Source organism: Agrobacterium sp. Ap1 (genome assembly GCF_017313375.1).
Taxonomy (GTDB): Bacteria; Pseudomonadota; Alphaproteobacteria; order Rhizobiales; family Rhizobiaceae; genus Neorhizobium; species Neorhizobium cellulosilyticum.
On sequence record NZ_JAFLMY010000007.1, the window covers coordinates 173015 to 288091 of the forward strand.

At 60.5% G+C, this 115077-nt stretch carries 101 protein-coding genes (2 of these 101 only partly in view); 49 read left to right on the forward strand and 52 right to left on the reverse strand.

What is annotated here, in order from left to right; all coding sequences use genetic code 11:
• The 8 genes from modC to JZX87_RS16095 form a co-directional block, all read left to right on the forward strand.
• A protein-coding gene (modC, locus tag JZX87_RS16060) for a molybdenum ABC transporter ATP-binding protein (protein ID WP_206826730.1) crosses the window boundary here: on the forward strand, positions 1 to 883 show its 3' portion. The gene continues 179 nt to the left of window position 1, outside the view; the window shows 883 of its 1062 coding nt (coding positions 180-1062); its start codon lies beyond the left edge, outside the window; it ends in the stop codon at positions 881 to 883.
• A gap of 121 nt (positions 884 to 1004) precedes the next feature.
• On the forward strand, positions 1005 to 2060 hold the full coding sequence (locus tag JZX87_RS16065) for a LacI family DNA-binding transcriptional regulator (protein WP_206826732.1): 1056 nt from the start codon (positions 1005 to 1007) through the stop codon (positions 2058 to 2060).
• A gap of 73 nt (positions 2061 to 2133) precedes the next feature.
• The gene (locus JZX87_RS16070; RefSeq protein ID WP_206826734.1) at positions 2134 to 2802 is read left to right on the forward strand and encodes an amino acid ABC transporter permease; all 669 of its coding nucleotides are present in this window, start codon (positions 2134 to 2136) and stop codon (positions 2800 to 2802) included.
• A 13-nt stretch (positions 2803 to 2815) separates the two neighbouring features.
• Positions 2816 to 3475 carry an amino acid ABC transporter permease gene (locus tag JZX87_RS16075; protein ID WP_183826144.1) on the forward strand — a complete coding sequence of 220 codons (660 nt, stop codon included), beginning with the start codon at positions 2816 to 2818 and terminating at the stop codon, positions 3473 to 3475.
• 50 nt (positions 3476 to 3525) lie between these two features.
• Positions 3526 to 4323, forward strand: a complete 798-nt coding sequence (locus tag JZX87_RS16080) for a transporter substrate-binding domain-containing protein (protein WP_206826736.1) — start codon at positions 3526 to 3528, stop codon at positions 4321 to 4323.
• Between the two features lie 24 nt (positions 4324 to 4347).
• Positions 4348 to 5127: an amino acid ABC transporter ATP-binding protein gene (locus JZX87_RS16085; protein ID WP_183685668.1), complete on the forward strand. Its 780-nt coding sequence runs from the start codon at positions 4348 to 4350 to the stop codon at positions 5125 to 5127.
• 55 nt (positions 5128 to 5182) lie between these two features.
• Complete coding sequence (locus JZX87_RS16090) at positions 5183 to 6088, forward strand: 2-hydroxyacid dehydrogenase (RefSeq protein ID WP_183685821.1); 906 nt, start codon at positions 5183 to 5185, stop codon at positions 6086 to 6088.
• A 12-nt stretch (positions 6089 to 6100) separates the two neighbouring features.
• Positions 6101 to 6424, forward strand: a complete 324-nt coding sequence (locus tag JZX87_RS16095; RefSeq protein WP_183685669.1) for an EthD domain-containing protein — start codon at positions 6101 to 6103, stop codon at positions 6422 to 6424.
• 148 nt (positions 6425 to 6572) lie between these two features.
• On the opposite strand, the gene JZX87_RS16100 is transcribed toward JZX87_RS16095, so the two are convergent.
• Positions 6573 to 7310: an SH3 domain-containing protein gene (locus JZX87_RS16100; protein ID WP_206826738.1), complete on the reverse strand. Its 738-nt coding sequence runs from the start codon at positions 7308 to 7310 to the stop codon at positions 6573 to 6575.
• Between the two features lie 229 nt (positions 7311 to 7539).
• Here JZX87_RS16100 and JZX87_RS16105 point away from each other — a divergent pair, with 229 nt between their 5' ends.
• Both JZX87_RS16105 and JZX87_RS16110 read left to right on the forward strand, forming a co-directional pair.
• Positions 7540 to 8259 (forward strand): response regulator, encoded by a 720-nt coding sequence (locus JZX87_RS16105; protein WP_183685673.1) that lies wholly within the window; start codon positions 7540 to 7542, stop codon positions 8257 to 8259.
• Positions 8260 to 9588: an ATP-binding protein gene (locus JZX87_RS16110; RefSeq protein WP_206826740.1), complete on the forward strand. Its 1329-nt coding sequence runs from the start codon at positions 8260 to 8262 to the stop codon at positions 9586 to 9588.
• A gap of 29 nt (positions 9589 to 9617) precedes the next feature.
• Here the strand turns inward: JZX87_RS16110 and JZX87_RS16115 are convergent, their stop codons facing one another.
• Together JZX87_RS16115 and JZX87_RS16120 are read right to left on the reverse strand one after the other, a co-directional pair.
• Entirely contained in the window at positions 9618 to 10853 is a 1236-nt protein-coding gene (locus JZX87_RS16115) for a PAS domain S-box protein (protein ID WP_206826742.1), read from the reverse strand.
• A gap of 124 nt (positions 10854 to 10977) precedes the next feature.
• Positions 10978 to 11907 (reverse strand): LysR family transcriptional regulator, encoded by a 930-nt coding sequence (locus JZX87_RS16120; RefSeq protein ID WP_206826744.1) that lies wholly within the window; start codon positions 11905 to 11907, stop codon positions 10978 to 10980.
• 290 nt (positions 11908 to 12197) lie between these two features.
• Between JZX87_RS16120 and JZX87_RS16125 the strand changes: the two genes are divergently transcribed.
• Genes JZX87_RS16125 through JZX87_RS16135 form a run of 3 tightly spaced genes read left to right on the forward strand, consistent with a single transcriptional unit; the run spans position 12198 to position 15890 of the window.
• On the forward strand, positions 12198 to 13664 hold the full coding sequence (locus JZX87_RS16125; protein ID WP_206826746.1) for a c-type cytochrome: 1467 nt from the start codon (positions 12198 to 12200) through the stop codon (positions 13662 to 13664).
• A 49-nt stretch (positions 13665 to 13713) separates the two neighbouring features.
• Positions 13714 to 14241, forward strand: coding sequence for a sugar dehydrogenase complex small subunit (locus JZX87_RS16130; RefSeq protein ID WP_206826748.1), 528 nt, complete (start codon positions 13714 to 13716; stop codon positions 14239 to 14241).
• 14 nt (positions 14242 to 14255) lie between these two features.
• A complete protein-coding gene (locus JZX87_RS16135) occupies positions 14256 to 15890 on the forward strand; it encodes a GMC family oxidoreductase (protein WP_206826750.1) in 1635 nt (544 codons plus the stop codon).
• Between the two features lie 339 nt (positions 15891 to 16229).
• Here JZX87_RS16135 and ftsZ read toward each other — a convergent pair whose 3' ends face one another.
• The 3 genes from ftsZ to JZX87_RS16150 all read right to left on the reverse strand — a co-directional run bounded on the left by ftsZ (position 16230) and on the right by JZX87_RS16150 (position 18897).
• On the reverse strand, positions 16230 to 17210 hold the full coding sequence (gene ftsZ, locus JZX87_RS16140) for a cell division protein FtsZ (RefSeq protein WP_373289484.1): 981 nt from the start codon (positions 17208 to 17210) through the stop codon (positions 16230 to 16232).
• Between the two features lie 116 nt (positions 17211 to 17326).
• Positions 17327 to 17950, reverse strand: a complete 624-nt coding sequence (locus JZX87_RS16145; RefSeq protein WP_148147051.1) for a 2-dehydro-3-deoxy-6-phosphogalactonate aldolase — start codon at positions 17948 to 17950, stop codon at positions 17327 to 17329.
• Positions 17951 to 17961: 11 nt separating this feature from the next.
• Entirely contained in the window at positions 17962 to 18897 is a 936-nt protein-coding gene (locus JZX87_RS16150; protein WP_206826752.1) for a 2-dehydro-3-deoxygalactonokinase, read from the reverse strand.
• A 1005-nt stretch (positions 18898 to 19902) separates the two neighbouring features.
• Between JZX87_RS16150 and JZX87_RS16155 the strand changes: the two genes are divergently transcribed.
• A complete protein-coding gene (locus JZX87_RS16155) occupies positions 19903 to 21855 on the forward strand; it encodes a putative bifunctional diguanylate cyclase/phosphodiesterase (protein WP_206826845.1) in 1953 nt (650 codons plus the stop codon).
• Positions 21856 to 21929: 74 nt separating this feature from the next.
• Here JZX87_RS16155 and JZX87_RS16160 read toward each other — a convergent pair whose 3' ends face one another.
• The 6 genes from JZX87_RS16160 to JZX87_RS16185 form a co-directional block, all read right to left on the reverse strand.
• Complete coding sequence (locus JZX87_RS16160; protein WP_206826754.1) at positions 21930 to 22229, reverse strand: CcdB family protein; 300 nt, start codon at positions 22227 to 22229, stop codon at positions 21930 to 21932.
• Entirely contained in the window at positions 22229 to 22459 is a 231-nt protein-coding gene (locus tag JZX87_RS16165) for a type II toxin-antitoxin system CcdA family antitoxin (RefSeq protein ID WP_148148668.1), read from the reverse strand. Before JZX87_RS16165 ends, JZX87_RS16160 begins: the two co-directional genes overlap by 1 nt.
• Positions 22460 to 22939: 480 nt before the next feature.
• Positions 22940 to 23998, reverse strand: a complete 1059-nt coding sequence (locus JZX87_RS16170; RefSeq protein ID WP_206826757.1) for an ABC transporter ATP-binding protein — start codon at positions 23996 to 23998, stop codon at positions 22940 to 22942.
• A gap of 19 nt (positions 23999 to 24017) precedes the next feature.
• Positions 24018 to 24806, reverse strand: coding sequence for an ABC transporter permease (locus JZX87_RS16175; RefSeq protein WP_206826758.1), 789 nt, complete (start codon positions 24804 to 24806; stop codon positions 24018 to 24020).
• A gap of 5 nt (positions 24807 to 24811) precedes the next feature.
• On the reverse strand, positions 24812 to 25636 hold the full coding sequence (locus JZX87_RS16180; RefSeq protein WP_148145135.1) for an ABC transporter permease: 825 nt from the start codon (positions 25634 to 25636) through the stop codon (positions 24812 to 24814).
• A gap of 176 nt (positions 25637 to 25812) precedes the next feature.
• Positions 25813 to 26811 carry an ABC transporter substrate-binding protein gene (locus JZX87_RS16185; RefSeq protein WP_502711319.1) on the reverse strand — a complete coding sequence of 333 codons (999 nt, stop codon included), beginning with the start codon at positions 26809 to 26811 and terminating at the stop codon, positions 25813 to 25815.
• Between the two features lie 274 nt (positions 26812 to 27085).
• On the opposite strand from JZX87_RS16185, the gene JZX87_RS16190 reads away from it, so the two are divergent.
• On the forward strand, positions 27086 to 29398 hold the full coding sequence (locus JZX87_RS16190) for a heavy metal translocating P-type ATPase (protein ID WP_206826760.1): 2313 nt from the start codon (positions 27086 to 27088) through the stop codon (positions 29396 to 29398).
• Between the two features lie 7 nt (positions 29399 to 29405).
• Here JZX87_RS16190 and JZX87_RS16195 read toward each other — a convergent pair whose 3' ends face one another.
• The gene (locus JZX87_RS16195; protein ID WP_206826763.1) at positions 29406 to 30842 is read right to left on the reverse strand and encodes a sensor domain-containing diguanylate cyclase; all 1437 of its coding nucleotides are present in this window, start codon (positions 30840 to 30842) and stop codon (positions 29406 to 29408) included.
• Between the two features lie 263 nt (positions 30843 to 31105).
• On the opposite strand from JZX87_RS16195, the gene JZX87_RS16200 reads away from it, so the two are divergent.
• Positions 31106 to 32236, forward strand: a complete 1131-nt coding sequence (locus JZX87_RS16200) for a glycoside hydrolase family 25 protein (protein WP_183826085.1) — start codon at positions 31106 to 31108, stop codon at positions 32234 to 32236.
• A gap of 101 nt (positions 32237 to 32337) precedes the next feature.
• On the opposite strand, the gene JZX87_RS16205 is transcribed toward JZX87_RS16200, so the two are convergent.
• The 7 genes from JZX87_RS16205 to JZX87_RS16235 all read right to left on the reverse strand — a co-directional run bounded on the left by JZX87_RS16205 (position 32338) and on the right by JZX87_RS16235 (position 38672).
• Complete coding sequence (locus JZX87_RS16205) at positions 32338 to 33405, reverse strand: HlyD family secretion protein (RefSeq protein ID WP_148145130.1); 1068 nt, start codon at positions 33403 to 33405, stop codon at positions 32338 to 32340.
• A 36-nt stretch (positions 33406 to 33441) separates the two neighbouring features.
• Positions 33442 to 35136, reverse strand: coding sequence for an MFS transporter (locus JZX87_RS16210; RefSeq protein WP_206826765.1), 1695 nt, complete (start codon positions 35134 to 35136; stop codon positions 33442 to 33444).
• Positions 35123 to 35584: a MarR family winged helix-turn-helix transcriptional regulator gene (locus JZX87_RS16215; protein ID WP_286194750.1), complete on the reverse strand. Its 462-nt coding sequence runs from the start codon at positions 35582 to 35584 to the stop codon at positions 35123 to 35125. Before JZX87_RS16215 ends, JZX87_RS16210 begins: the two co-directional genes overlap by 14 nt.
• Positions 35585 to 35728: 144 nt before the next feature.
• On the reverse strand, positions 35729 to 36508 hold the full coding sequence (locus tag JZX87_RS16220; protein WP_206826767.1) for an SDR family oxidoreductase: 780 nt from the start codon (positions 36506 to 36508) through the stop codon (positions 35729 to 35731).
• Positions 36509 to 36574: 66 nt separating this feature from the next.
• Positions 36575 to 37000, reverse strand: coding sequence for an HD domain-containing protein (locus JZX87_RS16225; protein ID WP_148145126.1), 426 nt, complete (start codon positions 36998 to 37000; stop codon positions 36575 to 36577).
• Between the two features lie 72 nt (positions 37001 to 37072).
• Positions 37073 to 37450, reverse strand: coding sequence for a GFA family protein (locus JZX87_RS16230; RefSeq protein WP_148145125.1), 378 nt, complete (start codon positions 37448 to 37450; stop codon positions 37073 to 37075).
• A gap of 121 nt (positions 37451 to 37571) precedes the next feature.
• Positions 37572 to 38672 (reverse strand): methyl-accepting chemotaxis protein, encoded by a 1101-nt coding sequence (locus tag JZX87_RS16235; RefSeq protein WP_206826769.1) that lies wholly within the window; start codon positions 38670 to 38672, stop codon positions 37572 to 37574.
• 269 nt (positions 38673 to 38941) lie between these two features.
• Between JZX87_RS16235 and JZX87_RS16240 the strand changes: the two genes are divergently transcribed.
• The 5 genes from JZX87_RS16240 to JZX87_RS16260 all read left to right on the forward strand — a co-directional run bounded on the left by JZX87_RS16240 (position 38942) and on the right by JZX87_RS16260 (position 42821).
• The gene (locus JZX87_RS16240) at positions 38942 to 39454 is read left to right on the forward strand and encodes a hypothetical protein (RefSeq protein ID WP_286194758.1); all 513 of its coding nucleotides are present in this window, start codon (positions 38942 to 38944) and stop codon (positions 39452 to 39454) included.
• A 304-nt stretch (positions 39455 to 39758) separates the two neighbouring features.
• The gene (locus tag JZX87_RS16245) at positions 39759 to 40925 is read left to right on the forward strand and encodes an L-lactate permease (RefSeq protein WP_206826771.1); all 1167 of its coding nucleotides are present in this window, start codon (positions 39759 to 39761) and stop codon (positions 40923 to 40925) included.
• 182 nt (positions 40926 to 41107) lie between these two features.
• On the forward strand, positions 41108 to 41326 hold the full coding sequence (locus JZX87_RS16250) for a hypothetical protein (RefSeq protein ID WP_206826772.1): 219 nt from the start codon (positions 41108 to 41110) through the stop codon (positions 41324 to 41326).
• Complete coding sequence (locus tag JZX87_RS16255) at positions 41327 to 41980, forward strand: iron-containing alcohol dehydrogenase (protein WP_206826851.1); 654 nt, start codon at positions 41327 to 41329, stop codon at positions 41978 to 41980. It abuts the gene before it with no gap.
• Positions 41981 to 42092: 112 nt separating this feature from the next.
• Positions 42093 to 42821, forward strand: coding sequence for a GntR family transcriptional regulator (locus JZX87_RS16260; protein ID WP_206826773.1), 729 nt, complete (start codon positions 42093 to 42095; stop codon positions 42819 to 42821).
• A 31-nt stretch (positions 42822 to 42852) separates the two neighbouring features.
• Here JZX87_RS16260 and lplAB read toward each other — a convergent pair whose 3' ends face one another.
• From lplAB to JZX87_RS16295, 7 genes are all read right to left on the reverse strand, one after another.
• A complete protein-coding gene (lplAB, locus tag JZX87_RS16265) occupies positions 42853 to 43902 on the reverse strand; it encodes a lipoate-protein ligase LplAB (RefSeq protein WP_206826774.1) in 1050 nt (349 codons plus the stop codon).
• Positions 43903 to 43947: 45 nt separating this feature from the next.
• Positions 43948 to 44742, reverse strand: a complete 795-nt coding sequence (locus tag JZX87_RS16270; RefSeq protein ID WP_206826775.1) for a MetQ/NlpA family ABC transporter substrate-binding protein — start codon at positions 44740 to 44742, stop codon at positions 43948 to 43950.
• Between the two features lie 180 nt (positions 44743 to 44922).
• Positions 44923 to 45690: a 5-formyltetrahydrofolate cyclo-ligase gene (locus JZX87_RS16275; RefSeq protein ID WP_148145119.1), complete on the reverse strand. Its 768-nt coding sequence runs from the start codon at positions 45688 to 45690 to the stop codon at positions 44923 to 44925.
• A gap of 20 nt (positions 45691 to 45710) precedes the next feature.
• A complete protein-coding gene (locus JZX87_RS16280; protein WP_206826776.1) occupies positions 45711 to 47357 on the reverse strand; it encodes an ABC transporter permease in 1647 nt (548 codons plus the stop codon).
• Complete coding sequence (locus tag JZX87_RS16285) at positions 47347 to 48117, reverse strand: ABC transporter ATP-binding protein (RefSeq protein ID WP_206826777.1); 771 nt, start codon at positions 48115 to 48117, stop codon at positions 47347 to 47349. The genes JZX87_RS16280 and JZX87_RS16285 overlap by 11 nt, the downstream gene beginning before the upstream one ends.
• On the reverse strand, positions 48117 to 49088 hold the full coding sequence (locus JZX87_RS16290) for an ABC transporter substrate-binding protein (protein WP_206826779.1): 972 nt from the start codon (positions 49086 to 49088) through the stop codon (positions 48117 to 48119). The genes JZX87_RS16285 and JZX87_RS16290 overlap by 1 nt, the downstream gene beginning before the upstream one ends.
• Before the next feature lie 43 nt (positions 49089 to 49131).
• Positions 49132 to 49869, reverse strand: coding sequence for a 5-formyltetrahydrofolate cyclo-ligase (locus JZX87_RS16295; protein ID WP_206826781.1), 738 nt, complete (start codon positions 49867 to 49869; stop codon positions 49132 to 49134).
• Positions 49870 to 49969: 100 nt separating this feature from the next.
• Here JZX87_RS16295 and JZX87_RS16300 point away from each other — a divergent pair, with 100 nt between their 5' ends.
• The 3 genes from JZX87_RS16300 (at position 49970) to JZX87_RS16310 (ending at position 55320) form a co-directional block, all read left to right on the forward strand.
• Positions 49970 to 50818, forward strand: coding sequence for a MurR/RpiR family transcriptional regulator (locus tag JZX87_RS16300; protein WP_148145115.1), 849 nt, complete (start codon positions 49970 to 49972; stop codon positions 50816 to 50818).
• Positions 50819 to 50962: 144 nt separating this feature from the next.
• The gene (locus tag JZX87_RS16305; protein ID WP_206826783.1) at positions 50963 to 52198 is read left to right on the forward strand and encodes an efflux RND transporter periplasmic adaptor subunit; all 1236 of its coding nucleotides are present in this window, start codon (positions 50963 to 50965) and stop codon (positions 52196 to 52198) included.
• On the forward strand, positions 52195 to 55320 hold the full coding sequence (locus JZX87_RS16310) for an efflux RND transporter permease subunit (RefSeq protein WP_206826785.1): 3126 nt from the start codon (positions 52195 to 52197) through the stop codon (positions 55318 to 55320). The genes JZX87_RS16305 and JZX87_RS16310 overlap by 4 nt, the downstream gene beginning before the upstream one ends.
• On the opposite strand, the gene JZX87_RS16315 is transcribed toward JZX87_RS16310, so the two are convergent.
• The 6 genes from JZX87_RS16315 to JZX87_RS16340 all read right to left on the reverse strand — a co-directional run bounded on the left by JZX87_RS16315 (position 55321) and on the right by JZX87_RS16340 (position 64235).
• A complete protein-coding gene (locus JZX87_RS16315) occupies positions 55321 to 56433 on the reverse strand; it encodes an ABC transporter permease (RefSeq protein ID WP_183685702.1) in 1113 nt (370 codons plus the stop codon). It abuts the gene before it with no gap.
• A 3-nt stretch (positions 56434 to 56436) separates the two neighbouring features.
• Positions 56437 to 59208 carry a ribosome-associated ATPase/putative transporter RbbA gene (gene rbbA, locus JZX87_RS16320; RefSeq protein ID WP_206826787.1) on the reverse strand — a complete coding sequence of 924 codons (2772 nt, stop codon included), beginning with the start codon at positions 59206 to 59208 and terminating at the stop codon, positions 56437 to 56439.
• Between the two features lie 10 nt (positions 59209 to 59218).
• Positions 59219 to 60289 carry an HlyD family secretion protein gene (locus tag JZX87_RS16325; protein WP_206826790.1) on the reverse strand — a complete coding sequence of 357 codons (1071 nt, stop codon included), beginning with the start codon at positions 60287 to 60289 and terminating at the stop codon, positions 59219 to 59221.
• Between the two features lie 106 nt (positions 60290 to 60395).
• Entirely contained in the window at positions 60396 to 61040 is a 645-nt protein-coding gene (locus JZX87_RS16330; RefSeq protein WP_206826852.1) for a TetR/AcrR family transcriptional regulator, read from the reverse strand.
• Positions 61041 to 61068: 28 nt separating this feature from the next.
• Positions 61069 to 63018 carry a MacB family efflux pump subunit gene (locus JZX87_RS16335; protein WP_206826791.1) on the reverse strand — a complete coding sequence of 650 codons (1950 nt, stop codon included), beginning with the start codon at positions 63016 to 63018 and terminating at the stop codon, positions 61069 to 61071.
• Positions 63019 to 63032: 14 nt separating this feature from the next.
• Positions 63033 to 64235, reverse strand: a complete 1203-nt coding sequence (locus tag JZX87_RS16340) for an efflux RND transporter periplasmic adaptor subunit (RefSeq protein WP_183685709.1) — start codon at positions 64233 to 64235, stop codon at positions 63033 to 63035.
• 484 nt (positions 64236 to 64719) lie between these two features.
• On the opposite strand from JZX87_RS16340, the gene JZX87_RS16345 reads away from it, so the two are divergent.
• The 3 genes from JZX87_RS16345 to JZX87_RS16355 all read left to right on the forward strand — a co-directional run bounded on the left by JZX87_RS16345 (position 64720) and on the right by JZX87_RS16355 (position 69776).
• Positions 64720 to 65904, forward strand: coding sequence for an efflux RND transporter periplasmic adaptor subunit (locus JZX87_RS16345; protein ID WP_148145107.1), 1185 nt, complete (start codon positions 64720 to 64722; stop codon positions 65902 to 65904).
• Between the two features lie 12 nt (positions 65905 to 65916).
• Positions 65917 to 69063, forward strand: coding sequence for a multidrug efflux RND transporter permease subunit (locus JZX87_RS16350; protein ID WP_206826793.1), 3147 nt, complete (start codon positions 65917 to 65919; stop codon positions 69061 to 69063).
• 92 nt (positions 69064 to 69155) lie between these two features.
• The gene (locus JZX87_RS16355; RefSeq protein ID WP_148145105.1) at positions 69156 to 69776 is read left to right on the forward strand and encodes a TetR family transcriptional regulator; all 621 of its coding nucleotides are present in this window, start codon (positions 69156 to 69158) and stop codon (positions 69774 to 69776) included.
• A gap of 48 nt (positions 69777 to 69824) precedes the next feature.
• On the opposite strand, the gene JZX87_RS16360 is transcribed toward JZX87_RS16355, so the two are convergent.
• The 4 genes from JZX87_RS16360 to proV all read right to left on the reverse strand — a co-directional run bounded on the left by JZX87_RS16360 (position 69825) and on the right by proV (position 73276).
• Positions 69825 to 70082: a helix-turn-helix domain-containing protein gene (locus JZX87_RS16360; protein WP_148145104.1), complete on the reverse strand. Its 258-nt coding sequence runs from the start codon at positions 70080 to 70082 to the stop codon at positions 69825 to 69827.
• Positions 70083 to 70137: 55 nt separating this feature from the next.
• Positions 70138 to 71037 (reverse strand): glycine betaine ABC transporter substrate-binding protein, encoded by a 900-nt coding sequence (locus tag JZX87_RS16365; protein ID WP_404945600.1) that lies wholly within the window; start codon positions 71035 to 71037, stop codon positions 70138 to 70140.
• 66 nt (positions 71038 to 71103) lie between these two features.
• Complete coding sequence (locus tag JZX87_RS16370; protein WP_206826794.1) at positions 71104 to 71985, reverse strand: ABC transporter permease; 882 nt, start codon at positions 71983 to 71985, stop codon at positions 71104 to 71106.
• A gap of 58 nt (positions 71986 to 72043) precedes the next feature.
• Positions 72044 to 73276 carry a glycine betaine/L-proline ABC transporter ATP-binding protein ProV gene (gene proV / locus JZX87_RS16375; RefSeq protein WP_206826796.1) on the reverse strand — a complete coding sequence of 411 codons (1233 nt, stop codon included), beginning with the start codon at positions 73274 to 73276 and terminating at the stop codon, positions 72044 to 72046.
• A 577-nt stretch (positions 73277 to 73853) separates the two neighbouring features.
• On the opposite strand from proV, the gene JZX87_RS16380 reads away from it, so the two are divergent.
• The 6 genes from JZX87_RS16380 to JZX87_RS16405 are packed head-to-tail and all read left to right on the forward strand — an operon-like array spanning position 73854 to position 81061.
• The gene (locus JZX87_RS16380; RefSeq protein ID WP_206826798.1) at positions 73854 to 74840 is read left to right on the forward strand and encodes a BMP family protein; all 987 of its coding nucleotides are present in this window, start codon (positions 73854 to 73856) and stop codon (positions 74838 to 74840) included.
• Between the two features lie 9 nt (positions 74841 to 74849).
• The gene (locus tag JZX87_RS16385) at positions 74850 to 76253 is read left to right on the forward strand and encodes an amidase (protein WP_206826800.1); all 1404 of its coding nucleotides are present in this window, start codon (positions 74850 to 74852) and stop codon (positions 76251 to 76253) included.
• Positions 76250 to 77767 carry an ABC transporter ATP-binding protein gene (locus JZX87_RS16390; RefSeq protein WP_206826801.1) on the forward strand — a complete coding sequence of 506 codons (1518 nt, stop codon included), beginning with the start codon at positions 76250 to 76252 and terminating at the stop codon, positions 77765 to 77767. The genes JZX87_RS16385 and JZX87_RS16390 overlap by 4 nt, the downstream gene beginning before the upstream one ends.
• Complete coding sequence (locus JZX87_RS16395) at positions 77757 to 78806, forward strand: ABC transporter permease (RefSeq protein WP_206826803.1); 1050 nt, start codon at positions 77757 to 77759, stop codon at positions 78804 to 78806. Before JZX87_RS16390 ends, JZX87_RS16395 begins: the two co-directional genes overlap by 11 nt.
• Positions 78803 to 79747, forward strand: a complete 945-nt coding sequence (locus JZX87_RS16400) for an ABC transporter permease (protein WP_206826805.1) — start codon at positions 78803 to 78805, stop codon at positions 79745 to 79747. The genes JZX87_RS16395 and JZX87_RS16400 overlap by 4 nt, the downstream gene beginning before the upstream one ends.
• A gap of 24 nt (positions 79748 to 79771) precedes the next feature.
• Positions 79772 to 81061: an amidohydrolase family protein gene (locus JZX87_RS16405; RefSeq protein WP_183685717.1), complete on the forward strand. Its 1290-nt coding sequence runs from the start codon at positions 79772 to 79774 to the stop codon at positions 81059 to 81061.
• Here the strand turns inward: JZX87_RS16405 and ocd are convergent.
• Together ocd and rocF are read right to left on the reverse strand one after the other, a co-directional pair.
• The gene (ocd, locus tag JZX87_RS16410) at positions 81058 to 82137 is read right to left on the reverse strand and encodes an ornithine cyclodeaminase (protein WP_148145096.1); all 1080 of its coding nucleotides are present in this window, start codon (positions 82135 to 82137) and stop codon (positions 81058 to 81060) included. The two genes, JZX87_RS16405 and ocd, sit on opposite strands and share 4 nt — an antisense overlap.
• Positions 82137 to 83057: an arginase gene (gene rocF / locus JZX87_RS16415; protein WP_148145095.1), complete on the reverse strand. Its 921-nt coding sequence runs from the start codon at positions 83055 to 83057 to the stop codon at positions 82137 to 82139. Before rocF ends, ocd begins: the two co-directional genes overlap by 1 nt.
• A 115-nt stretch (positions 83058 to 83172) precedes the next feature.
• Between rocF and JZX87_RS16420 the strand changes: the two genes are divergently transcribed.
• Together JZX87_RS16420 and JZX87_RS16425 are read left to right on the forward strand one after the other, a co-directional pair.
• Positions 83173 to 83610, forward strand: a complete 438-nt coding sequence (locus JZX87_RS16420; protein WP_148145094.1) for an Lrp/AsnC family transcriptional regulator — start codon at positions 83173 to 83175, stop codon at positions 83608 to 83610.
• A gap of 103 nt (positions 83611 to 83713) precedes the next feature.
• Positions 83714 to 84883 carry a pyridoxal phosphate-dependent aminotransferase gene (locus JZX87_RS16425; protein WP_206826807.1) on the forward strand — a complete coding sequence of 390 codons (1170 nt, stop codon included), beginning with the start codon at positions 83714 to 83716 and terminating at the stop codon, positions 84881 to 84883.
• Positions 84884 to 84888: 5 nt separating this feature from the next.
• Here the strand turns inward: JZX87_RS16425 and JZX87_RS16430 are convergent, their stop codons facing one another.
• Positions 84889 to 85560 carry a FadR/GntR family transcriptional regulator gene (locus JZX87_RS16430; protein WP_148145092.1) on the reverse strand — a complete coding sequence of 224 codons (672 nt, stop codon included), beginning with the start codon at positions 85558 to 85560 and terminating at the stop codon, positions 84889 to 84891.
• Between the two features lie 165 nt (positions 85561 to 85725).
• Between JZX87_RS16430 and JZX87_RS16435 the strand changes: the two genes are divergently transcribed.
• The 9 genes from JZX87_RS16435 (at position 85726) to JZX87_RS16475 (ending at position 94640) form a co-directional block, all read left to right on the forward strand.
• Positions 85726 to 87285, forward strand: a complete 1560-nt coding sequence (locus JZX87_RS16435) for a sugar ABC transporter ATP-binding protein (protein WP_183685725.1) — start codon at positions 85726 to 85728, stop codon at positions 87283 to 87285.
• A 4-nt stretch (positions 87286 to 87289) separates the two neighbouring features.
• The gene (locus tag JZX87_RS16440) at positions 87290 to 88345 is read left to right on the forward strand and encodes an ABC transporter permease (RefSeq protein WP_206826809.1); all 1056 of its coding nucleotides are present in this window, start codon (positions 87290 to 87292) and stop codon (positions 88343 to 88345) included.
• 115 nt (positions 88346 to 88460) lie between these two features.
• Entirely contained in the window at positions 88461 to 89405 is a 945-nt protein-coding gene (locus JZX87_RS16445; protein ID WP_148145090.1) for an ABC transporter substrate-binding protein, read from the forward strand.
• A gap of 69 nt (positions 89406 to 89474) precedes the next feature.
• A complete protein-coding gene (locus tag JZX87_RS16450) occupies positions 89475 to 90482 on the forward strand; it encodes an aldo/keto reductase (RefSeq protein WP_148145089.1) in 1008 nt (335 codons plus the stop codon).
• A gap of 4 nt (positions 90483 to 90486) precedes the next feature.
• Positions 90487 to 91299 (forward strand): amidohydrolase family protein, encoded by an 813-nt coding sequence (locus tag JZX87_RS16455; protein ID WP_206826811.1) that lies wholly within the window; start codon positions 90487 to 90489, stop codon positions 91297 to 91299.
• 9 nt (positions 91300 to 91308) lie between these two features.
• A complete protein-coding gene (locus JZX87_RS16460; protein ID WP_206826813.1) occupies positions 91309 to 91638 on the forward strand; it encodes an L-rhamnose mutarotase in 330 nt (109 codons plus the stop codon).
• 12 nt (positions 91639 to 91650) lie between these two features.
• Complete coding sequence (locus JZX87_RS16465) at positions 91651 to 92385, forward strand: SDR family oxidoreductase (RefSeq protein ID WP_148145088.1); 735 nt, start codon at positions 91651 to 91653, stop codon at positions 92383 to 92385.
• A gap of 43 nt (positions 92386 to 92428) precedes the next feature.
• Entirely contained in the window at positions 92429 to 93274 is an 846-nt protein-coding gene (locus tag JZX87_RS16470) for a fumarylacetoacetate hydrolase family protein (RefSeq protein WP_148145087.1), read from the forward strand.
• Positions 93275 to 93350: 76 nt separating this feature from the next.
• Complete coding sequence (locus JZX87_RS16475) at positions 93351 to 94640, forward strand: L-fuconate dehydratase (RefSeq protein ID WP_183685735.1); 1290 nt, start codon at positions 93351 to 93353, stop codon at positions 94638 to 94640.
• 66 nt (positions 94641 to 94706) lie between these two features.
• Here JZX87_RS16475 and JZX87_RS16480 read toward each other — a convergent pair whose 3' ends face one another.
• The 9 genes from JZX87_RS16480 to JZX87_RS16520 form a co-directional block, all read right to left on the reverse strand.
• On the reverse strand, positions 94707 to 95717 hold the full coding sequence (locus JZX87_RS16480) for a zinc-binding alcohol dehydrogenase family protein (RefSeq protein ID WP_206826815.1): 1011 nt from the start codon (positions 95715 to 95717) through the stop codon (positions 94707 to 94709).
• Between the two features lie 43 nt (positions 95718 to 95760).
• Positions 95761 to 97167: a mannitol dehydrogenase family protein gene (locus JZX87_RS16485; RefSeq protein ID WP_148145084.1), complete on the reverse strand. Its 1407-nt coding sequence runs from the start codon at positions 97165 to 97167 to the stop codon at positions 95761 to 95763.
• Positions 97164 to 98363 carry a mannonate dehydratase gene (gene uxuA / locus JZX87_RS16490; RefSeq protein WP_206826816.1) on the reverse strand — a complete coding sequence of 400 codons (1200 nt, stop codon included), beginning with the start codon at positions 98361 to 98363 and terminating at the stop codon, positions 97164 to 97166. Before uxuA ends, JZX87_RS16485 begins: the two co-directional genes overlap by 4 nt.
• A 13-nt stretch (positions 98364 to 98376) precedes the next feature.
• The gene (locus JZX87_RS16495) at positions 98377 to 99414 is read right to left on the reverse strand and encodes an L-idonate 5-dehydrogenase (protein ID WP_183685741.1); all 1038 of its coding nucleotides are present in this window, start codon (positions 99412 to 99414) and stop codon (positions 98377 to 98379) included.
• Positions 99415 to 99476: 62 nt separating this feature from the next.
• Complete coding sequence (locus tag JZX87_RS16500; protein ID WP_148145081.1) at positions 99477 to 100883, reverse strand: TRAP transporter large permease; 1407 nt, start codon at positions 100881 to 100883, stop codon at positions 99477 to 99479.
• A 3-nt stretch (positions 100884 to 100886) separates the two neighbouring features.
• The gene (locus tag JZX87_RS16505) at positions 100887 to 101462 is read right to left on the reverse strand and encodes a TRAP transporter small permease (RefSeq protein ID WP_148145080.1); all 576 of its coding nucleotides are present in this window, start codon (positions 101460 to 101462) and stop codon (positions 100887 to 100889) included.
• A 58-nt stretch (positions 101463 to 101520) separates the two neighbouring features.
• Positions 101521 to 102495, reverse strand: a complete 975-nt coding sequence (locus JZX87_RS16510) for a sialic acid TRAP transporter substrate-binding protein SiaP (RefSeq protein ID WP_148145079.1) — start codon at positions 102493 to 102495, stop codon at positions 101521 to 101523.
• A gap of 60 nt (positions 102496 to 102555) precedes the next feature.
• On the reverse strand, positions 102556 to 103269 hold the full coding sequence (locus JZX87_RS16515; RefSeq protein ID WP_148145078.1) for a FadR/GntR family transcriptional regulator: 714 nt from the start codon (positions 103267 to 103269) through the stop codon (positions 102556 to 102558).
• Positions 103270 to 103362: 93 nt separating this feature from the next.
• Positions 103363 to 104421 (reverse strand): Ldh family oxidoreductase, encoded by a 1059-nt coding sequence (locus tag JZX87_RS16520; protein WP_206826817.1) that lies wholly within the window; start codon positions 104419 to 104421, stop codon positions 103363 to 103365.
• A 118-nt stretch (positions 104422 to 104539) separates the two neighbouring features.
• Here JZX87_RS16520 and JZX87_RS16525 point away from each other — a divergent pair, with 118 nt between their 5' ends.
• A complete protein-coding gene (locus JZX87_RS16525; protein ID WP_206826818.1) occupies positions 104540 to 105562 on the forward strand; it encodes a GntR family transcriptional regulator in 1023 nt (340 codons plus the stop codon).
• A gap of 25 nt (positions 105563 to 105587) precedes the next feature.
• Positions 105588 to 106706, forward strand: coding sequence for a mandelate racemase/muconate lactonizing enzyme family protein (locus JZX87_RS16530; RefSeq protein WP_206826819.1), 1119 nt, complete (start codon positions 105588 to 105590; stop codon positions 106704 to 106706).
• An 82-nt stretch (positions 106707 to 106788) separates the two neighbouring features.
• Here JZX87_RS16530 and JZX87_RS16535 read toward each other — a convergent pair whose 3' ends face one another.
• Positions 106789 to 108114, reverse strand: coding sequence for a dicarboxylate/amino acid:cation symporter (locus JZX87_RS16535; RefSeq protein WP_148145074.1), 1326 nt, complete (start codon positions 108112 to 108114; stop codon positions 106789 to 106791).
• A gap of 216 nt (positions 108115 to 108330) precedes the next feature.
• Here JZX87_RS16535 and JZX87_RS16540 point away from each other — a divergent pair, with 216 nt between their 5' ends.
• From JZX87_RS16540 to JZX87_RS16550, 3 genes are all read left to right on the forward strand, one after another.
• On the forward strand, positions 108331 to 110166 hold the full coding sequence (locus JZX87_RS16540; protein ID WP_148145073.1) for a sensor histidine kinase: 1836 nt from the start codon (positions 108331 to 108333) through the stop codon (positions 110164 to 110166).
• Between the two features lie 2 nt (positions 110167 to 110168).
• Complete coding sequence (locus JZX87_RS16545; protein WP_148145072.1) at positions 110169 to 111521, forward strand: sigma-54-dependent transcriptional regulator; 1353 nt, start codon at positions 110169 to 110171, stop codon at positions 111519 to 111521.
• Positions 111522 to 111694: 173 nt separating this feature from the next.
• Positions 111695 to 114235, forward strand: coding sequence for a DNA translocase FtsK (locus JZX87_RS16550; protein WP_206826820.1), 2541 nt, complete (start codon positions 111695 to 111697; stop codon positions 114233 to 114235).
• An 18-nt stretch (positions 114236 to 114253) separates the two neighbouring features.
• Here JZX87_RS16550 and JZX87_RS16555 read toward each other — a convergent pair whose 3' ends face one another.
• Both JZX87_RS16555 and JZX87_RS16560 read right to left on the reverse strand, forming a co-directional pair.
• Positions 114254 to 114991, reverse strand: a complete 738-nt coding sequence (locus JZX87_RS16555; protein WP_206826822.1) for an ABC transporter permease — start codon at positions 114989 to 114991, stop codon at positions 114254 to 114256.
• A protein-coding gene (locus JZX87_RS16560; RefSeq protein ID WP_206826824.1) for an ABC transporter ATP-binding protein crosses the window boundary here: on the reverse strand, positions 114988 to 115077 show its 3' end. It continues 849 nt past the right edge of the window; 90 of the gene's 939 nt are visible here — the last part of the coding sequence; its start codon lies off the right edge, out of view; the stop codon is at positions 114988 to 114990. Before JZX87_RS16560 ends, JZX87_RS16555 begins: the two co-directional genes overlap by 4 nt.

The following is a 115077-nucleotide window of genomic DNA, read 5'->3' on the forward strand; positions in this document are numbered from 1 at the left end:
AGTGCTGGTCGATACGGAAAAACGCATTTTCGTGCCCAAGCACAGGCGGCGCTTCGGCTACGTCTTTCAGGAAGGTCGACTTTTCCCGCATCTCTCGGTCCGCCAGAACCTCACCTATGGCCGCTGGTTCGCGCCAAAGAATGCACAATCGGCCGAGTTCGACCGGATCATCGACATGCTTGGCATCGATGCGCTGCTGGACCGACGCCCCGGTGGTCTCTCTGGTGGCGAAAAGCAGCGTGTGGCGATCGGCCGGGCCCTGCTTTCAGCGCCGCGCCTGCTGTTGATGGATGAACCGCTCGCAGCACTCGACGAGGCTCGCAAGGCTGAAATCCTCCCCTATCTGCAGCGCCTGCGCGACGAGACGGCAACGCCGATCGTCTATGTCAGTCATTCGGTTGCCGAGGTGGCGCAGCTCGCCGATAAGGTGGTGATGATGAAGGATGGCCGGGTCGAAGCAACCGGTACACCATCCGAAATTCTCTCACTGCCATCCACCGACCGACGGGAAGCCGGTGCGGTACTGTCCGGCACAGTTCAGATGGTGGATACTGCGCACGGCCTTTCAACGGTCAATCTTTCGGCGGCCAGCATGACTGTGCCGACCGCAAGGCTTGTCGCCGGCCAGAACGTGCGCATTCATATTCCCGAACGGGATGTGATGGTCGCGACGATCCGCCCGGAAGGCCTGAGCGCGCTCAATATCATCGAAGGACATGTGTCTTCGATCGAGCCGGATGGCGAGGGAATGGCGCGTATCCACATCCGCTCAGGCGACGATATCGTGCTTGCCCGCATCACCACGCTCTCGGTGGAGCGGCTGCAGCTTGCCGTCGACAAATCCATCTTTGCAGTCATCAAGACGGTCGCTCTGGAGCGATAGGATACACTGTCGGAAACTAAGGGTAATCGATTTTCGTGCTCGCCGAAGGATTGACCGAGGATTGATAGCGATCAATCTATAGGCGCAATACTGCTTCGGCTCGGGAGGACGATGCACAGCCATGTTATCCGAAGGCCGAAAGAAAAATCGCGTCACGCTGCTGGATGTTGCCCGTCATGCCAGCGTCTCGCGCGCAACAGCGTCGCTCGTCATCCGCAAGAGCCCGCTGGTCAGTACCGAGACCCGCGCCAAGGTCGAGGCGGTGATGCAGGAGCTTGGTTATGTCTACAATATGGGCGCGGCAAGGCTCAGGGCCGATCGCAGCCTGACGATCGGCGTCGTCATTCCAAACCTCGTCAATCCGTTCTTCACCGAATTGCTGGCGGGCATTGATCGGGTCATCGATTCAGCCGGCATGGTGGTGATCCTGGTCAATAGCGGAGACCTCGTCGCCCGTCAGGAAACATTGCTGACGCGCATGCGCGAACACGGCGTCGATGGCATCATCCTCTGCCCGGCCGCTGAAACGGAGATGTCGCTGGTCGAGAAGATGGTCGAGTGGGACCTGCCACTCGTCCAGGTCCTGCGCCGCGTTACCGACGATTGCGATTATGCCGGTGTCGATTATGCTTTTGGCATGCGCCAGGCGGTGGATCATCTGGCGGAACTCGGGCATCGGGATATCGCTTTCGCCCTGCATGGTCCGGTTCATTCGGCCTACCAGGAGCGGGTCGACGGCTTTCGTGACGCAATGCAGGCGCGTGGGCTCGACCCCGAAAATGTCATCCGCGTGCCGCACCAGATTGCCGCAATCGCGGAGGCCGCCGGATTGTTTACCGAAGGTTCGCGTCGATCGAGCGCAGTCGTCTGCTTTAACGATGTCGTCGCTCTCGGCCTCTCTGCCGGGCTCTACGATCTCGGCATCAGCATTGGTCGCGATTTCTCGCTGGTGGGTTTTGACGATGTCGCGGATGCCGAGGCAATGCGCCCGCGCCTGACATCCGTTGCAACCTTTCCCGAAGCGATCGGGGAAGGAGCTGCAAAGCTGCTTCTGGATCGATTGGCCCAGCCGGATCTGGCGCCTCGCAAACTCGTGAAGGCACCGCAGCTGCATATTCGCCAATCAAGCGCCATTTGGCGTGGAAGCAGCTTGGGAAGACAGCAAGAATCGGGTTGACGTTGTCGGACAACTGATTTAGATCGATCTAAATCGTCGCATGGAGGTGCGGCATACGAGCGCGGAGGAGCCCTTGTACACTTTCAATTTCGAGCCCGTATTGGCGGGTTTTGACAAGCTCCTGCTCGGCGCCTGGGTAACGGTGCAGCTGTCCTGCGCGGCGATGGTGATCGGCCTGATCCTGTCGATCCTCTGTGCTGCAGGCAAGACGTCGCGGGTTGCGCCGCTGCGCTGGGTCATCGATGCCTATATCGAGATCATCCGCAACACGCCCTTCCTGGTGCAGATCTTCTTCATCTTCTTCGGCCTGCCGTCGCTCGGCATCCGGCTGTCGCCCAACAGCGCGGCGCTCGTTGCGCTGGTGGTGAATTTCGGTGCATACGGCACGGAAATCATCCGCGCCGGCATCGAGTCGATCCAGAAGGGGCAGATCGAGGCGGGTACCGCACTCGGCCTCTCCAAGCTGAAGATCTTCCGTTACATCATCATGAAACCGGCGCTTCGCACCGTCTATCCGGCGCTGACCAGCCAATTCATCTATCTGATGCTGACCTCCAGCGTGGTCTCCGCGATCTCAGCCGATGATCTGGCTGCTGCCGGCAATGACCTGCAGTCGGCGACCTTCGCCAGCTTCGAGGTCTATATCATCATCACGGCCATGTATCTCATCATGTCGATCGGGTTTTCCGCGGTCTTCTCGATGATCGAAAAGGCCGCCTTCAGATATCCGTTGAGCCGCTGAGGAGGGCCGGATCATGCTTATCAGACCTTTTGGCATCAACGAATTCTGGATCATCGTCATGGCGGCGCAGTGGACGATTGCGCTCTCCGCAATCGCCTTCGCCGGCGGCGGTGTCGGTGGTCTCCTGATCGCGCTTGCCCGCGTCTCCGATGCGAAATGGCCGCGGCTGCTTGCTACCGGCTTCATCCGCGTCTTCCAGGGCACGCCGCTCTTGATGCAGCTCTTCCTGGTGTTCTTCGGTATGAACATCATGGGTTTTGCCATCAATCCGTGGATCGCGGCGGCCGTCGCGCTGACCCTGCATGCCAGCGCGTTTCTGGGTGAAATCTGGCGCGGCTGCATCGAGGCGATCCCGCCCGGCCAGCGTGAGGCGGCTACCGCCCTTGGCCTGCGCTACGTCAACCGCATGCGCTACATCATCCTGCCGCAGGCAAGCCGGATCGCGATTGCGCCGACGGTCGGTTTCCTCGTGCAGTTGATCAAGGGCACCTCGCTTGCCGCGATCATCGGTTTCACCGAGCTCACGCGTCAGGGGCAGATCATCAACAATGCGACATTCAGCCCGTTCATGGTGTTCGGCACCGTGGCTGCGGTCTATTTCATCCTGTGCTGGCCGCTGTCGCTGCTCGCACGTCGCATGGAAGTGAAGTTTTCCCGGTCGACAACGCGTTGACCGGTCCTTAGCCGGCGGGAGGATGCCGGTGGACAAGAAAGGGTAGGAACATGAGCATTTCGAGACGCATGGCAATGGCCGGCATCGGCGCCGCACTGGTCATCGGGGCAACCGCTTCGTTCGCATCGGCACAGACGGTCGAAACCATCAAGTCGGCCGGCACGGTCAAGATCGGCATGATGGTCGACTTTCCGCCATTCGGCATCATGAACACGTCGAACCAACCGGACGGCTATGACGCCGACGTGGCCAAGCTGCTCGGCGCCGAATGGGGCGTCAAGGTCCAGATCGTTCCGGTCACTGGCCCGAACCGCATTCCCTACCTGCAGAGCAATCAGGTCGACCTGCTCGTCGCGTCGCTTGGCATCACCGAAGAGCGCGCCAAGAATGTAGACTTCTCGCAGCCCTATGCCGGCATCTCGATCGGCGTCTTCGGCGCTTCCGACACCAAGGTTTCCAAGCCGGAAGACCTGTCGGGCAAGACGATCGGCGTCGCCCGTGCATCCACGCAGGATACGGCCGTCACCAAGGTCGCTCCGAAGGACGCCAAGATCCAGCGTTTCGATGACGATGCCAGCGCCGTTCAGGCACTGCTGTCCGGTCAGGTCGAACTGATCGGCGTTTCCAACGTCGTCGCCACCCAAATCGAGCAGGCAGCTCCGGGTCGTTTCGACCAGAAACTGCAGCTCAGCCAGCAGGTTCAGGGTATCGCCGTTCGCAAGGGTTCGGCTGAATTGTTGACCGCTGTCAACGCTTTCGTCGAAAAGGCCAAGGCGGATGGCGAGTTGAACAAGATCCACGAAAAGTGGCTCGGTTCGCCGCTGCCGGATTTCGTCGCCAAGAAGTAATTTAAGACTGAAGGAGTTCCTCGCATGACCGAGGCAAAAGCGAACGCAACAGCGGCGGCCGTGCGCGGGACTTCCGATCTGGCCGTGCATATGGAAGGCGTCAACAAGTGGTATGGCGCCTACCACGCCCTCAAGGACATCAACCTCGAGGTCAATCGCGGTGAGCGCATCGTCATCTGCGGGCCGTCCGGCTCGGGCAAGTCGACGCTGATCCGCTGTATCAACCAGCTGGAAATCATCCAGCAGGGCCGCATCGTCGTCGATGGTCACGACCTGACCGCCGGTGGCAAGAATGTCGATCTGGTCCGCCAGGAAACCGGCATGGTTTTCCAGAGCTTCAACCTCTTTCCGCATATGACCGTGCTCGAAAACTGCACGCTCGCGCCGATGAAGGTACGCGGCATTTCCAAGGCCGAAGCCGAGAAGACGGCGCGTCGATTCCTTGAGCGTGTCCGCATTCCCGAACAGGCCGAAAAATACCCGGCGCAGCTTTCCGGTGGCCAGCAGCAGCGTGTGGCGATTGCCCGCGCGCTCTGCATGAACCCGAAGATCATGCTGTTCGACGAGCCGACCTCCGCACTCGATCCGGAAATGGTCAAGGAAGTGCTCGATACGATGATCGACCTTGCCAAGGAAGGCATGACCATGCTCTGCGTAACCCACGAGATGGGATTCGCGCGTCAGGTGGCCGACCGGGTGATCTTTATGGATCGCGGTGAAATTCTGGAAATGGGGCCGCCGGATACGTTCTTCGAAAACCCGAAGAACGAGCGTCTGAAGAACTTCCTCGGCCAGATCGCCTGATCCAAAATCGATAAGGATACTGCAGATGAAACCGGACCTCCTGCTTCTCGAACAGATGATGAAGCCGATCGAGGAACAGCTCGATGCGCTCTACACCGTGCATCGCGCCTATGACCCAAGCCAGAAACAGTCGATCGAGGAAGCGCTGCCGCGCATCCGTGCGGCTGCAACCGGCGGCGGCGGCGGCATTTCCAAGGAGTGGATCGAAAAGCTGCCGAACCTCGGCGTTGTCGCCGTCAACGGCGTCGGCACTGATAAGATCGACCTGAAATTCGCCCGCGAGCGAAATATCGATGTTGCGACTACGCTCGGCGTGTTGACCGATGATGTCGCCGATGTCGGCATCGCCCTTATCCTCGCTACTCTCCGCCAGGTCGTTGCCGGCGATGCTTATGTGCGCAGCGGCAACTGGAAGAAGGGCGGTTTCCCGCTCGCCACCAGCCCCAAGGGCAAGAAGCTCGGCATTCTCGGCCTCGGCCAGATCGGCAAGGCCGTTGGACGCAAGGCTGAAGCCTTCGGCATGGATGTTCGCTACTGGAACCGTTCGCCGGTCAAGGACACGAGCTGGAAGGCCTGTGCTTCGCCGCTCGATCTCGCCCGCGACAGCGACGTCCTTTGCGTCGTCATCTCCGCCAATTCCGAGACCTTCAACATCGTCAATGCCGAGATGCTCGAAGCGCTTGGCCCGAACGGCTATCTCATCAACATCGCCCGCGGCACGGTGGTCGATGAAGACGCGCTGCTTGCCGCCCTGACCGCCGGCAAGATCGCCGGTGCCGGCCTCGACGTCTTCGTCAACGAGCCGAACATCCGCGAGGAATTCTTCACCGCGCCGAACACCGTGCTTCTGCCGCATGTCGGCAGCGCGACGCATGAAACCCGCATGGGCATGGGCGAAATGGTCCTGAAAAACCTTGCTGCCTACTTCGCCGGCGAAAAGCCGCCGACCACCGTCAACTGAGGATAGCCAGCGATGATCATCCGTCAGGCATTTTTCGAAGGCTCGATCCATGCTGGCAAGGAAGGCGCCTTCAAGGTCTATGTCGCGGAAAAGCTGATGCCGATGTGGCTGGCTTTCCCCGGCATCCGAGAGGTCAAGGTCCTGTACGCCGTCGAACGCGACGAGGGCGCTCCGCCCTTTCCGATGGTGCTTTGGACCGCCTATGACAGCCGCGAGGCGCTTGCCGCCGCACTGGATTCTCCGGTTCGCTATGAAAGCCGCGAGATGACCAAGGGCCTGCTGGAAATGTTCGACGGACATATCCATCACCACGTCTTCGATCTCGCGCACGGATAAGAAGATCACATAGCCCGGCTGGTGTTCGGCAGCCGGGCTATGAGCAATTCCAGCAAAAGTGGGAACCGGTTTTGCGTCCGGAATTGCGTTGAAAAAAATCGATAGAGCGGTTTCGCCTTTCACGGAAAGACGGAGCCGCTCTATTGTGTTACGGTTGGTCGAATGAGCTTTGACGAATTCGCGTGTTGCCGAGCGGCCCGCGCGTCACCGATGCGCCGCCGCATTTTTCCGGACCGCAGCCGCCGACAGCCGCCCGTCCGCCGCCATTCGGGCCTCTGGTGACGGCAGCGCCGCCGCAATTTCCATCATTGCACCCGCCGGCCGCAGCCCTCGCACCGCCGTAAGGTCCGCGCGTCACGGCTGCCGCGCCACAGCCGCGGTCTCCGCAGCCGGCCACGACCGAACGCGATCCACCGCCGACATAATAGCGGTCCCAATGCCCCTGCCAGGGCTGCGAATGGTAATGCGCATCCCAATAGGCGACGCTGAAGGCGACCGTGGCGATGCCGACGACCGGCGCGATCGATGCGGTCAGCACGGTCGGGCGGCCATTATACAAGACCTGGATATAGCTTGCCGCCACCCAGCCGCGAGCGCCCGATCCGCTGACATCGCACCACGACCGGTCTCCGGTGCAGCCATAGACGGCAAGCGAAGCACTCTGCGGCATGACCATCACCACCGGATACCGCGTGCTCGGCCCGGCGCGCAGGTTGACGCTGGTCACCGCAACGCCGTTGATTGCCGCGGAAGCCTTGTTGATGCCTCCGAAGCAGAAGAGTACCAGCAGCGCCAATATCGAAAGCGACGCGGCTTTGCGCATCGCGGGCATCGATTGGAGGGCTTCTGTGGCCCGGATGTCGTGTGAAAGGTAGATTGCAGACATGGAAAGCTCGGCTCCTTGTATTGAAGAAGTCGCCATTGTCCCGCGTCCGTTTTGAACGGCTGTTTCAGCTTTGCTACAAAAGTTTGCAGACGGGCATGCCGATTGGCCCAGCATTCCCGCGGCGCTGTAACAAATTGCAACAAATCCGAAATCGTCTCGAAATCGCAGTCCTGTCTGATAGGCTCATACTTGGCTGGATAGGCCCGGTTGGGTGATGGAGCAGCGTAAAATGGATGAACAGTTGAAAATTCTGGTTGTCGAGGACGACCCGGAAATTCGCGACCTGCTCGATGAATTCCTCACCGGTGAGGGGTATCTGGTGCAGACGGCCGACAGCCCGCCATCGGCCGACCGGCTGGTCGAGCGCCGCTGGCCGGATCTGATCATTCTCGACCTGATGATGCCGCGCGAAGACGGCCTGTCGTTCTGCCAGCGCATCCGCGCGCGGTCCCAGGTTCCGATCATCATGCTGACCGCCAAGACCGCCGAGATCGATCGCATCGTCGGGCTGGAATTCGGCGCCGATGATTATCTCGGCAAACCTTTCAATCCGCGCGAACTGCTCGCCCGCATGCGGGCCGTGATGCGCCGCACGACCGCGAAGGGGATTGCGTCGGATCCGGGCAATTCGGTCAAGCGCTTCGCCGGTCTCGTCGTCGATCCGCAGGCGCGCAGCATCATGACGGAAGACGGTGCGAGCGTGCCGCTCACCACAACAGAATTCGACCTTCTCGCCTGTTTCCTCGAACGGCCGAAGCGGGTTCTCTCCCGCGACCAGTTGCTCGATTTTACCCGCGGATCGTCCGCGGAGACCTATGACCGGACGATCGACGTAACGATCTCGCGCCTTCGAACCAAGCTCGCCGCCTGCTTGCCCCCGGATGTCCGGGTCATCACCACCGTGCGCAATGTCGGTTATCTGTTCAACCCCACTGTGACGGACGGCTGAATGTTGTTGAGAAAGATCGGCATTGTCGCCCGTATTGCGCTGATCGTCACGGCTGCGCTGTTCGTCAGCCAGTTGTTCGTGGTGATCTCCTATCTGCATGGCGAGCGATCTCCACCGCCGCCTTTCGCCATCGCCAAGCGGATCGTCGCCGTCGTTCGACTGCTGGATGAAACCGAGATCCGTAACCGTGAGGATGTGCTTGCTGTGTCGAGCGTCTCCGGGTTCCAGGTCTCGGTGATTTCCGCCATGCCCGAAGGTTTTAAGGATGACTTCAGCCTCGGGCGCATGGGTGTGCTTACCCGCAAGATGATCGATGATCTCGAGCCCGGGCGGGTCGTCCGGGTGGGCGCGGTCCGATCCGGCGAGCACCGGCGCAATTCATCGCTGATGACATTCGTCGTCGGGCTCAAATCCGGAGAGATCGCCCGGTTCTCGGTTTCCGACGAGACGACATTGCGGGTCTGGAACTTGCCGGTCGGTTTTCTCGCGGGTTTCTTCGGCATTGTCGTCGCGATCATCGCTGTCCTTGCTGTGGCGCGTGAAACGCGGCCGCTTGCCCAGTTGGCACGAACCGTCGATGAGCTCGGAAACCGCATCGAGCCAGTGCAGGTGAAGGAGAGGGGAGCGCGGGAACTTCGCACCCTGATCCGGGCGATTAATGCCATGCAGGGGCGCATCCTCGGCCTTGTCAACAACCGCACCCTGTTTCTCGGGGCGATCTCGCACGATCTGAAGACTTACCTCACGCGTTTCCGCCTGCGGCTGGAGATGATGCCGGCAGGCACCCATCGAGAAAAGGCCATTCATGATGTCGAGACGATGGAGCAGTTGCTGAACGACGTGCTTCTGTTCGCCAGTGAAAGCTCTGCCGGATCCGAGAAGGAGACGGTGGAACTGAATGCAGCAGTCAGCACCTCGGCCATCGAAGTCGCCCCGTCCGGAGCGGTTCAACTCGCCCTCTCGGCCGATCCCCTCAATGTCCGGCTGCCGCGAAAGGCACTGCGAAGGGTGATCGACAATCTGTTGTCCAACGCTTTGCGCTACGGCACGCATGCCCGGATAAGAACCGAAAGGCGTGATGGCATGGCCTGTCTGATCATCGAGGATGACGGGCCGGGCATAGGGGAGAAGGACATGCCCTTCGTCTTCGAACCCTTTTTCCGCGCTGAACCGTCGCGAAACCGGAGCCATGGCGGCACCGGCCTCGGCCTTGCCATCGTCAGGCAGATCCTCGATGCTCATGGCGGGGCGATCACGCTTGAAAACAGGACGGCAGGTTCCGGTCTTGTCGCCACCGTCTGTCTGCCGGCGGAAGGAGCGGCGCGCTGAGCGGCGCGCGTTGATAATCGACGGCTACTTCAGGCGTCTTCGGCGGCATAGGCCTCCAGCAGGCGCGACGTATCCATTCTTAGCGCGTCATTGGCCTGCAATATGTCGGCAAGGCCGCGCTGAACAATATCCTGAAACGCCTCCAAATCCATGATCAGATCATTGACGACGGCGACGCTCAGCCGCCCCGATTCCACCTTGCCCATGATGCGGATTGCCGCGAGGCCGGAGGCCAGCCGCTTCATCTCGGAAACCATCTGGAAGAAGATCTTCAACTCGTCCTCGATGCCGGTCAGGCTCTTTAATGCTTCGGCCTGATAGGTCGACTGCTGCTGGTCGAGAAAATTCTTCTCGGTCGCGTGGTCTACCCCCTCGATGGGGACTTCATCTCTGAAACTGCAGGCGATCTCCCGCTGCACATAGGATGTGGCAAGCAAAAAAGCCCCGACACTAATTGTGTGTGACACGGTTCGGGCGGCTTGCAGAAAGCCGTCCAGCCCTCGCTCTATTTCCTCCGACAGCGTGTTGTAATTCGTCGAGATGGTTGCAATCGCCGCACCCGCTTCACCGATCTGGCCTGCATGAACCAGCAGGTTGAGCGGCACGAACCGGTAGGTGAGATAACCTTCAGAGATCTGCTGGGCCGCGGTCAGCAGCCGCGCGGCAGAGGGCATCAGTCGTCCATAAAGCGCAAGTGTCTGCCGCGACTGTTTCTGCAGGTTCACGTCGCGCAGCGAGAATTCGGCAGAAAGGCTTGTTGCCATGAAGGCATCATAGGTTTCGAAACCGAGAGCCGAAAGGCGCGTCATCAGTCGCGCTGCACTTTCCGACGGTGACAGCTTTTCCTCTATCTCCATCCGGGCAAGGGCAGCATATTCCGCCTGAACGATACCGAAGATGGGGCTGCTCGGCTTGATGCGAACGGAAAGATAACCGCCCTCGCATGGGGTTATGATGGCATAAACCCAGTAGAACCGGCCGTCCTTGCTCTTGTTTTTTACATAGGCGCCGGTTTGGAGACCTTGTTTCAGACGATACCACAGCAACCAGAATACGGCACGCGGCACGCCTTCATGGCGAATGATGTTATGGGGCTTCGCCGCAAGCTCGCTCCAGGAATAGCCGCTTATGCGCTGGAACACCTCGTTGCCGGACTGGATTTTCCCACGCGTGTCCGTTCTGGAGAAGAAGATCTCCGCAAAATCGAACGGGATTTCTATTTCGCGATATAATTGCGAATGATCGTGAAACTCTGAAACATCCATGAATTAAACTTTCGCCGTAAGAAATACCCTCCCTATTCCCTAATTGGGTTTCTTGCATCGAAATGAACTACTGTCATTCCGGATTTTGACCGAAACTGACGATGATCAAATCTGCGACAATGTTTCAAATTTTAACGATTGCGGCCTCGCGAAAAGCCGCGTTTTTCGCTTCCTCGGCATAGGTCTGAAAATGCAGCAGCAGTTTCTGCGCGTAGAGGGGAAGCTGCTGCTGATTTCTCACACAGACATACAGTTTGCGTTCCGCCCAGCCGTCGGCAATCTCAAGCGTCCGAAAACCCATGTCACGGCCATACCGCCGGGCAGCACTTTCCGGTACGATTCCAAGGCCCGCGCCGCATTCTACAATTCGGCAAAGCGACTCGAAGTTTTCGACCCGGATGCGGATATTCGCTCGTCTGCCAAGCTCGGTGGCTAGTCGCCGCAGGAATTGCGACAGGGCGACCGTCGTGTTCAGCGCGATCAGCGGATGATCCAGAATTCGCGCATAGGCAACCGGCCCTTCCAGAGCCCAGTCGCCCGGGACGATCAGCACCAGCCTGTCCGGCACGAAGCGCCAGCGCTCGAGACCGGTCATGTCCGCCGAAGATGCGACAATGCCGATATCCGCCTCGCCGTTTCTCAGCAGGTTGACCACTTCCATGCTCGGCTTGTCGGTGACGGTGACAAATATATCCGGGTTCTGCCGCAGGAATGATCCGAGCAACTGCGGCATGTGCTCGGAAAGCATGTTGGTGTTCGATAGCAGGCGGATTGTGCCGCCGCGGCCTTCCGAAAAGGCATCGAGTTCGATCTCCAGCTTTCGCGTATTATCAAGCACCTTGCGCGCATGGCCGACCAGTATGTCGCCTGCAAGCGTCGGCCTGATACCGCGCCCGGTCCGCTCCACCAGCGGAAGCCCGAAGCTGACTTCCATCTTGCGCAGCCGCGCACTGACCGCAGCCACCACGATATTGTTCTGCAAGGCCGCTGCCGTCAGGCTTCCGCCCTCTACGGCCGAGAGAAATATCCTGAGATCGATGAGGTCGAATTTCATGGTTTTAAGCTTTCACAATTGGTGAAGGCTGTTTGTACGACAAACCGACTACACAAGCTATCTTTTGCGGCGCTATGACACAGATCAAGTCGCACCGCGACACATCGACACGCCTCAGGTTTAATCCTGAACCCGTTAATCAAGCTTTTTTGTTCAAGAATCGCTTCAATACGAGTGGCATTCTCCCGATGTGCCACCCCGGTTTGCGGCGATGAAGATCGGCCCTGCGTGTGGGAGGCACGTCTGGAACCGATATCGATTGTTCATGCTTGATGAAAGCACGGGGATATATGCCTAAGCCTCCTGTCTCGCCCTGTACGTCTTTCGGCCGCACTTTGTTTGCGCCGATTTCCGCATCGCTCCGCCCCGCTATTCTCTGTCTTTCCGCGCTGGTCGCAACGGCCGGCGCGAGCTTCGCAGACGATGCTTCCGATCTCGTGGCGCGGGGTCGCTATCTTGCGACGGCTGCCGACTGCGCCGCCTGTCACACAGCGCCGCATGGCGGCACGCCCTTTGCCGGTGGCTACGGCATCGACACGCCGCTCGGTAAGATCTTCTCGACCAACATCACGCCGTCGAAGGAAGATGGTATCGGCACTTACAGCGAAGAGGATTTTTCGCGCGCCGTACGTGAAGGGGTCGCCAAGGATGGCAGCCATCTCTATCCGGCAATGCCTTACACCGCCTATGCCAAGATCACCGACGACGACATGAAGGCGCTCTATGCCTATTTCATGCACGAGGTGAAGCCGGACGACCACAAGCCGCAAAAGACCGAGCTGCCTTTCCCCTTCTCGATCCGCGCATCCATGGCGGTCTGGAACCTGCTCTTCCTCGACAAGACCCGCTTCCAGCCCAATCCGGCCAAGTCCGCCAAATGGAACCGCGGCGCCTATCTGGCGGATGCGCTGGAGCACTGTGCCACCTGTCACACGCCGCGCAACGCCTTCATGGCTGAAGATGCCAGCCAGGCGCTTGCCGGCGGTTCGGTTGGTTCCTGGTATGCGCCCAACATCACCTCCGACAAGGTTGCCGGTATCGGCGGCTGGTCCGACGATCAGCTGATCCAGTATCTTAAGACCGGCAATGTCCCCGGCAAGGCGCAGGCCGCCGGCCCGATGGCGGAAGCGGTCGAAAACAGCCTGCAGCATCTCTCCGACGACGACCTGAAGGCGATCGTCACCTACCTCAAGGACGTGCCGGCGATCGGATCGGCAGAAAAGACCTCGCGTGCCGATCTCGGCAAACCTTCGGGCGAGGTCGAAGCTTCGCTGCGCGGCCTGCCCGGCCAGTCGCCGGAAGAAAACGGCTATCACATCTTCAGCGGCAGCTGTGCTGCCTGCCACCAGGTGGAAGGGCAGGGCAACGATCATTATCCGTCGCTGTTTAACAACACCGCGACCGGTGAGGACCGTCCCGACAACCTCGTATCGACCATCCTTTATGGTCTGCATCGCAAGGTTGGCGATCATGTCGCCTTCATGCCGGCCTTCGGTGCCGATGCGTCCTACACGGATCGTCTGTCGAATAAGGATATCGCCGATGTCAGCAACTATGTTCTGGCAAACTACGGCAATCCGTCCGTCAAGGTGACGCCTGCCAATGTGGCACGCATCCGTGACGGTGGCGAGAAGCCTCTGATCGTCAAGCTCGCGCCGCTTGCGGCTCCCGCTGCGATCGTCGCTGCCGTCATCGTGCTTGCCGTGATCGTCTGGCTACTGTCGCGCCGTCGTCGTTCGCGCCCGGCGCTCGGCTGAGCCCTGATCGCTTTCCCTTTTCGCATTGAACGCTCCCCCGGAGATCCTGATGCCCTTTGATCCCTCCTCCCCGGCCATGTCCGGTCCCAATCTTTCCCGCCGCAGCCTGCTGCGCGGCACTGCCGCCCTCGGTGGTCTGGCCGTTGCCGCAAGCCTTGCCGGCCCGATTTCGGCCTTTGCGGCTGACGACAGTGCCGCCTCTTTCACCCAGCTGTCGGAGTTCCTGACCGGCTACACGCTCGACCCGGTTCTCGGCGCCCGCTTTCTTGCGGCATTGAAGAAACGCGATGCCGATCTCGATGCCAGCCTTGCAGCGCTTTCCGGTCTCATCGAGCAATCCGGCGTGCCGAACATGGACGGCTTTCTGGCGCTGACCGGTACCGATCCGGCGCTGATGAAGACCGCCACCAAGGTGGTTTCCGCCTGGTATCTCGGCGTTGTCGGCGAGCCGGAAGATGCCGAGCTGATCACCTATGCCGACTCGCTGATGTACCGCCCGACCAAGGGCCTCCTTACCGTCCCGTCCTATGGTCCCGGCCCCAATGCCTGGGGACCGAAGCCCGGTAGCAAGATCTGACAGGAACAAAGACAATGGCTAACACATCCTATGATGCGGACCTGATCGTTATCGGCTCGGGCGTCATGGGCGGCATCGTTGCCGCCAATCTCGCCAAGGCCGGCAAGAAGGTGATCGTTCTGGAGGCCGGTCCGCGCGTCAATCGCCGCGAGATCGTCGAGACCTACCGCAATGCGCCGGTAAAGCTGTCGCTTGCCAATGCCAAGCTGCAGGGTGCGGGTTCACCCTTCCCGAGCATGCCCTGGGCGCCATCCACCTATGGCGATTACCTGCAATATGAAGGGCCGGTGAAGTACAACACCTCCTATCTGCGCGTCGTCGGCGGCACGACCTGGCATTTCGGCTCGGCTCTGTGGCGGATGATCCCGAACGATTTCAAGCTCCAGTCGCTCTACGGTCGCGGCCGTGACTGGCCGATCGGTTACGACGATCTGGAGCAGTATTACAACAAGGCCGAACTGGAACTCGGCGTCACCGGCACGGACGGCCAGGACGAGAGCGGTCAGGGTGGCGGACCGATGCCGCCGCGCTCGATGCCCTTCCCGATGAAGCAGCTCAACACCAGCTACATGTTCGATACGCTGGCGGAAAAGCTCTCGGTCGGCGGCTTCAATCCGGTGCTCGAACCGCATGGCCGCGCCTCGCGCCCTTACGGTAACCGCCCGGTCTGCGCCGGCAACAACAATTGCAACCCGGTCTGTCCGATCGGCGCCAAATACGATGGCTCGATGCATATCGACGAGGCGGAGCGCCACGGCGCCAAGCTGCTCGACAATTCGCCGGTCTACAGAATAGAGGCCGGCGACGACGGCAAGATCACGGCGATCTGGTACAAGAAGCCGGACAATTCCGAACATCGTCTGACGGCAAAGTATTTCGTGCTTGCCGCATACGGTATCGAGAGCGCCAAGCTGCTGCTGATCTCCACGTCGGAAAAATATCCGAACGGCATCGCCAACTCTTCCGATCAGGTCGGCCGTAACCTGATGGACCATACCGGCATCAGCATGAACATGCTGACCAAGGAAGACATGTGGCCGGGTGAAGGCCCGACCGAGCTTCTGGTGTATCTCAACCAGCGTGACGGCGAATTCCGCAAGGATTATCCGAGCTACAAGATCAAGGTGCGCAATACCGTTCCGACCGCGCAGATGACCGAGGGTTTCATCAAGAAGGGCATTCTTGGCTCCAAGCTGGACGAGCAGATCCGCAAATATTCGGCCCGCTCGCTCAACTGGGCGATCGATTTCGAACCGCTGCCGCTCGCCGAAAACCGCGTCACGCCGTCGAAGACCAAGTTCGATGCGCTCGGCATCCCGGTTCCGGTCCTCTATTACTCGGTCACCGATTACTGGAACGCCGGCCGCGACCGTGGCCTGCAGGATCTGAACAAGATCGCCGAACTCTTGGATGCCGAAGTCCTGTCGACCGACGTCAAATGGCAGAACCGCCAGCACGTCATGGGCACGACCCGCATGGGCGACGACCCGACCGATTCCGTCGTCGATCGCGATTGCCGCACGCATGACCATCCGAACATGTTCATCGCCGGCACCAGCGTCATGCCTTCCGCATCCTGCATGAACCCGACGCTGACCGGGGCGGCACTCAGCGTTCGTATTGCAGAGCAGTTGATCAAGGAAATCTGACCTGCGCTGGAAGGCGGTCAGAGGACGAAGCCTGCACGATGGACATGATGACATCGTGCAGGCTTCTAACCGCCATCATGGCGGCTGGAACAAACGGTGGATATTTGCTGCCGCGGCGTCAAATGAAGATTTTGTAATTCACAGTCATGTTCGGTTGAAGTGGCCTTGAGTCTCATCCACAGGAAGAATCAGAAAATGCGAATATTGTATATTCGCTTGTGATGAGCTGAAACTAACGGGCTGAGAGCCGCAAAACGAAGACACCGAACAGATGCGCGGATCTGCTCGGTGCGAGATTATAGCACGGGCGTGACGTCGGGGATGTCACGAAGGATGTTTTCAGCCGGCCGGGTGCGGAGCCGGTCCGCGATCGCCGTCGAGACCGGTGGCAACCACCGAGACGCGGAATTTTCCGTCGAGGTTGCGATCGAAGATCGCGCCGACGACGATATCGGCATCGGCCTCCACCTCGTCGCGGATGCGGCTTGCCGCTTCATCGACTTCGAACAGGGTCATGTCCGAACCGCCGGAAATCGAGATCAGCACACCCTTGGCACCCCGCATCGAGATGTCGTCGAGAAGCGGATTGGCGATGGCCAGCTCTGCCGCTGCGAGCGCACGATTGTCGCCGGAGGCCTCTCCGGTACCCATCATGGCGCGACCCATGCCGCGCATGACCGACTTCACGTCGGCGAAGTCGAGGTTGATCAGGCCTTCCTTGACGATCAGGTCGGTGATGCAGCCGACACCGGAAAAAAGCACACGGTCGGCGATCATGAAGGCGTCGGCAAAGCTGGTCTTGGCGTCGGCGATGCGGAAGAGGTTCTGGTTCGGAATGACGATGACGGTATCGGCCGCATCGCGCAGTTCCAGGATACCCGCTTCGGCCGTCTTCATACGCCGCTGGCCTTCGAAGGTGAAGGGTTTTGTGACGACAGCGACGGTGAGGATGCCGGCGGCGCGCGCGGCGCGGGCGATCGCAGGTGCCGCACCCGTGCCAGTGCCGCCGCCCATGCCGGCGGTGACGAAGCACATATGCGAACCGGCAAGATGATCCATGATCTCGTCGATGGATTCTTCAGCGGCAGCACGCCCTATATCGGGCAGCGAACCTGCGCCGAGACCTTCGGTGATCTGGGCGCCGAGCTGGATGCGGCGCGACGCCTTGGACGTGGCCAGAACCTGTGCATCGGTGTTTGCCGCGACGAACTCCACACCGCGGAGTTCCTCTTCGATCATGTTGTTGATGGCGTTGCCACCTCCACCACCGACACCGATGACGGTGATCTGCGGTTTCAGTTCGACCAGGCCGCTTTTCATATCCGTCAAGCTCAGGCTCCTTCAAATCTTCCTGTCGTCTCTCAAGGACGACGAATCGGCCGTCAAATTATCTGTCGATTGCGTCGGAAGCTAGAAGGAAGCGAGAGGTGAAACGACTATCTGATGGCGCGCATGGCCTCGATGAACTGCTTTGCCTTCGCACCGACCGCCTCAGCGCTGTCGCCGGGCTTGTAGAGCGAACCGCCGATGCCGAAACCGGCGGCACCGGCATCAACGAAAGCCTTCATGTTGTCGGGCGTGACGCCGCCGACGGCCAGAACCGGTATTTCCTTCGGCAGCACGGCCTTCCAGGCCTTGATGACATAAGGCGGAATGGCTTCGGCTGGAAATGCCTTGACGCCGGTGGCGCCAGCGCCGATCGCGGCAAAGGCTTCCGTCGGGGTGGCGACACCGGGCAGGCTGACCATGCCCTTGGCGACGCTCGCCTCGATGACCGACAGGTTGGCGTTCGGCGAGATGATGACCTTGGAGCCGGTTGCGGCGACATCGGCGACCTGGGCAGGCGTCAGCACGGTGCCTGCACCGATCAGCGCCTTGTCACCGAAAAGCTTCTGCAGCTTTTCGATGCTTTTCAGCGGATCGGGCGAATTGAGAGGCACTTCGAGAATGCGCCAGCCGGCCTCGATCAGCGTTTCGCCCACCGCCTCGACCTCTTCCGGCTTGATGCCGCGGAGGATGGCGATCAGGTTGCATTCTTTCAGCGCGTCGTGGAGGTTCATGGGAAACGTCCTTATTTCGTCAATTGCAATTGGCCGGCGATCAGCTGCACGCCGCGTTTGGCGGCATCCGCCGTGCTTGGGATCACGGTGAGATTAAAGAGTGGCGCGACACGACCGTAACGGCTGTTCAGCACATTGTTGCCGACAATGCCGATCGCTTCGCCGGGGATGAGCCAGCCGGCGGCGCGGGCCTGGCGGAATTCGGAACCGATGACGAGGCCGGAGACGTAATCGCCGATATCTTCGGCCTTCAGGACGCCGGCGAGAACGCCAGTACGGGCGGAAAAGACGGCGGACAGAAAGGCATCGGCGGCACGGGCATCACTTGCTGCAAACTCTGCGCCGAGATCGAAGGCAGACCAGACTGGTTCGGCTCCGGGGGCAGGTTCCAGCGCCTTGGCGATGAAGGAATGTTTGGTGAGAAGCGAAAAGACCTCGCCCGTCGCATAGGTCTGGAAACCGGCGATGCGGCCTCCCTCGACGCGTGCCCATTTGCTGTGGGTGCCGGGCAGGACAACGGTGCAATCCTTGTTCAGACCGAAACCGACGATCTGCGTTTCCTCGCCGCGCATGACGTCCGGAAACGGCTTTGCCGCCGGATCTCGCATGCCAGGCAGAAAGGTGACGGTTGCGCCGTTCTGAAGCGTCAGTTGCTTCGTACCAGCGGCAAGCTCCGCCAAGCCGGCAGGCGCATCGACGTAAGGAACTTCGATCCAGCCGTTGCGGCTGGTGATCATGCCCGAGGCGATGACGGGAAGCGGGCCGTGAGAGGCAAACCAGCTGCCGACGGTTTCCATCAGTGCAGCCTCAAACGCGCCGTCCTTGACAAACTGGATGCCACCGCTCGTCGTGTCTCGGGTGTCGAGCGTCTCGCCCGTTTCCGACACGAGTGCTGCACGCAGCGAACTCGTGCCCCAGTCAAGGATGATCGACACAGGCTTAGGCATACCGGATTTCCTCCCGAGATTTATTGCGCCCTTCGATAGCGCGGGGGCGGTGCGGCTGTCGAGAACAATCGTCAATAAAGTCATACTTATCGGTATGATCTGGACAGGATGGACGCCTGGTTTTCGGTATACTTTCCAAAACGGAATAAGCCCTTGGCGATCATGAGATTTTTATCGTTGGCCTTGGCCAGAAGTCGGACGGGGCGCTGAAAGCTGCCTCGTAAGTTAGTTTATAGGTGACACCTCTCAGCGCCCCGTTCGGCAGTTTTTATCCACGACTCCGATCCCTCTGCCGTTGCCTTGCCGGATGATGTTCGTCTGGCTCGATGGAAAACGGACGGATCCTCGGGTTTAACCCGAGGACTTATCGCCAACCTTCCATTTCACCGCCGCCGGGCCTTCCGTTCTCACGGACGGACTTGGTCGAAGCCCGGCGAGACCATCCTTCAGGCCACCATGTGTGCCGCACAGGCACATCCGACGCGCCGTTCGGGCATCAGAAGCGGCAGGCCGGTCCGAAAACCTTGCCGCTTCCCCCGTGTCGCCGGAGGGAGACCACTTTCCGCAGACCCCGGTGATGGAGAGTTACGTCCTCTCTCCACCGTTAGCGCCGGTCCCGCCTCGCCGGCACGACTGCCGGTGTATCCGTGACGGAACGGAGGGATTGTAGGCATGGGCGAGAGGGCGGGGATGAAATTTTGTCCAAGCGATTGAAACGATTGCAGGGAGGTTCGAAATCATCCCCGGCCGTGTGCCGGATCTCGAGGAGACCGTCCTTCAAAACGCTTAGCCTTCATCTCGTTTTGCCGAGGTCTTTGGCAGCAATTGCCCACGATGACCGGTATCCAGCCTATTGCGGTCATTGGATCAGTGCACCTGGACCTCGATCCCGTCACGGGCCCGCAAGGTGGCACCAGCGTCCTGCAGGTTTGATTAACCGTGCTAATTTGCGCGATTGTAATGATGCGTATGTTAGGAGCCGCTCATCAGTTGATGGGCGAACTTATGAATATACACATTGCGTGGCGCGGTATCCGGAACTTCATGTCGGTTCAAAACGAGAACCCTGAGCTTCTCAAAGCTCAATATCGGGCCTTCACGCGACAAATGCCGATGATGTATTTCATCCTGCTCTCCAGTACCTGGGCGCTTGCTATGACGCACATGCGGATCGCGCCCGCGTGGTTGACACTTGGCGTGCCGATGCTGCTTACGGGCTGCTGCCTGCTAAGAGCGATCTTCTGGCTACGAACCAGGAATTCAGATCCATCTCCAGACCTTGCACATGCTGCACTCCGGCGCACCAATCGGCTTGCGGGCGCCATTGCCATGGCTTTCACACTCTGGTCTTTCGCGCTGATCCCATATGGCGATGCCTACACCCGTTCGCATGTCGCCTTCTACATGGCCATTACCGTCATCTCTTGCATCTTCTGCCTGATGTATGTGCGCTCGGCGGCCTTTATCGTGACACTCATCGTCAATGGCGCATTTATCGCTTTCTTCGCCTCGACGGCACAGCCAACATTTGTTGCCATTGCGATCAACGTCTTGCTGGTTTGCACCGGCATGATGTCCATCCTGCTGACGAACTACCGAAATTTCGAAAGTATGGTGGTTTCTAAGCAGCAAAGCGAGGCTCTGAGCTGCGAGAACTTCAGGCTCGCCAACCTCGATAGCTTGACCGGACTTGGCAATCGGCGTGCGTTTTTTGCAGAACTGGAAACCGAACTGGCGAAGGCGCAGGCTGACGGGGTGCGGTTGGCTCTCGGCGTCATGGATCTCGACGGTTTCAAGCCCGTCAACGACCTTTACGGCCATTTGGTTGGTGATCGTCTCCTGGCAGAGGTTGCCGCACGCCTATCTACCACGCTGACGGCCAGCACGGCTTTCAGGCTAGGTGGTGACGAATTCGCGATCATCGCTCCTCTACCGCCGGAAAATACACAGATGGTAATAAATGCCAACGCCATCGCGGCCAAGCTGAGGGAGCCCTACCGTTTACCGGAAGGTACGGTGCATATCTCGGCGTCAATGGGGATCGCGGTGTTCCCCGAGCTTGCGCTTAACTGCGAGCAGCTTTTCGAGCGCGCCGATTATGCGCTATACCACGCCAAGAAAAAGCAGCGCGGTGGCGCGGTGTTGTTCGACTCCGATCACGAATATCAAATCAATTTCGAGGCGAAGATAGAAAGCGCACTGAAGCAGGCCGATCTCGAAAACGAGCTGTCAGTGGTCTTCCAACCGATTATCGATGTCCGTGGCCCGCAGACGATAGGTTTTGAAGCTCTGGCACGCTGGGATAGCCCACAGCTTGGTAAAATCTCTCCGGCCTGCTTTATCCCTATCGCAGAACGAGCGGGAATCGTCGGCTCACTTACGAAGCCGCTCCTCTGGAAGGCGTTGGCCGCGGCCTCGCTGTGGAGACCATCTCTGCGCCTGTCGTTCAACCTGTCTGCCCACGACTTGAACTCCAACGACAGCGTCTTAATGCTGGTGGGCATCATTCAGAGAAGTGGCTTTGATCCCAAGCGCCTTGATCTCGAGATTACCGAAACGGCTTTCGCCCACGATTTTGAACAGGTCACGCAATCCGTCGAGACCCTTCGAAGACTGGGATGTGGGATCTCGCTTGATGATTTCGGAACCGGATACTCAAGCCTCACGCGCCTTCACGCCTTGCCGCTGACAAAGTTCAAGATTGATCGCAGCTTCGTCAAGGACCTGCATTTGCGGCCGTCCAGCTATAAGATCGTGAAATCTCTGCTGGCACTAAGTGCAGACATGGGGTTGGATTGCGTGGTCGAGGGTGTCGAAACGGAAGAAGAGCTCGCGGCTCTTACAGCATTAGGCGGGACAAGTGTTCAGGGCTATCTTTTCGCTCCACCACTGCTGGAGCACGAGGCCGCAAAGTTCGCAGCCGAACCCAGTGGCGCCAACCTCAGGATTGCGGTCTAACCGCACCTTTATAAACCCGGCTGCTCCGGTCGACTTCCTTGACGCAAGAGAGAGTTTACCCGCGGCGCGGCCTCTCAAAAGCCCTGGAACAGAAAGTCGGTGGCTGCGGTGATTTCGGCCGAATGGTGGGAGAGATCAAGGACGGACTCACCAATGAGCCGTTTCGGCAATGAGGCCATCGAAGGGATGAGGATGTAATAAGCTTGCCCTTTTATCTCGACACGAGGACTCAATTTAACGAATACGGGTCCAATCTCGACGACAGGAACAAGGGGCGCGACAACACGGGTCTCTATGGAGTCAAGAAGATCAGCCTGCAGATCCATGATAAAGCCATCACGGCCCTTGAACTTGTGGATATGGAACCGGGTCATCAGAACGTGCGATATTCTTCGAGTGGCAGGCCGTTCTTCTCGACATATTCGTTGTAGACCCGGATCGCCTCGGCATTTTCTTCCAGCCAGCGGCGTTCGCGCTCGGCCTTGACGGCCTTGGCGATGCCGTCTTCGGCGGCACGCGAGAGATTGATATCCAGCTCGCGCGCCTGGGCGAGAAGCGTGCTGTCGAGCGAGAGGTTGGCGGCTTTGCGTGCGGGTGTCGGCATGAGAAGCTCCGGAATATACGCAGATTATATGCGCATATTTTCTTGATGCAACGCGTGGTCATTTCAGCCTGATGTCGCCAGACGAAAAAGCCCCTCGCTGGTTGGGCGAGGGGCCAAAGGCTGGAAAGTCAGATCGGAGCTCAGGTAACTCCGCCTTTATGACAGCATAGTAACATAAGCAAATCGTCACCCAAACAGGTGACGCAGTTGCAATAAGCGCCACATTCACCCTAGAGTAATGTAGGACAGCGGCAGAAATGCAATCGTGACCGCAAGGCAAACAATCACAGTCCTGACGAGCCGTGCCCGGCGCGCCTTTCGAGCATCCCACTCGTAGACCATGTTTTCTCCCTTTTTATGCAGGAACCACAAGGCGAAGCCTCAATGGTATCCAGATGCCTCCATCTGCGTGAAGGCTAGGGACGACAATATTGATCGAAGCTTGCGCGGCGCAGGTTCAATCAGGGCGCGAAGGACGGCTTATTTCTCGGGAGCGAGAATGCAGCACTGCTCCGGCACCGGGACGAGAACAGCCTTGGCGCCGGGTTCGAACAGCTCCGAAAGGGCTCCGTTCGCGGTGATCTCGCCGGCGGCCGTCTCACATTTGTACTGGTACGCGCGGCCGAGATAGGTGCGGGTGCCGAGCGTGGCGGGGATGCCTTCGCCCTGGCCGCGCACGACCAGACCATCGGGGCGGGTAGCAAGCACGAAATCATCCTTGATCGGGCCGAAGACATCCTGCGACAGGTGCAGTTTCGCGCCGCCTGCGGCTTCCACTGTCACGATCGCACCATCGCGTGCGACGGTCTTCATCGGGATGAGGTTTTCGAAACCGACGAAGCGGGCGACGAAGGCGTTGGCCGGCTTCTGGTAGAGCACTTCGGGCGTATCGAGCTGCATGATGCGGCCGGCATTCATGATCGCCACGCGGTCGGAGATCGAGAATGCCTCTTCCTGGTCGTGGGTGACGTAGAGCGAGGTCGTACCATTCGCCTTCTGCAGCTGGCGGATTTCTACGCGCATGTCGACACGCAGCTTGGCGTCGAGATTGGAGAGCGGCTCATCGAACATCAATAGCGGCGGTTCGATGACGAGCGCGCGGGCGAGCGCGACACGCTGCTTCTGGCCGCCGGAGAGTGCGCCGGGCAGGCGGTCGGCAAGATTGGCTAGGCCGACGCGCTCCAGCATGGCGGTGGCCCGCTTTGCCCGGTCTGCGGCGGAGATGCCGCGCTGCTTGAGGCCGAAGGCGACGTTTTCCTGCACGGTGAGATGCGGGAAGAGCGCGTAGTTCTGGAATACGAGGCCGATATCGCGGGCATGCGCGGGAAGCGTTGTGAGGTCACGATTGCCGAGCTTCACATGGCCGGAGGTCGGCTGCAGGAAACCGGCGACGATGCGCAGCGTCGTGGTCTTGCCGCAGCCGGACGAGCCGAGAAGCGAGACGAGTTCGCCGGCCGCGACCGAGATCGACAGGTCTTTCAGGACCTGGGTCTGGCCGTAATGGGCGGAGAGGTTTTCGATGGTCAGCGATACGGTCATGGGATCGGGGCGTTCTTGTCTATTTTGTCAGGAAGGTGAGGCCGAGGGTCATCTCGACGATGGCCATGACGCCGACGGTGACGAGCATCAGGAGCACTGAAACCGAGGCGATGGTCGGATCGAAGAACTGTTCCATATGGGCGAGAATCTGGATCGGCAGGGTGGAAATACCGGGACCGGTCAGAAACACCGAGATCGACACGTCGTTGATCGAGGTGATGAAGGCGAGAATGAAGGCGGCAATAACGCCGGCGCGGATATTCGGCAATACGACGGTGAAGAAGGTTTTGAGCGGCGGGCAGCCGAGGCTGATGGCCGCCTCTTCGACCGAAAAGTCGAAGGAGGCGAGCGAGGCGCCGACGACGCGCACCGAATAGGGCAGCACGAGCAGCGCATGGCCGATGATCAGGCTCGGATAGACGGGCAGGCCCATGCCGATGGTGATCGACTTCAAAAGCGAGAAACCGAAGACGATTTCCGGCACCAGGATCGGTAAAACGAACAGGGTGCCGAGCCATTTCGGCAGGCCGATACGGTAGCGGTTCAGCGCATAGGCTGCCGGAATGCCGATCAGGAGAGATAGGCCGGTGCCGAGGATGGCGACTTGGAAGCTGGTGATTGCCGTGTTTCGGAAGGCGGAGATTTCAAAGATGTTCCAGAACCAGCGGAGCGTCAGGCCCTGCGGCGGGAAGGTGAGGTAGGTCGTGTCGCTGAGCGAAGCGCCGATAATGATGACCAGCGGTGCGAGCAGGAACAGGAAGACCAGGATGGCGAAGGCGCCAAGCAGCGGGTGGATACGGGCTGTCATGGTCGTTACACCGCCATCGGGTTGAGACGCCGCGCGATGCGGCTCATGATCGAAACGATGGCAATGGTGATGACCACCATGATTGCCGCGATCGTGGACGCGCCGACCCAGTCGAAGGTGACCATGGCGCGCTGGTAGAGAAGCGTTCCCATCATCATCATCTGCTCGCCGCCCAGAAGCTGCGGAGTGGCATAGGAGGTGAAGCTGCCGGTAAAAACGAGGACCGCGCCGACGATGAGGCCGGGGACCGCGAGCGGCAGGATGACCTGAAAGAAGGTGGCGATCGGCTTTGCGCCGAGCGAGGCGGAGGCTTCCACCACATCGCGCGGGATGCCCTCGAGTACGCCGGTCAGCGTCAGGATCATCAGTGGCACGAAGAGATAGACCATCGCGACGATGACCGAACCTTCGGTATAGAGCATCGACAGCGGTTCGGAGATGATGCCGAGCGACAGAAGCGAGCTGTTGAGGATGCCGTTCTTGCCGAGAATGATCAACCAGGCAAATGAGCGTACCACGACGCCGGTCAGCAGCGGGAAGACCGCGGCGATGATGGCGATCGATTTCAGTCGGCCGGGCATCTGGGCGATGACGTAAGCCGTCAGGAAGCCGATGACGAGCGATATCGCCGTGGTGATCAGCGCGATCCTGAGCGTCCGGTAAAGGATGTTGGTGCGGAAGCCACTGTTGAAAAAGGCGGTATAGGTGGAAAATACACCCTTCGGCTCGCCGAATGTGGTGGCGATGGTGAGGAGCACGGGGATGACGAGCAGCAGCACGACCGCAATCGTCGCCGGCAGCGTCAGTCCCCATTTGGCGAATTTGTTCATAAGTTTCGTCTCGATTTCGCTCGGCCCCTCATCCGCCTGCCGGCACCTTCTCCCCGCAGGCGGGGAGAAGGGCGGGTGTCGCATCCGTTCTGCCAAATTTAAACGTCGAGTAGGGCACGTTCCCTCTCCCCGCAAGCGGGGAGAGGGTTAGGGTGAGGGGCAATTTTACGCCGAGCTTACTGCGCGAACAGCTCGTTCCACTGGTCGATCCAGTCGGTCTTGGCTTCGTTCATCTTGGCATAGTCGATGCGCGACAGGCTGTTGACCTGTTCGGCGCCGTAGGTCCACATTTTTGCCTGTTCCGGCGTCAGCTCGACCTTGGTGTTGATCGGCGCATCGACGCCCTGTTCGGCTTCCTTCTGCTGCACTTCCTTCGACAGCACGAAGTTGATGAACTGGTAGGCAAGCTCGACGTTTTCCGAACCCTTCGGGATATTGACCGTGTTGACGGTGGCGATGTCACCATCGGTAAGCTTTGCCCAGGTCATGGTCGGGACCGCTGCCTGCATGGAGGCGAGCGTGAAATCCTGGGCGATTGCGACGCGCACTTCGCCGGTGGAGATGAGGTTCACCAGTTCGGAACCGGTATTGTAGTTCTTCACGACGTTTGGCTTCAGTTCCTCGATCGCCGAGAATGCAGCTTCGCTATCCTCGAACGCATCCGTGCCGCCATGCTTGCCAGCCTGCAGCACGACCATCGGGCCGGCCGTGGTGGTGATGCCCGGCAGCGATATCGACTTTTCCAGATCGGCGCGCCACAGATCGTTCCACGAGGCGATCGGCGGATTGACCTTGGCACTGTCGTAAACGATGCCGACGCGGCCGATCGTGTAGGCCGGGCCGTACTTGCCCTGCGGCTGGCGGCCGAGTTCGTAGATTTCCGAAAGGTTCGGGATCTTGGCCGGGTCGATTTCGAGGAACTGACCCTGTTCGATGCCGAGCTGCGAGAAGCTGTCGGAGAGGTAGATGACGTCGACGCCCTTGCCGTCGCGCAGGCGCAGCTTGTTCAGGCGGTCGGCATTGTTGCCGGTCTCAAAGACGATATCGCAGCCGCAGATCTTCTTGAACGGCTCGATGATATTGGCGTTCATCTTCTCGCCGTTATAGCCCCACCAGGAAATGGTGAGGGTCTTCGACTGGGCGCTGGCGGCGGACGCGCCGGCGAAGGAGGCGATGACGGCGACAGCCGACGCGCGAAGAAGACGGGAGACGTTCACGGGACGAAGACCTTTCGGAAAACCGGTTGACCGGGAATACCCCCGGACTTTGGGGGCAATTCTATTTTTTGAGCGATCGGCTCGCAAGCCTGTTTGGCGGGCAGTCCACTTTTTTCAAGGCGCATTTACCGCGGTTTTTGCCGGCAGAAGAAAGTTTTTCGCAAAAAGCCCCTTGCAGCTCTAGTCACTAGAGGTCCTAGAAGGGCTACTCGAAGTTATGGCGGAGAGTAACATGTCGGATAGCCGGACGAATGACGGAACCTCGCATCAGGCGCGCTACAAGGTTGGCGGCATGGATTGCGCCAGCTGCGCGGCGAAGATCGACACGGCGGCGCGGCGCATTGCGGGCGTCGAGGATGTTTCCGTCTCCGTCGCTGCCGGCACGATGACGGTGAGCCACGATGGCAGTGCCGATCTTGCTGCCATGGAGAAGAAGGTTTCCGGGCTTGGCTATTCGCTCAGGGCTTTGGGGAAGAAGGGCAGGGTAGAGGGTGGCGTACCCTCCTCTGTACTGCCGGACATCTCCCCCTCAGGGCGAGAAGATGCCCCGTCGCACGATCACCACGAGCATGGTCCCGGTTGCCGCCATGATCACGGGGGTCATCATGGCGGTGGACACGATCACGAGGATCACGACCATGATCACGCCGAAATCGAAGGCCTGCATGGTCACGATCACGCGCCGATGGATGGGCCGTGGTGGAAATCGAAGAAGGGGCGGCTGACGATCGTCGTCGGGCTGGCGCTTGTCATCGCTTACGGCGTTGGACATCTCATCCCGGCTTATGACAGCTATATTTTCACTGCAGCGATGCTGTTCGGTCTGGTGCCGATCGCGCGACGGGCGATCATGGCGGCTTTCGCCGGCACGCCGTTCTCGATCGAGATGCTAATGACGATTGCCGCTGTCGGTGCCGTTATCATCGATGCGTCGGAAGAAGCGGCCGCCGTCGTCTTCCTGTTTCTGGTCGGAGAACTCCTGGAAGGGGTTGCCGCCGGCAAGGCGCGTTCCGGCATCCAGAGCCTGACGGCATTGGTGCCGAAGACGGCTTTGCTGGAGGAGGGCGGCAAGACACGCGAGGTGCCGGCGGAAAACCTTACTGTCGGCTCGGTCATTCTGGTGCGGCCGGGCGACCGGATTTCCGCCGACGGCATCATCGTTGCCGGGACAAGTGCGATCGACGAAGCACCGGTGACGGGCGAAAGCACGCCGGTTTCCAAGAGTGAAGGCGAGCAGGTGTTTGCCGGAACTATCAATGGCGATGCGGCTTTGCGCATCCGCGTGACGGCTGCAGCCGAGGACAATACGATTGCCCGCGTCGTGCGGCTGGTGGAAGAAGCGCAGGAAAAGAAGGCCCCGACCGAACGCTTCATCGATCGTTTTTCGCGTTATTACACGCCGGGCGTCGTGGTCGTGGCCGCACTCGTTGCCATTCTGCCGCCGCTCGTTGTCGGCGCAGACTGGAGTGAGTGGGTTTATAAGGGCCTGGCCATTCTTCTGATCGGCTGCCCTTGCGCTCTGGTCATATCGACGCCTGCCGCAATCGCCGCCTCGCTTTCATCCGGTGCGCGCCGGGGCCTGCTGCTGAAGGGCGGTGCGGTTCTGGAAACGCTCGGCAAGCTGACGGCCGTCGCCTTCGACAAGACCGGGACGCTGACATTGGGCAAACCGCAGGTGACCGACGTGATCGCCTTCGGTCGTAATGCCGACGACGTGTTGCGGATCTCGGCGGCGCTGGAAACAGGTTCCAGCCATCCGCTGGCAATGGCGATCCTGGCAAGGGCTGCAGAATACGAACTGGACATTCCAGCGGCAAGCGCGGCGAAGGCACTGGGCGGCAAGGGCGTGACGGCAATCGTCGAGGGCGAAGAGGTGTTTCTCGGGTCGCCGAAGGCGGCGGTGGAGCGCGTGTCGCTGCCGATGGCGCATTCACGCCGAATTACCGCTCTCAATGATGAGGGCAAGACGGTTTCCGTGCTGATCGTCGGTGGTGTTCTGGCGGGCGCGATCGCCATGCGCGATGAACCGCGCGTGGACGCCAAGTCGGGTCTGAAGCTGCTCGCCGATGCAGGTGTCAAGACGGTGATGCTGACCGGCGACAATGCCCGCACCGCAGAAGCGATCGGCAAGGATCTCGGGATCGAGGTGCGCGCCGAGTTGATGCCGGAAGACAAGAGCCGCATCGTCGGCGAGTTGAAGCGCGAGGGATTTGTCGTCGGCAAGGTTGGCGACGGGATCAATGACGCGCCGGCGCTGGCGGCGGCCGATATCGGCATCGCTATGGGCGGTGGCACCGATGTGGCGCTGGAGACGGCCGATGCGGCCGTGCTGCATGGCCGGGTTTCGGACATTGCAGCCATGATCGAGCTATCGAAGCGCACGATGCGCAATATCTGGCAGAACATCACCATCGCGCTCGGGTTGAAGGCCGTGTTTCTGGTGACCACCATTATCGGCGTCACCGGATTGTGGCCGGCAATCCTAGCCGATACGGGGGCGACCGTGCTGGTGACGATCAATGCGCTGAGGTTGCTGCGGCGATAGCTGGTATTTACGCGCTACGACGGATCACGACGGGGGCTATGGGCTCGGCTTCTGGCTGGGCAAGCGGGATATCGCTCGAACGGATCGCGCTTCCGCGATGGGACGCCTTGGCATAATAAAGTGCGGCGTCGGCTGCACCTAGCGCCGTATCGCAGGATGTCTCACCCTTTTCGACCAGTTTGATGCCGAATGAAGCCCCTATCGACACATCACCCTTAGATAGTCCGATCGGTTGCGCCAGCGAGTGCGAAAGATCCCGGCAGATGTTCTCGGCCTGAATTGCAGAAACCTCCGGCATGAGGATCGCAAATTCGTCACCCCCCAGTCGGAAGAGCCTGTCGGCTTGGCGGATGCCGGCGCGTAGCCGAGATGCGACGATCTTCAACAAGTCGTCGCCGGCCGCGTGTCCGTAAGTGTCGTTGACCGATTTGAAGCCATCGAGGTCGAGGCAAATAACGGCGAGGGGGCCCTTTTCGCTCAGCGAGCTGAATTCCGGCTGCAACAGTGCCCGATTGGTGAGGCCTGTCAGGAAATCGTGTGTCGCGGCGTGGCGCATGCGTCTTTCGCGCAACAGCAGCATGCGGGCGGCGTTTCTGGATATACGGACCGCGAATATGCCCGTGGCCAGCAAAAGTATGCCGACGGTGATGAGCAACGGAAGCGAGCGGTACATAAGGTCGGCGGCCGGCCTTGGCGGGCGCCAGGACAGGACCTGCGGTTCGCCACCCGGGCCAACCGCGATCTCGACATGAGCGCGATCCGGCGCGACACGCGCAAGCGTCCCCATCCGTGAATCGTCGAGCAGGAAGCGGGTGCCGAAGAATTCCTGAATGGTGCCGGTGATTGGCATGGCGGTGATCAGGATCGGCGCGCGTTCGCCCTTCGGCCTGGCGGTTCCGAAATCCGGCTGAAACAGCGCAGCCGTCATCAGCACCGCATCGTCTCCCAGAACTTCGATCCGGCTGATGCTGACCGGTTTCGGGATGCCCTCGATGACGCGTCCAATTTCTCTGGATCGGACATTTGCAACCAAGGCAGCCGCATCCTTGACGACGGCAGGAATGCCGCGGGTGAAAAAGCCGCGATCCTTCACACTGTCGTCCGCACGGGAATAGATCAGCTGATCGTCGTGGTCGAGTACTGCGACAAAGCGGGTACGGGATGTTCCGATGAGAGAGGCGCCGATATTGCGGTCGGTCCATTCGAGATCGAAGCTGTTATCGATCTTGGAGATGGATTCATCCCATATGGTCCATGCGGTCAGCGAGAACTCGATGTCGCTGATCCACAGGTCGATATTGTGCTTGACCAGCGTCTCCTGTCGCTGGCGAAGATCGGCGTCGATCTGGGCAATGCCCACATAAGGGATTGTCGCCATGCCAGCGATGAGCACCGCCACCGCAATGATGGCCGGGCCAACCAGCCTGAAGTGAATAAAGCGCATGAGAGTGGAAACGCCGTTGGGAATTGGCTTATGTCAATAAGGCGAGTATCGGACGCAAGTTCTTAACAATGGTGTTACTATTGGGCCTGCCCACGCGATAATCATCGATTATTTTATTAGCTTATGCTGGCGAATGCCGGCGAAGTGAACGACTCGTAAAGATTGCATTTAGGTTTCTTCGGTAACGTCCCGTTAGTCAAATCCCGTGTTGCGCCTGAAAACAGGCAGTCAGGGCGGGATCGGTGTTTTGCGTACGGGTCATCATGCGTTTTTCTGCTGCCACTTCGGCCATCATCGCCACCTGTATCGGCTTGTCCAGCTGTACCTCGTCCAGCACAGAGACAGCGCTGACCGTACCGCCCGCGTCAGTCAAGACCGCGCGGGTCGCGCCGTCACAGGCAATCGTTCCGCCGTCAATGCCGGCAGCGTCTGTTCCTTCAATCGATCCGACACCGGTTGCGGCGATCACGCCGCCGGCAGGCTTGAGAGATCCGCATGAGCTGGCTTGGAATGGCGGTGCACACGAAACACAGGCATTCGACGGCTTGGCGACCACCGTGGGCATGCCGGTGCCCGCCGAGCGCCCTGTCGCCTCGCTCAGGCCGGCACTCAATTCTTCACGCAGCCAGCCACCATATAGCCAGCCAATGCCGCCTTCTGCAGGTTTCCAGCGTCTGAAGGTTTACGGCCACCGCTTCAGCGATGCCAAGCCGATGAATTTCGGCCGGGTCGCGCCCCGACACTTTGCCGTGCATGGCGTCGACGTATCCCGCTGGCAGGCCAATATCGACTGGGCGAGACTGCGCACCCAAGGCGCCAACTTCGCCTATATCAAGGCGACGGATGGCGGTGACCATATCGATCCGATGTTCAGGACGAACTGGAACAGGGCTCAGCAGGCGGGCATCCGTCGCGGCGCCTATCATTTCTTCTACTGGTGCCGTACCGCCGGCGAGCAGGCCGACTGGTTCATCCGCAACGTCCCGCGCGATCCTGATGCGCTGCCGCCTGTGATCGACGTGGAATACAATCACCAGTCCGACTGCAAGATGCGGCTTTCGACCGAGCGGGTGCTCGAGAAGATGCAGGTCTTCATGGACAAGCTGGAACGCCATTACGGCCAGCGCCCGGTCATCTATACCGCACCGGATTTCTACAAGGATCACCTGCGCGGCCAGTTCCGTGACTATCCTTTCTGGCTGAGGTCGGTGGCCGCTCACCCGTCAAAGATCTACCCGGATCGCAAGTGGCTGTTCTGGCAGTATTCGGGATCGGGCCTGTCGCAAGGTGTTGAGGGCAAGATCGACCTCAATGTCTTCAATGGCGGCGTTGAAGGCTGGCATGACTGGGTGGAGCGATCCACCGGTGCCGGGAGCGCCGTCGCGCAGCGCTAAAAAAATAGACAGATAAGATGGAGAAAGCCCCGCGCCGGGATGCTGAACAGGGCGCGGGGCTTCTTTTTGTCCGGAAAGGGCGGGGCGGACTGACGAAAAGGTCAGTTGCCCTGTGCCAGAGCTGGTCCACTTTGCTGCGCGAGGTCAACGCTGGCAACGACCGACATGCCGGGGACGAGGCTATCGGTAAGTGGTTGGTTCGGCTCTATTGCGATCCGGACGGGAATACGCTGGGCGACCTTGGTGAAATTGCCGGTCGCGTTATCGGATTTGATGACGGAGAATTCGGAGCCGGTCGCCGGCGCGAAACGCTCGATACGGCCCTTGAGACTCTGGTGCCCGAGAGCATCAACCGTGAAGGTGACCAGCTGGCCGGGCTTCATTCCTTCGAGCTGGTTTTCCTTGTAATTGGCGACGACCCAGACATGATTGGGCACGAGCGATGCGATCTGTGTGCCGATCGAGACGTACTGGCCGAGGCGGCCTGTCACTTCACCGAGCTCGCCGTCCTGCGGGGCGGTGATGCGGGTGTTCTGCAGGTCTATATCGGCAAGCGCGACGGAAGCCCTGGCGCCCTCGACGGTCGCTTCCAGCGTCCGGCGGTTGACGACGATCGTGTTGAGGTCCTGCTCGGCGACGAGGACTGCCGCGTCTGCCTGGTGAACCGATGCCTGGGCCTGATCATAGGTCGCCTGGGCTTTTTCGAAATCGCTCTGGGTCGAGACATTGCTCTTTAGGAGCGACTGGGTGCGGTTATAGGCGGTCTTGGCCGCATCGAAGGCGGCGTTGGCGCTTTCGACGGCTGCCTTGGCCGAAACGATCTTGGCGTCAGCCGACTTGCGGCTCTGCTCGGAATTGGCAAGCGAAGCCTCGGCCGATGCCAAGGTGGCCTTCGCCTGTTCCAGCTTCTGCGTGTAGATGCGGTCGTCGATCCGGGCAATCAGGTCGCCTTTTTTGACCCTCTGATAGTCCTGAACAGGCACTTCTACAATATAGCCGGCGAGCTGCGGGCTGAGCAGGGTAACCTGGCCACGCACGTAGGCATCGTTGGTGGTCTCGATCGAGCCCTTGAACGGCGGCAGGTTCCAGACATAGAGCACGATGAGGACACCGGCGATGCCTACGGCAGCCGCGAGATAGGTGGCGAGAGAGCGAAATACGGATTTCATGGTCTTTGACTTATGTTTTGGGCCAGGTTGCGAGCGTCAGGCAGTTTGCGGGGCGTCTGTGCTGTGCAGGAACCGGTGGCGGTTATTCCAGAGGATGTGGAGCAGCAGCAGGCCGATGGCCACTGCCGCGAGAACGAATGTCGCGAAGAAGGCGTCGTTATAGGCAAGCACATAGGCTTGCTGCTGGACCTGCTTGGCGAAGGTGCTGGTGCCCTGGATCGTGTGCTGCATGGCATCCGAGCCGGTGCGGCTATAGGCGGAGACGTACTGGTTGATGCGCTGCACGACGAGCGGATCGGTGGGCAGGAGGCGCGAGGTCAGGATGGCAGAGTGATATTGCTCCCGCCAGGTAACGAAGCTGCCGAACAGGGCGCTGCCGATGAAGGCGCCGACCTTCTGGGTAAAGAGAAACACGGCGATGAAGCTGATGATGTAGGTCAGGCCCTTCTTCAGCGCGGCGGCAAAACCGACGGCCATGGCCGGAGGAAGGAAGAGGCCCGAGCCGAATGCGATCAGCGACTGGCTGAGCAGCATCTGGTCCGGCCGCGTCAGAACCGTCGACTGGCTGTCCATGAAGGTACCGGCGGCAATCAGGATCAATGCGAGCAGATGGATGGCGGCCTCACGACCGGGCTTCATGAAGACTGCGCAGAGCAGGCCCGAGGTAACGCTCGCAATCAGCACCGCCCAATAGAGGTGAGCCATCTGCTCGTTGAACAGGCCGAGCTGGCGGAAGAAATTGATCGCGCCCGTCGACTGTTCGGTCAGCAGCATGCGGAAGACAAGCAGCACGCCTGCGAAGTGGACGATCTCCCACGAGCCTATCCAGCGCACGTCGATCAGGTTGTTCTTGCGATTGAGCTCCAGCATGATGCAGAGCGTGCCGCTGACGATGCCGGTGATCAGCACCCAGGCGAGCCAGTTGGCTTCCAGCCACCAGTAGAGGCGGCCCATGGTGAAGAAGACCGCAAGACAACCCATCGACGTGGCGAGCAGGCCGTAGCTCACATAGTCCATCGATGAGATGACCTTGGCGCGGGGCGGGGATGTCAGCGGCAGAATGTAGATGAGGCCAAAGACGATCAGCGCCAGGGCGAGCTCGACGAGGTAGAGGCCGCGCAGGTCGTGAATATCGAGAAGCGACGGCGAAATGAGGCCGGCGATCGGCGTCGACAGCGACAGGCCGATCAGGGCGAGGCAAAGACCGATATTGAGCTTCTTCTCCGGTGGAAAGATTTCCAGCATGTAGAGGAAGGCCATCGACGAGATCGGCGCTGCCGCCGCACCGGCGAAGAAACGAAGTGCGATGCTCAAGCCGAGATCATTGACCCACAGATGCGCAAGGCTGATGATCACGTAAGGGATGATCGCCAGCTCGCAGAACTGGCGGATGCCGTATTGGGTGCGGACCTTGAACAGGAACAGGCCGAGGCTGGCGTTCGGGAAGAGATAAGCTGCCATCAGCCATGCGGCTTCGTTCTGGGTCGCTTCAAGCGGTCCGGCGATCTGCTGCAGGTTGGTCGAGATCATCGCCGTGCCAAGCCCCTGCATGACGGCGGCCGTGAGCGACGTAATTGCATAAAGAAGTGCGATCGGTAACGGTTTCGGCACGAAAGGCGGTGGGCTTGCGGGAGCCGGGGCCGGCGGTGGCGCCTGCACGTCGGCTGCCGCAGTTTCCAGCCGCTCGAGCTGCGGCTCTTCGCTTCTCACAGTGGCCTCACGCGTGGACATCATCGACCTCCACATTGGAGACGTTTTCGGAGATCCGTTCCATCAACGCGATGGCTTGCCTCAGCTCGGCCTCGTCAATGCCCTCAAAGAACTGATGCCGGATCTGGTCTGCCAGCGCACGCACCAAAGCGGCCTGCTCTTCTCCGTGTTCGGTCAGGGCGATGAGTTTGACGCGCCGGTCGTTTGCATCGGGGCGGCGTTCGATCAGCCCATTTTCCTCCATACGGTCAAGCAGGCGCACAAGCGTTGCCTGTTCAAGCTCCAGATCGCAGGCGAGTTCCGTCTGAGTCATGTTCTGCTTTTTCGCCAGACGGAAAAGCGCACGCGCACGGGGATAGGTGAGCCCGTGGGCGGTCACCTTCTTGTTGAAAGTCGTGCGGATCTTGCGGCTGACCTTGGTCAGCTCCTCAAGGAATTCCGAGGCTGTTTGATCGATATAGGGCATCATGGTTAGCACACTAAGATTATCTATGGCATTAGTTAGCACCCAAAGTATTCAATTTCAATCCTTGACCATGCGCAAATCAGGCCTCCAGAATTTGCATAGGTCGCAAGAATTTCTGCCCGATCGCGCCTCAGCGAGCTTATAGGGTCAGCGCAAAAGTCCCTGACCACCATCGACATAGACCGGAGTTCCTGTGACATGCCGCGACTGGTCGGAGGCAAGAAACAGGATGACCGAAGCGACGTCCTCGCTTCGACCCGCCTTGCCGCCAGTGATGGGAATATCGCCGGTGGGGAACTCCACCGGAACGGCAGTCTCGTCTTCGCCACGCACTTTTGTGTTGTTATTGATGCTGGTCTCGATAGCGCCCGGGCAGACCGCGTTGACGCGAACCCGGTGGCGACCCAGTTCAAGCGCCAGTTGCTGGACGATGGCCACTTGAGCCGCTTTTGTCGCGACATAAGCCGTTGCACCAGGCGTATTGAAGGTGCGATTGCCATTGATGGACGATACGACGATCACCGAGCCGCCCTGCCTTTTCAGATGCGGGATGCTGGCATTGAGCGTCAGATAGGTGCCGCGCAGGTTGACGCGGATCGTCTGGTCCCACTCATCCGGCTTGAGATCATCAATCGGCGCCCAGACGCCGTTTATGCCCGCATTCGCCACCACCACATCCAGCCTGCCGGTCTCCGCGACCAGCGTTTCCAAGGCGTGGTGCATGGCTATTTCATCCGCGACGTCGGCGTTCAAAGAAATGGCTCTGCCACCGGTGGCCTCGATCAATTCCGCTGTTTCGTTAAGTTCGCCGGGCGTGTGGCCCAGAATTCCCACGACAGCTCCGGCCTCTGCAAGCTTGATTGCAGAAGCGCGGCCGATGCCCGAGCCTGCGCCGGTGATCAGAGCGACTTTCGACTGAAATTCCATCGGCGATCCTTCCGTTTCGGGCAGTGGTCCAACCGCCGCAACGAAAGAGACAGGCCAAAGTTCCGGTCAAGCCGGATAGGTTTCACCGAGAATGCGAAGGCCTTCGGCAAATTTTCCGCCATCGCCGCCCATCTGGCGCATCTGAGCGAGATTGTCGGTGAGGTCGGCCCGTTTGACCGGGCGGGCCAAAGGGCTTTCGATCGAACGACGAACGAAGTCGAAATAATCCTCGCCGTCACGCTTGCTCATCGCGTCGACAGCATCGATGACCCTTTGTGAAAAACCTTCTTCGCGCAGCCGCTCGAAAGTCCAGCCGGGGCCTTTTTCGACGACGTCGTGAAGCCATGCGACCAGCGTTTCATCCTCTCCCGTTACATGCTCGGCCACACGCCGCACATGATCGATGAACGGGCCGCCCGTTTTGCTGGACTGTCCTTCATGCGCCTTCGTGGCGATGTCGATCGCTTTTTTCAGTTGTGCTTCATAGGTCATCGGGATCTCACCGTGCCATGTTTTGTGCTGGTGAGCAGGCATATCAAAGCAACGTACAAATAGCGATACGGATCAGAGACGGTCTTCCTCGAACTGCTCGGCGCCATCCAGCGGTGCCAGCCAGTCTTCACGGCGCTTGACCCATAATTCATAGGTTGGCTGGATATCGGTCGGAGCCATGTCCAGCGTGCCGACCCGGATCTCGACCTCATCCTCGGCTGGCTCGGAAAAGATGCGGGCGCCGCAGTTCACGCAGAAGCCACGGCCTTCATAATATCGAACCTCTCCCGATGCCTCGAAGGCATGTGCGGGCCAGATACCGAATGTGGCAAAGACCGAACCGCTTTCCTTGCGGCAATCCATGCAATGGCAAAGCCCGATGCGAATGGGGTCCGATTTAACTTTGTAGCGGACCTTTCCGCACAGGCAACTTCCGGAGCGGATGATCATGATGCCTCCTCAATCCTCACAGGCTTGAGATAGCGTCTATGCGCGCAACGGCCAGAGGGGATTTCCAGACCTGCGGGCTCGACCTTATCTCGCCCTGGGATTTTTAACGGGAAGCCCAAGGCTACCGGATATTCAGCGCCATGCGTATGTCATCCTCGTTTTCCAGCCGCTGAATGACCACTCCATACCAGCCGAGACCGTCATAATCTTCGTAACCGAGAGTTCGAGCATAGGCGACGATCGAGCCGTTATTGTCGTAATAGCTGCCGGATGCCTGGCCTCCCGGATTGACGAGTGCGAAATGCGTGAACAGCAGGGCGGGGTTTGTCGTTGCGATGACGCGGCTGTTTCCGTCCAGCAGAAGGACGGTGGTCTTGTCCGCCACATGCGGCGGAAGGTTTGCTTCCTTCTCGACAATCGACTGGCCCTGGTTTTCCCAGTCGAAATAGACGCCGAGTGTACCCAAAAGCTCACCGTCGACTTTGCCCCCGTCACGGATGCCTGTTGCATAGACAAGGGCCGTGCGGTTGTCATGCGGACCGGAGCGCTTCACCTCATCGACGACATAATCGTCCCTCGAGGCACAACGGCGGGCGGCAGCGAACCACGGTTCATCCGACAGCGATGTACCAATCAGCTTTCGCTGGAATTTCGGGTTGGCCGAGGCGATCACCTTGCCGGAAAGGTCGGTCATGACGAGATCGAGATAGACGGTGTAAAAGCGGTTGATGACACCCAGGCGTTCCGCTGCGAATGCGCGGCGCTCGGCGGACGGATCACTGAGGGCCTGCCAGAGCGCCGTATCAGTCGCCCACCAGCGGACATCGGCAGTGCGTTCAAAGAGGTTGCGGACGATCAGTTGTACGAGCGTCTGCGCAAGATCCGTGAGCCTTATGCCCTCCATCTCGTGAACCAGAGAATCGGCCATGCTGCGCGTCAGTCCAATGCGGCCGAGCACATTGCTTTCGAATTTGGAGGCAATGTCGGAGGCGATCTGCGCCAGTCGCTGCACCTCGTTGGCGACAACGGCAAATCCCTTGCCCATCTCGCCGGCGCGCGCTGCTTCGATCAGCGCATTGATCGCCAGAAGCTTGATCTGCTTGACGACATGGGTGTTGTCGGCGCTGAAACGCTCGAGATCGTTGCCGATGCCGTCGGTTATGACCTGCATTGAACGGGGCGTTGCTGCATGCTGCTGCTTTTCTGCCTGTGCCGGTATCATCTTGCAGATCCTGAACTGAAAAGTGGAGATGTGACAATGTGTCTATATTTTGCACGCCATGGTTTTTGCTTGGTTAATGCTCAGCTTATTTGCTGATAATAAATGCTGTGATTTCCCGTAGCCTCTAAAGCATGGCGGGGTCGAAGTCGGACTGCTGCCAGGCAAAGAATTGCGCAGTGGATATTCTGCTGACGCTCTGGCGGATTCTGGCTACCGGGAACTTGTACTGAAAGTGAGCGTTAGGCCTGCATCTTTTGATGGAGGTTGTCATGCATGCGCAGTTCCTCGCAATTCTGGCAGCAGCATTGGTCCTTCCAATGGGAATGGCCGGTTCGGCAACGGCCGCCGAAGGAGAGTTTTTGAAATCCATCGATGGAAAATGGTCAGGCAAGGGAACGATTCTGACCCGGATCGGCGGAAAATCTGTTAATGTGAGCTGTGATGTAGATTTTTCTGCAGGCGCTGACGATCTTGCGATGCAGGGTTCCTGTCGCGCGCTTGCTGTCGTCAGCCGATCCATCTCCGCAGCGCTGAAGGCCTCCGGTACGCGTTATAGCGGAACCTACACAGGGCCTTCGGGCCAACCCTCTTCGCTTTCGGGAACCCGGCAAGGCGATTCCATAAATCTGGCCGTGCGCTGGGCGAGGAATATCAACGGCGACCGTAAGGCGACGATGACAATCGCCAAACTTGGCGAAAACCGGCTGCGGTTGCAGACCATCGATAACGACCCGGCAAGTGGCAAGTCGGTCGTGACCAGCAGAATCGATCTGAGCCAGTAACCGCGTCACACGCCGTTCATTCCTTCGCTAGTCCCGCGATATGGGAACATTCCAGGCGGTTACCGTGCTGTCTGAATGATATCGACTGTGCTGATCTCAAATCATCTCCCAGCGTCAACTTGCCTCACTGCTGCGGCGGCTTGCGCACTTTCGATCAAATCCAACTGATATATAAGTATACACATCTTGCATGAGATGAGTTCTCTCATCGACCTGGACCGCTTTTAGGGGAGGCGTTTTTGGCGGGTGCAAGGCTTTGGGTTTGTGCCCGCGCTTGCGGGCAGCGTGGGGAGACGCGCCGAAAATGTTTCAACAGGTTTATGATCCGGTCGCTCAGTCGCTCGGACTGAGTTCGTTCTTTGCGGCCCTGCCGCTTCTGACGATGTTCGTCATGCTCGGAGGGTTCAGGCTGTCGCCGCAGCTTTCCGGTCTATGCTCACTTATCGTCACGATGGGTGTTGCCATCATCATCTACGGCATGCCGGTTCCGGTCGCCGCAAATTCCGCGCTTTATGGTGCGGCATTCAGTATTCTTCCGATCATCCTGATCATCATCAACGCCATCTGGATCCACAACATGATGGTGAAGTCGGGATATTTCGACATCCTGCGACGCAGTTTCGGGGTGATCAGCACCGACCTGCGTGTACAGTCGATCATCATCGCATTCTGCTTCGGCGGCCTGCTTGAGGCGCTTGCCGGTGCCGGTACGCCGATTGCGATTGCCGGCGTGATGATGGTGGCAATCGGCATGGATCCGCTGAAAGCCGCACTCTGCGCGCTTGTTGCCGATACCGCGCCGGTTGCCTTCGGGGCACTCGGCGTGCCAATCACCACATTGGCTGCCGTATCCGGCCTGCCTTATGACGAGCTGGGCGCGATCATCGGTCGCCAGACGCCGATCCTGGCGATGTTCATTCCGCTGATCCTCGTGTGGATCGTCGATGGCGGCAGGGGCCTTCGCCAGACATGGCTGCCTGCGCTGGTCGCCGGTTTTGCCTATGCCGTGACGCAGTTCGTCAGCTCGTCCTGGATCTCGGTGCCCTTGACCGACGTTCTCGGCGCGCTTGCCGGTGCTGCGGCACTGGTCGCCTTCCTGCACAAATCGAAATACTGCTACACGATCGAGGATATTCCGCTGGTGCCGCTGACCGAACAGTCGAGCACGCGCTTCGTCGCTGCAGGCCCCGCCCTGCTCAGCTTCATCACCAACCCTCCCGGATGCGTATTTCCGATGCACAGCCATGAGGCCGTGCAGATCCTGGTCATTCTCGAAGGCACGGAAGAGCATACCTGCGGCGATGAAACCTTCCTGATGACGGCCGGCGATGTCTGCGTCCATCCGTCCAACGTGCCGCATGGCGGCCGCACGACGACCGGTTTCCGCGGCATCGACATCTTCGTTCCGCCGCGGGAAGACTACCTGCAGCTGATGGCCAAGCATGGCCTTCCAATCGAGGGTCCTAAGTGATATATTAAAATTCAATAGGCTGTCACTGGCGACCCCTAAGCGCTTTGATGGCTTGATCGGAGGAGCGGATACGGGCGGGGCTGATCACCTCTCCAACTCCGCTCCTTTGTCTTGTCCAAGACGCGGAATTGCCGGCGGCCTATTGGTTTTTGAAGAACGTAAAAGATATTAGAGTGACGAAGATGACGGGTTCGAATTGGAATTTCAGCTTGCCGACCGCGGTTCATTTCGGTTGGGATCGCCTGTCGACCCTACCCGATATGATTTCGAATTTGGGCGGCCGTCATGTGTTTGCGATGATTGGGCGCAGTTTCCTCAACCGCGTCGGCGAAGCAGGATTGAAGGAGCTGGTCGGCTCTGCCGAACTGACGATCTTCACCGATATCGAGGAAAACCCGTAAATTTCGACGGTCGATACGGCTGCCGCCCGCTGCCGCGAAAGCGGGGCGGATGTGGTCGTTGCGATCGGTGGCGGCAGTGTGCTGGATGCGGCCAAATGCGTGGCGCTGCTGCAGAAGAATGAAGGCTCCATCCGCGATTATCTTTACCGGGTGAAGAAGCCCGCCGGCCGAGGCCTGCCGCTGATCGCCGTGCCGACGACGGCGGGGACCGGCAGCGAGGTGACGCCGTTTGCCGTTGTTACCGACAAGGAAAAGAATGCCAAACCGGAGATCGCCTATCCGGAGTGCTTTCCGGATCACGCAATCGTCGATCCCGCGCTGACGCTCACCATGCCGACGGCTGTGGCGGTGTCCACCTCGCTCGATGCGATGACGCAGGCGCTTGAAGGGTTCTGGTCGACCCGCGCCAACGACATGACGCGGGCGATGGCGTTTCGCGCGATCGTGCTGATCTTCCGCAATATCGAGGCGGCCTGCCTCGACAAGGACCGTGATGCGATCGAGCAGGTGACGCTCGGCAGCGTGATCGGCGGAACGCAGATGGCGATGATCGGCAACACCGTGCTGCATCCGCTCTCCTATCCGCTGACGCTGGATTACGATCTTCGACACGGGCTGGCCTGTGGAAATCCTCGAAACCATGCTGTGATCTGAGCGCACCGCACCTTTGACAAGCCGATCGCTGCCGGGCCATGCTCGGCAGCAAAGAGGGGCGGATTCGCAAGTGCGGCCCGTAATACCAAGAACAAGTGGTGAGAAGGTCTATATGGAGGATACCAATCCCCCGCAGGAGCAGCAAAAAAACCTGGCGAGCATCCGCGACGAACTGGACCTGCGCAGTGCCAGCACCTCGGCGCTGATCTATCAGGTCCTGTGGAACGATATCGTCTCATTGCGCCGTTATCCGGGCGACCCCATTCTGGAGAAGGAGATCGCCGCGCAGTTCGGTGTCAGCCGCACGCCGGTGCGCGAGGCGATCCTACGGCTGTCGAACGAAAAGCTGATCGAGATCCTGCCGCAATCGGGAACGTTCGTCGCGCGTATCGCGCTCGATACGCTGCCGGAGGCGATCGTTGTCAGAAAGGCGCTAGAGGACGTGACGGTGCGGGCGGCGGCTGTGAAAGCCAACAGGACGCAGATCGCTACGCTGCGCGCCAATCTAGAATTGCAGAAGGTGCAGGCGGCGGAAGCCGATTACGAAGGGTTCCGCAGGACCGACGACCTGTTTCATACGCTGATTGCCGAGGCGGCCGGATATCCGGGTATCTGGGAGATCATCAAGTCGGTGAAGATCAAGGTGGACCGTTATTGCCACCTCAGCCTGCCGAAGCCGGGCCGCATCGCGCGGCTGATCAAGGAACATACGGCCATCTTCAATGCCATACGGGACCACGATCCCGACCGCGCGGCAGATGCCATCCAAGCCCATCTCGATGCCATCATGACGGGCGTCGAGATGCCGGAAAACCTTGCGGTCTTCACCGTGACGCGGTGAGAATGCCCGGCGCCTCGGCGCCGGGATAGCATCACGGGATGTGGCGCAGCCAGTCTTCACGGCTAAATTTTTCGGCCGCGAGCTTTTCCGCTGCCGCGTATTCTTCTTCCGAAATCGTGCCCGGCGTGCCGCCGTTCAGCGAAACGAAGGTCTCCTTCATCCGGCAGATGATTTCCTCGCGCGGCAGGCCGGTCTGGCTGCGCAGCGGATCGACGCGCTTCACCGCACTGGTCGTGCCCTTGTCGCTCAGCTTTTCGCGGCCGATGCGCAGGACCTTGACCATTTTTTCGGCATCCATGTCATAGGCCATGGTGACGTGATGGAGGACGGCGCCGGAGGAAAAGCGCTTCTGCGCCGCGCCGCCGATCTTGCCCTTGGAGCTGGAGATGTCGTTGAGCGGCTTGTAGAAGGCGTCGATGCCGAGCGACTGCAGCGCTTTCAGCACCCAGTCGTCGAGGAAGGCGTAGGAATCGGCAAAGCTCATGTCGCGCACCAGCTCTGCCGGTGCGTAGAGCGAATAGGTGACGCTGTTGCCGGGCTCGACCAGCATCGCGCCGCCGCCGGTGACACGGCGGACGGTTTCGATGCCGAGTTCCGCCGTGGCTTCCATGTCCACCTCGTTGCGCAGAGACTGGAAACCGCCGAGAATGATGGCCGGGCGTTCCCATTCCCAGAAACGCAGGCACGGGCCGCGCCGGCCGGAAGCGACTTCCTTGGCCAGAACCTCGTCCATCGCGAGATGCATGGTGGGGGTGAGCGCGGGCGTCTCGATGATCTGCCATTCGTAATCGCGCCATGTGCCGGTGACGCCGAGCGCGCGGCGGATGGCGATCGCGACGGCTTCCGGGCTGAAGCCGATCATTTCCGCGCCGGGGCGCAGGCCGCTGCGCACGGCGGCGATAATGTCCTCTACCGTGGCCGATGCTGAGAGGCCTTCGAGGGAGGCGCGGATGTCTTCCAGCGCTTCTGCCGGTTCGAGGAAGAAATCGCCCGAAACCTGAACCTGCGAGAGGCGTCCGTCGGCAATTTCGAGATCGACGACAACGAGCTTTCCGCCCTGAACCTTGTATTCACCGTGCATCTTTATGGCTTCCCACCTGAAACTATCCTGCTGTCTTGCGCCCACTTACGGGAAGGAGACGAGGTCTCCGTAAAGCGAGCGAAGCTTTGCCTTTACAGCGTCAGAACCGCGGTAGATGTCAATGAATTTGCGCAGGCGCGGATCGTCGCGCATGTCCGGCCGGGTGACGAACTGGAAGGCGTAGATTGGGTCGTTTTCGAAGATCAGGCCGGAGGCCGGATCGAGGCCTGCGAGTTTTGCGAAGGTCGGATAGGTGGCGGCGGCATCGACATCGTCGAGCGCGCGGGCGATCTGCGGACCGTCGAGCTGGACGATGCGCAGCGGCTTCACCCATTTGACGACATCTTCGAGTGTGGCGCGATGGCCGGTGCCGGGTTTCAGCTCGACCAGCTTTGCCTGCTGGAGGAGAAGCAGCGAGCGGCCGGTGTTGACGGCGTCGCCGGAGAAGGCGATCTGGGCGTTGTCGGGCAGCTCTTCCAACGACTTGTATTTCTTCGAATAGAGGCCGAACGGGGTGGCATAGGCAGGCGCCACCGGGACGAGATTACGGCCGCCGGCCTGGTTGGTGAATTCGAGATAGGGAATGTGCTGGAAGAGGTTGGCATCCATCTCGCGATCAGCGACGGCCATGTTCGGCGTGTTCCAGTCGTTGAACTCGGTCAGTTCGATCTTGAGGCCTTGGGCCTTCGCCTCCTCGACGGCCACTTCTGCCGCCTGATTGGAGATGCTGGTGGCAAGCGCGATGCGCAGCGGCTTGTCGTCCTGCGCCATGCTGGCAGAGGTGGTGAGGGAGGATGCGATGAGGATTGCTGCCGAGAGAATATGGCGGAGAGAGACCATGGGTGTGCTCGCAAATGGGGGTAGGCGCGGCGGCACTGTCACTGCACCGCAGTTTTGCGGTGCTTTACCCCTGTTTGGCGATGCAATCCATGGGGGAAATGAAAAATGTACTTATTGAGTCAAGTTTATGATTTGGAGAGCGACTACCGGTAATGTTGCCGGTAGTCAGAAGATAAGGGATCAGAGGCCCATGGCTTTCAGTTCCTGCAGCGGCGGGATGGTGTCGAACATGTGCTGGTCGAGGCGGTCCCAGATGATGCCGCAGGTCGGCTTGTGCGGGCCCGAGACGTTGATCGAGCGGGTGGGCGTGAAGATTACGTCGACGACGGTGTCGTAGACATCGGGGTTGAGCTTTTCCGACAGGACCTGGCAGTCGTGGACGACGGCGGCGCAGGGGGTTTCGACGGAGATTTTGCCAAGCTGATAGAGCATGCCCCATTCGGCATCGAAGAAACCGTGGCCCTTGCCGAAACGCACGCCTTCCAGATTGATCGCGCCGGTGCCGGTGACCATGTAGTCGACATTCGGCAGCTTGGTCTGGATATCGGCAAGCGTCATGTGCTCGCCGACACGTTCCATGCCGTCGAGGGTTGAGGCGTAGAGGTAGATTTCAGGGGCGATCTTCTTCGGATCGAGCAGCCAGAAGCCGCGCTTGATCGAATAGGTGGTCATCAGCACCAGCTTGCCGTCCTTCAGCGCCTGCAGGCGCAGGCGGTCGAGGCAGTTGTCGGGCGTGATGAAGATCAGGCGGGCGTCACGGTAATAGGGGTTGTCGAGTAGGCGCTCGACGGCCGCCTCACCGCCTTCGAAATCGGCGATGAACTCGCCGAAATCGAAATGAAAACGGCTGTCAGCGACGGCGACCTTGCGCAATTCGGTCCAGACGCGTTCGCGCACGGAAGACTTGTGATCGGCGATTTCAGCGTAATTGGACGTCTGAGGGGACATGGGGGTGCTCCTTTAAAACTTTAGGCGGCCGGCTGCATGCCGCGTTTGCGCAGCACATGCCGTTCGATGACGATGACGATTTGATAGAAGAGAACCGAGATGAGGACCGAGACCACTGCGACCGTCCAGATCATGCCGTAGTCGAGATAGCCTCGCGACTGGTTCAGAAGATTACCAAGCCCGGTGCCGGTGGCGAGCCATTCTGCGATCATCACGCCCAAAAGCGCGCGCGGCACGGCAAGCCGCATGGCGGCAAAGAGATAGGGCAGGGATGCCGGGATCGAGACGAGACGCAGCTGGGTGAAAGGGCTTGCGCCATAGGCGCGCACCACATCGAGCGCGCCGCGCGACACCATGCCGAGGCCCTGCGCCAGCGTGACGAAGGCGGGGAAGAAGGTGACGGAGATGGTGATCCAGAGGATGACCGAGGGGCCACGACCGAGAAGCAGAACGAGCAGCGGCGTCAGGGCGACGAGGGGCATGGTCTGGGTGACGAGCGCCACCGGCATGAACGAGCGGACGATGCCGGGGCGCACGACCGAAGCGAGGGCAAGCGCGAAGGCGAAGGCGAGGCCGGCGGCCATGCCGATCAGCGTCATCGGCAGCGTCTGGCCGAGTGCTGCGAGAAGGCGGGTCTGCGCCGAGGTCGCCGATGGGTCGAGGAAGAGATAGTCGAAGACGCCGGCCGGGGTTTTGGCGATCATCGCCGGCGTGCCAAGGATTTTGAGGAGCAGCCACCAGACGATTAAAGGGAGTGCGATTGAGGCCAGCGTGATGGCGATTGTGGAAAGCCAGTTGCCCTCGGAGCGGATGCTTGGCGGTGTGGCGGCTACGGTGACGGCGCAGGTGGAGCGGGTGAGGCGCGTCTCGATGAGCGCAAAAATGCCGTAAGCGATCAGCGCCATGGCGGTGGCGGCAAGGCCAATGCCCCAGAGACGGGCGGGATCGGCGCGGCCGAGCGAGCCGATCAGATAGGCGCCGAGGCCGAAACGGCCGCCGCCGCCGAATTCCGCCAGGATCGAGCCAAGCACGGCAGCGGGTGCCGCAATACGCAGGCCGGCGAGGATGGCGGGCAGGGCGGCGCGGATTTCGACGAGGCGAAGCAGGGCGAGACGTGTGCCACCATAGGCACGAACGACGTCGAGCATGCGCCGGTCGGTCTGGCTGATGCCGGTGACGGTGGCGCTCATGGTGACGAAATAGCAGCCGAGTGCTGCGAGCACGACGCGCGGGGTCATGCCGGAAAAGGTGAGGACCAGGATCGGGGAGATGGCGATCGGCGGCAGGGCGAAGATCGCGACGTTGAGGCCGCGGCCGAGGCGTGCGGCGACCGGTGAGACGGCGAAGAGAATGCCGGCGAGGATGGCAAGGCCATTGCCTATCAGGAACCCGAGCGAGGCGCCTTGGAAGGTGGCGAGGATATGTAGGGGATAGTCGCCACGATCCTGCCAGAAACGGATAAGTACTTCGGTCGGGGCAGGCAGCGCACCGCCTGCGACGAGCTTGAAACGGCCGAGGACTTCCCAGAGGACAAGCAGGATCGCTGCGTTGCGAAGCGCGGTCCAGTGGCGGAAACCGGCTTCGCCTTTGGCGACCCCAAAGGGCGTTCCATTGGGAGTTCCCCCAGCTGTTCTAGGATTTGCGCCAAGCGCCGTCTCAGTGGCCATCCAGCGCCTCCGCGACCTGATCTTCGAGGGCGTGAAATTCCGGCGTCGTAAACACTTCCGGCAGGCGCGGGCGGGCAAGCGGGATATCGACGATCTTGCCGATGCGGCCGGGGCGGCTCTGCATAACCACGACACGGTCGGCGAGGAAAACGGCCTCGTCTATGCCGTGGGTGACGAGCAGGGTCGTGGCGCGGTTTTCCATCCAGATGCGCTGCAGCTCGATATTCATCTGGCGGCGAAGAATTTGATCGAGCGCGCCAAAAGGTTCGTCGAGGAACAGGACTTTCGGATCGGTGACGAGGGCACGGGCAATCGCCACGCGCTGGCGCATGCCACCGGACAGTTCGCCGGGCAGCGACTTCTCGAAACCCTTGAGGCCGACGAGGTCGATCAGGCCGGCGATCTTTTCGGCAAAATCGGAGCGCTTGCGGCCGAGCACGTCGAGAGGCAGGGCGATATTGTCCTCGACACTGCGCCAGGGCATCAGGGCCGCGTCCTGGAAGGCAACGCCGGTGAGGCCGGCTTTTGCCGCCTGTTGCGGTTTCATACCGGCAATGCCGATCTTGCCCGCGGTCGGCTCGTCGAGGCCGAGTGCGAGGCGCAGCATGGTGGATTTTCCGCATCCGGACGGGCCGATCAGCGCCGTGAACGAGCCTGCGGGGCAATCGAGAGAAACGTTGTCGAGCGCCTGAACGACAGTCCCGCGCCCCTGAAAGGAGCGCGAGACGGTTTCAAGCGTAATGCCGGTCGAAGAGGTCATCAAACTTCTTCGAGAACGGTGGTGTCGAAGTGTTCGCGCTTGGCGGTGATGCCGACGGCGGCAAGTGCCTCGATACTGGCGGCGATCGCCTCCTCGCTCATCGAGAAGATGCCCTTGGCATTTTCGATCAGCGGCTTCTGCGCGGTGTTGAAATAGACTTCGTTCTCGATCGAGCGGCCGGTGCCCTTGAACCAAGTGTCGGCGAAAGTCTTCGGGAAGGCTGCCGGATCCTTGAGGTTTTCTTCCCAGCCCTTGCGGCTGGCCTTGAGGAAGGCAACGATTTCCTTGCGCTTGGCCTTGAGGACTTCTTCGGTGACGACGACAGTGTCGTTGAAGATGGTGAAGCCGAAGTCATAGAGCAGGAAGGAAGTGGCGTCCTCGCCGGCCTGCTTGATGGTGAAGGGGACGTTGGTGGTGAAATCGACGGATGCGTCGATCTCGCCCTTGATCAGCGGGGTCGGGTCGTAGGCGTAAGGCACGATGTTGACCTGGCTTTTGTCGACGCCGGAAATCTTCAGCATGGCTTCGACCGAGATGACGTTGACCGGCGGAACGGCGAGCGTCCTGCCGATCAGGTCCTTCGGCTCCTTGATCGGGTTCTTGGCCAGAGACACGATGCCGATCGGGTTCTTCTGGTACTGGGCACCGATGATCTTGAACGGTGCGCCCTGTTCGACGATCGCCTTGATCGTTGTGTCCGGCGTGGTCAGCGTCAGGTCGGCCTTACCGGCGATGATCGAGCTTTCCGGAATGACGTCCGGGCCGCCGGAAAGATATTCCAGCTCAAGGCCTGCTTCCTTGTAATAGCCCTTGTCGGCGGCGAGGAAATAACCAGCGAATTCGGCATCGTTGATCCACGAGGCCTGGAAGTTGAACGGGGTGGCGGCGGAAGCCATGCGGCCCATCATCGGCATGGTCGCGGCGGCGCCCATCAGGCCCATGAAATGGCGACGGTTGAGGGAAAGATGCATTGGGCTGTTCCTTATTGTCGGGGTGAAGTCTTGAAACTCTGGGTCAGGCGATGCCGCGCATGCGGGCAAGCTCTTTCAGCGGCGGCGTATCGGCGATCTCGTCGCGCGTCAGCTGCTCCCATTTGATACCGCGGGGGCGCCGGTTGTGGCGCTCGACCGTTGCAAGGCGGCTTGGGGTGGCGATGAAATCCACCTGGATGTCGGTTTCGCTGGGGCTCAGCTGTTCATCGACCACCTGCACGTCATGGACGATTGCCGCGACCGGCGTCTTTTCGTCTACGAGGCCCAGATCGGTGAACATGCCCCATTCGAGATCAAAATAGGTGTGGCCCTTGCCGAAACGAATGCCGTCCTTGGTCACAGCCGATGCGCCGGTGGCAAGCAGGTCGAACCGGCCGATCCCGGTCAGTTCCTCAAGGCTGATGGGGCGGGCAAAATACTCCATTCCATCCAGCCATGCCGCAAATGGGGCGGCTTCCGGCGGAACAATGCCGGGGGCCATGTAGAGAAAACCGCGCTGCATGTTGTAGGTCGACATGACGAAGGCCTTGCCCTCGAGGATCAGCCGGCGGCGCAACTCGGTCATGGAATTGTCGGGTGTGACGAAGGCGAGTTTGGAGTGGGCGAAGGCCGGCAGGGCCGTCAGCCGATCGGTCGCCTGCTCGACGCCTTCGAAATCGGGGATGAACTCGCTGAAGCTCAGATGGAAGCGCGTGTCAGGGCGTGCGACAGCCTTAAGGTTGTCCCATATTCTCTGACGGATGACGCGTGGTTGTGCCATCATGGCCTCTGTTTCAATGTTTCATAATTGTGAAACAATAGTTTCATTGTTGCAAGAGGGGTGCTAATCTTTTTATGCAGAGCGGCAAACCGGAGAAATCATGGCCTCGCGTCTCGTCTTGCGCATTCAGGAACGCTACCAGCGGCTGACAGCCGGCGAGCAGAAGCTTGCCCAGCTGATCCTCGACCGGCAGGACGATATCCTGACCCATTCGGCAACCGAGATCGCAGAGATGGCCGGAGTATCGAAGGCAACCGCCGCGCGTTTCTTCCAGCATCTCGGCTATGCGGATTTTAACGAGGTAAAGCTTCAAGCGCGTGAAGAGCGCAACCGCACGGAGCCTTACGGCTATTCCGTGACGCAGTCGGAACAGGTGGCGCTCGGGCGGACGATCGGCGCGCATCTGGAACTCGAGTTGAAAAATCTCACCAAGACATTCGAGGAAATGCGTTCCGACAAGGTGCGGCAGGCCGCCGAACTGATCGGTGCTGCGCCAAAAGTGTGGGTTCTCGGGCTTGGTGTGGAAGAGGGCGTGGCGCGCTATGCGCGGCTGGTCTTTTCGCGTCTCAGGCACAGCGTGATGATCCTCGGCATCAACCAAGGATCCTGGGCGGAAGATCTTGCGATGACCGGGCCGAAGGACGTACTGCTTCTGGTGACCTTGCCACCGCACCAGCCGATCCTGAAACCGATCCTCAGCCATGCTGCGACGAGCCGTCTCAATATCATCACCATTACTGACCGAAATTCGATGCTGGAAGCGCAGCGATATTCGAATGTTGTATTGCCTTGCCATGTGGCGAGTTTTGCGCTCGGCCCCTCGCATACGACTATTCTGAGCACAGTGAGGCTGCTGGCGCTGACCTATGCGGCGCATGCCGGGCGTTCGGCCCAGCAACGCGCCGAGATTATTTCGGCAATCCATGAAGAGCTTGGCGATCTTTACTGATCGAATGTTACGTTTTTGCTTCATGAGATCCCGCGCATCCTTACCAAGATTTAATCCGCAGGGCGCTGTGTTCGCTGGCTTTTCGCCGTTTTGAGCGCAATATCCTCCTCCACAGAGGCAAGGCCCTGATGGAGAACTACCGGCATGAAGAAGATCTGGATCGTGGCTTGTTTTGCCGTAGCGGCAGCTGCCGGATGGCATTTTCGAGCGCAGCTTCCCTTTCTCGATCAGCTTGATCCGCAAGCTTCGGCGGATAAGACGGCAGCAAACGAGCAATTGCAGGATGGTGACCGGAACGGGCAGCGTGGGCGAGGCAATGGCCAGCCCCCGGCAGTCAAGACCGTTGCTGCCGTGAAGATGACTTTGCCGCTCGATGTCACTGCCACGGGGGCAGCGGTTGCCGATGAAAACACCACGATCGCCGCCCAAGAAGCCGGAACGGTGCTGTCGATCACCGCGCATGACGGCGATGTCGTCAAGGCCGGCGACCTGATCGCCAAGCTGGATGATCGCAACCTTGTGGCGGCACTCGACAAGGACAAGGCACTGCTGGCGCGGGATGAGGCAACGCTGAGGGGGGCCGAGACCGCGCTTGCCCGGGCGAAAACACTCGTCGATCGCAGTGCCGGTACGCAGCAATCGGTCGACGAGGCGCAGGCCACGCGCGATACCAGCGCCGCAACGGTCCAAAGCGACAAGGCAACGATCGCAGCCGATCAGGTCAATTTAGAGCACACCGAAATCCGCGCGCCTTTCGAAGGACGTCTCGGCGATATCGCGGTCAGTGTCGGTGCCTATCTCGGGGTAGGATCCACCGTGGTGACGATCGAGAAATATGACCCGATCTATGTCAGCTTCCATCTGCCGGAAGGGTATCTCGGTGAATTGCGCCGGGGATTTTCGGGTGGTGAAATTACCGTCGATGCGCTGCCTCAGTCTTCGTCGGATGAGGTCGTTTCCGGCAAGCTCAGCTTTTTCGACAACACGGTGGACACAGCCTCGGGTACCATTCTGGCAAAGGCGCAGTTCGATAATCCGGGTGGAGAGCTATGGCCTGGCCAGTCTGTCAACGTGACGGTACATTTCAACGGCGGTGAAGAGAATATCGTGGTGCCGACAGTTGCGGTCAATCCGGGTGCCGATACTCCCTTCATCTACACGATCGGGGATGACAGGAAGGCCCACAAGACGCTGGTGACGGTTTCCCGCTCCAACGGAAGCGATACGGCAATCACCAAGGGGATAGAGGACGGTGCTCACGTTGTCGTGGAAGGGCAGTCGCAGCTTGCCGATGGGGCGACGGTTCATGAGGATTTTTCGAACGCCGGCCGGGAAACTGCCTTGGTCAATAGCATGATTGAACCGGGGGCAAGCAATTGATCTCCGAATTCTGCATCAGGCGTCCCGTCGCCACCACGCTTCTTGCCATCGGGGCCATATTGGCCGGGCTTGCCGGATACCGGATGCTGCCGGTCGCGGCGCTGCCGCAGGTGGATTTCCCGACGATCAACGTCTCCTCGTCGCTGAGCGGCGCTTCGCCCCAGACGATGGCGACGGCGGTTTCCACGCCGCTGATCAAGAAATTCGAGACCATTCCGGGCATCAGCGAAATCAGCGCGACCAACTCGCTCGGCAGTTCGTCTATCGTGCTGCAATTCGATCTGAGCCGCAATATCGATGCCGCCGCCGCCGACGTGCAGGCGGCGATCTCGCAGGCAAGCCGGCAATTGCCGGACAACATGACGACGGCGCCGAGCTATCGCAAGACCAACCCGGCGGATGCGCCGGTGCTGCTTCTGACCGTCAAAAGCGACAGCCTGCCGCCGAGCAAGGTGGACGAGATTGCCGAGAACGTCATCTCGCCGACGCTTTCGACACTGCCCGGCGTTGCCGAAGTGTCGATCTTCGGGGCGAAGACCTATGCCGTTCGCGTCGAGGTTGACCCGGACAAGCTGCAGGCGCGCGGGCTCGGTGTGCAAAGCGTGACAAACGCGATCGAGGCCGCCAACAGCCAGGCGCCGGTCGGCTCGCTGCAGAACGGCAGCCAGAAGCTGACGATCAATGCCGACACCCAGCGCACCAATGCGCAAGAGTTCCGCTCGCTGGTGATCGCCTCGCCCAACGGTGCGCCGATCCATCTCGGTGATATCGCACGGGTGGAAGACAGTGTCGAAAACCTCGACGCGGGCAGCTGGTATGACGGCCAATCGGTCATCGTGCTTGCCGTACAGCGCCAGCCGGATGCGAATACGGTTGCCGTCGTCGATGCGGTGAGAGCCAAGCTTCCGGCGCTGACGGCCGAACTTCCGGCTTCTGTGACGCTCAACGTGATGAACGACTCCTCGGTATCGATCCGTGAATCGATCTCCGACGTGCAGTTCACGCTAGGGCTGACGATCGCGCTGGTCGTGCTGGTGATCTATCTGTTCCTCGGGCGTGTTTCGGCGACGATCGTGCCTGCGCTTGCGGTGCCGCTATCGCTGGTCACCACGTTTGGGGCCATGTACCTGCTCGGCTACAGTATCGACAATATCTCGCTTCTGGGGCTGACGCTTTCCGTCGGCCTTGTGGTCGACGACGCGATCGTGATGCTCGAGAACATCATGCGGCATATCGAGGACGGCATGCCGGTGCGGCAGGCGGCGCTGCAGGGGGCCGCGGAAGTCAGCTACACGATCGTCTCGATGTCTATCTCGCTGATTGCCGTATTCATCCCGATCCTGCTGATGGGCGGGGTGGTTGGCCGGCTGTTCAACGAATTCGGCATGGTGGTTGCCCTTGCGATCATCGCTTCGGCTATCGTGTCGCTAACCGTGACGCCGATGCTCGGATCGCGGATGTCGGATCGGCATCACCGGCCGAGCCTGATCGTCAGGATATTCGATCGCGGTTTCGAGAAGACGCTGCGCGGTTATGATCGCTCGGTTGGCTGGTGTCTCAGGAACCGGACGGTGATCATGCTGGTCTTCCTGGCTTCTGTCGGTGGCTCGATCTATCTGTTCAAGACGCTGCCGAGCAGTTTCTTCCCGACCGAGGATATCGGCAGGCTTTCGGTTTCGACGCGTGCGCGCGAAGACATTTCCTATACGGCGATGCGTGATCTGCAGGCTCAGGTCGTGGCTGCGATCCGCGCCAACCCGGCGGTCAACCATGTGACCTCCACGGTCGGCGGCAACAGCCGAAGCCCGCTCAATAACGGCACGATCTTTGTCGAGCTGAAAGACCGCGACGCAAGGCCGCCATTGCAGCAGACGCTGCAGGAACTGCGGCAGGCGACGGGCAAGATCGCCGGTATAAGAGCTTTCATCACGCCGCAGCAGAGCCTGCGTTTCGGCGGGCGCAGCACGGCCAGCCAATATCAGCTCGTCGTCCAGGCATTGAAGGTGGACGACACGAATGAATGGTCTGGCAAGCTGCAGGATGCGATGCGCAAGGACCGGCAGCATTTCACCGACGTGACGTCGGATGCGCAGAACAACGCGATCGAGGCCGATATCAGGGTCGATACGGAAAAGGCTGCGCGTTTCGGCATTACCGACGATACGTTGCGCAAATCGCTGCAGATGGCCTTCGGGGGGTATAATGCGGCGGAAATCCAGTCGACGGGCGACAGTTACGAGGTGATCGTCGAGTTCGACACCAGCCGCCAGTGGAACGACCAGTTGCTGCAGCAGGTGCGGGTCATGTCTTCCAACGGCACGCTGGTGCCATTGTCGAACTTCGCCCATGTGGAGCGCAAGACCGCGCCGGTGACGATCAGCCAGACCGGCCAGCTCGTCTCCACGACGATTTCGTTCAACTTGCCGGAAAATGTCTCGCTCAGCGATGCGACGGCCGCGATCGACCAGATCAAGGCATCGATGGATATGCCGGCCGACGTGTTCACTTCATACGGCGGCACGGCGCAGATTTTCCAGCAGAGCCAAGGCAACACGCCGCTTTTGATCCTGGCCGCGGTTCTCACCATCTATGTCGTGCTCGGGGTGCTCTATGAAAGCTTCATCCACCCGCTGACCATTCTTTCAGGCCTGCCGGCGGCGGCGTTTGGTGCACTTCTGGCGCTGAAATTGTTCGGTTTCGATCTCTCGATCATCGCATTGATCGGGCTTCTGATGCTGATCGGCATTGTCAAAAAAAACGCCATCATGATGATCGACGTGGCGGTGGAGACGATGCGCGAGAAGGGGGAGAGTGCCGCGGCCGCGATCCACGAGGCGAGCGTTCGGCGTTTCCGGCCGATCATGATGACGACCTTCTGTGCGCTGCTCGGTGCCCTGCCAATCGCGATCGGCGGCGGCGCGTCTTCGGAGCTTCGCCAGCCGCTCGGCGTCGCGGTGGTCGGCGGTTTGATCGTCAGCCAAGCGTTGACGCTGTTCATCACGCCGGTGATCTTCGTCGAGATGGACCGTTTCGGCCGGTTCCTCAGCCGCCTTGGCCGGCGGAAGGACGAGGATCGGACCGAGAGCAATGACGACCACCGTCCGGCAATCGCTGCGGAATGACTATCTGAGGAAACGTCTGAAACGGCGTAGCGCCAGCCAGAACAGCACGGAGCCGATGACCAGCAGCGCCAGAAGCTGCGGCCAGACGACGTCGAGCTGTGCGCCGCGGAACAGCACTGCCTGGGCGAGGATGACGAAATGCGTGTTGGGGGCGAGAAGCATGATGTACTGGATGATATCCGGCATGCTTTCGCGCGGTGTCATAGCGCCCGACAATACCTGAAGCGGCAATAGCACGAGGATCAGCAACAGGCCGAATTGCGGCATGGAGCCTGCGACCGTCGCCAGAAATATGCCCATCGAGGTAGTGGCGAACAGGAAGAGCGCCGTGCCGAGCAGGAAGACGGCGGGCGAGCCTTCGATCGGGATCGCCAGCAGTCCCTTGACGATGACGAACAGGGCGAAGCTGGACGCCAGCAGCACGACAAGGCCCATCGACCAGATCTTGCTGATCATGATTTCCGTCGGCGTCACCGGCATGACCAATAGGTGCTCGATTGTGCCGTGCTCGCGTTCGCGAATGAGGGCGGCACCGGTGAGCACGATCGACAGCATGGTGATCGAGGTGATGATATTTGTGATCGAGCCGAACCATGACTTGTCGAGCGACGGGTTGAAGCGGGCCCTAAGCGTCAGGTCGACCGGGACGCTGCTTGCGCCTCGGTAGCGGTTGAGGAATTCGCTGACCTCGTTTGAAACGATCGTCTGGATATAGCCGCTGCCGCTGAAGGCCTGGCTCATGCGCGTCGCATCGACATTGAGCTGGATGACAGGCTGCTGGTTTGCCAGGACATCGCGCTGGAAATCCGGCGGGATGTTGAGCGCGAATGTGTCGAGGCCGGCATCCATGCGGCTGTCCATCTCGGCAATCGAGATCTGTTTCGGGGGGACGAAATAGGGAGGCATGAAGGCCGTGCTGATGCGGCCTGAAAGCGGCGACTGGTCCTCGTCGACGATGGCGACGGCCGCATTGTTGAGCGTCTCGGGCATGGCGCTCGAGCCGGTATAGATCTGCAGGCTGAAGGCGTAGACGATCAGCAGAAGCAGCATCGGATCGCGGGCGAGGCCGCGCAATTCCTTGAGGCCGAGCTGAAAGATGTTGGACGAGAACATGGGTCAGCTCTCCTGCTTCTTGAGAAGCACCGCGCCGAGCGCGGCCAGAATGGGGATGGCGATCAGAAGCGGCACGAAGGAACCAGCCAGCCCGGCAAAATCCAGCGCCTTGGAGAAGGTGCCGCGCGAGATCGTCATGAAATAGCTGGTCGGATAGATCTGGCCGATCAGGGCACCCGCACCCTGAAGCGAGGAGACCGGGTCGGTCATGCCGGAATATTGCGTGGCGGGGATCAGCGTCAGAAGTGCTGTCCCGAAGATGGCGGCGATCTGGCTCGACATGAAGGTGGACATCAATATGCCGATCGAGGTTGCGATGATGACGTAGAGGAGAGCGGCCGTCGCATAGGTGATGAAGCTGCCGGTGAAGGGCACGCGGAAGATCAGCGTGGCGAAAGCGACCAGCAGCACGAAATTCAGCATGCCGAGCACGATATAGGGCAGCTGCTTGCCGAACAGGAATTCCAGCCGGGTTACCGGCGTGACGTAGAGATTGATGATCGAGCCCAGTTCCTTTTCGCGCACGACGCTGAGGGCCGAAAGCATGGCGGGAATGAGGATCAGAAGGAGCGGGATGACCGCCGGTACCATCGCGACGAGGCTCTTGACGTCCGGATTGTAGCGGAAGCGGGTTTCGATGGAGAAGGCCCCTTGCGTGGCCGCGGCCCCGTTGATCTCCTTCGCCTTGCGGTTCAGCCAGTTGGCATGCATGCCCTGGACGTAACCACTGACGGTTTCGGCCCGCTGCGGCATGGCGCCGTCGATCCAGGCGCCGATCTCGACGGTGTCGCCGCGCAGCACGTTGCGTCCGAAGCCGGGCGGGATCTCGATCGCCAGACTGATCTCGCCTTCGCGCATCCGCTTGTCCATGTCGGCATAATCGCGCAGCGGCTCCTTCTCGATGAAATAGCGCGATCCGGCGATATCCAGCACATAGTCGCGGCTGATCGTTGAGTCGTCGCGGTCGAGAACGGCAAAGGTCAAATCCTCGACATCCATGTTGATGCCGTAGCCGATGACGAACATCAGGATGACGCTGCCGAGGACGGCGAGCGTGGCGCGGATCGGATCGCGCTGCAGTTCCAGCGTCTCGCGCCGCGTATAGCTGAACATGCGGCGGAAATCGAAGACGCGGCGCCTTTTCGGGGCGAGGGTGTCATGCAAGAGGGGCAGCTTTGCTGGCGCAGGATCAGCTTCCTTTTCCGATGGCGTGATTCCAGAAGCTTCTTCCAGATAGGCGATGAAAGCCTCTTCGAGCGTTGCGGCATTGCGGCTTCTGGCGATCCCGTCCGGCGTGTCGCTGATCAGCACCTTGCCGGCATGCATGAGCGAGATGCGGTCGCAGCGTTCCGCCTCGTTCATGAAATGGGTGGAGATGAAGATGGTGACATTGTCCTTGCGGGAGAGATCGGCAAGGATCTGCCAGAAGGCGTCGCGGGCGATCGGATCGACGCCGGAGGTCGGTTCGTCGAGGATCAACACATCAGGCGCGTGGATCATCGCAACCGCAAGCGACAGGCGCTGGCGGATGCCGAGCGGCAGGCCGTCGGGCAGCGTTTCCATGACGTCGGCAAGGCCGAAGCGGCTGGCCATCTCGTCGATCCGTGCCGGGATCTTGTCTTCCGGCAGCTTGAACAGGCGGGCGTGCAGATCGAAGTTCTGGCGCACGGTGAGTTCGCTGTAGAGCGAAAAGGCCTGGCTCATGTAGCCGACACGGCGGCGCACGGCCATGTCGCTGGCATCGACCGTGCGGCCGAAGAGCTTTGCCTCGCCTTCGCTGGCGGCGAGAAGCCCGGTCAGCATTTTCATCGTCGTCGACTTGCCGCAGCCATTGGAGCCGAGAAAGCCGAAGATTTCACCGCGCGGGATCTGGAAGCTGACATTGTCGACTGCGGTAAAGCTGCCGAAGCGCATGCTGAGATGGCTCGCCTCGATGGCGTAGTCTTCCGCTCCATCATGCTGGCGCGGCGGGATGACGACATCGACATGGCCGCGGCGCTCGGCTTCGGGAAGAAGCGCGATGAAGGCGGCGTCGAGATTGTCGGTGCCGGTGCGCGACAGCAGTTCGGCCGGCGTGCCGGTATCGAGAACCTTGCCGCCGTTCATGGCGACAAGCCAGTCGAAGCCGGCGGCCTCTTCCATATAGGCGGTGGCGACGATGACGCTCATGCCGGGGCGGCCGGCGCGGATCGTATCGATCAGTTCCCAGAACTGTCTTCGGGAAAGGGGATCGACGCCCGTTGTCGGCTCGTCGAGGATCAGAAGATCGGGATCATGGATCAGGGCGCAGCAGAGGCCGAGTTTCTGTTTCATGCCGCCGGAGAGTTTTGCTGCCGGTCGATCCGCGAAGGGGCCTAGGCCGGTGCTTTCGAGCAGTTCCTTGATGCGTGCCTCGCGCTCGGCCTTGTCCTGGCCGAACAGCCGGGCGAAGAAATCGACATTCTCGAAGACCGACAGGGTCGGATAGAGGTTCTTGCCCAGCCCTTGCGGCATATAGGCGATCTTCGGGCAGGTGGTGTCGCGGTGGCGAGCGTCGGACATGTCGCCGCCGAGAACTTCGACCTTGCCTTTCTGGATCGCGCGGGCGCCGGAGACGAGCGAGAGCAGGCTCGACTTGCCGACGCCGTCCGGCCCGATCAGGCCGACCATGCAGCCGGAGGGGATGTCGATCGAGACGTCGTCGAGGGCGACCGTCTTCTTGTAGGCAAGCGATACCTGCTGCAGCCGGACTACCGGCTTGCTGTCGCTTGGGGCTTGTTTGTCGGCGGCGTCCATCTCGGCGCCGTCACTTCACGAGGTTGCGTTCGAGATTTTCCGGCCATGCGGCTTGCGGGTCTAGCCGGACATAGGCCATGCCGGGAAGGCCCGTCTTGACGTATTGAATGTATTTCTGGAGCAGTTCCTGAGGGATTTGCGCCCGCACCCGGAAAGTCAGTTTCTGGCGTTCCTCCTCCGTCTCCACCGTCTTCGGCGTGAACTGCGCGACATCGGCAACGAAAGAGACTTTTGCCGGGATCGTGTATTGGGGCGCCGCGTCGAGGACGAGGCGGACGTCGGAGCCGATCGGGGTTTGGCCGGCCTGCGCGGTGGGCAGGAAGAAGGTCATGTAGACATCGCCGAGATCCACGAGATTGAGAACGCGGCCGCCGGCGGACAAAACCTCTCCCGGTTGGGCGACGCGGTACTGGACCCGGCCGTCGCGCGGCGATGTCAGCGTGCTATCAGCGATATCTGTATCAACGCTGTCGATCTGGGCTTTTGCAGCGTCGACGGCCGCTTCTGCATCAACCACCTGCGCCTTGGCAGCGTTGATCGCGGCATCGGAAGCCGCAAGGGATGCTTCCGCCGAGGCGAGCGTGGCACGGGCCGCCTGTTCGGCCGCCTCGCTGTCATCGGCCACCTGCTGCGAAACGGTATTGTTGGCGAGCAGTTGCCGCGAGCGGGCGTTGGTCTTTTGCGCCGAGTCGAGCTGCGCCTTGCGCTGTTCGATGACGGCAAGGGCTGATTTTCGTTCGGCCTCTCGCTGGGCGACGAGGCTGTGGGCGGTATCGACGGAAATTTCTGCGCGGCGAAGCTGTGCTTCCGCCTGACGCTTGCTGGCTTCCAGCTGGGCGGTATCCATCTTGGCCAGAACCTGGCCCGCCTTGACGAAATCGCCTTCGCGAACCATCAACTCCTTCAGCCGGCCAGCGGTCTTGGTGGAGATGTCGATTTCCACCGCTTCGATGCGGCCGGTGCTGGAGGTAAAGCCTGCGGGAAGACTGTCGCCGCGGAAAACCGTCCAAGCGTAATAGCCGATAGCAACCAACACGACGGCGATTACGCCCCAGACCCATCCCCTTGCGGATTTCGTCATCACTGCCCCCAGGCAATTGCAAATGTTCCCGTGACGATAGACTTATCGCGTCATGGCGAATTGACCACGGTCAATGCAACTTTTTGCTGAATGTCGGTGCGCACCTTCAGTGAGGCTGGTTTCCCCGGACAAAGACGCCGATGCAGCGCCGCAGATGGCGGTTCCGATCCGCCCGGTCCTTCCAGTCGCGGCTACCCGGCCCGGCCATGCCGCCGAACAGGAGATCCATCAGCATCCGGGCACCGCTCAATGTGTTGTCGATCGCAAGCGTCTTGCGGGCCACCTGAAGATCGAGCCATTCCGCGAGAAGCTTTCGTGATCGGTCGACACCCTCTCGGTGCAAAATATCGACCAGTTCGGGAACCTGCTGCGATTCCCGTATGACGAAGGAGATGAAGGCTTCGCGTTCCCGTTCCGCTGCCTCATCGATGTCGATCATGAAGATATCTGCTAAAACGTCGTCGACGGGCCTGTCTTCATCTTCGGGGCGCGGCAGAGCGAGCATCATCCGGCGATGCGAGCCGACGACCGCGAGGAAGAGATCCGCCTTGCTTTTGAATACCCGATAGAGGGTTTGCTTGGAGATATGACATCGCGCCGCCACGATATCGGTCGTGGTGCCGCGATAGCCGAGTTCGACGAAGGTGCGCTGGGCCTCCTCGACGATCGCCTGGCGGCGCTCGTCGTCGCTCTGCGTTTTCGGGCGTCCCCTTGAACGTTTGATTTCGGGCATCGTGTCGTTGTTATCCATCAACCGCAGTGTCGGCTGTTCGCCGGCATCACGCAAGAGCCGCCACCGGATCAAGTCGCGACGCGTTGCGTGCCGGAAGATAGCCGAAGGCGATGCCGATGAGGCAGGACGAGACTACTGCAAGAACGATGGGTGCAGTCGTGAACACAAGGCTGAAGCTCGAACCGAACAGGCTGAATGTCGCGCCGAACAGAAGCGCGAGCGCCACGCCGAGCACGCCGCCGATCAGGCAGACGAGCACGGCCTCAATCAGGAACTGCTGCAGGATATCCTGTCGTCTGGCTCCGACCGCCATGCGCACGCCGATTTCGCTGACCCGTTCCGACACCGAGACCAGCATGATGTTCATCACACCGATGCCACCGACGATCAGCGAAATGACCGCGATCGCGCCGATCAGCAGCGTCATCGTTTGTGTCGTGCTGGTGATGGTCTGGCGGATGTCGTCGGTATTTAAGACGAAAAAGTCCTTCGTGCCGTGGCGGCCGGTAAGGAAGGTGGTGACCGCCTGTTCGGCGACGCTCGTGTCGGCATCGTCGCTGATCCTGAGCGTGATGCTGCGCAGCGATTGGTCGCCGGTGAAACGGGTCTGCACACTGGTATAGGGCAGGTAGATCGAGAGATTGTCGCTGGAGCCGAAACCGCCCTGCTGCGACGAGATCACGCCGATCACCCGCGACGGCACGCTGCCGGCCAGAAACACCTGGCCGATTGCCTTGGCTGTATCGCTACCGAACAGGGTTTTTGCGGTATTTTCATCGATGACCGCATCCTGTTCCATGGCCTGCACGCCGGCATCGTCGAAGAAGCGGCCGGCGACGAGTTTCGACCCCTTGACCTCGAAATATCTGCTGCCGACCCCGTTGATCAGGGCATTGGCTTCGGTTGCGCCGAAGCGTGCCGTGGTGCTGGTCGAGACCGTTGGCGTCGCGGCGGCGATATAGGGCAGTTTGGCAAGCGCATTGGCGTCGGAGACCACAAGGGTCTTCACCCGGCCTGATCGCATGTCGCCAAAGCCGTTGCCGGGAAAGACTTCCAGCGTGTTGGTGCCGAGACTGCTGATGTTTGCCAGCACCTTCTGCTGGCTGCCGGTGCCGAGCGCCACGACCGAGATGACCGAGGCGATGCCGATGATGATGCCGAGCATGGTCAGGAAGGAGCGCATGCGATGTGCTTTAAGCGCCTTGCAGGCCATCAGGAAGGCTTCGCGAAAACGATCCAAACCGGCGCCGACGCGGTTGGCAGGGGCGGCGGTTCGCGGCGCTGTTTCCTTGACCGGAGCGGGAAGCTCCCTGGAGCGGGTATCGGAAATGATCCGTCCGTCAGAGATCTCGATGATACGTTCGGCTCTAGCTGCCACCGTCGCATCATGGGTGACGATGATGATCGTGCGGCCTTCGGCATGCAGCTCGTCCAGGATGCGCAGGACTTCCTCGCCGCTTGCCTTGTCGAGCGCGCCGGTTGGCTCGTCCGCCAGGATCACGTCGGCATCGTTCATCAGCGCGCGGGCAATCGACACGCGCTGCTGCTGGCCGCCGGAGAGATGGCCCGGCCGATGTTCGGTGCGATCCGCCATGCCGAGGCGTCCGAGCAGGGCGGCTGCCCGTTCACGCCGCTGGCTGCGGTCGCGGCCGGCATAGACCGCCGGGATCTCGACATTGGAGATCGCCGAGATTTCGTCCAGCAGATGATAGCGCTGGAAGATGAAGCCGAAATGCTCGCGCCGCAGTGCCGAGCGGTCGTCGTTGTCGAGGGCCGAGGTTTCGCGGCCGGAAATCTTGTAGGTGCCTTCGGTCGGCCGGTCGAGCAGTCCGAGAATGTTCATCAGGGTCGACTTGCCGGAGCCGGAGGCGCCGATGATCGCGACCATCTCGCCTTTTTCGATGGTCAGGTCGACGTCTTTCAGGACGGTGATCGTGCCATCGCCGGAAGCATAGTCGCGGCGCAGGCCGGAAAGCGAAATCAGGGGTTCGGTCATCGCTTGCCTCCCAATCAGAACATCGGCGGCGGGCCGCCTCGGCGGCTGGATGCCGACGGCGTGGCGGAGCCTTCGCTGATCACAACCCGCTCGCCTTCGGAGAGGCCGGACTTCACTTCGGCGGTGATCTTGTTGTTGAGGCCGATCTCGACCTTGCGGGCCTCTATTTTGCCGTCCTTCTCGACGCGGACCTGAGCGTTGCCCGTCGCGGCGGTTTCCGGCAGGGCGGAGGATGGGATGGTGAGCACATCTGCTGCCGAACCGAGGATGATATTGACCTCCGCAGACATGTAGGTGCGGAAACGACCGTCTTCGTTTGGGATGTCGAAGACGCCGATATAATAGATCGCCGAAGAGGATGAGGACGACGAAGATGACGAGCCGGTGCTGGAGGTGGCGACGCTGCTGTCATCGACGATCGATTCCGGGGCAGGCTCGATTGCCGCAAGCGTTGCGTCATAGGATCTCGCCCGGTCACCGATGACGTTGAAGCGCACCTTCTGCCCGGCTTCGACGCGGGTGATATCGGCTTCCGAAATCTCGGCACGGACGGTCATGCGGGTCAGGTCGCCAAGCGCAACGATGGTGGGGGCTGATTGCGTGGCGTTGACGGTGCGGCCTTCCTGGTTGACGATCGCGAGAACCGTGCCGTCCATCGGGGCGCTGATCCGCGTATAACCGACATCCGCCTGCGCCGTCTCGACGGCAACCTCGGCCTCTGTGATCTGCGCATCGAGCGCCTCTATCTGTGCCGTGACGACCTTCACTTCGGCTTCGGCGGTCTGCAGATCGGCGCGGGAGCCTGCCTGTTTCTCGTAGATCGCCTGCTGGCGAGCGAGGGTGAGGTTGGCGTTCTCCAGCTCTGCGACGCGCTCGTTGCGCTGCGCCTGAACATTGGCAAGTGCCGCATTGGCGGTTTTCAGCGCGTTGTCCTGCGTAGTGGAATCAATGAGCGCGATGAGATCGCCCGCCTTCACCGTGTCGCCGACGGCAACCTTCAGCGAGGTAATGCGACCAGATGCCTGCGAACCGACGGCGACAAGCCGTGATGGCTTGAGCGTGCCCGTTGCGAGAACCGTCGATTCCACATTGCCGCGCGCCACGGGCGTAGTCAGCACTGCCGGGGTGGAGGCCGATGACGACAGTGTAAAGGCGGTGCCGACACCTATGATGACAAGCGCGGTAAGCAGGAGTGGCAGGGCCGTCTTGAGACGCATTCGAGATACTCAACCTTTGTAAAACCGATGAGTACCGATATTGTTTTTCGCCGCCGGCCTGTCAACGCAGCAAAGATTAAATGATGTTCATGCTGGCGCGGTACGGCACTCACCCACAGTAATCTCCCTGCCCGTTTTCAAATTTGTGGCTGCTTCTCATCAAAACTATGTTAGATTGGTGGCAGGCTGTTGCATCGGGCGGCACGGCCGTATCCAATGCTATCGAGGCGATTGTATTCCCTCGATAATACCGATCAAGATACTGATTTCATTATTTTATTTGTTGATTTTTGGCTTTGCGGATCGCTTGGGCGGTAATGACGCATGTTTCTGCGGGTTGTCGCGACGCTTCTCGGTTGAGCAATTCTGGCATGCAGTGATATGCCCTTGCTCAACCACTGTGATATTCAAAATCAACTTGCGATAATTTATATACGTATTAGTTTGTATGTAAATTTTCTCCCCCTTCAGTTGGAGCTTTCCGATGCAAAAGACGCCGCTGCGCGCTCTCGCACTTTTGTCTGGTCTCGCATTTCTGGCAGGGTGCCAGCAGGAGCAGCAGGGGCAGGCCCAGCAGGCGCCGCCGCCCAGCCCGGTCGGCGTCATGACGATTGCCGCTGAATCCCTGCCGATCATCAACGAATTGCCCGGCCGCATCTCTCCGACAAGGCTTGCCGAAGTTCGCCCGCGTGTCTCCGGCATCGTTGTCGAGCAGGTCTTCGAGCAGGGCTCGCATGTCAATCGCGGTGATGTTCTTTACCGGATCGATCCGGCCACTTTTCAGGTTCAGGTCGATAGCGCCAAGGCTACCGTAGCACGTGCCAAGGCAGCCCAGCTGCAGGCGCGCCAGACCTCCGATCGTCAGCAGCAGCTGCGTCGCTCCAATGTCGCCTCCCAGCAGGAATTCGACAACGCGATCTCCCTGCTGGCGCAGGCCGATGCTGAGGTTGCCGTTGCCGAGGCCGGCCTCGCACAGGCAAATCTCAATCTGCAATATTCGCAGGTCACCGCGCCGATCAGCGGCCGCATCGGTCGTGCGCTGATCACCGAGGGCGCGCTTGTCAGCGCCAACAGCACCGAAAATCTTGCGACCATCCAGCAGCTCGATCCGATCTATGCCGACTTTACCCAGCCGGCTGCCGACCTGATCCGCCTGCGCAAGGCGCTCGAAGACGGCAAGTTGATGACCGGCGACAATGAGGCGGAAGTAAAGCTGCTTCTCGATGACGGCACCCCCTACGCCCAGACGGGACGCCTGCTGTTCTCCGAAGCCGCCGTCGATGAGACGACCGGCCAAGTGACACTGCGTGGCGAATTCCCCAATCCGGACGGGGACCTTCTGCCGGGCATGTATGTGCGCGTCCAGATCCAGCAGGGTGTCGAGAGGGAAGCCTTTGCGGTTCCGCAGCAAGCGGTTCAGCGTGATCCGGGTGGTCAGGCAAGCGTGCTTGTCGTCGGTGAAGGCAACAAGGTCGAACAGCGCCGCGTCAATGTCGGTCGTGCGCTCGGCGATCGCTGGGTCATCTCGCAGGGACTGAAGGCCGGCGACCAGGTCATCGCGGATGGCTTCCAGAAGACTGCACCCGGCGCAACCGTCAATCCGCAGCCTTGGAACCCGGAAAAGCCTGCGGCAGAAGCCGCAGGCGCAGCGCCGGCAGCACAGAAGTAAGGACCCGATCGTATGGCAAGTTTCTTCATCGATCGGCCGATCTTTGCGTGGGTCGTCGCGATCTTTATCATGCTGGCGGGCGTGCTCGCTATCCCGATGCTGCCGATCGCGCAGTATCCGAATGTCGCACCGCCGCAGATCTCCATCTCCACCAGCTATCCTGGTGCGTCTCCTGAAAACATCTACCAGAGCGTCACGCGTCCGATCGAAGACGAGCTGAACGGTGTTCCGGGACTGATCTATTTCGAATCCACGTCCGAATCCTCCGGCCGTATCTCGATCAACGTCACTTTCGCCCCCGGTACCAATATCGGTGAAGCGCAGGTCGAAGTTCAGAACCGCATCGCACGCGCCGAGCCGCGTCTGCCGCAGGCCGTTACCTCGCAGGGTATCCGCGTCGAGCGCGCCGGCACGTCGTTCCTGATGGTCGTCTCTCTGACCTCGACTGACGGCAATACCGACGCAATCGGTCTTGGTGACTATCTGCAGCGTAACGTCATCGGTGAAATCCGCCGTGTCGACGGCGTCGGCAGCGCCCAGCTGTTTGCCACCCAGCGCTCCATGCGTATCTGGATGGATCCCGACAAGATGGTCGGCCTCAGCCTGACCTCCGCGGATATCGTCAGTGCCATCTCGGCGCAGAACGCCCAGGTTGCCGGCGGCCGCATCGGTGCGACGCCGAACCCGATCGGCCAGCAGATTTCGGCCACCGTCAATGTCCAAGGGCAGCTTACCTCGCCCGAACAGTTCGGCGCGATCGTGCTGCGCGCCAATCCCGATGGTTCGTCGGTGCGTCTTCGCGATGTTGCCCGTGTCGAAGTTGGTGGTGAAAGCTACAACTTCTCCAGCCGCCTGAACGGTCAGCCGAGTGCCGCCATCGGTATCCAGCTGTCGCCGACCGGTAACGCGCTTGCGACCTCGGAAGGCGTCAAGGCGGTCATGGAGGAACTGTCAGGGTATTTCCCCGCCGGCGTACAGTATGAGATTCCTTACGACACCAGCCCGTTCGTGGCGGTGTCGATCGAGAAGGTTATCCATACGCTGATCGAGGCGATGATTCTCGTCTTCGTCGTCATGTTCATCTTCCTGCAGAACATCCGTTACACCGTCATTCCGGCCTTGGTCGTGCCTGTCGCGCTGCTCGGCACCTGTGCTGTCATGTATGCGTCCGGATTCTCGATCAACGTGTTGACGATGTTCGCGATGGTTCTGGCGATCGGCATTCTCGTCGATGACGCGATCGTCGTCGTCGAAAACGTCGAACGCATCATGGCCGAGGAAAAGTTGTCGCCGAAGGAAGCGACACGCAAGGCGATGGGGCAGATTTCCGGCGCCATCATCGGCATCACGCTGGTGTTGACGGCGGTGTTCGTGCCGATGGCCTTCTTCCCGGGCGCCGTCGGCATCATCTACCAGCAGTTCTCGCTGACCATGGTCGTGTCGATCCTGTTTTCCGGCTTCCTCGCGCTTTCGCTGACGCCCGCACTGTGCGGCTCGTTCCTCAAGCCGATCAAGGAAGGTCACCACGAGAAGAAGGGCTTCTTCGGCCTCTTCAATCGCGGCTTCAACAAGGCGTCCCACGGTTATTCGAGCACTGTCGGCGGCATCATCAAGCGCTCAGGCCGCTTCATGATCATCTATCTTGCGCTGGTCGCGGGTCTCGGCTGGGCTTATATCCAGCTGCCGACATCGTTCCTGCCGAACGAAGACCAGGGCTTTCTGATCGTCGACGTGCAGGCGCCGGCAGAGGCCAGCACCGACCGTACGATCGACGTCATTTCGCAGATCGAGAAGATCGCCATGGCGGAAAAGGCTGTCGATCGCATCATCGCCATCAACGGCTTTTCGTTCTCGGGTTCCGGTCAGAACGCCGGTCTCGCCTTCATCACGCTGAAGGACTGGAGCGAGCGCGGACCGGAAGACAGCGCCAATGCGCTGGCCCAGCGGATCAACGGCAAGATCTTCGGCATTCGCGATGCAATCGCGTTTTCGCTGTCGCCGCCGCCGATCCAGGGTCTTGGTAACTCGTCCGGCTTCACCTTCCGCCTTCAGGACCGTGCGGGCGTTGGGCAGGCCGCTCTTGCTGCCGCGCGTGACCAGTTGATGGCGGAAGCTCGCAAGAGCCCTATCCTTGCCGGCCTTCGTATCGAAGGCATGCCGGATGCGGCTCAGGTGAACCTTCTGATCGATCGCGAAAAGGCCAACACGTTTGGTGTGACCTTCGGAGACATCAACTCCACGATCACCGCAAATCTCGGCTCGTCCTATGTCAACGACTTCCCGAACGCGGGCCGCATGCAGCGTGTGACGGTGCAGGCGGACGGCAATCAGCGCATGCAGACGGCGGATCTTCTAAAGCTGAACGTCCGTAATGCCAGCGGCGGCATGGTGCCGATGTCATCCTTCGCAACGGTCGAGTGGATGCGCGGCCCGTCCCAGGTCGTCGGTTACAACGGCTATCCGTCGGTTCGTATCGCCGGCCAGGCCGGCCCGGGCTATTCGTCGGGTGATGCGATTGCGGAAATGCAGCGCCTCGCCGGGCAGTTGCCGAGCGGCTTTGGTTACGAATGGACCGGCCAGTCACTGCAGGAAATCCAGTCGGGTTCGCAGGCTCCCGCGCTGATCGGGCTCTCGATCTTGTTCGTCTTCCTGCTTCTGGCGGCACTCTACGAAAGCTGGTCGATCCCGATTTCGGTCATGCTGGTGGTTCCGCTTGGTGTCATCGGTTGCGTGGCTGCGGTGATGATCCGCAACATGCCCAACGACGTCTACTTCCTCGTCGGGCTGATCGCGATCGTCGGTCTGTCTGCCAAGAACGCGATCCTAATCATTGAGTTCGCCAAGGACCTGCGCGCCGAAGGCAAGACGACTTACGAGGCGACTGTGGAAGCGGCGCATCTTCGCTTCCGCCCGATCCTGATGACGTCGATGGCGTTTACCCTCGGCGTCGTGCCGATGGCGATTGCCACCGGCGCAAGTGCTGCCAGCCAGAACGCCATCGGTACCGGCGTTCTCGGCGGCATGATCTCCGCCACCGTTCTCGCGATCTTCTTCGTGCCGGCCTTCTTCATGTTTGTCATGAGGCTGTTCAGCAAGAGCGCCCGCGCAGAACCGATGGGCGGCAAGTACGAAGCCAAGAACGGCACGTCGACACATTAAGATTGTTACCCCCGGAAGCTCAGCTTTCCGGGGGTAACCACCACCTTGGCCCGATAGCGTGGAGTATTCGGGCATGATGGAAAGGAGGAGGGATGAGACGAACCAAGGCAGAGGCCGCCGAGACGCGCTGCTCGATCCTTGCGGCGGCTGAAAAACTCTTCTTCGAGAAGGGCGTCGCTACCAGCACGCTTGATGAAATCGCGACGGCAGCCGGCGTGACCCGCGGCGCTATCTATTGGCATTTCAACAGCAAGAGCGATCTGTTTCTCGAGCTTTACAACGCGGCCGATCTTCCGCGTGTCAACATGGCGGATGTCGATGCGCCATGCGATGACGGCCGTGATCCGTTGTCTCTCGTGGAAAAGATGGCATGTGACTGGCTGCAGGTGCTGGCCGAGGACAGGCATCGCCAACGGCTGCTTTCCATACTGCTGCGGACCAATTTCACGGAAGAATTCCAGCCGGTGATGGACGAGCTGGACAAGCTCGATCGTGAACATACGGGCTATCTGGAGAGCATTCTGGAGCGAGCCGCGAACGACAACCGGCTCGCCGCCGCGTGGACGCCGCATTCGGCCAGCAAGACGTTCAAATGGCTGATGAAGGGTATTTGCTGGGACTGGCTGCTTTACGGCCAGAAGTTCGATCTCAGCAAGGACGGCAGTGACAAGGTCAGGAGATTGCTGGCCAGCTTTCGCAGCAACACGGTCTAGGGGCTGTAGAATCGGAAAGCTGCCGGCATTTGCTGTGATGCGCGGGTATCAACTCCAGCGCGGTCCTGTTCCCCGGCCATCCGCCAACCAAGCGACGCTCACCTGCAAAACGCTCGCCATCATCTCGAGGCGGTCGAAGAGCGGTTCTGAACGGTCGTTTTCCCAATCTGACCACGTTACGGGTTCAATCCCGAGGGTCTGCGCCGCCTCCTCTACCGAGATATCCCGCGCATCGCGCGCCAGGGAGATACGGCCCCCCAGTGTGTCGTCAATGCCGTAGGCGGGCTGGAATTTGCGATTGCTCATCAGGTGTCCCCACAGGTGAAGTGCGGCCGCTCGTCAGGCGAGCGGCCGCCGCTATTCAGCCTTCGTCGCCGACCCAGGCCTTGATCTGGTCCGGATGGTCCTCGATATACTTCGCCACGGCCTCGTCGTAAGAGGTTTCCTGGGCGTTGAACATGGCGGCCTCGAGGTCATCGAGCGGCACCTTCATGCGCGACAGGAATTCTGCGGCCTTCGGGTTTTCGGTCTTGAAATCCTTCGAGGCGAGAATGTCGACATGTTCGGCTTCACCGAGCGACTTCTTCGGGTCGTCGATGTAGCGCAGCTTATATTTGCCGAACATCCAGTGGGGGCTCCAGGACGTGGCGACGAACCACTTTTCGCCACGCATTGCGCGGTCGACCGTCGTCAGCATTCCGGCTTCACTGGAAATCTGCAGCTTGTAGTCGTCGAGCGCGTAATCCTTCACGGCCTGCTGCGAAAGGCGTGTCAGGCCGGCACCGGGATCGATGCCCTGGATCGTACCGGAGAGCTTTTTCTGCACGTCCGGCTTCTTCAAATCCTCGATCGAGGCGATCTCGCTTTCCGGAATATAGGTCGGGACGACCCAGCCCAGCTTGGCGCCGTCATACACTGTGCCGAGCGTTTCGACACGGTTCTTCACCTTGTCGTAATAGTCGGCATGGGTTGCCGGCAGCCATGCCATCATCATCGCGTCGATATCGCCACGGCTGACGCCTTGGTAGAGAGGCGCCACGTCGGTCTGGACCAGTTCGACCTTCTGGCCAAGCTTGTCGGTCATCAGCTTGGCTGCAAGCTTGGTGACGAATTCGGCGTCGGACCACGGCGCGAAACCGAGCTTAACCGTCTTGGCGTCCTGCGCCATGGTCGGCATGACAGAACCGCCGACGAGTGCCGCGGCAAGTCCGAGCGTTGCCGTAAGTGTCGCCCTGCGGGTTTTGGAAAATGACTTGAACATGCATGCTCCTTCTTGGGAGTTTGAATTCGCGGGTTCGGCACCCGCATGGTTCGGCGCGGGATCGGCTCAGGCGGTCGCCGTTGCCAGTTGCTCGCGCTCGGTCTTTTTGAAAAGCACGCTCCAGAAGGCGGCGCGGGGCTTTCCGAGGGATTGGGTAAGCCGGTCGAGGATGACGGCCAGGATGACGACGGCAAGGCCGCCTTCAAAACCGGTGCCGACGTCGAGACGCTGGATGCCGGTCAAGACCGTGTTGCCGATGCCGCCGGCACCGATCATCGAAGCGATCACGACCATCGACAGCGACAGCATGATCGTCTGGTTGATGCCGGCCATGATCGACGGCATGGCGTTGGGCAGCTGTACCTTGAACAGAAGCTGTGTCGAGGTGCAGCCAAAGGCATTGCCGGCCTCGATGAATTCGGCATGCACCTGGCGGATGCCGAGATTGGTGAGGCGCACGACGGGCGGCATGGCGAAGATCACGGTGGCGATCGCGCCCGGTACGGCGCCGAGGCCGAAGAACATCGCAGCCGGGATCAGATAGACGAAGGCCGGCATGGTTTGCATCAGGTCAAGGATCGGGCGAACGATGGTTGCGACCGTATCCCTGCGCGCCATGGCGATGCCGAGCGGGAGGCCGACCAGCATGGCCATCAGCGTAGACGCGATGACCAGCGACAGGGTTTCCATCATCGCGCTCCACAGGCCCATGTGATTGACGAGCCAAAGGGCAACGCCCGTTAGAATGCCGAAGCCGAGACCCACTCTCCAGAGGGACAGAAGGACGAAGATAGCTATGCCAATCGGCAAGGGGATGCCGACAAGAGCGTTTTGAATATTGCCGGTCACGAAACCGATCAGGCTGGCGATGAAGTCGAGGACGGGCGAAAAGTTGTCCAGAACGTAATTGACGGCGGCGTCGATGCCGTCTCCGATATCGAAATTCATAAGTCTGTCTCCGGTGGTTGGCCGGTTATTGGGAAAGGCTCAGGATCCTGCTTGGCGATCAACTGGCGCGGTCAAGCGTTTCGAGCAGCGTCGACTTGCTGATGGAGCCGAGATAGCGCTTGGTCTCGTCGACCACTGGAACCGGCCACGGACTTGCGGCGACCTTGCCGAGGACATTCGACAGGGGCTCGTCGGCCGGGATAGGCTCGATCTCGGACAGGAATGCGCCGCGATAGGGATCGGCCGCCTTGGCCCGCATCTTTTCGATCAGCGAGGTCTGGCTGACGACACCGTGATAGGTCTTGTCGCGACCGAGAATGATCGCATATTCGCGGTCATAATGCTTCATCCGCTCCAGCGCCGCAGCAGCCGTGGTGCCTTGGCGATCGATGATGGTGATCTGCGTCTTGCGCGCGACATCGCCGGCCTTGAAGACCTGGCTTACATCGACATTGCGGAAGAAGGATCGGACATAATCGTTAGCCGGGCTCATGACGATCTCGTCCGGCGTACCGACCTGGATGACATTGCCGTTCTGCATGATGCAGATCCGATCGCCGATGCGCATGGCTTCGTCGAGATCGTGGCTGACAAAGACGATGGTGCGGCTCTGCTCGGCCTGGAGGCGAACGAGTTCGTCCTGCATCTCCGTGCGGATCAGCGGGTCGAGTGCGGAAAACGCCTCGTCCATCAGAAGGATGGTCGGCTCGCTGGCAAGCGCGCGGGCAAGGCCGACACGCTGCTTCATGCCGCCGGAAAGCTGGTCGGGCATGCTGTCGGCGTAACCATCGAGACCGACGGCCTTGAGGGCTGCGAGCGCCTTCTCCTTGCGCTCGGCTTCACCGACGCCGGCAACTTCCAGCCCGAAGGCGGCGTTGTTGAGAACCGTGCGATTGGGCAACAGTGCGAAAGACTGGAACACCATGCTGATATCGCGACGACGGACATCGATCAGTTCGCGGCGGGACATCTTGGTGATGTCGCGGCCATCGATCTCGATCGAACCGGCAGTCGGCTCTATCAGAAGGTTGAGAAGGCGAAGAAGGGTGGATTTGCCGGAACCCGACAGGCCCATGATGACAAAGATTTCGCCGGCCTTGATGTCGAAACTGGCATTGTTGACGCCGACCGAACAGCCGGTCTGGGCGTGGATTTCCGATTTTGTCTTGCCGGCGCGGACCATCTCCATGGCCTTTTCAGGCCGCTCGCCGAAAACCTTGTAGACATTGTTGAGACTGATCTTGGTCGGAGCCGGCTCAGCCGACGCGTCATTTTCAGTTGCAAAAGCCATTCAATACTGGGCCCGGGCTCGATAGCGCGGGCATTCTCCTTTTGTGATTTCCCGAATGCAGCGCCCGCTTGATCGGCGCTAAGGATATCAAGACAACAAAAAGCGGCGAAACAATATCGCCGCCGCGGATATGAGCTGCAGCCGATGCGACGAAACGCATCAAGAAGGCTGCGAAAAACATGTTTGGCGGATCGATCTGGTTTTACTCTCGGCAATACCTTCGATCGGCCAGCTACGTTTCGAAAGGTAGGGAGGAGGGGGGTAAATGTCCATAAAAAAACACAATTCTATTAAGTTGAAGCCTTTGCGTTGCTGCCTGAATGTGTGACGATGACCTTAAATGACAGGGGCTTGCGGCTGTTCGGCCATGGGCGCAAAATATCGATCACGAAGCCGTGATATGGTCGATCGAACCCTCTTGGTCGCATGGAAATCATGCCCGGCTGAGACTAAGCGTCCCTTCGGCGCGACGATGAAGATTGTCATGGATGCTCATTTGATGAGCAGTCAGTTTGCTTGACACTGTTTTGTGCGCTGCCTACAGAATTGACCATACAAAAAGAGGGGATTTCCGTCCATGACGCATGAATTCAAACTGTCCCGCCGTGCACTGATCGCGTCGGCTACCGCCGTCGGCGCAAGCGTTTTTCTTCCTTCCATCGCGCGTGCTGCTCCGCTGAAAGTGGCCGGCATTCACGGATCGCCGGTGGAAAACGCCTGGAACTCGGTTCTGCATGCAGCCCTGCAGGAAGCCGCCAAGGAAGGCGTGATCGAATATGTCTTCTCTGAAGGCGTTTCGGGCACCGATTATGGCCGCGCGATGCGCGAATATGCCGAACAGGGCAACAAGCTGATCATCGGTGAAGCCTATGCTGTCGAAAGCGAAGCCCGTGAAGTGGCTGGCGAATATCCGGAAACCGCCTTCGTTCTCGGTTCCAGCGGTAAGCAGGCCGGCGATAACTTTGGCGTCTTCGGTACCTGGAACCATGACGGCGCCTATCTCGCCGGCATGCTGGCCGGCAAGATGACCAAGAGCAACACGGTCGGCGCCGTCGGCGCCATGCCGATCCCGGAAGTTAACATGCTGATCAACGCTTTTGGCGAAGGTGTAAAGGCCGTCAACCCGAACGCCAAGGTACTTGTCTCGTTCATCGGCACGTTCTTCGATCCGCCGAAGGCACGCGAGGCAGGTCTTGCCCAGATCGATGCCGGCGCGGACATCCTGTTCGGCGAACGTATCGGCACGGCGGATGCCGCGAAGGAACGCGGCATCAAGGCCGTCGGCTCGCTGATCGACTACACGCCGCGTTATCCGGAAACCGTATTCGCCAACGCGCTCTGGGGCTTCCGCCCGATCCTCAATGCGGCCATCGCCGATGTTGCGGCCGGCAAGCCGGTCGGCAAGGACTACACCCCCTTCGGTCTTCTGAAAGAGGGCGGCAGCGACATCGCCTTCGTCAAGGGCGTAGCGCCTGCAGATGCCGAGGCTGCGATGGAAGCCAAGCGCGCCGAGATCAAGGCCGGTACGTTCGAAGTGCCGCGCAACATGAACGAGCCGAAGTAAGCCGGACCGATGCATGCCGACGCGACAGCACTTGCCGAAGCGATCGGCTGCGGACAACTGACGGCGCGGCAGGCGATGGAAAGATCGCTTGCCGCAGCCGAAAAACACGAGGCGCTCGGCGCCATATGTTATCTCGATACCGAACAGGGACTGGCCTCGGCCGATGCCTTCGATGCGCTGCCTGTCGAGCAACGCAAATTCAGGCCGTTCGGCGGTGTGCCGACGCTTGCCAAGGATCTTGGCGGGCCGTTCAAGGGATTTCCGGTCAGCGCTGGATCGAAGTCCCTGCCGAGGCAAGGCGGCGAGGCGGATTCCGATCTCGCGGCCCGTTATCGTGATGCTGGTTTCTGTCTGTTCGGGATTACAACGACACCGGAATTCGGCCTGTCCTTAGCAAGCGAGCCGCTGATCGGCCCGATATCGAAAAATCCGCTTGATCCATCGCTGACATCCGGCGGGTCCTCCGGTGGAGCCGCTGCTGCTGTCGCGGCCGGCATCGTTTCTATTGCGCATGCGACCGATGCCGGTGGGTCGATCCGCGTTCCGGCCGCCTGTTGTGGTCTGGTGGGGTTGAAGCCCGGGCGCGGGGCGATGGCGGCGGGGCCGCTGTTTACCAACCATCTCGGCGGCATTGCCAGCGAACTTGCCGTATGCCGCTCGGTTCGCGATGTGGAGCGGGCATTTTCGGTGCTCGCAGGCTCTGCGCGCGGGCCTTATCCGCCGGTCGAGCAGGCCGTGGCCAAGGCCGGGAAGCTTAGAATCGGGCTGCTGACGGAGCTTGGATCGGATTTTGCGATCGATCCGGTTCGTGCTGAGGCCGTTGCGGATGCTGCCCGTGTCTCGGAGGCGGAGGGGCACGAGATCGTTTCACTGGCATGGAGCGATATTCGCGCGGTCATTGAAGCATCGGGCAGGGCATTTCGCGATGTGATTGCCATCAATCTCGCAAGCCTTGGGAAGCTGCCCGGTATCGATGCTGCTCTGTGGGAACCGATGACGCAGGCGGTTGCCGAAGAGGGCGGCCGGATGAGCGGCGTTGCGGTCTGGGATCTGGTGCAGGCGATGGTTTATGTCAGCCGCGATCTGCATGCGCTGTTCGACCGTTTTGACGTGCTGCTGACGCCGATGCTGGCGTCTGCGCCAAGGCCGATCGGGTCTTTTCCGAGCGATCACCGCGATACCGACTTGCATTTTGCCCGCATGAGTTCTTTCGCCCCGCTTGCGGCGATTGCCAATATCTCCGGTTTCCCGGCAATTACCCTGCCTTTCGGCGTGGATAAGGCCGGTCTGCCCTTGCCGGTGCAGATGATAGCTCCTATGGGGCAGGAGGCGCTGCTTCTGGCCCTTGCCGCAAGGCTAGAGGGCGAACAACGCTGGTCGCACCCTTTCCCAATCACAGGCCTCGACCGATGACGGATACCGTTCTCGACATCAGAAATGTCAGCAAGCGTTTTGGCGATAATCTTGCCAATGACGATATTTCGCTGTCGCTCGCAAAGGGCGAGATCGTTGCGCTGCTCGGCGAAAACGGCGCCGGCAAGACGACGCTGATGAGCATTCTTTTCGGCCATTATGTGCCGGACACGGGTTCCGTTTCGGTGATGGGGCAGATGCTGCCGCCGGGAAAGCCGCGCGCCGCGATCCGCGCCGGTGTCGGCATGGTGCACCAGCATTTTTCGCTGGCGCCGAACCTGACCGTGCTCGAAAACGTCATGACCGGGACGGAAAGCCTCTGGTCTCTCGGTTCCAATGTCTCTGCCGGGCGTAAAAAGCTTCTCGATATTTCGCAGCGTTTCGGGCTGAAGGTCGATCCGGATGCGCGGCTCGGCGATCTTTCGGTCGGCGAGCAGCAGCGCGTCGAAATTTTGAAGGCGCTTTATAACGATGCGCGCATTCTTGTGCTCGACGAGCCGACGGCGGTTCTGACCAAGCTCGAAGCCGAGACGCTGTTTTCGACCTTGAAGGATATGGCGCGGCAGGGGCTGTCGCTGATCTTCATTTCCCACAAGCTGGACGAGGTGATGGCGACGGCCGACCGCATCGTCGTGCTGCGCGGCGGCAGACAAGTCGCCGAGCGCAAGGTGGGCGATACCAGCAAGGCCGAACTTGCCGAACTGATGGTTGGCCGCAAGGTGACGCGCCCGGTGCGCGAGGCTTCGACGCCGGGCGAGATCGTGCTGGAAGCGGCGGGTATTACCGTGCGCTCCGGCGGCGTGGATCGGCTGAAATCCGTCGATTTCCGGCTGAGAGCTGGTGAAGTGCTCGGCATTATCGGTGTGTCCGGTAACGGGCAGGCGGTGCTGGCGCAGCTCTTGAGCGGTACGATCGGCCGCAGCGCCGGCGATCTGGTCCTGTTCGGCAAGGGTGTCGGCGACCTGACGGTGGCGGATGCCGTGTCCTCCGGTATCGGGCGCATTCCAGAGGATCGCAATCGCGACGGCGCGATCGGCGAGATGGCGATCTGGGAAAATGCGGTGCTGGAAAGGCTACCGGAATTTTCCAAGGCCGGACTGGTCGATCGCAAGGCGGGGATCGCCTTTGCGACAAGGATCATCGAGGGCTTTGATGTGCGTGGTGGAACGCCGACCAGCCGTATCCGGCTCTTATCCGGCGGCAACATGCAGAAGCTGATCCTTGGCCGCAACCTGATCGAGCACCCGAAAATCCTGCTTGCGGCGCAGCCGGCGCGTGGACTGGACGAAGGGGCCGTGGCGGCCGTGCATGAACGTATTCTTGAGGCGCGCAAGGCAGGTGCCGCCGTGCTTCTGATTTCCGAGGATCTCGACGAGGTGATGGCGCTGGCCGACCGGATCCAGGCGATTGTCGGCGGGCGGCTGTCACCCTCCGTGAATGCCGAGGATGTCGATGCACAAAGGCTCGGGCTGATGATGGCCGGGGAATGGGGAGGTGCGTCCGATGCGGTTTGAGAGGCGCGAACATCGCTCGACGCTGCTGGTCATATCAACGCCGATCCTCGCCGTGATTGCAGCGCTTGCCATAGCAGGCGTGCTGATCGCCGCTGCCGGTGCGCCGGTTTTCGAGGCCTATTGGAAGATCCTGACCAGCGCCTTCGGCTCGCGGCTTTCCGCGACCGAGACTTTGACACGCGCTTCGCCGCTGATCCTGACCGGACTTGCCGCTGCCGTCGCCTTCCGTGCGCGGCTCTGGAATATCGGCGGGGAGGGGCAGTTCTATCTCGGAGCGATTGCCGCCGCTGCGGCCAGCGCGCATCTGTTTGCCGGCTTGCCGTCACTGCTGCAGATCCCGTTGCTTTTCATCGTCGGCGCGTTTGCCGGCATGGTTCTGCTGCTTGTGCCGTTGTGGCTGCGGTTGCGCTTTTCCGTCGATGAAGTGGTGACGACGCTGCTTTTGAATTTCGTCGCACTTCTGTTCGTCTCGATGCTGATCGATGGCGTGCTGAAAGACCCGGCGGCATTCGGCTGGCCGCAGTCGGAAGCGGTGGATGCCGCCGCCCGCCTGCCTAAACTGCTGGCCCGCTCGCGGCTGCATATCGGCCTCGGCATTGCGGTGGTGATCGCCTTCCTGATCTATTTCGTCCAGACGCGCACGGTGTTCGGCGTGCAGTCGCGCGCTGCGGGCCTCAACCCCTCCGGCGCCGTTTTCGCCGGTGTGCCGCTGGGGCGGACGCTGGTGATCGTCGCGATGATTTCTGGTGGTCTGGCGGGTCTTGCCGGCACGATCGAGGTTCTCGGCGTCAAGGGTTATGTGACGACCGATCTTTCGCCCGGTTATGGGTATTCCGGCATCGTCGTTGCCATGCTCGCCAACCTCAACCCGCTCGGGGTCGTGCTGGCGGCGCTGTTTACCGCCACGATGTTCGTCGGCGCAGACGGGATGAGCCGCAGCATGGGCATTCCGACCTATATTGCCGACGTGACCGTGGCTCTGTCGCTGCTGTCCATGCTGGTCGCGGTGTTCTTCACCCAATACAGGATACGCCGATGAGCGCGCTTTTCGACATCCTCGCCTCTGCCGGCCTCTGGGCCGCCGTGCTGCGGATCGCCACGCCGCTGATCCTTGCCACGCTCGGCGCGCTGATTTCCGAACGCGCCGGCGTGCTGAACCTCGGCATCGAGGGGATCATGACGTTTGGCGCGATGGTCGGCTGGCTGGCCGTTTATAATGGCGCGGATCTCTGGGTTGGGTTGCTGGTTGCTGCACTCGGCGGGGCGATGTTCGGGCTGTTGCATTCGGCGCTGACGGTAACGCTCGGCCTGTCGCAGCATGTCTCGGGTCTCGGTGTGACGCTGTTTGCCTCCAGCTTTGCTTATTACGTTTTCCGGCTGATGGTTCCGGTGGCTGGAACGCCACCGACGATTACGCCGTTCCAGCCGCTCGACATTCCTGTTCTTTCCGATCTGCCCTTCTTCGGCCCGGCATTCTTCACCCAGACGGCGCCGACCTATCTGGCGATCGGGCTGGCGATCGCGCTTGCTTATCTGATTGCTCGCACGCCGGTGGGACTTGCTATCCGAATGACAGGCGAAAACCCGCATGCGGCGGAAGCGCAGGGGCTGAACCCGATGGCGATCCGTTATGGGGCGGTGATTTTCGGCAGCGCGCTGATGGGCGTCGGTGGGGCCTTCCTGACGCTTTCGGCCTTCAACAGCTTCTTCCCCACGATGGTGCAGGGGCGCGGCTGGATCTGCATCGCGCTCGTCGTCTTCGCCTCGTGGAAGCCGGAGCGGGCGTTGCTTGGCGCGATCCTGTTTGCGCTGTTCGATGCCTTCCAACTTCGGCTGCAGACGGTGCTGAGCGGCGTCGTGCCCTACCAGATCTTCCTGATGATCCCCTATCTGCTGTCGATTGCAGCGCTTGCCGTCATGGCGCGGCGCGCCCGTGTGCCACAGGCGCTGATGCAGCCCTATCGCCGCGGTGAGCGCTGAGTTTTCAATTGCGAGGAGCCTTTCATGTTCGATCTCATCATCAAGAACGCCAACCTACCGGATGGCCGAAAGGGCGTCGATATCGCCGTTTCGGGTGGCAAAATTACTGCGATAGAGGCGAATATTGCAGGTGAAGCGCGGGAAACGATCGATGCGACGAACCGGCTTGTCAGCACTTCCTTCGTCGATCCGCATTTCCATATGGACGCCACGCTGTCGCTCGGTCTGCCGCGGATGAACACATCGGGCACGCTGCTGGAAGGGATCGCGCTCTGGGGCGAGCTTCGGCCGCTGTTGAAGAAGGAAGCGCTGGTCGAGCGGGCGCTTGCCTATTGCGATCTCGCAGTCTCCCAGGGCCTTCTGCATATCCGCACCCATGTCGACACCTCCGATCCGAGGCTGGTGACGGCGGAAGCCATGCTGGAAGTGAAGGAGCGTGTTGCCCCCTATATCGACCTGCAGCTCGTCGCCTTCCCGCAGGACGGTTATTATCGTGCTGCCGATGGCGTGAAGTCGCTGGAACGTGCGCTCGACATGGGCGTCGATATCGTCGGCGGCATTCCGCATTTCGAGCGCACCATGCAGGATGGCGCGGCTTCCGTTGAAGCGCTTTGCCGCATCGCCGCCGATCGCGGCCTGCCGGTCGACATGCATTGCGACGAGACGGATGATCCCATGTCTCGCCATATCGAGACGCTCTCGGCTGAGACCGTGCGTTTCGGCCTGCAGGGCCGGGTTGCCGGTTCGCACCTGACCTCGATGCATTCGATGGACAATTATTACGTCTCGAAACTGATTCCACTGATGGCGGAAGCCGAAATCAACGTCATTCCAAACCCGCTGATCAACATCATGCTGCAGGGTCGCCACGACACCTATCCGAAGCGTCGCGGCATGACGCGGGTGCGCGAGCTGATGGCGGCGGGCCTCAACGTCTCCTTCGGCCATGACTGCGTGATGGACCCCTGGTACTCGATGGGCTCCGGCGACATGCTGGAAGTCGGACATATGGCGATCCATGTGGCGCAGATGTCGGGCGTCGAGGACAAGAAGAAGATTTTTGACGCGCTGACCGTCAATTCGGCCAAGACGATGGGGCTGGAGAACTACGGCCTGTCGATCGGCTGCAATGCCGACCTCGTCATACTGCAGGCGGAGGACGTGCTGGAAGGGCTGAGGCTGAAGCCGACGCGGCTTGCCGTGATCCGTCGCGGCAAGGTGATCGCCCACACCGAGCCGAAGATTTCGCATCTTCAGCTCGATGGACGTCCGGGGGAGATCGATATGGGCCGTAATCCGACTAGCCGGGGTTAGGCGATAGCCGCTTCCGGTGAAGTCTGCGCAGCCGCCTGCCGGCGCAGCAACATGCCGAAAAGGTCGCGCGGCTCGTCCGGGTCGGCCACAAGGTCGAGCTTTTCGAAGCGCGTGCTGCCCTTCAGCTTGTCATAGACGTAACGGAGGGCGGAAAAGTCTTCCGTTGCGAAGCCGACGCTGTCGAAGAGTGTGATCTGCGTGTCGCTCTCGCGGCCGGTCGTCTGGCCGGTAATGACCTTCCAGAGTTCGGTGACCGGATGATCGGGGGCAAGCTGCTGGATTTCGCCTTCGATGCGGGTTTGCGGCGGGTATTCGACGAAGATCGACGAGCGCAACAGGATGTCCCGGTGCAGCTCGGTCTTGCCGGGGCAATCGCCGCCGACGGCGTTGATATGCACGCCGGGGCCGATCATGTTGTCGGAAAGGATCGTTGCATTCTGTTTGTCGGCGGTGGCTGTGGTGATGATCTGCGCCCCTTCAACCGCTTCTTCCGCTGAGCGGCAGGCGGTGATGTTCAGACCAAGATGCGAAAGGTTGCGGCGGCAGCGCTCCGCGGCGGCCGGGTCGATATCGTAGAGGCGCAGGTTTTCGATGCCGAGAAGTGAGCGGAAGGCGAGCGCCTGGAACTCGCTTTGGGCGCCGTTGCCGATCAGCGCCATGGTTTTTGCGCCCTTGGGCGCGAGGTGCTTTGCGGCGACCGCCGATGTGGCGGCGGTGCGCAGCGCAGTCAGGATCGTCATCTCCGACAGAAGCAGCGGATAACCGCTCTCGACATCGGACAGCACGCCAAAGGCGGTCACCGTCTGGCGGCCGCTTTTCGTGTTCTTCGGATGGCCGTTGACATATTTGAAGGCGTAGAGCGTGCCGTCACTTGCCGGCATCAGTTCGATCACGCCGTCACGCGAATGCGAGGCGATGCGGGCGACCTTGTCGAACAGCTCCCAACGCCGAAAATCCTCCTCCACATAGGCGGCGAGCTCCTTCAGGAACGTCTCGGTGCCGGTGGACAGCACGAGATCCATCATGTTCTCGACGCTGATGAAGGGGACGATGTTGAGATTCTGTTCGGCCGGCATCAGTTACTCCTTGTCGGTCGGTCGAGGACGGTGCGTCCCATCAGGCTGGCGGTGAGATCGACGAGAAGCGTGGCGGTGCGGCCGCGATCGTCGAGGAAGGGGTTGAGTTCGACCAGATCGAGGCTGGTGACGAGGCCGCTGTCATGCAGCATTTCCATCACCAGATGCGCCTCGCGAAAAGTGGCGCCGCCCGGAACGGTGGTGCCGACAGCGGGCGCAATCGAGGGGTCGAGAAAATCGACGTCGAGGCTGACATGCAGCATGCCGTTTGCCGCTTCCACCTGTTCGATGAAGCGCCGGACGAGAACGGCGACGCCGTGTTCGTCGATGCTGCGCATGTCGTGCACGGTGACGGCATTGCGTTTGATCGTTTCACGTTCGGCGGGATCGACGCTGCGGATGCCGATCATGCAGAGATTGGCCGGGTCGACGGCATGGGAAAGCGGTGGCAGGTAGCCTTCAAAGCCGGGCTGGCCGGTGTAATAGGCGGCGGGGAGGCCGTGAAGGTTGCCGCTGGTGGTGGATTCCAACGTGTGGAAATCCGTGTGCGCGTCGAGCCAGAGGACGAAGAGCGGGCGGCCCTCATCGGCCGCATGGCGGGCGACACCGGCGATAGTGCCGGCGGAGAGCGCATGATCGCCGCCCATGAAGATCGGCATGCCTTTGCCCGCTTCACGATAGGCGACATCGGTCAGGAGTTTCGTCCAGGCGGCGATCTGCGGCAGGTTGCGCACAGCCGGGTTGGGGTGGCGGATGTCGGGAAGCTCATCAATGACGACATTGCCGATATCGGTGACCTCGTGGCCGAGACCTTTGAGCGCGCCCGCAAGATCTGCGACGCGCAGCGCGCTCGGTCCCATTTCGCAGCCAAGTTGGGACGCGCCGTCCTGAAGAGGAATACCTATCAGTCTGCAATGCATTGTGTCACTCCGCTTCCTGAAAATGATCATGGTTATCTGGCGGATTGAATAGATCGATTTGCCAAAATCGATAAAATGGCTTTCCATTTCGGCAGCATGATCTATCAATCTGTTCATGGATGAATTCGACCACAAGCTGGTGACGCTTTTGCGTCACGATGCCCGCCGCAGCATTTCGGATCTGGCGGCCGACCTCGGTACGTCAAGGGCGACGGTGCGGGCACGCATGGAAAAGCTGGAGCGAAACCGCGACGTTCTCGGTTATACGGTGATCCTCAGGGCCGATGCGGTGGAGCTGCCGGTGCGCGGCATCATGATGGTGGAGATCGAGGGGCGTGTTGCCGACCGGGTGATCCAGACGCTGGGCGGTTTTCCCGAGGTTTCCGAGATACACACCACCAATGGACGTTGGGATCTGATCGTCGAACTGGGGACTGCGACGCTGGCTGATTTCGACAATGTGCTTCGTCGCATAAGGCTTGTTCAGGGCATCACGGCCAGCGAAACGAACCTGCTTCTGGCGACGCCGCGTAGCACACGAGCGCGGCTCTGAGCATTTTCGCGTGCCGCGCCGGTTCTGCCCGTTGACGGCCACAATCGACGCGCTTAGTCCTTGCGCCCTGCAATTTGATTTTCTTCAAGTCGAGACACCCTCCATGAATTTTATCAGACCGGATATCAGCGCCCGCGCCGCGTCAGCACCGCGCAGCGGTATTGGCGAGATTGTCACCTATGCCAGAGGGCGCGAGAACCTGATGCCGCTCTGGATCGGCGAGGGTGACCTGCCGACGCCGGATTTCATCACCAAGACGGCGGCGGATGCGCTTGTCGCGGGTGAGACCTTCTATACGTGGACGCAGGGCATTCCCGAGCTTCGCCAGGCAATCGTGCGTTATTACCAGCGCCATTACGCAAACGAGCTTTCGGTCGACAATATCTATGTGACCGGGTCGGGCATGCAGTCGATCGTGCTGGCGATCCAGGCGACGGTCTCGGCCGGTGACGAGATCATCTATTTTTCGCCGTCATGGCCGAATGCGATGCATGCCGCTTTGGTGGCTGAGGTGAAGCCGAAAGCCGTTGCGCTGGATTTCGTCGACGGGCAATGGAAAATCGATATCGATCGCCTCGCTTCTGCGATCACGCCGAAGACCAAGGCGTTGTTCATCAACTCGCCGTCTAACCCGACCGGCTGGACAGCAACGAAGGAAGATCTGGCCGCCGTGCTCGATCTGGCGCGCAAGCATGGTCTCTGGATCATCGCCGACGAGATCTATGGTCTTTATTATTTCGATGGCGCCCGCGCGCCGTCCTTCATGGATGTTATGGATAAGGATGATCGGATCATCTTTGCCCAGTCGTTTTCAAAGAACTGGTGCATGACCGGCTGGCGCGTCGGCTGGATGGTGGCGCCGGCGGAAATCGGCCAGACGCTGACAAATCTCATCCAGTATTCAACCTCCGGCGTGGCGCAGTTCATGCAGAAGGGGGCGATCGTGGCGCTGGATCAGGGCGACGATTTCGTCCGCACCAATATCGAGCGGGCGCGGACCTCGCGCGACATCCTCTGCGATGCGCTGGTGGCGACGAACCGGGTCGAGACCGGTCGTCCGCCGGGCGCGCTCTACGCCTTCCTGAAAATCGACGGCGTGACGGATGCGCGTGCGGAAGCCTTCAAAATCGTTGATGCGACGGGTGTGGGTCTTGCACCGGGTACGGCCTTCGGCCTAGGTGGCGAAACCTTCCTGCGCGCCTGTTATCTGCGTGATCCCAAGCAGATCGATGACGCTGCCGAGCGGTTGAGCGGCTATATCCGCGCGCTTTAAAGCTCTCAGTTTTCAAGCCAGCGGCGGCCTGACGCAGTGAGGTGCGAATGCATCGCCGCCTGTGCTGCCAGTGGATCGCGGGCTTCCAGCGCCGCCAATATGGCGTGGTGTTCGGTAAGTGCTGCCGTCCAGCTATCGGCCGTCTCGAAATGGCCGCGGATGCCGGCAGATAGCGGGCTGTGGCGTTCGTCGAACAGGTTTTCGACGATCTCCGCAAACAGCGTGTTGCCGGTGCTTTCCGCGATGATCAGGTGGAAGGCCCGGTCCTGTTCGATCGGTTTTCGCGTGTTGGCGATATCGTCCGCCATGGCATTGAGTGTCGCGCGCAGCATGACCAGCGTCTTTTCCGACATCGTTGCTGCTGCCTGGACAATGATGGCGCTTTCAATGACGGCGCGCGCCTGCATCAGTTCCGACGGGCTTTCACCCAGGGATCGGCCGTTGCCGGCCGGTTTTGTTGTGTTGAGCACGTAGATGCCCGACCCCATGCGGATCTCGATCGTACCGTCGATTTCGAGCGCGATCAGCGCCTCCCGAAGCGAAGGGCGTGAGACGCCGAGTTGCTGGGCGAGTTCGCGCTCTGCGGGCAGGCGTGCGCCGGCCTGATAATCTCCCCTGGCGATAAGCTGCCGGACGCGGTCTGCAGTCTGCTGGTAGAGGCGTCGTGTATCCGTCATTGAGGTCTGGCCAATTGCGTATTTAACAAGCAGTTGTCCGTCAATTGGCGTCAATAATTGGCATGATGCAAGAAAAATCTGCAAATTGGCTTGACCAAATGACGCGGCCGCGATTTGATAATCCGCAAGAGCCCTGGGAAGCTCTTGCGCGAAGAGGAGATCGCGATGGGAGGAGTGCCGCAACCTGCAGGCATGGCTGGTCATGCCGTTGGGCATGCCGTGCTGTTGAAGCTTGAGGGTGTGTCCAAGGAATTTCCGGGCGTAAAGGCGCTGTCGGGCGTCAGTTTCGATCTGCGCGCCGGCGAGGTGCATGCCGTCTGTGGAGAGAACGGGGCGGGAAAATCGACGCTGATGAAGATCATCAGCGGCGTCTACCAGCCGAATTCCGGTTCGATCACCTTCAAGGGTGAGCCGGTGCAGTTTGCCTCGACGCTTCAATCGGAAGCGGCCGGCATTGCCATCATCCACCAGGAACTCAATCTCGTTCCGCATCTGACAGTGGCGGAAAACATCTATCTCGCCCGCGAGCCGCGGCGCGGTTTTCTCGTCGACCGGAGACGACTGATCGCCGACGCAAAACGCTGTCTCGACCGGCTTGGCGTCGATATCGATCCGAATGTTCAGGTGCGCACGTTGTCGGTCGCACAGTGTCAGATGGTGGAAATCGCCAAGGCGCTGTCGCTCGATGCGACCGTGCTGATCATGGACGAGCCGACCTCGTCGCTGACCGAGCAGGAGGCACAGCTTCTGTTCAAGGTGATCCGCGACCTGAAAGCCCAGGGCACCGGCATCATCTATATCTCGCACCGGTTGGACGAGATGGTGGAGATCGTCGATCGCGTCACTGTGCTGCGTGACGGGCGCTATATCTCGACCGATGATTTTTCTTCGCTGACTGTCGACGACATCGTGGCGCGGATGGTGGGGCGGTCGCTGGAGGACAAGTTTCCCGAGCCGACGCGGGTGCCGGGCGACAAGGTGATCTTTTCCGCAACCGGCCTGACCAGTCGCGGCGTGTTTTCCGACATCAATTTCGAGATCCGCCGTGGCGAGATCCTCGGTTTTGCCGGGCTGATGGGGGCGGGGCGCACGGAGGTGGCACGTGCCATTTTCGGCGCCGATCCGCGCGATGCCGGGACGATCATGCTCGACGGAAGCGAATTGAAGATTTCCGATCCGCGCAGCGCGATCGACGCGGGCATTGCCTATCTTTCCGAAGACCGCAAGGCGCAGGGGTTGGCGGTAAAAATGCCGGTCGATGCCAATCTGGTCATGGCGCGGATGGGCGCGGTCGCGAGCCGTTTCGGCGTGATCGACCGCAAGCGGCATCGCGAGGCGGGCCAGCGCTATGTCGATCTTTTGAACATCCGCACGCCGAGCCTCAGCCAGCCGGTTCGCCTGCTTTCCGGCGGCAACCAGCAGAAGATCATCATCGGCAAATGGCTGTTTCGCGAGCCGCGCATCATGTTTTTCGACGAACCGACGCGCGGTATCGATGTCGGGGCGAAATTCGCCATCTACCAGATCATGGACGAGCTTGCGGCACGTGGCATCGGCGTTGTGCTGATCAGTTCCGAACTGCCGGAAGTGCTCGGCATGTCCGACCGCATCGCCGTCTTCCATGGTGGGCGGATCACAGCGACGCTTGAAACGCGGACGACCTCCCAGGAAGAAATCATGCATTACGCGTCCGGCAGCGGCCGGCGCGGCGAACAGGGATTGTGAAAGCATGGCCGATATGACCAGCGAAAAACCGGCGCAGCAGCCGGCCCCGAAGGCCGCCGGTCAAGGGCGTCGCCTGAGCGAGCGGCAGAAGGATATCATCCAGAAATTTGCAGCACTCGGCAGCCTGCTCGCGCTGGCGGCAGTGTTTTCCGCCACAAGCAGCGCTTTCTTCACCGTCGGCAACGGCATGACGATTGCGCTTCAGGTGACCTCCATTGCGCTGCTGGGCATCGGTGCGACCTATGTCATCATCACCGGCGGGATCGATCTGTCGGTCGGCTCGGTTCTGGCGCTGGCCGGCGTGGTGGCGGCACTTGCGGTGAAGGAACTGCAACTGCCGATCTGGATCGGCATGCTGCTCGGTATCCTGACCGGCTCGCTCTGTGGACTGATCAACGGTTTCGTCATCACCCAGTTGAAGCTGCCGCCCTTCATTGCGACGCTCGGCATGATGCTGATTGCGCGTGGTGTGGCACTGCAGATCACCGGCGCTCGTGCTGTGTCCGGCCTTGGTGAGGCTTTTGGCGAGCTGGGTAACGGTTCTCTGTTCCGGATCGAATCCATCGACGACCAGGGATTTCCGGTCGTGACATTTCCCGGCATTCCCTATCCGGTCGTGCTGATGGTCGTCATCGCTTTCATTGCCGCCTTCGTGCTGAACCGCACGGTGCTCGGCCGTTATATCTATGCGATCGGTTCCAATGCCGACGCGGCGAGACTTTCTGGCGTAAACGTTTCTCGCGTGACCGCCTTTACCTATGTCGTGTCAGGCACGCTCGCCGGCCTAACCGGCTGCGTGCTGATGTCCCGCCTCGTCACCGCGCAGCCCAATGAGGGCGTGGCTTATGAGCTCGACGCGATTGCCAGCGCCGTGATCGGCGGCACGTCGCTGATCGGCGGTGTCGGGACGATTTCCGGCACGATGATCGGTGCCTTCGTCATCGGCATATTGCGCAACGGATTGAACATGAACGGCGTCTCCGCCTTCACCCAGCAGATCATCATCGGCCTCGTCATTCTGGTCACCGTCTGGATCGATCAGCTGCGCAATCGCCGCTGAAGATAAGGGAACGGCCGGGGGCCGGGCCTGACTATGGAAGCCACGGGGAGGGGAGGAGCCTTCCCTTTAAACGGACCTTTGAGGGATATCCCGGGGTCATTCGAGGAGGAAAGACATGCGTAGACTTGCAACGGTCCTGATGGCGTCAGCACTTGCCTTTGCCGGGACGACAGCCGCGTCGGCCGGCGAAATCGCCGTCATCGTCAAGACGGTCAACTCGACTTTCTGGCAGAATGTGCAGAAGGGTGCGGAAGCCGCAATCGGCTCAGCCAAGGGCGAACACACGATGACCTTCCAGGGCCCGGCGGCAGAATCCGCCATTGCCGACGAGGTCAACATGGTCGAGAATGCCGTCAACCGTAAGGTGGCGGCGATCCTGCTTGCGCCGTCGGATCCGGATGCGCTTGTGCCGGCGGTGAAGAAGGCCTGGGAAGCGCGTATCCCGGTCGTCATTATCGACAGCCAGCTTTCCGCGGGGTCGGACAAATATTACCAGTCCTTCCTTGCCACCGATAACAGCAAGGCCGGCGAGCTTGCCGCCAAGGCGCTGATTGAAAAGGTCGGCACGACCGGCAAGATCGCCGTCATGTCCTATGTTGCCGGTGCCGGCTCGGAAATCGGCCGCGTCGGCGGGTTTACCGACTATATCAAGGCCAATTCCAAGCTGGAAATCGTCGGGCCTTATTATTCGCAGTCGCAGATGGCGACCGCGCTGAACCAGACCACCGACGTTCTGGCCGCCAACAGCGACCTGAAGGGTATTTTCGGCGCCAACGAACCGACGGCAATCGGCATGGGCCGGGCGATCAAGCAGGCGGGCAAGGCGGGCAAGGTGGTTGCCATCGGCTTTGACGGAAACCAGGACCTGCAGGAATTCGTCAAGGACGGAACGCTGACCGCCACCGTCGTTCAGGGATCCTACCAGATGGGCGAAAAGGGCATCCAGACGCTGCTTTCGATCCTTGGCAAGCAGAAGGTCGAGAAGACCGTCGATACCGGCGTCGTCGTGGTGACGAAGGACAATATCGACAAGCCGGAAGCCAAGAACGTTCTCTACTAAACAGACCGGCGCGCGGGCGCCTCAATGCCCGCGCGCTCCCTTCTATCACGATCTGGATTTCAGGACATCATGAAGGTTTCGGACAGGCGCAGGCTGCGCAATCGCAACGTCTCGTTCACGCTTATGGGGCTGGGCTGTGCCCAGATGGGCAATCTCTACCGGCTGACCCCCTATCAGGAATCGCTCAGTGCCTTCGAGGCTGCGTGGGATGCCGGCATCCGCTATTTCGATACGGCGCCCTTTTATGGCTATACCCGCTCGGAACGCCGGCTCGGGACGATGGTGACGGATCGGGCGCGGGACGATTATGTGCTGAGCACCAAGGTCGGGCGGCTGATGCTGCCGGATAACAGTGTCGGGCCGGAAGAGGATGCCTTCGTCGCGCCGCTGCCGTTTCGGCCGACCTATGATTACGGTTATGACGCTATCCTGCGCTCTTTCGAGGACAGCCGCCAGCGGCTCGGCATGTTTGCGCCCGACGTGCTTTTTGTCCACGATATCGGCCGCGCCACCCATGGGGATCGTCACCAGCATTACTGGGACCAGTTGACCAAGGGCGGCGGGTTCCGGGCGCTTGGCGAATTGCGTGAGGCAGGTCTGATCAAGGCGATCGGGCTCGGCGTCAACGAATGGCAGGCGATCGCCGATGCGATGGACGAATGCGATATCGACGTGTCGATGCTGGCTGGGCGCTATACGCTCTTGGAACAGGAGAGCTTGGCCCTGCTCGACCGCTGCCACCGCGAAGGTGTCGGGATCGTTGTTGCGGGCGCGTTCAATTCCGGGCTTCTCGCCGGAAACCGAAAGTTCAATTATGCCGAGGCTCCGGCCGATATTCTCGCCCGTGTCGGCGAGATCGAGGCTGCCTGCGAGGCTGAAGGCGTTGCCATGCAGGCGGCGGCCCTCGCCTTTCCGGCGCTACATCCGGCCGTCGTCAGTGTCGTTTCGGGCGCACGCAACGCCGAGCAGATGAAGGCCAATGTCGACTGGTTCGAGCAGGAAATTCCAGCTTCGTTCTGGACCCGATTGCAGGACAAGGGTGTGATCGCTGCCGATGCATCGGTTTCGGGTGGCTGAGACGATGATCATCGATGCCCACCAGCATTTCTGGCTGCTGAAGGATCGCAAAGGCGGCTGGCCGCCACCCGAGCTTGCCGCCATTCACCGCGATTTCTTGCCCGCAGATCTGACATCGGAGATCGACGGTGCCGGCGTCGGCGGCACGATCCTCGTGCAATCGATGCCGAGTGTCGAGGATACGCGGTTCATGCTGGGCCTCGCCGAGAAGAGCGATACCATTCTCGGTGTCGTCGGCTGGGTGGAGATGAAGGCCCCGGATGCGCCGGAGGTGATCGCCGATCTTGCAAAAGCGCCGAAGTTGAAGGGACTGCGGCCGATGCTGCAGAATATCGCCGATCCCGACTGGATCGACGATCCGGCGCTAGAGCCGGCTGTCGAGGCGATGATGGCGCATTATCTGGTGTTCGATGCGCTGGTGCTGGAGCCGCATCTTTCGGCCCTGCATGCCTTCGCCCGCCGTCATCCCGGGCTGCCTGTCGTCATCGATCATGGGGCGAAGCCGCGGATTGCCACGGGACATTATCGCGACTGGCGGCATGCGATGTTGCGGCTCTGCGAACTCGACAATGTTTGCTGCAAGCTTTCCGGCCTGTTGACCGAAGCGGGTGGGCAGAAGCCAGAGGCGCTGCGGCCCTATATCGAGACCATTCTTGAATTGTTCGGAGTTGACCGGGTGATCTGGGGTAGCGACTGGCCGGTAGTCAATCTGGCTGGAAACTATGCCGGATGGATCGCTCAATGCCGCGCGATCGTTCCCCAAGCCGATCACGATGCGGTGTTCGGCAGCAATGCTCGGCGCTTCTATCGATTGTGAGGAAATGAGATGCAGAGAATGGGGATGGTGATTGGTCTCGCGCCGGAAAAGGTCGAGGAATATAAGGCGCTGCATGCTGCCGTGTGGCCCGAGATCCTTGATCTCATATCGCGCTGCAATATCTCCAACTACTCGATATTCCTGCGCGAACCGGAGAACCTGCTGTTCGGTTACTGGGAATATCATGGTACTGATTTCGCTGCAGATATGGCGAAAATGGCAGCGAGCGAGAAGAACCAGGAATGGTGGTCGTACTGTATTCCCTGCCAAAGACCTTTCGCAACGCGAAAGGATGGGGAATGGTGGGCATCGATGGATGAGGTGTTCCATCTGGACTGAAAGGGAGAAGACATGACAGGTAAGCTAGGAGGCAAGGTGGTCGTGGTGACCGCCGCCGGTCAGGGGATAGGACGGGCCAGCGCATTGGCCTATGCCGAAGCGGGCGCACAAGTCTGGGCGACCGATATCAATGAGGAAGCGCTTTCGACGCTGACGGGCAGCACCAATATCGAAACGGCAAAGCTCGATGTGCTCGACAGCGCATCGGTAACGGCATTCTTCGAGCGTGTCGGCGCGATCGATGTACTGTTCAACTGCGCCGGTGTAGTGCATGGCGGCTCGGTGCTGGAGATGACGGACAAGGATCTCGATTTCGCCTTCGATCTCAATGTCCGCGCCATGGTGCGCACGATCAAGGCTGTGCTGCCGGGCATGCTGGAGCGCGGCGACGGCACGATCATCAACATGGCCTCGATCGCTTCCAGCTCCAAGGGCGTACCGAACCGCTGCGCCTATGGCACGACCAAGGCTGCCGTGATCGGGCTGACCAAGGCGATTGCAGCTGACTACGTGACACGCGGCATTCGCTGCAACGCTATCTGCCCCGGTACGGTGGAAAGCCCGTCCTTGGAACAGCGCATGCGTGCCCAGGGCAATTACGAGGAGGCGCGTGCGGCATTTATCGCCCGCCAGCCGATGGGGCGCCTCGGCAGCCCTGAAGAAATTGCGGAACTGGCGGTCTATCTCGCCGGCGCTACCTACACGACCGGGCAGGCCGTCGGCATCGACGGCGGCTGGTCGATCTGAGCCATTTTTGAAAAGCGAAGTTTGAATTGAAAGGACTATTCCGATGAAATTCCTGCGTTATGGCGCGCCCGGCGCTGAAAAGCCTGCGATCGTCGATGCCGACGGCAAGATCCGTGATCTTTCCGCACATGTCTCCGATCTTTCTGGTGCAGCGCTCTCCCCGGATGCGCTGGCGAAACTCGGCGCTGTCGATGCAAAGAGCCTGCCGCTAGTCGAAGGTTCGCCGCGTCTTGGCCCCTGCGTGGCCGGTACCGGCAAGTTCATCTGCATCGGCCTCAACTATTCCGACCACGCCGCCGAGACAGGCGCGACCGTGCCGCCGGAGCCGATCATCTTCATGAAGGCGTCTTCGGCCATCGTCGGCCCGAACGATGACGTCGTCATTCCGCGCGGTTCCGAAAAGACCGACTGGGAAGTCGAGCTCGGCGTCGTCATCGGCAAGACGGCGAAATACGTTTCGGAGGACGATGCGCTGGATTACGTCGCCGGCTATTGCCTGACCAATGACGTTTCCGAACGTGCCTTCCAGGCCGAGCGTTCCGGCCAGTGGACCAAGGGCAAATCCTGCGACACGTTCGGACCGCTCGGCCCCTGGCTGGTGACCAAGGACGAGATTCCTGATCCGCAGAACCTCGGCATGTGGCTGACGGTGAACGGCGAGAAGATGCAGGATGGCTCGTCGAAGACCATGGTCTACGGCGTCAAGTTCCTTGTCTCGTATCTCAGCCAGTTCATGTCGCTGCATCCGGGCGATGTCATCTCCACCGGCACGCCTCCGGGCGTCGGCCTTGGCATGAAGCCGCCGCGCTTCCTCAAGGCCGGTGATGTCGTCGAACTCGGCATCGAAGGCCTCGGCAGCCAGAAGCAGACCTTCGTCGCCGATATCTAAGACGACCGATCGGCGCGCCGGTTTGGAGGCTGGCGCGCCGATTTTTAGACCAAATAAGCCGGCAGAGGAGGCCGCAATGACCCGCATCACCAATCTTCGTGTTTTCGATCTGCGCTTCCCGACTTCGGCAAGCCTTGACGGGTCGGATGCGATGAACCCCGATCCGGATTATTCGGCGGCCTATGTCATCCTCGAAACCGATCGCGACGGGATCGAGGGCCACGGCCTGACCTTTACCATCGGCCGCGGCAACGACATCGTCTGCATGGCGATCGAGGCTATGCGCCATCTGGTGATCGGCAAGGACTTAGCCGAAATGCGCGCTAGCCCCGGCAAATTCTGGCGGCACCTGACGGGCGACAGCCAGTTGCGCTGGATCGGGCCGGATAAGGGGGCGATGCATCTGGCGACCGGTGCCGTGGTCAACGCGCTCTGGGATGCGCTCGCCAAGGAGGCGGGCATGCCGGTGTGGAAATTTGTAGCGACAATGTCGCCGGAAGAGATCGCCGATATCGTCGATTATCGGTATCTCACCGATGCGCTGACCCGCGACGAGGCGATCGACATCCTGCGCAAGGCGGAGAAGGGCAAAGCGGAGCGGATCGCCATTCTCGAGCGTGAAGGTTATGCCTGCTACACGACTTCGGCGGGCTGGCTCGGTTATCCCGACGACAAGCTACGCCGGCTGGCGCAGGAGGCAGTCGATGCCGGGTTCAGCCATGTGAAGATGAAGGTCGGGCGCGATCTGGAAGACGATATCCGCAGGCTTACCATTTGCCGTGAAGTGATCGGGCCGGATCGCTATATGATGATCGATGCCAACCAGGTCTGGGATGTCGACCAGGCGATCGACTGGGTGAAGGCGCTGGCCTTTGCCAAGCCGTTCTTCATCGAGGAGCCGACCAGCCCGGACGATGTGGCGGGGCATAAGAAGATCCGCGAGGCGATCGCGCCGGTGAAGGTGGCGACCGGCGAAATGTGCCAGAACCGCATCATGTTCAAGCAGTTCATCGCCGAGGGCGCGATCGATATAGTGCAGATCGATGCCTGCCGCATGGGCGGGCTGAACGAGGTGCTGGCGGTGCTCTTGATCGCCGCGAAATTCGGCAAGGCGGTATGGCCGCATGCCGGGGGTGTGGGCTTATGCGAATATGTGCAGCATCTGTCGATGATCGACTACATCGCCGTCTCCGGTACCAAGGAGGGACGCGTGATCGAATATGTCGATCATCTGCACGAACATTTCGTTGATCCCTGCGTGATCAAGGACGCCGCCTATATGCCGCCGTCGCGGCCGGGCTTTTCGATCGAGATGAAGCCGCAGTCGATCGAAGCTTATCAGTTCGGTAGACCCAAAGCGGCGTGAACGTGCATCGACACTGGATATGAAAAAGGCGCCTTCCGGCGCCTTTTTCTATTGGGTGGTGAGGCTTCAAACCTCCAGAATGGCCTTGATCACGCCGGCTTCCGGTTTCGACCATTCGGAAAACAGCGCGACTGCGTCGGACAGCGGTGCACGATGGGTGTTAAGCGCGCGGGTCGGAACCTTACCGGCCTCGATCTGGCGCACGACTTCGGCAAAATCATCCGGCTGGGCGTTGCGGCTGGCGATCAGCGTTGCCTCGCGCTTGTGGAATTCCGGGTCGGAGAAGGTGATGTCCTGGCGGACGACGGAGAGCAGCACGTAACGTGCGCCATGGGCGAGGAAATGGAAGCCGCGCTGCATGGGGATGGCGTTGCCGGTGGCGTCGATGACGACATCGTACCATTCGCCGCCGGTCTGCCGCTCGGCGACCTGTTCCGCGTCTGCATCGGCAAAGATCGTCGCGTCTGCGCCGAGTTTTTCGACGGCAAAAGTGAGCCGGTCGTCGCGCGTATCCATGACGGTGACATGGGCGCCGCGGGCCTTGGCAAAGATGATCGCCGACATGCCGATCGGGCCTGAGCCGGTGACGAGCACGCGATCCTCGGACGTGATCGCGCTGCGCTTGACGCCATGGGCGCCGATGGCGAGAAATTCGATCATTGCCGCGTCTTCGAGCGGGATATTGCCGGTCGGGATGACGTTTTCTTCCGGCACGCAGAGATATTCGGCCATGCCGCCATCGCTGTGGACGCCCAGCACCGAGATGTTGCGACAGGCATTGCTGATGCCGCGGCGGCAGGCCTGGCAGGTCCCGCAGGAGAGATAGGGAACGATATAGACGGGTTCGCCGGGTTTAAGCCTGCTGCCGGCCGGAGCCTCCGCGACGGTGCCGGACAACTCATGGCCCATGACGCGTGGATATTGGAGAAACGGATGTTTTCCGGCAAAGATGTGAAAATCTGTGCCGCATATGCCGATATGGCGGATGCGGACTTTGACCTCGCCTTCGCCGCGTGCCGGTTCGGGACGGTCCTCCAGCGCAAGTTGGCCGGGCTCGATACAGACGAGCGCCTTCATGATAAACTCCTGGGGTGGTTTTGGGGTGTCTTGAAATTCTTGGTCAGCGCCATTTCGCGACCTCTGCGTTGACGAGATCGCGCCAGGCGCGCGACTGGGCGAGCGAAAGCGGAATGAGGCCTTCGATGCCGACAAAGCTTGCCGTGTAATCCTGAGGATCGGCCGCCTGGGCTGCTGCCAAAAGCTCGTCGCGGCGCGGATCGTTGCAATCCCTGAAGCGGATCAGCGCGGCGATCCAGAGGCCGACGACGCGGGCAAAGCTTGCGCCGTCCGAGCCTGAAGCCAATGCATCCACCGCCGGCGAAAAGATGCGCTGCGGCAGTTTCTGGCTGGAATCCATGGCGATCTGGATGTTGCGATGGGCGATGGCGCGATTGCTGAAACGGTCGATCAGCTGGTCCATGTAATGGTCGAGATCGATGCCGGGGACCGGGTCGAGCGTGGCCGCTGCGGCGCGCATATGGTCTCGCGTCGTCGCCACGAATTCCGGCACGGCCATGACGTCGCGCACGCATTCCAGCCCTTTCAAAAGACCGAGATGGGCGATCATCGTGTGCGAGCCGTTGAGCAGTCGGAGCTTCATCTTCTCGTATGGCTCGACATTTTCGACGAACAATGCGCCGCCGGCTTCCCAGGCGGGGCGGCCCGAGACGAATTCGTCCTCGATCACCCATTGCATGAAGGGCTCGGTATCGAGGGCAAGCGCATCCTCCACGCCGAGCAGGCTTTTGGCACGGGTGCGGGTATCCTCGGTCGCGGCGGGCACGATGCGGTCGACCATGGAAGAAGGGAAAGTGACCTCCTGCTCGATCCATTTTGCCAGTTCCGGGTCGCGGCGTGTGGCCATGTCCAGAACCAAACGACGGACAACCTTGCCGTTGGACGGGAGGTTATCGCAGCAGAGAATGGTGAAGGGACGCATGGCCTTTTCGCGGCGGGAAGCGAGACCGGCGACGAGATAGCCGATTGCACCGACCGGGGCGTCGGGATTGGCGAGATCGTTGGCGACCGCGGGATGAGCCTTGTCGAGGCCGCCGGTCGATGGATGCAGACCATAGGCCTTTTCCGAGACGGTCAGTGTGACGACATGGATGAACGGGCTGGCCAGATAGGTGAGCACACGCTCCCGGTCGGTTGCAGCGCAGAGCCAGTCGACGGTTGCGCCGACGACCTCGCTCGTGTCACCTTCGCTATCGCGCACGGTGATCGAATAGAGGCCGTCCTGCGCAGCCAATGCTTCGACCGGCTCGGGCGAGCGCAGGTTGACCGCGACGATGCCCCACGGGCCGAACTCGCTCTGCAATGCGCGCTGTGTATAGACGCCCTGATGTGCGCGGTGGAAAGCGCCGAGGCCGAAATGCAGGATGCCGGGGCGCAGCTCGGAACGGTCGTATCCGGGCTGGGCGACGTTTGAGGGGAGCTGCGTTTCCGCGGAAAGTGTTCTTGTCATCGGCCAAGTCCGAACTGGCTGTGGCTCAAGGCGAGCTCGATGCCGCGCAGTTCCGCCAGCCCTTTCAGGCGGCCGATGGCCGGATAACCGGGTTGAGCGCCGCGGGACAGATCGTCGAGAATTTCCTGGCCGTGGTCGGGACGCATCGGGATCTGATGGTCTTCACGGCCCTCCGCCTTGCGGCGTTTCTCTTCGGTCAGAAGTGCGGCGATGACGGCAACCATGTCGGTGCCACCTTCCAGATGCTCGTCTTCGAAGAAGGAGCAGGGCAGGGTGTCCTCGTCGCGGGTGACGTTGCGCAGGTGGACGAAGTGGATGCGGTCGGCAAAGCGGGTGGCAATTTGTGCCAGATCGTTATCCGCCCGTGCGCCGAGCGAACCGGAGCAGAGCGTTACGCCATTGGCGCGGCTGTCCACCTGACGGAGCATGTGAGCGTAGTCGTCGCCGGTTGAAAGAATACGCGGCAGGCCGAGCAGCGGCCATGGCGGATCATCCGGATGGGCGCAGATGTTGATGCCTACCCGTTCGGCCACCGGGGTGACTTCCGAGAGGAAGTCGATGAGATTCAACTGCAGTTTTTTCGCGTCGATGCCTTGATAGGTACGCAGTTTTTCGAGCAGCTGGTCGAGCGTGTAGCCATCGGCCGAACCGGGCAGGCCGGCGCCGATATTCTTGCCGAGCGCGGTGATGCGTGCGTCATCGAGTGAGGCGAAGCGTCTGGCCGCTTCTTCCTGCAGCCGTTCAGGATAGTCCTGTGCTGCACCGGGGCGTTTCAGGATGTGGATGTCGAAGGCGATAAAATCGGTGAGATCGAAGCGCATCGCCTTTGCGCCATGTCTGGTTTCCCAGCGCAGGTCGGTGCGGGTCCAGTCGAGCACCGGCATGAAATTGTAGCAGACCGTCTTGATACCGGAGGCCGAGAGGCGGCGTAGTGTCTCCTGCCAGTTCTTCACATGCTCGCGCCAGTCGCCGGTCTGGGTTTTTATCTCTTCCGAGACCGGCACGCTCTCCACCACGTCCCAGAAAAGGCCGCCTTCGCGGATCGCCTGATGGCGTTTTTCGATCTCTTCGGCGGGCCAGACGGCGCCGGTCGGTATGTGATGAAGGGCGCTGACAATGCCCTCGGCCCCTGCCTGGGCGGCGTCTCTCACCGTGACCTTGTCGACCGGTCCGAACCATCGCCATGTGTGTCGCATCTGTCTTTCCTTTTTAGCTGAGCGCGATCTGGACCTTGCAGGCGGCGGTGCGATCACCGGCCTGCAGGAAGGCTTGAAGCGCCTCGTCGATCGGGAATGTGTGGGAAAGGATCGGACGGACATTGATATCCCTGGCGCCGATCAGTTGGACGGCGCGGGCGAATTCCTCGTGGAAACGTTGCGAGCCGCGCCAGACGATTTCCTTGCCGACCAGCATGTTGACCGGAACCGACAATTCACCGGTCACGCCGACCTGCACGATCGTGCCGCGTGGTTTGACGCACTGGAATGCCGAGACGAGGGCAGGGCCGGCGGCCGAGCATTCGAACACGGTGTCGAACGTGCCCTTGTCTTTTTGATAGGGGGTAAGTGCATCGGGCTTGGAAACGTTGATCGTCTTATTTGCGCCCATGGCCGGGCCGCGCGACAGGGCAGCGTCGGCAAGATCGGTAACCGTGATCCTTTCGGCACCTGCATGGCGGGCTGCGGCGACAACCAGCAAGCCGATAGGGCCGGCGCCGGTGACGAGCACGTTTTTGCCCGCAAGATCACCGGCCTGGGCCACCGCATGGAGGCAGACAGCCAGTGGTTCGGCGCAGGCTGCCTCGGCGGCTGAGGCTTCGCCTTCCACCGGAAAACACTGGATTGCCGGGACGATAAACTGTTCGCGGAACATGCCCTGCTCATGGGGAAGACGCATGGCCGAGCCCATGAACTTCATTTCGAGGCAATGGATCGGCTGGCCGATGCCGCAATAATGGCAGTGGCCGCAGGGTTGCGACGGGTTGACGGCGACGAGCGTGCCGGGGGCGAGGCCGGTGACGCCGGGGCCAACCGCCTCGATATAACCGGAGGCCTCGTGGCCGCTGATGATCGGTTCGCGTACACGCACCGGGCCGAAGCCGCCGTCCTGGAAATAATGGAGATCGGACCCGCAGATGCCGCCCCGGGCCATTTTCAGCCGAACTTCACCGGGGCCAGGCTCGGGGCATTCCTGCGTTTCGACGTGCAAGTCCTGCTTGCCGTAAAGACGAACGATCTTCGTCAACATGTCTCATGCCTTCAGATTGGAATGGAGTGCCTGCGCCGCCTAGCGGCGCAGGCGGGTTATCATCAACGGATCAGGCCCATCTCGGTCGGCAGCCACAGCGTGACGGCCGGGACGAAGGTGATGATGATCAGCGCCACGAACAGCGGCACCAGCCAGGGCAGGATCGCCATCGTCGTGCGTTCGACCGAAAGTTTGGCCACACGCGAGAGTACGAAGAGCACCATGCCGAGCGGCGGATGCAGGAGACCGATCATCAGGTTCAGCGTCATGATCAGGCCGAAATGCACCGGGTCGATGTCGAACTGCAGAACCAGCGGCAGCAGGATCGGCACGAGGATCGTGATGGCCGCGATCGTATCAAGGAAGCAGCCGACGAACAGCATCAGGAGGTTGACCAGGATGAGGAACACCCACTTGCTGTCGGTAAGGCCGGTGATGGCCGTCGAGAGCAGCTGGGCGGTCTGGCTGACGGTGAGCAACCAGGCAAAGACCGAGGCTGCAGCCACGATGAACAGAACCGAGGCCGTGGTTTCGACCGTGTCCATGGTTGCCTTGGCGAGGCTCTTGAAGGTCATTGTGCGATAGCGCACGAGGCCGAGGAACAGCGACCAGAGGACGGCCGCAACCGCCGCTTCCGTTGGCGTGAACCAGCCCATCGTCATGCCGCCGATCAGGATGACCGGGGTCATCAGCGCCATGACGGCCGAGAAGTCGAAATACCAGTCGGCGGCGATGAGGACGATGAGGGCGATGCCGACCGCAAAGTTCAACGAGAGGCCCATCAGCGTCAGGAGATAGATGCCGAGCGGCACCATCATGACGACAACGACTTCCAGCGAGGCGCCGAACAGGTTGCGGATGTTAAACGGCGTATCCGAACCCCAGCGTTTGATGAAGGCGAAGACGGCGACTGTGACCATCATCAGCACCGTCATGACGACGCCGGGCACGATGCCGGCCATGAACAGCGCGCCGATCGAAACGTTTGCCATCATGCCGTAAATGACGAAGGGGAGCGACGGCGGGAAGATGGGTCCAAGCGTTGCCGACGCGGCGGTGACGCCGACCGCGGCTTCGACCGGATAACCGTGATCCTTCATCGCCTTGATTTCGATTGTGCCGATACCGGCAGCATCGGCAAGCGCCGTGCCGGACATGCCGGAGAACACCACCGAGCCGATGATGTTGACCTGCGCCAGACCGCCCTTCATCCAGCCGACGAGGGCGACGGCGAAGGAATAGATGCGGCCGGTGACGCCGGCGACATTCATCAGGTTACCGGCAAGGATGAAGAAGGGAACGGCGAGAAGCGGAAAACTCTCGACGCCGGCGATAAGGCGCTGGGCGGCGATGATATCCGGCGCGACGTCGTAAAAGATGATGTAGGACACCGACGACACGGCCATCGAGATGGCAACCGGCACGCCGAGAAGCATCAGCGCCAGAAAAGAACCGATGAGAAGCAGCATATCTCAGCCCTCGCTCTGGAAGGCTTCGGGTCGCTCGAGCACCGAATAACCACGGCGCATATTGGCGATGAAGACCTGAATGGAACGGAACAGCATCAGAACGAATGCCGCGAGCACGGAATAGAAGATGATGTCGCGCGGAAGGTCGACGGTGACCATTTCCTCGCCGGCAACGACTTCCATGTAACGCCACATCAGCCAGGAGCCGTAGGCGAAGAAGCCGATGCGGATGATGTCGACAATCGTCGCCATGACGCGTGTCACACGGGCGGGCAGATAGTGGTAGAGCACGTCCACCTGGATGTGGCGCGACATCCGCACACACATGACGGAGCCCAGAAACACCACGCCGATCAGGCAGTTGACGGCGATTTCCTCGGTCCAGGCATAGCTGTCGTTCAGGACGTAGCGAGTAAAGAATTGCAGGAAGACGCAGCCCGTCATCAGCCAGAATAGGCCGAGCGTGATCCAGTCTTCGAAGGCGTAGACCTTGAGATCGACTTCGGCGGGGGCCTCGTCAAAGGTATGCGCTATCTCCTCAGGAGTGACCTGAGTGTGAATTTCCTGTGCTGTCGACATGAGTTTGTCCCATTCAAGAGAAGCCGGCGCGGTCGTCTTTCGACCGCGCCGAACGGGATCATTTGATGGCGCGGATCGCTTCCCAATCGGACTTCTCGTAGCCGAAGTCCTCGAACTTGACCTTTTCGAGCACGTTCTTCTCGAAGTCGGCCTTGTCGACCTCGACGACGTTCAGACCGCGTTTCTTGAAGTCGTCGACCAGAGCCTTTTCACGCTCCTCGATAATCTTCGTAGTCTTGGCGGCAGCTTCCTGCATGACGTCGCGGAAAATCTGCTTGTCTTCGTCAGAGAGGCTCGCCCAGCGGCTTTTGGAGATGACTGTGTTGAGGTGGTCGACGATATGGCCGGAGAGAACGATGTTCTTCTGAACTTCGAAGAATTTTTTCGCTTCGATCGTCGTCAGCGGGTTTTCCTGGGCGTCGACCGTGCCGTTCTGCAGCGCGAGATAGACTTCTGCAAAAGCGATCGGAGTGGTGTTGGCACCGCAGGCGCGCGGCATGGCGAGATAGGCCGGAACGTCCGGAACCCGCATCTTCACGCCCTTCAGGTCGGAGCATTTGGTGATGGCGGTGTTCGACGTCGTGTGGCGGGTGCCATAATAGCTGACGGCGGTGATGACGTTGCCGGTCTTGTCCTCATACCCCTTGGCAAGGCGCTTGAAGACGTCGCTCTTCGTGTAGGTGATCAGATGGCTCGGATCACGGAAGATATAAGGGAAATAGGTGACGCCGATCGGCTTGAAATCGCGGGCGGCGAAGCTCGAACCCGAGATGATCATGTCGACAGTGCCGAGCTTGAGGCCCTGGTTGATGTCGGCTTCCTTGCCGAGCTGTGAAGCCGGATAGACGTCGATCTTGTAACGTCCGTTCGTGCGCTTGGCGATTTCTCCGGCGGCCCATACCGATTCCGTGTGGAAGGGTTCGGATGTCTCGTAGACATGCGCCCATTTCAGCGTTTCCACCGCGTGTGCCGACATTGCCGACGCCACGATGACTGCCGCTGCACCGAGCAGCGTCTTCAATCTTGAACTCATTCTGTCCTCCCGAATTGCGTTCAGATTACTCCCTAACCGGCCGCCTCCTCGCGGTCTCGGTCACTCCTCTCTCGTTGGCTCCTCTCCGAAGCTTTCCGAGAATCTCTTTTGCGAAAGCGTCAAATGCATGCGCATCGCTTCGCGTGCCGCTGCCGGGTCTCCTGCCGCCAGCGCGTCGCGTATGATCCTGTGTTCATCCAGTGCTGCCCGCCATGTGTGGGGGCCTTCGAAATAGCTTGCCAGCTTTTCGAAGAAAGGCGAGGCGCGCTTGTCGTAGATCAGGCCGATAAAGACATTGAGCGACGAATTGCCGATGATGTCGGCGATTGCCGTATGAAAGGCGCGGTCCAGCGCCAACGCCCGCTCGGAGTTTTCCAGTACGCCTTCCATCTCTTCCAGAATGACGTCGAGGCTTCGAATGCCTGCCTCGTCGACGCAACGTGCGGCCTCTTCCGCAATAGCGCTTTCGATGATGCAGCGGGCCTGCAGGATTTCGAACGGGGCTTCGCTGTCGTCTGCGGCGAGAACCTTCGGCGCTCCTGCAGCCTTGGGGCTGACATATACGCCTGACCCCATGCGGATCTGCACCAGACCCTCGACTTCGAGAACGATCAGGGCTTCTCGCACGGTCGGACGTGATACGCCGAGCCGCTCGGCCAGCTCGCGTTCGGCAGGCAGTCGCTCCCCGACGGCGATCTCTCCCGACTGGATGAGTACACGAAGCTGTTCCGCGGCCTGGCGATAAAGCCGGCGTGGTTCAAGCGCGACAAACATGAAAACCTCCTGACGCGTCTCTCCTCCCGCGTCATGTGGTCAGATTGTCTTACCAATTATCATTCGTCAAGTGGGCTCCTCACAGAAACTTGTTCAGGCCGGCATCGGAACGTTGTAGGTCCCGGACAGCTCCAGAAACGCGGCTCTTGTTACCGGATCGAGCTCGACGCCATGAGCATCGCGATGGCGTGCGACCTTCCATTCGCGGTCGCCAGGCGCCATGACGGATGCGCCGGCACGGGCAGGCGATGTCCGCAGCGTTTCAACATAGCGTTTTATGCCGGCCTCGAAGGTTGGTCTGTCGACGAAGGCTTCGGGCTGGATGGCCATGACGAAAGCCCCAAGCAGGCGCGGAGTCTCCATATCCTCACCCATCATCGAGGGGATGTCGAAGCTTAGACGCATGCCGGTGAGCACTGCGCTGAAGATTTCCGCGATACCGGCAAGGCCGGCACCCTTGAAACCGAAGGCGTCACCCAGTGGGGCGAGCATTTCGGTCAGATGCGGGTCCGTCGTGTTGATGCCGGCTTCGTCAGACGCGACGCCCTCGGGCAGCCTTGTCCCGGTACTGCGATAAAGCAGGACACGATTGAATGGGACGGCGCTGGTCGCCATGTCGAGGAACCACGGATCTTCACCGGCAATCGGGACAGCCATCGAAATCGGGTTGGTGCCGTGGAAGCGCGAGGCACCATCGTGCAGCCGGACAAAACTGTCGGAGTTGCAGAAAGACAGGCCGATCATACCATGTCTGACGGCCTCGACCGAATAGGCGCCTGCCGCGCCGAAATGCGAATTGTTGCGGACGCCGACGGCGCCGATGCCGAATTTTCCGGCGAGGTCGATTGCCCGCGCCATGGCGGCATAGGCAGGAACGGCGCCTTGGGCATGGTCGCCGTCCAGCGTTTCCACCGCGCCGAAACCAGCGACTTTGCGGATGTCAGGGTTCTTGTTCAGACGGCCGCCTTCGAGAGCCTTGATGTAGTGGGCAAGCAGGCGGACGCCGTGGCTGTCCACGCCGCAGCGCGTGGCGTGCATGAGGGCGCGCGTCGTCGCGTCAGCCGTCGCATCGTTGGCACCGCAAGCGGTCAGGACCTTACGGCAAAAGCGGTCGAGATCCGAAAGCGAGACTGTCTGATGAACAGCATCCATGGCATTTCCTCGAAATTATTGTCTTTTGTGTACACTAGACATTCTTGCTTGCGAATGTAAATGAATGAAAGACGGTCGGTTGCGATTTTCGCCAGGACGGCATCATGGGGACGGTGAAATGACGGAGGGGCCGAGTAATGCCGTATCGGGGCGTTCGCCCAAACTCTACCAGCGAGCTCTTGCGGTGGTCGCGTCGGAAATCCGCTCCGGTGGGTGGCATGACGCCGCAAGGCTGAACGAGACCGCCATTGCGAAAAGGTTCGGCATCAGCCGGGCGCCGGCACGACAGGCCCTGTCGGAACTGGAGGCGCTGGGGCTTGTCCGTAAATCCGAGGGGCGAGGATATCAGGTTGTTGCAGGGGGTGGATCTACCAGCCAAAACGTTGGCGACGCGGTCGATACTTCCGGCCCGGACGACATGCAGCTTCATTTTCTGGCGAGCTGGGAGCTGATCTACCGGCAGGTGGAGATGGAGATCGTCTCCCGAACATCGATCGCCAGCTGGCGCATCAACGAGGTGGCGCTGGCGAAAGCTTTCGGGGTGAGCCGTACGGTTGCCCGCGAGGTTGTGGCGAGACTGCAGCAGCGCGGCATCGTCAGCAAGGATGATGCCGGTCGCTGGCATGTGCCGGCACTGACCGCAAGGCATGTGAACCAGCTCTACGAATTGCGATGGACGCTTGAGCCGCTGGCGCTGCAGCAGGCCTTTCCGCATTTGCCGGATGAGGTGCTGCCGGCCCTGTTTATCGATCTGCAGCACGCGATCAACGCGGGAGATGCGGCGGATGGCGCGATGCTGGACGCGGTCGAGCTGCAGCTTCACGGCCAGTTGCTCGGCTATTGCGACAATGCTCCGCTAATGCAGGCAATCAGCCTGCCGCAGGCCGTTCTGGTCGCGCATCACAGACTCTACCAGCCCAAGACGCCGCCGATCACCGACGAGCCGTTCCTGCTGGAACATGTCGAGGTTTTCGAGCGGCTGATGGCGGGCCGGGTCGCGGATGCCGGTGCGGCGCTTGCCAATCATCTGAAAATCTCGCGGGAGCGCGCCATGCTGCGCATTGCCAATGCCGCGCGCGGCCTGTCATTGCCGAATGTGGCCTATCTGGAGCGCCTGCGAGACGTCGAATTCAGTTTGTGATCATGATCATCGGGAGGAGCCGACATTGAAGATCAAGTCCCTGGAACCATTCATCCTTCATCTGCCGCTGACATCGGCGTCGATTTCGGATTCGACCCACAGCATCACCCATTGGGGCGTGGTCGGGGTGGCGATCACCACGACGGATGGGCTGACCGGCTACGGTTTTACCGGCACCCATGCGCATCTGGCATCCGACCGGCTGATCACGGCCTGCATTCGCGACTGCTATGCGCCGCTTCTGATCGGTGAGGATGCCAATGATCATCAACGGCTCTGGACCAAGCTTGCGCGTTATCCGTCGCTGCAATGGGTCGGCCGGGCGGGGATCACGCATCTGGCGCTTGCTGCCGTCGATGTGGCGATCTGGGACCTGAAGGCGAAGAAGGCGGGACTGCCGCTCTGGGCTTATCTCGGTGGCGCAAGGACCGACGCGCTTGAGGCCTATAATACCGATATCGGCTGGCTGTCATTCTCGCTGGACGATCTTCTGTCGGGTTCTGCGCGTGCGGTCGAAGAGGATGGATTTACCCGGATCAAGCTGAAGGTCGGCCACGACGATCCGAATGTCGATGTCCGCAGGCTTGCGGCCGTGCGCAAACGGCTGGGGCCGGATATCCGCATCGCGATCGACGGCAATGGCAAATGGGACCTGCCGACCTGCCTGCGCTTCTGCGAGCGGGCGCGCGATCTCGATATCTACTGGTTCGAAGAGCCGATGTGGTATGACGACGTGGAGAGCCATCGTCTGCTGGCGCGGTCCTCGACCATTCCGGTGGCGCTCGGCGAGCAGCTTTATACGGTCGATGCATTTCGCAGCTTCATCAATGCCGGAGCGGTTGCCTATGTGCAGCCCGACGTGACGCGGCTTGGCGGGATTACCGAATATATCCAGGTGGCCGATCTGGCGCTGGCGAACCGGCTGCCTGTCGTGCCGCATGCGGGTGAGATGAGCCAGGTGCATGTGCATCTGAGCTACTGGCATCCGGCATCGACCATTCTCGAATATATCCCCTGGATCAAGGATCATTTCGAAGAACCGGCGGATGTCGTGGGCGGGGTCTACAAACGGCCTGAAAAGCCGGGTGCCGGAACGACGGTGCTGGCCGACAGTTTTGCGCGGTTCGGCAAAAGTCTTGGCTGACAGCCGGTGGTAAAAACAGATCTGCCGCCCGGAGGCGGCAGATTGGGGTGGGGGATCTCACCCCATCCAAGCCTTGGGAGGCTTATTCGGCGGGCTGCAGGTTGCCCGGCACGGTGACGTTGGAGCCCTTGGCGAGGGCGGCGTCCAGCATCTCCTTGTCGAGTTCGCCTTCCCAGCGTGCAACGACGATGGTGGCAACCGCATTGCCGACGAGGTTGGTCAGCGCGCGGCATTCCGACATGAAGCGGTCGATGCCGAGGATAAGCGCCATGCCTGCGACCGGAACGGACGGAACGACCGAGAGCGTTGCAGCAAGCGTAATAAAGCCTGCGCCGGTAATGCCTGCAGCACCCTTGGAAGAGAGCATTGCCACGAGCAGAAGCAGGATCTGGTCCATGAGCGAAAGGTCGATGCCGGTAGCCTGGGCAATGAACAGCGCCGCCATCGTCATGTAGATGTTGGTGCCGTCGAGGTTGAAGGAATAACCGGTCGGGATGACCAGTCCCACAACCGAGCGCTTGCAGCCGGCACGTTCCATCTTCTGCATCAGGTTCGGCAGGGCAGCTTCCGAGGAGGAGGTGCCGAGCACGAGAAGCAGTTCTTCCTTGATGTAACGCAGCAGGGCGAAGATCGAGAAGCCGTTATATTTCGCCACCGCGCCGAGGATCACGACGACGAACAGGATCGCGGTGATGTAGAACGACAGGATAAGGAAGGCGAGGTTGGCAACCGAACCGATGCCGTATTTACCGATGGTGAAGGCCATGGCGCCGAAAGCGCCGATCGGGGCGGCCTTCATCAGGATTGCGACGAGGCGGAACATCGGGGCGGTGAGCGCAGTCAGGAAGTCGTAGACCGGCTTGCCCTTTTCGCCGACCATGCCGAGCGCGATGCCGAACAGGACGGAGAAGAACAGCACCTGCAGGATATCACCCTGCGAGAAGGCGCCGACGATCGTGTCCGGGATGATGTTCATCAGGAAGCCGGTGATCGTCGTCTCATGCGCCTTGGTGGCGTAGGCGGCGACTGCCTTGCCGTCGAGCGTTGCCGGATCGATGTTCATGCCGGCACCCGGCTGCAGCAGGTTGCCGACAATGAGGCCGACGATCAGGGCCAGCGTCGAGAAGGTCAGGAAGTAGAGCATCGCCTTGCCGGCAACGCGTCCAACCTTCTTGAGATCCGACATGCCGGCAATACCGGTGGCGACAGTCAGGAAGATCACCGGTGCGATGATCATCTTGACGAGCTTGATGAACGCGTCGCCGAGCGGCTTCAGGCTGGCGCCGAAATCAGGCCAGAAATGGCCGATCAGCATGCCGATGACGATAGCGGTCAGTACCTGAACATAAAGCTGGCGGTACAGCGGCAGCGGGGCACGCGGCTGCGTGGAATCGGGTATTGCAATCATTTTGTCCTCCATCGCACCACAACCAACCAGCTGGCTCTTCCCGGGCGCATTGATGTCGGAAGCAAGGCAGCAAGAGGTGTGCCAGTTTGCCGCCTGTGGCATAACGTCTTGATTGCAATCAATTAAATTGTGTTTCGCCATTTGTTGGTTGAGATTTGAGCGGATTTCCGCACGGTCATATTTGTATTGTGTGCGGATTTATGCTCAATTGCGCCCATGTCTACGCCTCAGATAGCCGAGCGCCTGCCGGCAACGCGCCGCACCTGGATTGTTTTCTGCCTGGTGGCCCTTGTCGCCTGTGCCGCGGTTTTTTACGTTGCGGGTGTTTATGGACGTGCGACGGCACTTGCCGGACTGTCTTTGCAGGGCCGGACGGAGGCGAGTCTGAAAGTGGCGCTGTTGCAGGCCGTACTCGAGCGGCCGCGCGCACTGCCCCTGCTCCTGGCGCAGGACCGCGATGTGGTCGACACGCTGTCTTCCAACGATCCTGCTGCCAGGATTACCCTCAGCCGCAAGCTTGAAGAGCTGATCGCGCCTACCAAGGCGGCGGTGATCTATGTCGTCGCAGCGGATGGTATCGCGGTTTCGGCCAGCAACTGGCGCGAGGAAAAGAGTTTTGTCGGCAACGACTATACATTCCGCAGCTATTTCTCCCGCGGCATGCAGGAGGGGGGAGCGGAACATTTTGCACTCGGTTCCGTCAGCAACCGGCCGGGTCTATATATTTCATACAGGGTAGGTTCGCCAGAAAAGCCGTTGGGCGTCGTCGTCGCCAAGATGGAATTCGATCAGCTGGAGGCCGATTGGGGCGATACGCAGCGACCGTCTTTCGTCACCGACAACAATCATGCCGTGCTGATCACGACCATACCCTCCTGGCGTTTCATGACGACGAAGCCACTTCCGCAATCGAGCCTCTCGTCCATTCGCGAAAGCCTGCAGTTCGGGGATGCACCGCTTCTCCCCCTGCCGATGACGCGGCTGGAAACCCTGGCGCCGGATGCGGACATCATACGGGTTCTTCTGCCGGGAGGCGGGCAGATCCGCTATTTGCAGATCTCTGTCCCCGTTGCCTCGACTGGCTGGCATTTCCAATATCTCCTGCCGATCGACGGAGCCGTTGCTGCGGATATGCGTGAATTCCGGCTGATTGCTGCGCTGGGGCTCCTGGTCTTACTTGCCGTGACGGCGGTCTGGATCCGTCGCCGGCAGATGGCGCAGGCGCAGATCATCGGTGCATTGGCTGCGCGCGAAGAGCTTGAACGGCGTGTCGATGAGCGGACGCGCGACCTCAGCCTGACGCGTGACAATCTGCAGGCGGAAATTTCCAACCGAAAATCGACAGAGGTAAAGCTACAGGCGGTGCAACAGGATCTGGTGCAGGCTAATCGTCTTGCAATCCTTGGGCAGGTTGCCGCCGGTGTCGCGCATGAAATCAACCAGCCGGTGGCCACCATTCGGGCTTATGCCGATAATTCCAAGATTTTTCTCGAGCGGCAGCAGATACAGCCGGTGAAGGAAAATCTGGATCTTATCGCCTCTCTCACGGAGCGGATCGGCGCGATTACCGATGACCTGAAGGCGCTGGCGCGGCGCGGTCGCACGGCAGCCGAGCCGGTTTTGCTGGCAGAGGTGCTTGAAGGTGCAGTGCTGCTGCTGCAGAGCCGGTTCACGGGGTCGCTTGACATGCTGACTATCGAACCGATTGCGGCCGATCTGGAAGTGATGGGAAGCCGGTTGAGGCTGGAGCAGATCTTCATCAATCTTCTGCAGAACGCGCTTGAAGCGGTGGAGGGGCGCGAGAGGGGGCGGGTTACCGTTTCGACGGTGGCGACGGATGAGAAGGTATCCGTCGGCGTGGCGGATAATGGTCCGGGAATCGCTTCCGGCATTCTCGCCGAACTGTTCCAGCCGTTCAATTCTTCCAAGGAAAAGGGGCTGGGACTTGGGCTGGTCATCTGCAAGGACATCGTGGCGGACTACGGCGGTCAGCTTGATGTAGAGACGGGTGAGACCGGGACCCGATTTACCGTTCATCTGAAAAGAGCCTGAACATGACCGAAGCCGTTCCCGTTTTTCTTATCGATGACGACAAGGATCTGTTGAAGGCGACCGCCCAGACTTTGAGCCTTGCCGGTTTCGATGTCCGCTCGTTTTCGACGGGCATCGAGGCTCTGTCGCAACTCGGCGACGGCTTTCCCGGCGTGGTCGTCTCGGATATCCGCATGCCGGGGCTGGACGGATTGCAGCTTTTCGACCGGATCGCGGGCTTCGATCGTGAATTGCCGGTCATTCTGATGACCGGCCACGGCGACATACCAATGGCGGTGAAGGCTATCCAAAATGGCGTATATGACTTCATCGCCAAGCCGTTTGCGACCGAGCGGCTGATCCAATGTGTCCGGCATGCCGCGGAAAAGCGGAGCCTCGTGATGGAAAATCGGCGGCTGCGCGCTGCCGGTGCCGAAGCTGACGACGGTTTGCCGCTGATCGGCCAGACGTCTGTCATGGAGCGGTTGCGTCATATGCTTCGCCAGATCGCCGATACCGATGTCGATGTGCTGGTGACGGGAGAAACGGGCAGCGGCAAGGAAGTGGTCGCGAGCATGCTCCATTCATGGAGCCGGCGATCGACCGGCAATTTCGTTGCGCTGAATTGTGGTGCTCTTCCCGAACAGGTGATCGAGAGTGAGCTTTTCGGTCATGAAGCAGGGGCATTTACCGGGGCACAGAAGAAGCGGGTCGGCCGGATCGAGCATTCGAGCGGCGGTACGCTGTTTCTCGACGAGATCGAGAGCATGCCGCTTTCCGCCCAGGTGCAGATGTTGCGGGTCCTTGAAATGCGCGAGGTCACACCGCTTGGCACGAACGAGGTGCGCCCGGTGGATTTGCGCGTCGTGGCAGCCTCGAAGGTCGATCTCGGTCACCCTGACCAAAGGGCGGTCTTTCGCGAGGATCTTTATTACCGGCTGAATGTGGTGACGTTGACGATCCCACCACTCAGGGAACGGCGCGAAGACATTCCGCTCCTGTTCAACTACTTCACCAGAAAGGCCGGGCAGCGTTTCGGTCGCGAGGTTTCGGACCTGCCGCGCCAGGTGGTCGAGCATCTGCGGGATCATCCGTGGCCCGGTAATGTCCGCGAGCTTTCCCATTACGCTGAGCGATTCGTGCTCGGTCTTGAACCGTCTGCACCGCTGTCGGCGCCACTGGCCAAGGGCGAAGATGGTGCGGGCCTGCCAGAGCGGGTGGAGCGTTTCGAGGCTGATATCATTCGCGAAACGCTGACCGAGTTCGGCGGTGACGTTCAACAGACGATCACAGCGCTCGGCATCCCGCGCAAGACATTTTATGACAAGCTTCAACGTCATGGAATCGTTCGAAGCGACTACGCGGAACGCCGCTGAAAGCCCTGTATTTGTGAGGTTTCTACCGCTCCGCCTCGCGGGTTGATGGTGTGGTCCAATCTTCGTTCGCTCTAAAATGATGCGGAAAAGACCGGTCTCGGAAACACCTGGTTAAGGTTTTCTTTTTATTAACAGGGACCGGTGTGATCACGTTGTTTGATGGTTTCGCGTACATGCATTTTCCGCCTTCCCGCAAAGACATTTCCTCAGTCGAAGACGCCAATTGGAGTGACGAACAAGAGTTCGTGGCCGCCAATGACGCGGAGCAGCCTCTGCCGTTGCCGGAGCCGATACCGGCGGTCGAGCTGGATCCGGAAAAGCTTCCGACATGGCAGCGCGCTTTCATACTGGCGCCCAATGTGCGCTTTACCCGCACGCCCGGCCGCGGCCCTGCCAAGCAGGACGTCGTTACCGTCGAGGAGACCGGTCATACTGAGAGCGCGGCTCCAGCACAGGCGCGGCAACCAATCGCCATCTCCATGCCCGCGGGCCAGTCGGCTCCACATCATGCAAATACAGGTTCCCAAGTGACTAATCTCCAGCGCCGCATCGGCCAGGCATTCGCACCATCCGCGCCTGCTGTTCCCGTTTCGCAGCCGATCGAGGCAGCCATGCAGCGGGTCGTCGAACAGCCGATCTATCGTCAGCCTGTCGCGGCTGCTCCTATGCCCGCGCAGCCGGAAAGCACGCCTGCGCAAAATGCACCCACCCGCCGCGTAACGTCGATCCCGGATCATTTGATCTGGGAAATGATGAGCCTTGGTGCTTCGGAGAATATCGAGCAGAAAGCTCCGTCACGAGAATTGGCTGCGCCTCAGGTCGCGCAGAAGCCTGTTCCTGCGGCGCTGAAGCCGACCGTTACCCGTTTCGTGCCGCCGGCACCGGTGCATATTCCTGTTTCGGCCGTTGTTGAGGCCGCACCGGTCATTGCTCCCGTCGTTCACGAAGCGCCGTCTGCGATCGATCTTTATCGCCAGGTCGCGATCAGACAGGTTGCGCCTTCTCCGTTCGCCGCAGAGCCGCAGTCTGTGCCGTTTATAGAGCCCGCCGCTTATGCCACGCCGATCGAAGTGGTCGCTGAACAGCCAGTGCTGGTGGCGGAACCGGTCGAAATTCAGCCCGCCGCGCCGGTTGCCGTTCGCAAGCCGCGTGTGCTGCAATTTACTGAAGACTACACCTTCCCGGATATCGATCTCCTGCAGGTCGCCGAACCGCGCGAAGAGCAGACGATGAGCCAGGAGGCGCTGGAACAGAGCGCCGGACTGCTGGAAAGCATTCTCGAGGATTTCGGCGTCAAGGGCGAGATTATCGACGTTCGTCCCGGCCCGGTCGTTACGCTTTACGAATTTGCCCCGGCTCCGGGTGTAAAATCCTCGCGCGTCATGAACCTGTCGGACGATATCGCCCGTTCGATGTCCGCTCTGTCCGCCCGCGTCGCCGTAATCCCCGGCCGCAACGTCATCGGCATCGAATTGCCGAATGTCGAACGCGAGACCGTTTATCTGCGTGAACTGGTCGAGAGCAATTCCTATATCGGCACCGATTACCGCTTGCCGCTTTGCCTCGGCAAGACGATCGGCGGTGAGCCGGTTATCGCCGAACTCGCCAAGATGCCCCATCTTCTGGTTGCCGGAACGACCGGTTCGGGCAAGTCGGTTGCGATCAACACGATGATCCTGTCGCTGCTCTACCATCTTCGCCCCGAAGAATGCCGGTTGATCATGGTCGACCCGAAGATGCTGGAACTCTCCGTTTATGACGGCATTCCGCATCTGCTGACGCCGGTGGTTACCGATCCGAAGAAGGCCGTTCTGGCGCTGAAATGGGCCGTGCGCGAGATGGAAGAGCGTTATCGCAAGATGTCGCGCCTCAACGTTCGCAATATCGATGGCTTTAATGCCCGCGTCGCCGAAGCCCGTAACAAGGGCGAGACGATCATGATCAGCGTGCCGGTCGGTTTCGACCGCTCGACCGGCGAGCAGGTGTTCGAGGAACAGGCTCTCGACCTGACGGCGCTGCCTTATATTGTGGTCATCGTCGACGAGATGGCCGATCTGATGATGGTCGCCGGCAAGGAAATCGAAGGCGCTATCCAGCGTCTGGCACAGATGGCACGTGCCGCGGGCATCCACCTGATCATGGCGACCCAGCGTCCGTCCGTCGATGTCATTACCGGCACGATCAAGGCGAACTTCCCGACCCGTATCTCCTTCCAGGTGACGTCGAAGATCGACAGCCGCACGATCCTCGGCGAGCAGGGTGCCGAACATCTTCTCGGTCAGGGCGACATGCTGCACATGAAGGGTGGCGGGCGGATTGCCCGTGTCCACGGCCCGTTCGTCTCCGATTACGAAGTCGAGAAGGTCGTCGCGCATCTGAAGACGCAAGGTCAGCCCTCTTATCTCGGCAGCGTGACCGAGGACGAGGAAGAAGACGACATCGAACAGGACGAGGACGCAGCCGTCTTCGACCAGACTTCGATGGGCGCGGAAGACAATGGCGACGATCTCTATGAGCGTGCCGTCAAGATCGTGCAGCGCGACAAGAAGTGCTCGACCTCCTACATCCAGCGTCGCCTGTCGATCGGCTATAACCGTGCCGCATCGCTGGTGGAGCGGATGGAAAAGGAAGGTCTCGTCGGTGCCCCGAACCATGTCGGCAAGCGCGAGATCCTCGGGCCGCAGCAGGTTCAGCCGCGAACCAGTGAAGAGTGAGATCTATCGGAGAGCCGTCTAGGCGGCTTTCCACTTCGTCAGCGATCGTTCCAGCATCGACAGAATATCGAAGACGAGGATTGCAAGGGCGGCGACGAGAAGCGCGCCCTGCAGGATGAAGGCGAGGTTGTTCGACTGCAGTCCTGCGATGATGACTTCACCGAGTGTCTTTGCCGCCACGGTGGAGCCAATCGTGGCGGTGCCGAAACCGATGACGGTCGAAATCTTGATGCCGCCGACGATCATCGGCAGGCTGAACGGCAGTTCTATCTGGCGGAAAATCTGAGAGCGTGTCATTCCATTGCCTTTGGCGGCATCGATGATGTTCCGCGGCACGGTCGTCAGCGCCGTCATCGTGTTCTCGAAAATCGGCAGAAGCGCGTAGAGAAACAGCGCGACCAGCGTCGGTCCATTGCCGAAGCCCATGGCCGGGACGGCCAGTGCCAGCACGGCGACCGGAGGAAAGGTCTGGCCGATATTCACTATCGCTCGGGCAAGCGGCAGGAATTCGGCGCCGAAGGGGCGGGTGACGAGGATCGCCAGTGCGACGGCAATCACCGTGGCAAGCAGAGTTGCGAAGAACACCATGCGCACATGTAGCAGCGTCAGAGCGGCAAGATCGCCCTGATTGTAGATTGCCGGTGCATTGGCCTGAACCAGGGGCTTGAAGGCGAAGTCGAAACTCTCCGGTGAGGCGAGAAAGCCAACCAGTAGGAAGAGAAGAATGATGCGGGGTGCAAGGCGAACAAGGCTCATTGCGGCCTGGCCGCCTGGCGCAAAAGTGTCTGCAACCGTACGCGACCGAGCGGCTTGCCGTCATCCGAGACGACGGGAAGCGTATC

Excerpts from the sequence above, each read along its gene's own strand:
- JZX87_RS16250 (WP_206826772.1), top strand. The coding sequence starts at position 41,108 with ATGACGGGTTCGAATTGGAATTTCAGCTTGCCGACCGCGGTTCATTTC.
- JZX87_RS16360 (WP_148145104.1), bottom strand. The coding sequence starts at position 70,082 with ATGAGCAATCGCAAATTCCAGCCCGCCTACGGCATTGACGACACACTG.
- JZX87_RS16275 (WP_148145119.1), bottom strand. The coding sequence starts at position 45,690 with ATGTCCCCTCAGACGTCCAATTACGCTGAAATCGCCGATCACAAGTCT.
- uxuA (WP_206826816.1), bottom strand. The coding sequence starts at position 98,363 with ATGCGACACACATGGCGATGGTTCGGACCGGTCGACAAGGTCACGGTG.
- JZX87_RS16545 (WP_148145072.1), top strand. The coding sequence starts at position 110,169 with ATGACCGAAGCCGTTCCCGTTTTTCTTATCGATGACGACAAGGATCTG.
- rbbA (WP_206826787.1), bottom strand. The coding sequence starts at position 59,208 with ATGGACGCCGCCGACAAACAAGCCCCAAGCGACAGCAAGCCGGTAGTC.
- JZX87_RS16085 (WP_183685668.1), top strand. The coding sequence starts at position 4,348 with ATGACCGAGGCAAAAGCGAACGCAACAGCGGCGGCCGTGCGCGGGACT.
- JZX87_RS16520 (WP_206826817.1), bottom strand. The coding sequence starts at position 104,421 with ATGGATGCTGTTCATCAGACAGTCTCGCTTTCGGATCTCGACCGCTTT.
- JZX87_RS16470 (WP_148145087.1), top strand. The coding sequence starts at position 92,429 with ATGAAATTCCTGCGTTATGGCGCGCCCGGCGCTGAAAAGCCTGCGATC.
- JZX87_RS16370 (WP_206826794.1), bottom strand. The coding sequence starts at position 71,985 with ATGAATTTCGATATCGGAGACGGCATCGACGCCGCCGTCAATTACGTT.
- JZX87_RS16115 (WP_206826742.1), bottom strand. The coding sequence starts at position 10,853 with ATGGATGTTTCAGAGTTTCACGATCATTCGCAATTATATCGCGAAATA.
- JZX87_RS16095 (WP_183685669.1), top strand. The coding sequence starts at position 6,101 with ATGATCATCCGTCAGGCATTTTTCGAAGGCTCGATCCATGCTGGCAAG.
- JZX87_RS16130 (WP_206826748.1), top strand. The coding sequence starts at position 13,714 with ATGCCCTTTGATCCCTCCTCCCCGGCCATGTCCGGTCCCAATCTTTCC.
- JZX87_RS16330 (WP_206826852.1), bottom strand. The coding sequence starts at position 61,040 with ATGGATAACAACGACACGATGCCCGAAATCAAACGTTCAAGGGGACGC.
- JZX87_RS16240 (WP_286194758.1), top strand. The coding sequence starts at position 38,942 with ATGCATGCGCAGTTCCTCGCAATTCTGGCAGCAGCATTGGTCCTTCCA.
- JZX87_RS16200 (WP_183826085.1), top strand. The coding sequence starts at position 31,106 with ATGCGTTTTTCTGCTGCCACTTCGGCCATCATCGCCACCTGTATCGGC.
- JZX87_RS16205 (WP_148145130.1), bottom strand. The coding sequence starts at position 33,405 with ATGAAATCCGTATTTCGCTCTCTCGCCACCTATCTCGCGGCTGCCGTA.
- JZX87_RS16385 (WP_206826800.1), top strand. The coding sequence starts at position 74,850 with ATGCATGCCGACGCGACAGCACTTGCCGAAGCGATCGGCTGCGGACAA.
- JZX87_RS16500 (WP_148145081.1), bottom strand. The coding sequence starts at position 100,883 with ATGCTGCTTCTCATCGGTTCTTTTCTGGCGCTGATGCTTCTCGGCGTG.
- JZX87_RS16365 (WP_404945600.1), bottom strand. The coding sequence starts at position 71,037 with ATGTTCAAGTCATTTTCCAAAACCCGCAGGGCGACACTTACGGCAACG.
- JZX87_RS16120 (WP_206826744.1), bottom strand. The coding sequence starts at position 11,907 with ATGAAATTCGACCTCATCGATCTCAGGATATTTCTCTCGGCCGTAGAG.
- JZX87_RS16235 (WP_206826769.1), bottom strand. The coding sequence starts at position 38,672 with ATGATACCGGCACAGGCAGAAAAGCAGCAGCATGCAGCAACGCCCCGT.
- rocF (WP_148145095.1), bottom strand. The coding sequence starts at position 83,057 with ATGCATTGCAGACTGATAGGTATTCCTCTTCAGGACGGCGCGTCCCAA.
- JZX87_RS16295 (WP_206826781.1), bottom strand. The coding sequence starts at position 49,869 with ATGGCACAACCACGCGTCATCCGTCAGAGAATATGGGACAACCTTAAG.
- JZX87_RS16380 (WP_206826798.1), top strand. The coding sequence starts at position 73,854 with ATGACGCATGAATTCAAACTGTCCCGCCGTGCACTGATCGCGTCGGCT.
- lplAB (WP_206826774.1), bottom strand. The coding sequence starts at position 43,902 with ATGCACGGTGAATACAAGGTTCAGGGCGGAAAGCTCGTTGTCGTCGAT.
- JZX87_RS16285 (WP_206826777.1), bottom strand. The coding sequence starts at position 48,117 with ATGACCTCTTCGACCGGCATTACGCTTGAAACCGTCTCGCGCTCCTTT.
- JZX87_RS16340 (WP_183685709.1), bottom strand. The coding sequence starts at position 64,235 with ATGCGTCTCAAGACGGCCCTGCCACTCCTGCTTACCGCGCTTGTCATC.
- JZX87_RS16455 (WP_206826811.1), top strand. The coding sequence starts at position 90,487 with ATGATCATCGATGCCCACCAGCATTTCTGGCTGCTGAAGGATCGCAAA.
- JZX87_RS16525 (WP_206826818.1), top strand. The coding sequence starts at position 104,540 with ATGACGGAGGGGCCGAGTAATGCCGTATCGGGGCGTTCGCCCAAACTC.
- JZX87_RS16065 (WP_206826732.1), top strand. The coding sequence starts at position 1,005 with ATGTTATCCGAAGGCCGAAAGAAAAATCGCGTCACGCTGCTGGATGTT.
- JZX87_RS16550 (WP_206826820.1), top strand. The coding sequence starts at position 111,695 with ATGCATTTTCCGCCTTCCCGCAAAGACATTTCCTCAGTCGAAGACGCC.
- ocd (WP_148145096.1), bottom strand. The coding sequence starts at position 82,137 with ATGCCGGCCGAACAGAATCTCAACATCGTCCCCTTCATCAGCGTCGAG.
- JZX87_RS16195 (WP_206826763.1), bottom strand. The coding sequence starts at position 30,842 with ATGCGCTTTATTCACTTCAGGCTGGTTGGCCCGGCCATCATTGCGGTG.
- JZX87_RS16400 (WP_206826805.1), top strand. The coding sequence starts at position 78,803 with ATGAGCGCGCTTTTCGACATCCTCGCCTCTGCCGGCCTCTGGGCCGCC.
- JZX87_RS16280 (WP_206826776.1), bottom strand. The coding sequence starts at position 47,357 with ATGGCCACTGAGACGGCGCTTGGCGCAAATCCTAGAACAGCTGGGGGA.
- JZX87_RS16475 (WP_183685735.1), top strand. The coding sequence starts at position 93,351 with ATGACCCGCATCACCAATCTTCGTGTTTTCGATCTGCGCTTCCCGACT.
- JZX87_RS16460 (WP_206826813.1), top strand. The coding sequence starts at position 91,309 with ATGCAGAGAATGGGGATGGTGATTGGTCTCGCGCCGGAAAAGGTCGAG.
- JZX87_RS16420 (WP_148145094.1), top strand. The coding sequence starts at position 83,173 with ATGGATGAATTCGACCACAAGCTGGTGACGCTTTTGCGTCACGATGCC.
- JZX87_RS16075 (WP_183826144.1), top strand. The coding sequence starts at position 2,816 with ATGCTTATCAGACCTTTTGGCATCAACGAATTCTGGATCATCGTCATG.
- JZX87_RS16290 (WP_206826779.1), bottom strand. The coding sequence starts at position 49,088 with ATGCATCTTTCCCTCAACCGTCGCCATTTCATGGGCCTGATGGGCGCC.
- JZX87_RS16535 (WP_148145074.1), bottom strand. The coding sequence starts at position 108,114 with ATGATTGCAATACCCGATTCCACGCAGCCGCGTGCCCCGCTGCCGCTG.
- JZX87_RS16305 (WP_206826783.1), top strand. The coding sequence starts at position 50,963 with ATGAAGAAGATCTGGATCGTGGCTTGTTTTGCCGTAGCGGCAGCTGCC.
- JZX87_RS16485 (WP_148145084.1), bottom strand. The coding sequence starts at position 97,167 with ATGACAAGAACACTTTCCGCGGAAACGCAGCTCCCCTCAAACGTCGCC.
- JZX87_RS16225 (WP_148145126.1), bottom strand. The coding sequence starts at position 37,000 with ATGACCTATGAAGCACAACTGAAAAAAGCGATCGACATCGCCACGAAG.
- JZX87_RS16350 (WP_206826793.1), top strand. The coding sequence starts at position 65,917 with ATGGCAAGTTTCTTCATCGATCGGCCGATCTTTGCGTGGGTCGTCGCG.
- JZX87_RS16215 (WP_286194750.1), bottom strand. The coding sequence starts at position 35,584 with ATGATGCCCTATATCGATCAAACAGCCTCGGAATTCCTTGAGGAGCTG.
- JZX87_RS16105 (WP_183685673.1), top strand. The coding sequence starts at position 7,540 with ATGGATGAACAGTTGAAAATTCTGGTTGTCGAGGACGACCCGGAAATT.
- JZX87_RS16465 (WP_148145088.1), top strand. The coding sequence starts at position 91,651 with ATGACAGGTAAGCTAGGAGGCAAGGTGGTCGTGGTGACCGCCGCCGGT.
- JZX87_RS16440 (WP_206826809.1), top strand. The coding sequence starts at position 87,290 with ATGGCCGATATGACCAGCGAAAAACCGGCGCAGCAGCCGGCCCCGAAG.
- JZX87_RS16090 (WP_183685821.1), top strand. The coding sequence starts at position 5,183 with ATGATGAAGCCGATCGAGGAACAGCTCGATGCGCTCTACACCGTGCAT.
- JZX87_RS16190 (WP_206826760.1), top strand. The coding sequence starts at position 27,086 with ATGTCGGATAGCCGGACGAATGACGGAACCTCGCATCAGGCGCGCTAC.
- JZX87_RS16180 (WP_148145135.1), bottom strand. The coding sequence starts at position 25,636 with ATGAACAAATTCGCCAAATGGGGACTGACGCTGCCGGCGACGATTGCG.
- JZX87_RS16480 (WP_206826815.1), bottom strand. The coding sequence starts at position 95,717 with ATGAAGGCGCTCGTCTGTATCGAGCCCGGCCAACTTGCGCTGGAGGAC.
- JZX87_RS16325 (WP_206826790.1), bottom strand. The coding sequence starts at position 60,289 with ATGACGAAATCCGCAAGGGGATGGGTCTGGGGCGTAATCGCCGTCGTG.
- JZX87_RS16345 (WP_148145107.1), top strand. The coding sequence starts at position 64,720 with ATGCAAAAGACGCCGCTGCGCGCTCTCGCACTTTTGTCTGGTCTCGCA.
- JZX87_RS16495 (WP_183685741.1), bottom strand. The coding sequence starts at position 99,414 with ATGTTGACGAAGATCGTTCGTCTTTACGGCAAGCAGGACTTGCACGTC.
- JZX87_RS16505 (WP_148145080.1), bottom strand. The coding sequence starts at position 101,462 with ATGTCGACAGCACAGGAAATTCACACTCAGGTCACTCCTGAGGAGATA.
- JZX87_RS16355 (WP_148145105.1), top strand. The coding sequence starts at position 69,156 with ATGAGACGAACCAAGGCAGAGGCCGCCGAGACGCGCTGCTCGATCCTT.
- JZX87_RS16230 (WP_148145125.1), bottom strand. The coding sequence starts at position 37,450 with ATGATCATCCGCTCCGGAAGTTGCCTGTGCGGAAAGGTCCGCTACAAA.
- JZX87_RS16335 (WP_206826791.1), bottom strand. The coding sequence starts at position 63,018 with ATGACCGAACCCCTGATTTCGCTTTCCGGCCTGCGCCGCGACTATGCT.
- JZX87_RS16165 (WP_148148668.1), bottom strand. The coding sequence starts at position 22,459 with ATGCCGACACCCGCACGCAAAGCCGCCAACCTCTCGCTCGACAGCACG.
- JZX87_RS16405 (WP_183685717.1), top strand. The coding sequence starts at position 79,772 with ATGTTCGATCTCATCATCAAGAACGCCAACCTACCGGATGGCCGAAAG.
- JZX87_RS16445 (WP_148145090.1), top strand. The coding sequence starts at position 88,461 with ATGCGTAGACTTGCAACGGTCCTGATGGCGTCAGCACTTGCCTTTGCC.
- JZX87_RS16125 (WP_206826746.1), top strand. The coding sequence starts at position 12,198 with ATGCCTAAGCCTCCTGTCTCGCCCTGTACGTCTTTCGGCCGCACTTTG.
- JZX87_RS16160 (WP_206826754.1), bottom strand. The coding sequence starts at position 22,229 with ATGACCCGGTTCCATATCCACAAGTTCAAGGGCCGTGATGGCTTTATC.
- JZX87_RS16145 (WP_148147051.1), bottom strand. The coding sequence starts at position 17,950 with ATGAACCTCCACGACGCGCTGAAAGAATGCAACCTGATCGCCATCCTC.
- JZX87_RS16425 (WP_206826807.1), top strand. The coding sequence starts at position 83,714 with ATGAATTTTATCAGACCGGATATCAGCGCCCGCGCCGCGTCAGCACCG.
- JZX87_RS16540 (WP_148145073.1), top strand. The coding sequence starts at position 108,331 with ATGTCTACGCCTCAGATAGCCGAGCGCCTGCCGGCAACGCGCCGCACC.
- JZX87_RS16175 (WP_206826758.1), bottom strand. The coding sequence starts at position 24,806 with ATGACAGCCCGTATCCACCCGCTGCTTGGCGCCTTCGCCATCCTGGTC.
- ftsZ (WP_373289484.1), bottom strand. The coding sequence starts at position 17,210 with ATGAAAAGCGGCCTGGTCGAACTGAAACCGCAGATCACCGTCATCGGT.
- JZX87_RS16435 (WP_183685725.1), top strand. The coding sequence starts at position 85,726 with ATGGGAGGAGTGCCGCAACCTGCAGGCATGGCTGGTCATGCCGTTGGG.
- JZX87_RS16100 (WP_206826738.1), bottom strand. The coding sequence starts at position 7,310 with ATGTCTGCAATCTACCTTTCACACGACATCCGGGCCACAGAAGCCCTC.
- proV (WP_206826796.1), bottom strand. The coding sequence starts at position 73,276 with ATGGCTTTTGCAACTGAAAATGACGCGTCGGCTGAGCCGGCTCCGACC.
- JZX87_RS16395 (WP_206826803.1), top strand. The coding sequence starts at position 77,757 with ATGCGGTTTGAGAGGCGCGAACATCGCTCGACGCTGCTGGTCATATCA.
- JZX87_RS16315 (WP_183685702.1), bottom strand. The coding sequence starts at position 56,433 with ATGTTCTCGTCCAACATCTTTCAGCTCGGCCTCAAGGAATTGCGCGGC.
- JZX87_RS16110 (WP_206826740.1), top strand. The coding sequence starts at position 8,260 with ATGTTGTTGAGAAAGATCGGCATTGTCGCCCGTATTGCGCTGATCGTC.
- JZX87_RS16515 (WP_148145078.1), bottom strand. The coding sequence starts at position 103,269 with ATGTTTGTCGCGCTTGAACCACGCCGGCTTTATCGCCAGGCCGCGGAA.
- JZX87_RS16390 (WP_206826801.1), top strand. The coding sequence starts at position 76,250 with ATGACGGATACCGTTCTCGACATCAGAAATGTCAGCAAGCGTTTTGGC.
- JZX87_RS16300 (WP_148145115.1), top strand. The coding sequence starts at position 49,970 with ATGGCCTCGCGTCTCGTCTTGCGCATTCAGGAACGCTACCAGCGGCTG.
- JZX87_RS16245 (WP_206826771.1), top strand. The coding sequence starts at position 39,759 with ATGTTTCAACAGGTTTATGATCCGGTCGCTCAGTCGCTCGGACTGAGT.
- JZX87_RS16555 (WP_206826822.1), bottom strand. The coding sequence starts at position 114,991 with ATGAGCCTTGTTCGCCTTGCACCCCGCATCATTCTTCTCTTCCTACTG.
- JZX87_RS16155 (WP_206826845.1), top strand. The coding sequence starts at position 19,903 with ATGAATATACACATTGCGTGGCGCGGTATCCGGAACTTCATGTCGGTT.
- JZX87_RS16080 (WP_206826736.1), top strand. The coding sequence starts at position 3,526 with ATGAGCATTTCGAGACGCATGGCAATGGCCGGCATCGGCGCCGCACTG.
- JZX87_RS16210 (WP_206826765.1), bottom strand. The coding sequence starts at position 35,136 with ATGTCCACGCGTGAGGCCACTGTGAGAAGCGAAGAGCCGCAGCTCGAG.
- JZX87_RS16220 (WP_206826767.1), bottom strand. The coding sequence starts at position 36,508 with ATGGAATTTCAGTCGAAAGTCGCTCTGATCACCGGCGCAGGCTCGGGC.
- JZX87_RS16450 (WP_148145089.1), top strand. The coding sequence starts at position 89,475 with ATGAAGGTTTCGGACAGGCGCAGGCTGCGCAATCGCAACGTCTCGTTC.
- JZX87_RS16430 (WP_148145092.1), bottom strand. The coding sequence starts at position 85,560 with ATGACGGATACACGACGCCTCTACCAGCAGACTGCAGACCGCGTCCGG.
- JZX87_RS16150 (WP_206826752.1), bottom strand. The coding sequence starts at position 18,897 with ATGCCTAAGCCTGTGTCGATCATCCTTGACTGGGGCACGAGTTCGCTG.
- JZX87_RS16510 (WP_148145079.1), bottom strand. The coding sequence starts at position 102,495 with ATGAGTTCAAGATTGAAGACGCTGCTCGGTGCAGCGGCAGTCATCGTG.
- JZX87_RS16260 (WP_206826773.1), top strand. The coding sequence starts at position 42,093 with ATGGAGGATACCAATCCCCCGCAGGAGCAGCAAAAAAACCTGGCGAGC.
- JZX87_RS16170 (WP_206826757.1), bottom strand. The coding sequence starts at position 23,998 with ATGACCGTATCGCTGACCATCGAAAACCTCTCCGCCCATTACGGCCAG.
- JZX87_RS16270 (WP_206826775.1), bottom strand. The coding sequence starts at position 44,742 with ATGGTCTCTCTCCGCCATATTCTCTCGGCAGCAATCCTCATCGCATCC.
- JZX87_RS16135 (WP_206826750.1), top strand. The coding sequence starts at position 14,256 with ATGGCTAACACATCCTATGATGCGGACCTGATCGTTATCGGCTCGGGC.